The organism is Streptomyces sp. NPDC087428, from assembly GCF_044744085.1.
Classification (GTDB): Bacteria; Actinomycetota; Actinomycetes; order Streptomycetales; family Streptomycetaceae; genus Streptomyces.
This window is the reverse complement of sequence record NZ_JBIUXR010000001.1, coordinates 115344-230686: the sequence shown is the minus strand read 5'-3', so window position 1 is coordinate 230686 and position 115343 is coordinate 115344. Positions and strand designations below refer to the sequence as shown.

Sequence of the window (115343 nt, the reverse complement as noted above, 5' to 3'; positions counted from 1 at the left end):
ACAAGCGCCGCTACCTGGCCCGCCCGCGGGTCGTCGTCTGTGTGCCCTCCGGCATCACAGGGGTCGAGCGACGCGCCGTCATCGAGGCGTCGACGCAGGCCGGCGCGCGCCAGGTGCACATCATCGAGGAGCCCATGGCGGCGGCCATCGGCTCCGGCCTGCCGGTCCACGAGGCCACCGGCAACATGGTCGTCGACATCGGTGGCGGCACCACCGAGGTCGCGGTCATCTCGCTCGGCGGCATCGTCACCGCCCAGTCGATCCGGGTCGCCGGTGACGAACTGGACAACGCGATCATCCAGCACATCAAGAAGGAGTACTCGCTCCTCCTCGGTGAGCGCACCGCGGAACAGATCAAGATCACCATCGGCTCCGCGTTCGAGCTGGAGAAGGACGAGCACACCGAGATCCGCGGCCGCGACCTCGTCTCCGGCCTGCCCAAGACCGTGGTCATCTCCGCGACCGAGGTCCGCAAGGCGATCGAGGAGCCGGTCAACGCGATCGTCGACGCGGTCAAGACGACGCTCGACAAGTGCCCGCCGGAGCTCTCCGGCGATGTCATGGACCGGGGCATCGTCCTCACCGGCGGCGGCGCGCTGCTGCGCGGACTGGACGAGCGGCTCCGTCACGAGACGGGGATGCCGATCCACATCGCGGAGGACCCGCTGGACTCCGTCGCGCTCGGATCCGGCAAGTGCGTCGAGGAGTTCGAGGCGCTCCAGCAGGTGCTGGACGCCCAGCCCCGACGGTAGGAACTCACGCGAGCCTCCGCGCGGACGCTGCCGCTCCGCGCGGAGGATCGTTGATATACAGGCACGAACATTCCTACGAGGAAGGCACGGCCGCCGCACGTGAGGGACACACGAGAGAGCCGGCTGCTCCTGGTGCTGCTGATCGCCATCGCATTCGCACTGATCACGGTGGATATCCGCGGTGGGGAGGAGTCGCCGGTGGACGGCGCCCGGCAGGCCGCCTCCACGGTCTTCGGACCCGTTGAGAACGGCGTCGCGGCCGCCGTCGACCCGGTGGGCAACGCCATAGGGGCGGTACGCGCCTCCGGCGCACGGCACGACAAGATCTCCGCACTGGAGCAGCAGAACGCCGCGCTGAAGGCCAAGCTCGGCAGCGACGACCAGAACCGCAGCCGGGTCCGCGAGCTCGACAAGATGCTGAAGAAGTCGGCCGCCGGACAGTACGGCATCAAGGCCGCCGAGGTCATCGCCATAGGAGCGGCCCAGGGCTTCTCCTGGACGGTCACCATCGACGCGGGCTCCAAGGACGGTCTCAAGCGGGACATGACCGTCCTCAACGGCGACGGACTCGTCGGCAGGGTCACCACCGTCGGCCCGGACACCGCGACGGTGCTCCTCGCCAACGACCCCGACTTCACCGTCGGCACCCGGATGGAGTCCACCGACGAACTCGGCTTCGCCACCGGCCAGGGCTCACGCCCGCTGGCCGTCCAGTTCCTGAACGGCAAGGCCAAGGTCAAGAAGGGCGACCGGCTCGTCACGTTCGGGTCCAGCAAGGACAAGCCGTTCGTGCCCGGGGTCCCGGTCGGCGAGGTCGTCCGCGTCGACCCGTCCGGCGGCGACCTGACCCGTACGGTCTACGTCCGTCCGTACGTCGGCTTCACCAAGCTCGACATCGTCGGCATCGTCGTCCAGGCCCCGCGCGAGGACCCCCGCGACATGGTCCTGCCGAAGAAGCCGGCCAAGCCCGCCAAGCCGAAGCCCACCCCGACCGTCACGGTCACCATCTCGCCCAACGGCGACATCGTGGACACCGGCGGCAGGGTCGTCGGGAACATCCACCAGAGCGCGAACCCCAGCGGCGGCCCGAGCCCCAGCGGGAACGCCACACCCAACACCGACAACGCGGTAAACGAACAGAGGTAGAGCTGATCCCCATGCGCGTCAACCGGACTCTGCTCTCCATCGCCCTGGTCGTGATCGCACTCGTCGTCCAGGTCTCCGTACTGGCCCGGCTCCAGCTGCCCGGCGCGGTGCCCGATCTGCTCCTCATGGTCGTCGTCGGACTGGCCTTCGTCTACGGGCACGTCAGCGGCGCCCTCATCGGCTTCGGTGCGGGGCTGCTGGCGGACCTGGCACCGCCGGCGGACCACGCGGCCGGCCGGTACGCACTGGTCCTCTGCGTCATCGGATACCTCGCCGGACTGGCCAAGCCGGAGAACGGCCAGCTCAAATCGGCCTTCATGCCGATGGCCGTGGTCGTCGCGGCGGCGATCGGGTCGACCCTGCTGTACGCGGGTGTCGGCGCGCTCGTCGGCGACACCGCCGCCCGCCACGTGGGCCTGGGCAGCCTGCTGTTCACCGCGGCCGTCTACGACCTGCTTCTCGCCCCGTTCACCGTGCCCCTGATCATGGCGATGGCCAGACGCACGGTGAACGACCCGCTCACCGAGTCCTCCTCCGGCGGCAAGGACGCCACGGCGGGCTGGCTCGCGGCGGGCACCGGCCTGCGGATCGGCAGCCAGCGCGGCGGACTGCGCGTCAAGGCCGCCCGGAACCGGGCAGCACGCGCCGGACGGATCAAGGGAGTCAAGCGACTGTGAGCCCGCACTTCCCGGGGGCCGCCCACCGGGCCCCCTGCCCGACCACCACCGGGGGCGCCCCGTGACCAACATCCCCGAGACGGGCCGGACGCAGCGGGTCCAGATCCGCCTCGTCGTCATCCAGGTCCTCGTCTTCTCCCTGCTGCTCACCCTGGGCGGCCGCCTCTGGTACCTCCAGATCCGCAACGGCCAGGAGTACTCCGACGAGGCGAAGAACAACCACGTCCAGCAGGTCGTCCAGCCGGCCGCCCGCGGCTCCATCCTCGACGCCCGGGGCGTGCCCCTCGCCGACAACGAGACCCGGCTCGTCGTCTCCGCCAGCCGCACCGAGCTGCTGAAGATGGACGACGACGGCAAGGGCGTGCTGACCCGGCTCGCCGACGTGCTGGGCATGAAGCCCAAGGACGTCATCGACAAGGTCCGGCTCTGCGACGCGAAGACCCCGCAGCCCTGCTGGAACGGTTCGCCCTACCAGCCGATCCCGGTCACCGACGAGGCCACCACCCAGCAGGCCCTCCAGATCCGCGAACGCACCGAGGACTTCCCCGGCATCACCGCGGAACCCACCGCCGTACGCCGCTACGCCGCACCCGGCAAGGCCAACAGCGCCCAGGTCCTCGGCTACCTCTCGCCCGTCACCGACGACGAGATCACCAAGGCCCAGGACACCGACTCGCCGTACCTGCGCTCCGACCAGGTCGGCCGGTCCGGCCTGGAGCGCACGTACGACAAGGAGCTGCGCGGCAAGGCGGGCGTCACCCGCTACGAGGTCGACAACCTCGGCCGGGTCATCGGCGAGGCGAAGAACGACAAGGCGGAGCCCGGCTCCAGCGTCGTCACCTCCATCGACGCCCGGGTCCAGGCCGTCGCCGAGTACGAGCTCAACCAGGCCATGAAGACGGCCCGCACCGAGTTCGACACCAACACCGGCGAGAACTACAAGGCCGACTCCGGCGCCGTCGTCGTCATGGAGGCCAAGACCGGCCGGGTCGTCTCGATGGCCTCGCTGCCCAATTACGACCCCAACGCCTGGGTCGGCGGCATCTCCGGCAAGGACTACGCCAAGCTCACCGGCAAGAACTCCAACTTCCCGCTGCTGAACCGGGCCATCCAGGGCCAGGCCGCCCCCGGCTCCATCTTCAAGGTCATCTCCTCGACCGCCGCGGTCAACGCCGGATACCCCTTCGACGGCAACTACCCCTGCCCGAGCTCGTACTCCATCGGCGGCCAGACCTTCAAGAACTTCGAGTCCCAGGGCTACGGCGACATCACCATCGGCCGCGCCCTCGAAGTCTCCTGCGACACCGTGTACTACGGCATCGCGCACAAGGAGTGGCAGAAGGACGGCGGCAACAGCCCCAAGAAGAAGCCCAACGACTGGTTCTACAAGACCGCCCACCAGTTCGGCCTGGGCAAGGAGACGGGCATCGACCTCCCCAACGAGGTCAGCGGCCGCGTCCCCGACCGCGAGTGGAAGAAGAACTTCGCCAAGGCCAACCACGACTCCTGGTGCAAGCAGGGCAAGAAGGACGGCACGTACGTCGAGAAGATCGCCTACGAGAACTGCCTCGAAGGCGACAAGATGCGTGCCGGTGACTCCGTCAACTACTCGATCGGCCAGGGCGACACCCTCGTCACCCCGATACAGATGGCGACGATCTACGCGGCCATCTCCAACGGCGGCACGCTCTACGACCCCACCGTCGGCAAGGCGATCGTCAGCGGCGACGGCAAGACCGTCCAGCAGATCAAGCCCAAGTCGCACGGCAAGCTGCCCTTCACCCAGAAGACGCGCAACGAGATCGACGGAGCCCTCGCGGGTGTCGCGACCCGCGGCTCCGCCGCCTGGCGCTTCGGCGGCTGGCCGCAGGACAAGATCCCGATGCACGCCAAGACGGGCACCGCGGAGGTCTACGGCAAGCAGACGACCTCATGGTTCGCCACGTACACCAAGGACTACACGGTCGTCATGACGATCTCCCAGGGCGGTACGGGCTCCGGCGCCTCCGGGCCCGCCGTGCGCAACATCTACAACGCGATCTACGGTCTCGACGCCACGGGCAAGCAGGACCTCAAGAAGGCACTGCTGCCGACGCCGCAGAAGTCCCTGCCGAAGATCCAGCAGGACGGCACCATCGAGACCCCGAAGATCAAGCCGTACGACCCGGACGCGGGTAAGCCGCCGGCCGGGCAGACGCTCGCCGCGATCCTGGGGAGGCGCGACTGATGGCCGGTTTCTCCGTCCAGCGGTACGCCCCCGAGCGCTCGGCCTGGGGCCGGTTCACCGCCCGGGACTCGGTGGTCCGCCGCCTCGACTGGCCGCTGCTCGGCTCGGCCGTCGCGCTCTCCCTCATCGGCTCGATACTGGTCTACTCGGCGACCAGGGGACGGGACTCGCTCACCCACGGCGACCCGTACTACTTCCTCTTCCGGCACGCCCTCAACACCGGCATCGGCTTCGCCCTGATGGTCGGCACGATCTGGCTCGGCCACCGCACCCTGCGCGGCGCGGTGCCGATCCTGTACGGCCTGTCCGTACTCCTCGTCCTGGCCGTCCTCACCCCGCTCGGCGCCACCGTCAACGGCGCCCACGCCTGGATCATCATCGGCGGCGGCTTCTCCCTCCAGCCCTCCGAGTTCACCAAGATCACGATCATTCTCGGCATGGCGATGCTGCTCGCCGCCCGCGTCGACGCGGGCGACCAGCCGCACCCCGACCACCGGACCGTCGCCAAGGCCCTCGGCGTGGCGGCAATCCCGATGGCGGTCGTCATGGGAATGCCGGACCTCGGTTCCGTGATGGTCATGGCCGTCATCGTGCTCGGTGTGCTGCTTGCCTCCGGGGCGTCGAACCGCTGGATCTTCGGACTCCTCGGCGCCGGCACCGCGGGCGCCGTCGCCGTCTGGCAGCTCGGACTGCTCGACGACTACCAGATCGCCCGGTTCGCGGCCTTCGCCAACCCTGCGCTCGACCCGGCCGGCGTCGGCTACAACACCAACCAGGCCCGTATCGCGATCGGCTCCGGCGGCCTCTCCGGCACCGGCCTCTTCCAGGGCACCCAGACCACCGGCCAGTTCGTCCCCGAGCAGCAGACCGACTTCGTCTTCACCGTCGCCGGAGAGGAACTCGGCTTCCTCGGCGCCGGACTGATCCTCGTCCTGCTCGGCATCATCCTGTGGCGCGCCTGCCGCATCGCCAGGGAGACCACCGAGCTGTACGGGACGATCGTCGCCGCCGGGATCATCGCCTGGTTCGCCTTCCAGGCCTTCGAGAACATCGGCATGACGCTCGGCATCATGCCGGTCGCCGGGCTGCCGCTGCCGTTCGTCTCCTACGGAGGGTCCTCGATGTTCGCCATCTGGGTGGCCATCGGACTGCTCCAGTCGATCAGGGTGCAACGGCCGATAACGGCCTGAGCCGTACGAGTGCCCTTCCCGGAAAGCCTTGCTCGCCGGGAAGGGCGGCGGATTCGACTCATGGCGGGCCCGGTACGTGGCGGAGGCCGCCCGCCCCGCGCTCGGGAAACCGACGCGTTCCCGGCGGAGATCCGGGCGGCACGCGGAGGCTGAGCGTCGCGGTACGCTGGATGGTCATCCTTGCCGGCTCTCGAAAGTTCGCGATGTCTGTCGATTCGGTCTTCCCACAGCTCGAAGCTCTGCTCCCGCATGTGCAGAAGCCCATCCAGTACGTCGGCGGTGAGCTGAACTCCACCGTCAAGCCGTGGGACGAGTGCGACGTCCGCTGGGCCCTCATGTACCCGGACGCGTACGAAGTGGGGCTCCCCAACCAGGGCGTCATGATCCTCTACGAGGTGCTCAACGAGCGCCAGGGCGTCCTCGCCGAGCGCACCTACAGCGTCTGGCCGGACCTGGAGGAGCTGATGCGCGAGCACAAGGTGCCCCAGTTCACGGTGGACGGACACCGCCCGGTCAAGGCGTTCGACGTCTTCGGGCTGAGCTTCTCCACCGAGCTCGGCTACACCAACATGCTCACCGCCCTGGACCTGGCCGGCATCCCGCTGGCCGCCAGGGACCGCGGCCTCGACGACCCGATCGTGCTCGCGGGCGGCCACGCCGCGTTCAACCCCGAGCCGATCGCGGAGTTCATCGACTGCGCGGTCATCGGCGACGGCGAGCAGGCCGTCCTGGAGATCACCGAGATCGTCCGCGCCTGGAAGGCCGAGGGCCGCCCCGGCGGCCGCGAGGAGGTGCTCTTCCGGCTCGCGAGGACCGGCGGCGTCTACGTCCCCGGCTTCTACGACGTCGAGTACCTCCCGGACGGCCGCATCGGCCGGGTCGTGCCCAACAAGTCCGGCGTGCCGTGGCGGGTGTCCAAGCACACCGTGATGGACCTCGACGAGTGGCCCTACCCGAAGCAGCCGCTGGTCCCGCTCGCGGAGACCGTCCACGAGCGGATGTCCGTGGAGATCTTCCGCGGCTGCACCCGCGGCTGCCGCTTCTGCCAGGCCGGCATGATCACGCGCCCCGTGCGGGAGCGAAGCATCACCGGCATCGGCGAGATGGTGGAGAAGGGCCTCAAGGCGACCGGCTTCGAGGAGGTCGGTCTGCTCTCGCTGTCCTCCGCGGACCACTCCGAGATCGGCGACATCGCCAAGGGCCTCGCGGACCGCTACACGGACGACAAGGTCGGGCTCTCGCTGCCCTCCACCCGCGTCGACGCGTTCAACGTGGACCTGGCCAACGAGCTGACCCGCAACGGCCGTCGCTCCGGTCTGACCTTCGCCCCCGAGGGCGGCTCCGAGCGGATGCGCAAGGTCATCAACAAGATGGTCTCGGAGGAGGACCTGATCCGGACCGTCTCCACCGCGTACGGCAACGGCTGGCGTCAGGTGAAGCTGTACTTCATGTGCGGTCTGCCCACCGAGACCGACGAGGACGTCCTGCAGATCGGCGACATGGCGGTCAACGTCATCGCCAAGGGCCGCGAGGTCTCCGGGCAGAACGACATCCGCTGCACCGTCTCCATCGGCGGCTTCGTGCCCAAGCCGCACACCCCGTTCCAGTGGGCCCCGCAGCTCGGCGTCGAGGAGACCGACGCCCGGCTGGCCAAGCTCCGGGACAAGATCCGCGGCGACAAGAAGTACGGCCGCTCGATCGGCTTCCGCTACCACGACGGCAAGCCCGGCATCGTCGAGGGCCTGCTCTCCCGCGGCGACCGCCGGGTCGGCTCCGTCATCCGCGCCGTCTACGAGGCCGGCGGCCGCTTCGACGGCTGGCGCGAGTACTTCAGCTACGACCTGTGGATGAAGAGCGCGGAGAAGACGCTGCCCGCCCTCGGCGTGGACGTCGACTGGTACACCACCCGGGAGCGGACGTACGAGGAGGTTCTGCCCTGGGACCACCTGGACTCCGGCCTCGACAAGGAATGGCTCTGGGAGGACTGGCAGGACTCGCTCGACGAGACCGAGGTCGAGGACTGCCGCTGGACCCCGTGCTTCGACTGCGGGGTGTGCCCGCAGCTGGACCTCGACATCCAGATCGGCCCGACGGGCAAGAAGCTCCTCCCGCTGACGGTCGTGAAGTGACGTCGTGAACGTCGTGAAGTGACGACCTGAAGTGACACCGCCCGGCTCCGGCCGGGTGACAGCTCGATGACGATGGCCCGGCCGGGGAAACCCCCGGCCGGGCCATCGCGTCATGGACCGCATGGACAACGCGAAGCACCATGCGCCCGCGCGGTACGAGAGCGGCGACGGCTGTCTGACCACCCTCGTCAGGATTCCGGTGCGGATCGTGGTCCTCGTCCTGGTCCTGCCGGTCCGGATGGTGTGGGACGCCCTCGTCGCCTGCGCCCGCGCCGCCGACCGCACCGTGCTCCGGCCACTCGGGCGGGCGCTCTCCTGGCTGTTCCAGATCCTCGTGGTGGCCCCGGCGCGCCTGCTGTGGGAGCGGGTGCTGACCCCGGTGGGGCACGCGCTGCGGTGGGTGTACCTGACGCTGCTCGCCCCCGCCGGGCGCGGAATCCGCACGGGGACCGGATGGCTGCTCAAGGCCGTCCTGGTGCTGCCGGTGGTGGGCGTGTGGCGGTACGTCCTGGTGCCGCTGGGGCCGGTCGCCGCCCGGCTCGCGCGGCATCTGGTCGTCCGGCCGGCGAGGTGGACGTACCGGGAACTGCTCACCCCGCTGGGTCACGGCATCGCCGCCGGCCTCCGGGGACTGCGGGCCGGTCTCGACCTGCTCGTCCCGGTGCTTCTCGTCACTCCGCTCGCCTGGGCGTACCGGTGGGTGCTGACCCCCGTGGGCCGGGAGATCGCCGCTGCGATCGGCGTGGCCTGGCGGATCGCCGGATTCGTCTCGCGGGCCGTCGGCCGGGTCCTGGCGCGGCTGGCGTGGTACCTGGTCGGGGCTCCGTTGTCCTGGGCCCACCGCACGGTGTTCACCCCGATGGGCCACTTCGTGCGCGACGCCGTATGGGCCCCCGTGAGGCGGGCGGCCGTCGCGGCGGGCCTGACCGCCCTGGACGCGGTGCGCACGGCCCGCGAAACCGTCCGGCAGGCCCGCCGCGACGCATGGCGGGCGCTGGTCGGCGGGCCGCCCGTGACCGAGCCCCGGGAACCGGGGAGCCCCCTTGCGCGTACCCTGGGTACTGTGCACCATGCAACGACTGTGCCCAGCGCGGCGCCCGAACCAGAGATCTCCCTGCCCGGCGAGCATTCCGTCCGGCGGGGGTGAGCCGGAACGGACGCCCCGGGGCCACCCGTATTTCGAGGGCGGCGTGTCACCCGCGTCCGTCCCGCACCTAGGAGAAGAACCACTGGGCAAGCGACAGCCCGAAGGCCCGCCGCCCGCACCGGCAGTGCAGCGCATTCGTCTGCGCTACACCAAGCGCGGCCGCCTCCGGTTCACCAGTCACCGTGACTTCCAGCGTGCCTTCGAGCGGGCGTTGCGCCGCTCCCAGGTGCCCATGGCCTACTCGGCGGGCTTCACTCCGCACCCCAAGGTGTCCTACGCCAATGCCGCCCCCACCGGCACGGGCAGCGAGGCCGAGTTCCTGGAGATCGCCCTCACCGAGGCGCGTGACCCCGACGTCCTGCGCGAGCTGCTCGACAACTCGCTGCCGGACGGTCTCGACATCACGGACGCCGTGGAGGCCCGCACCTCGGGTCTCGCCGACCGGCTGACCGCCTCCATCTGGGAGATGCGGCTGGACGGGGTCTCCGCCGAGGAGGCGGAGAAGGCCGTGGCCGCCTTCAACGGGGCCGAGACCGTCGAGGTCCAGCGCCGTACGAAGAACGGCGTGCGCAGCTTCGACGCCCGGTCCGCCGTGGTGGACCTGCAGGCCCTTGATCAACAGTCTGATAGGCCCGGGGTCAAGGCCTGTGCGATACTGCGGCTGGTTGTTCGGCACGTGACACCTGCCGTACGACCTGACGACGTCCTGTCCGGTCTTCGCGTTGTGGCCGACCTGGCGCCGCCGGTCCCCGCAGCGGTGACCAGGCTGGCGCAGGGGCTCTTCGACGAGGAGTCCGGCACGGTGACCGACCCGCTCGCGCCTGACCGCGAGGCAGCCCCGGCCGCTCTACCCACGGCCACCGGGACCGCCGTCGCGACGGCGCCGGAAGGTGCAGGCACCGCGTAAGGCGGTCGTTGTAGCGCAGCCCTCGGACTCGGGAGCCACCTGGGCCGGGCCGCGCGCTGACCCATAAGACTTTCGCCAGGCCGTGCGCAGACCGCGTACGGAACCGGCGAGCCAGACATTCAGCCCCCGTGCGGCGCCCGCGCCCCGGACGGCGGTACCGCGTACATCATGCGGACCGTGCCGGACCGGAATCAGGCGCGGCGCCCGGGAGCGCGACGGGAGAACCGCCCGCATGCTCGAGCCCACCGAACCCGGCACGACCGGGAACGCAGAAGACAACAACACCCCCGGGGACAAGCTGCCGCCGCGCCGCAGGCGCCGCGCGGCGTCCCGCCCGGCCGGCCCCCCCTCGGGCGGCGCGCCGGCCATACCGGCCGTTGACGCCGGAGAGTCGGACCCCAGCACAGAGAACACCACCGAGGCCGAGGCGGCCCCGCCCGTCCGTGCGCGTCGCCGCGCGGTCCGCAAGGCGACCGCCCCGGCGGGTGCTCCGCAGGCCGCTGAGGCTGTGGAGATCGTCGAGGAGACGGCGGTCGTGGAGAGCCCCGAGCCCGTCGCGGCCGAGCCCGCCGCTGAGCCTGCTGCCGAGGCGCCGCGTGCGCGTCGTCGGGCGTCGCGCAAGGCGACTGCTCCGGCGGGTGCTCCGCAGGCTGCCGAGGCTGTGGAGATCGTCGAGGAGACGGCGGTCGTGGAGAGCTCTGAGCCCGTCGCGGCCGAGCCCGCCGCTGAGCCTGCTGCCGAGGCGCCGCGTGCGCGTCGTCGGGCGTCGCGTAAGGCGACCGCCCCGGCGGGTGCTCCGCAGGCCGCTGAGGCTGTGGAGATCGTCGAGGAGACCGCGGTCGTGGAGAGCCCCGAGCCCGTAGCGGCAGAGCCCGCCGCCGAGGCGCCGCGCGGCCGCGCCCGGCGCAGGGCTTCCGCCCCGGCCGGCGCCCCGCAGGCCACCCGGACCGAGCCCGCCGAGCCCGTAGCGGCAGCAGAGCCCGCGGAGGTCCCCGCAGAGGTCGCAGAAGCGGCCGAGCCCGCCGAGCCCGTGGAGGCCCCGCGCGGCCGCCGCCGTGCGGTCCGCAAGGCCACCGCCCCGGCAGGCGCCCCGCAGGCCACCGAGGAGCGCAGCGAGGTCCAGACCGGCGAGAGCCTGCCCGAGACCGCCGTCGAGGAGCTGGCCGCCGAGGCCGCGGAGGTCGAGGAGGCCGCCCCGCGCGGCCGCCAGCGCCGCCGGGCCACCGCCGCGGCGGGCCGGCCCGAGTTCACCGGCAAGGTCGAGGAGCCCGCGCGCAGGAGCCGTGGCGCGGCGCGCCCCGCCGTCGCCGTGTTCCAGGCCCCGGTCTTCGCCGAGCCGATGTTCCAGACCCCGGAAACCGCCGCCGCCGCGGCCGCCGCCGCGGTCCCCGCCTCGCCGGACGAGGAGCCCGAGGACGAGATCGCGACGGCCGAGGAGCAGACCCCGGCCGCCGAGACGCCCGCCCCCGCGGAGGCCGCGCCGCAGGGCGGTTCGCGCCGCCGTCGCCGCCGTCGCGGTGAGGCTGCCGAGCCCGAGCCCGCCGCCGCACCCGCCCCGGCCGCCGCCCCGGTGGAGGAGCAGGCCGAGGAGGAGCACGAGCCGGAGAACGAGCAGGACGCCGAGCACGACGGCGAGGACACCGACGAGTACGGTGACCGGCCCTCGCGCCGCCGCCGTCGCGGTGGCCGTCGCCGCCGCCGCGGTGAGGCCGCCGACGACGAGGCCGGCGAGCAGCACAACGACGACGCCTCCGACCGCTCCGGCGACGAGCACGAGCGCGCCCACGAGTCCGAGGACGAGGGCGACGACGACAGCGACAATGACGACGACTCCGGCGCCTCGGGATCGAGCAGCAGCCGTCGCCGCCGGCGCCGCCGCCGTCGCAGCGGTGACTCCTCGTCCGACGCCGAGAACGGCACGGACGACCCGGAGCGCACGGTCGTCAAGGTCCGCGAGCCCCGTAAGAAGGAAGCCGAGCGCGAGCCCGGCACCGGCTTCGACGAGGTCCAGTCGATCAAGGGCTCGACCCGTATGGAGGCCAAGAAGCAGCGCCGCCGCGAGGGCCGCGAGCAGGGCCGCCGCCGGGTCCCGATCATCACGGAGGCGGAGTTCCTGGCCCGCCGTGAGGCCGTCGAGCGGGTCATGGTCGTCCGCCAGAGCGGCGAGCGCACCCAGATCGGTGTTCTTGAGGACAACGTGCTCGTCGAGCACTACGTCAACAAGGAGCAGGCCACCAGCTACGTCGGTAACGTCTACCTGGGCAAGGTCCAGAACGTCCTGCCGTCGATGGAGGCCGCGTTCGTCGACATCGGCAAGGGCCGCAACGCCGTCCTGTACGCCGGTGAGGTCAACTTCGAGGCGCTCGGCATGGCCCACGGGCCCCGCCGCATCGAGACCGCGCTCAAGTCCGGCCAGTCGGTCCTCGTCCAGGTGACGAAGGACCCGATCGGCCACAAGGGCGCCCGTCTCACCAGCCAGGTCTCGCTGCCCGGCCGCTACCTGGTCTACGTGCCCGAGGGCTCGATGACCGGGATCAGCCGCAAGCTGCCCGACACCGAGCGCGCTCGGCTCAAGACCATCCTCAAGAAGATCGTCCCCGAGGACGCGGGCGTCATCGTCCGCACCGCCGCGGAGGGCGCGAGCGAGGACGAGCTGCGCCGCGACGTCGAGCGGCTCCAGGGACAGTGGGAGGACATCCAGAAGAAGTCGAAGAGCAGCGGCAGCTCCAACGCGCCGACGCTGCTCTACGGCGAGCCGGACATGACCGTCCGGGTCGTCCGCGACATCTTCAACGAGGACTTCTCCAAGGTCATCGTCAGCGGCAACGAGGCGTGGGACACCATCCACGGCTACGTCTCGCACGTGGCGCCCGACCTGACGGACCGGCTGTCGCGGTGGACCTCGGAGGTCGACATCTTCGCGACGTACCGGATCGACGAGCAGCTCATGAAGGCGCTGGACCGCAAGGTCTACCTGCCGAGCGGCGGCTCGCTGGTGATCGACAAGACCGAGGCGATGGTCGTCGTCGACGTCAACACCGGCAAGTTCACCGGCCAGGGCGGCAACCTGGAAGAGACCGTCACCAAGAACAACCTGGAGGCGGCCGAGGAGATCGTGCGCCAGCTGCGGCTGCGCGACCTCGGCGGCATCGTCGTCGTCGACTTCATCGACATGGTGCTGGAGTCCAACCGGGACCTGGTGCTGCGACGGCTCCTGGAGTGCCTGGGACGCGACCGTACGAAGCACCAGGTCGCCGAGGTCACCTCGCTGGGCCTGGTCCAGATGACCCGTAAGCGGGTCGGCCAGGGTCTGCTGGAGTCCTTCTCCGAGACCTGTGTCCACTGCAACGGGCGCGGCGTGATCGTGCACATGGAGCAGCCCACCTCGGTCGGTGGCGGCGGTGGCGGCAAGCGCGCCAAGAAGCGCGGCCGCGGCGGTTCGGGCCAGGACCACGAGCAGGACCACGACCACAGCCACGAGCACGAGCACGACCACGAGCAGGGCCACGACAACGAGGCCGAGACCGAGGCCGAGGTCGCGGCGGAGGTCGCCGCCCCGCTGGCGCTGCCCGAGCCGGAGTTCGTCGCGGACGAGGAGCTGTACAGCAGCCCGGCAGAGGCCGAGGCGGCCGCCGGTCGCGGCCGTGGCCGCCGCAGGGCGACGCGCAAGGCGTCGGCCCCGGCCGGTGCCCCGAAGTCGGCGTCCGCGCCGGCTCCGGTGGCCGAGCCGGTCGCGCAGCCGGAGCCCGTCGCGGAGCCGGAGCCGGTCGTGGAGCCGGCGCCTGAGCCGGTCGTGGAGACCCCGGCCGTCGAGGCGCCTGCCGCCGAGGCGCCCCAGGGCCGTACGCGCCGTCGTGCGACCCGCAAGGCGACCGCCCCGGCGGGTTCGCCCGCCCCGGCCGAGCCGGCCGCGGCCGCGGAGGAGCCGGTCTCCGACGCCGACCCGGTCGCCGCGGAGGACCCGGTGGTCGAGGCCCCGCACGTGGAGGCCCCGGCCGAGGAGCCGGCCGCACCGCCGCGTGCCCGGCGCCGGGCGACCCGTAAGGCCACCGCGCCCGCGGGATCGCCTGCCGGTACCGAAGAGGCGGCGACCGTCGTGGTGACGGCTTCCGCCGAGTCCGCGCCCGAGCCCGCGTCCGACGCGGAGCCCGAGGCCGCACCGGCCAAGAAGGCGGCCCGCAAGACCGCCAAGAAGGCCACCGCCAAGAAGGCGGCCACCACGAAGACGGCGACCACGAAGACGGCCGCCAAGAAGACCGCCGCGAAGAAGACGACGGCCAAGAAGGCGGCGACGAAGAAGACGGTGGCGGCGGAGCAGCAGGCGCCGTCCTCCGTCACGGCATCGGCCGACGAGGCCTGACCCGCCCCGCACCGTGCGCCCGTACGCAGCCGGACCGGTTCCGTCACAGGAACCGGGCCGGCTGCGTACTGCCGCCCCCGTCGAACCGCACCCTTCCCCGTGGACACGGAAGTCTGAGCACATGCGCAAGATCCAGAAGGCCGTCATACCGGCCGCCGGGCTCGGTACCCGGTTCCTGCCGGCGACGAAGGCGACTCCCAAGGAGATGCTGCCGGTGGTCGACAAGCCCGCGATCCAGTACGTCGTGGAGGAGGCCGCCGCCGCGGGGCTGAGCGACGTGCTGATGATCACCGGGCGCAACAAGCGCGCCCTGGAGGACCACTTCGACCGGAACTACGAGCTGGAGTCGGCGCTGACCCGCAAGGGCGACGACGAGCGGCTGGTGCGGGTCCAGGAGTCCAGCGCCCTGGCGACCATGCACTACGTCCGCCAGGGCGACCCGCGGGGCCTCGGCCACGCGGTCCTGTGCGCCGAGCCCCATGTGGGCGACCAGCCGTTCGCGGTGCTCCTCGGCGACGACCTGATCGACCCGCGCGACCCGCTGCTGGCCCGCATGGTGGAGATCCAGGAGCGCGAGGGCGGCAGCGTCGTCGCGCTCATGGAGGTCCCGCGCGAGCTGATCCACCAGTACGGCTGCGCCGCGGTGGAAGCCACCCCGGAGAGCGACGTCGTCCGGGTCACCGGCCTGGTCGAGAAGCCGGATCCGGCCGACGCGCCCAGCAGCCTCGCCGTCATCGGACGCTACGTCCTGGACCCCGCGGTCTTCGGCGTGCTGCGCGAGACCGAGCCGGGCCGGGGCGGCGAGATCCAGCTGACCGACGCACTCCAGCAACTCGCCGTGGACGAGAAGCTCGGCGGCCCGGTGCACGGCGTCGTCTTCCGCGGCCGCCGCTACGACACCGGTGACCGCGGCGACTACCTGCGGGCCATCGTCAGACTCGCCTGCGAGCGCGAGGACCTGGGCCCCGACTTCCGTACCTGGCTGCGCGGTTACGTAGCGACCGAGCTCTGAGAGGCTGTCGCAAGCCGTACGGCACCCGGACCCACCCGAGACACACGCACCAAGGACCAAGGAGAACCCTCATGATCGGCATGATTCTGGCGGCCGGCGCCGGCCGTCGTCTGCGCCCCTACACCGACACGCTTCCCAAGGCACTGGTGCCGGTCGGACCGGAGGGGAACGAGGAGAGCCTGACCGTCGTCGACCTGACGCTGGGCAACTTCGCCGAGGTCGGCCTGACCGAGGTCGCGATCATCGTGGGCTACCGCAAGGAAGCCCTCTACGAGCGCAAGGCGGCCCTTGAGGCGAAGTACGGCGTCACCCTCACGCTGATCGACAACGACAAGGCCGAGGAGTGGAACAACGCCTACTCCCTCTGGTGCGGCCGTGACGCCCTCAAGGACGGTGTGATCCTCGCCAACGGCGACACCGTGCACCCCGTCTCCGTCGAGAAGACGCTGCTGGCCGCCCGCGGCGACGGCAAGAAGATCATCCTCGCCCTCGACACGGTGAAGAAGCTCGCCGACGAGGAGATGAAGGTCGTCGCCGACCCCGAGAAGGGTGTTCAGCGCATCACCAAGCTGATGGACCCGGCCGAGGCCACCGGCGAGTACATCGGTGTCACCCTCATCGAGGGCGACGCGGCCGACGAGCTGGCCGACGCGCTGAGGACCACGTTCGAGCGCGACCCCGACCTGTACTACGAGGACGGCTACCAGGAGCTCGTCAACCGCGGCTTCAAGGTCGACGTGGAGCCGATCGGCGACATCAAGTGGGTGGAGATCGACAACCACGAGGACCTGGCCAAGGGCAGGACCATCGCGTGCCAGTACTGACCCGGCTGATACCGGCGCCGGTCGTCGTCGACATCAGGGCGGGCGCTCTGGCCGACCTGGCGAGTGTCCTCGCCGACCAGCGGATCTCCGGTTCCGGGAAGCTGGCGGTCGCGATCAGCGGGGGCTCGGGCCGGGCGCTGCGGGAGCGGCTGTCGGTGAGCCTGCCCGGTGCCTCCTGGTTCGAGGTCGGCGGCGGCACGCTGCACGACGCCGTCAAGCTGGCCGAGGACATGAAGTCCGGCCGGTACGACGCCGTGGTCGGCCTCGGCGGCGGCAAGATCATCGACTGTGCCAAGTTCGCCGCGGCGCGCGTCGGGCTGCCGCTGGTCGCCGTGGCGACGAACCTGTCCCACGACGGTCTGTGCTCACCGGTGGCCACGCTGGACAACGACTCGGGCCGCGGCTCGTACGGTGTCCCGAACCCGATCGCCGTCGTCATCGACCTCGACATCATCCGTGAGGCCCCGGTCCGCTACGTGCGGTCCGGGATCGGGGACGCGCTCTCGAACATCTCCGCGGTCGCGGACTGGGAGCTCGCCCACCGGGTCAACGGCGAGGACATCGACGGACTGGCCGCGGCCATGGCCCGGCAGGCCGGCGAGGCCGTGCTGCGCCACCCGGGGTCCCTGGACGAGGACCGTTTCCTCCAGGTGCTGGCGGAGGGGCTGGTGCTCACCGGTATCTCGATGTCGGTCGCGGGCGACAGCCGGCCCGCCTCCGGTGCCTGCCACGAGATCAACCACGCCTTCGACCTGCTCTTCCCCCAGCGGGCGGCCAGCCACGGGGAGCAGTGCGGTCTGGGCGCGGCGTTCGCGATGCATCTGCGCGGCGCCCACCAGGAGTCCGTACGGATGGCCGGGACGCTGCGGCGCCACGGCCTTCCGGTCACCGCGCGGGAGATCGGGTTCAGCGTGGACGAGTTCGTCTCCGTCGTCGAGTTCGCCCCCCGGACCCGGCCGGGCCGGTACACGATCCTGGAACATCTGAACCTGTCCCCGGACGGGATCAGGGACGCCTACGCCGACTACGTCAGCGCGGTCGGGGCCTGAAACCGGGGCCCGGTTTGACCGGGGTGTCCGAGGCCCCGTAATCTTGACCGTCGGCGTTTGTTTCGCCACACCTCTGAGCAACTGACCTCCCGCTCGTACGGGAGAGGCCGCTCGTCCAATCCGGATCACCACGGGTCCTCGGACCCGTGTGAGCGGCTGGCCTCAGGGGTTTCCGCTTCGAGTGAGAGTGAGATCCGCGTGTACGCCATCGTGCGCAGCGGTGGTCGACAGCACAAGGTTGCTGTCGGCGACATCGTTGAGGTTGACAAGATTCCCACCGCCAGTGTTGGCGACACGGTAGAGCTCTCTACCCTGCTCGTTGTCGACGGCGACGCCGTGACCAGCGACCCGTGGGTGCTTGACGGCATCAAGGTCCAGGCCGAGATCGTGGACCACCACAAGGGCGCGAAGATCGACATCCTTCGCTACAAGAACAAGACCGGCTACCGCCGTCGCCAGGGTCACCGCCAGCAGTACACGGCGATCAAGGTCACCGGTATCCCCGCGGCTGCGAAGTAAGGGACTGAGGAGACATGGCACATAAGAAGGGCGCATCGTCCACTCGGAACGGGCGCGATTCCAATGCTCAGCGGCTCGGCGTGAAGCGCTTCGGCGGTCAGGCCGTCAACGCCGGTGAGATCCTGGTCCGCCAGCGCGGCACCCACTTCCACCCGGGCACGGGCGTCGGCCGTGGCGGCGACGACACGCTGTTCGCCCTCGCCGCCGGTGCGGTCGAGTTCGGCACGCACCGTGGCCGCAAGGTCGTGAACATCGTTCCGATCGCCGGCTGATTCACGGCGCTCGTCGAGCGGTTTGACGTGGAGGCGGACCTCACTTCCTTTAACGGGAAGTGGGTCCGCCTTTCGCGTGTTGCTCCTACAGGGGCACGAGCGAGACATTTCTGCACGTATGTAACTGGAGGTTCCAACCATGACCACCTTCGTGGACCGCGTCGAGCTGCATGCCGCCGCGGGTAACGGAGGCCACGGCTGCGCCTCCGTTCACCGTGAGAAGTTCAAGCCGCTCGGCGGCCCGGACGGCGGCAACGGCGGCCGTGGCGGCGATGTGACCCTGATTGTCGACCAGGCCGTCACCACGCTCCTCGACTATCACCACCACCCCCACCGCAAGGCCACCAACGGCCAGCCCGGCGCGGGCGACAACCGCACCGGCAAGGAGGGCCAGGACCTGGTCCTGCCCGTGCCGGACGGCACCGTCGTGCTCGACACGGACGGCAACGTGCTCGCCGACCTGGTCGGCCAGGGCACCATGTTCGTCGCCGGCCAGGGCGGCCGCGGCGGCCTCGGCAACGGCGCGCTGGCCTCCGCCCGGCGCAAGGCCCCCGGCTTCGCGCTGCTGGGCGAGCCCGGTGAGAGCCGGGACATCGTCCTGGAGCTGAAGACCGTCGCCGACGTCGCCCTCGTGGGCTACCCGAGCGCCGGCAAGTCCTCGCTGATCTCGGTCCTGTCGGCCGCCAAGCCGAAGATCGCCGACTACCCGTTCACGACCCTGGTCCCGAACCTGGGAGTCGTCACCGCGGGCAGCACCGTCTACACCATCGCCGACGTCCCGGGCCTGATCCCGGGCGCCAGCCAGGGCAAGGGCCTCGGCCTGGAGTTCCTGCGCCACGTCGAGCGCTGCTCGGTGCTCGTGCACGTACTGGACACGGCGACGCTGGAGTCCGACCGCGACCCGCTCTCCGACCTCGACATGATCGAGGAGGAGCTGAAGCTGTACGGGGGTCTGGAGGACCGGCCCCGCATCGTCGTCCTCAACAAGATCGACATCCCGGACGGCCTGGACCTGGCGGAGATGATCCGTCCTGACCTGGAGGCCCGCGGCTACCGCGTCTTCGAGGTCTCCGCCGTGGCCCGCACCGGGCTCAAGGAGCTCTCCTTCGCGCTGGCGGGTGTCATCGCCGAGCAGCGTGCCGCCAAGCCGGTGGAGGAGGCGACCCGTATCGTCATCCGGCCCAAGGCCGTGAACGACGCCGGTTTCACCGTGGTCCTGGAGGACGACGGCATCTACCGGGTGCGCGGCGAGAAGCCGGAGCGCTGGGTGCGCCAGACCGACTTCAACAACGACGAGGCCGTGGGCTACCTCGCGGACCGGCTGAACCGGCTCGGTGTCGAGGACGCCCTGCGCAAGGCCGGTGCCCGCGCGGGCGACGGGGTGGCCATCGGGGCCGAGGACAACGCCGTCGTCTTCGACTGGGAGCCGACCGTGACCGCCGGTGCGGAGATGCTCGGCCGCCGTGGCGAGGACCACCGGCTGGAGGAGCCGCGTCCGGCCGCGCAGCGCCGTCGCGACCGCGAGGACGAGCGCGACGACGTCAGCAAGGAGTACCAGGAGTTCGACCCGTTCGCGTGAGAACGGGAGACCGCTCACCGGTCCCGGCTTCCCTTCGGGGGAGCCGGGACCGCGTGTTTTCCGGGGCGCCGGGTCCACGGGCGCCCCGGTTCCGTCAGGAGCGGCCGGCCTGTGCGAGCGCCTCCGCGGGGGAGGGCGCCGGGGTGCGCTCGGCGAGCGGGACGACCGGGAGCAGCGTCTCCTCGCCCAGGAACACCCGGCGCACGACGCGCTCCGCGGCGCGGCCGTCGTCGAAGTCGCAGAAGCGCTCCCGGAACGCCCTGCGCAGCGCCGCCGACGCCTCGCTCCGCCACTCCTGGGAACCCAGCACAGAGACGAGCTGGTCCTGGCTGGTCGCCACGGCGCCCGGGGGCTCGGCCATCAGGTCGAAGTAGGTGCCGCGCACGACCCGGTAGGTGTTCCAGTCGTCGGCGTAGATCACGATCGGCCGGTCCAGGTTGGCGTAGTCGAACATCGCCGATGAGTAGTCCGTGACGAGGGCGTCCGCCGCGAGGTAGAGCTGCTCGACGTTCCCGTGCGCGGAGACGTCGATGATCCGGCCGCTGGCCTGGAGATCGGCGAGCCGGCCCGTCGGCTTGTAGAAGTAGTGGCCGCGCACCAGCAGGGTGACGTCGGGGCCCAGCTCCTCGGCCAGCCTCGGCAGGTCGAGCCGCGGGGTGAAGGACTTCTGGTACTCGCGGTGGGTCGGCGCGTAGAGGAAGGCCGTCGAGCCGTCCGCCAGACCGAGGTCGTGCCGGGCCCGTGAGACGTCCGCCGCGGTGGCGTTGAGCAGCACGTCGTTGCGCGGGTATCCGGTCTCCAGCGAGGTGTACCGGCAGGGGTACACCCGCTCCCACACGGTGGTGGAGAAGCGGTTGGCGGACAGGCTGTAGTCCCAGCGGTCGCACCGGCTGAGCAGCTTCTCCATGTCCATGCTGGTGGACGCGGGGTAGTGGGCCTGGTCGAGCCCCATCGTCTTCAGCGGGGTGCCGTGGTGGGTCTGCAGATGGATCTGGCCCTCGCGCTTGACCACGGTGTCGCCGAAGTTCACGTTGTTCGTCAGGTACTTCGCGCGGGCCATCACCGACCAGTACTCGCGGGACCCGACCAGCACGGTCTCGACGCCCTTGGGCACCCGGTCGCGGTGCTCGGCCCTGACCGCCCAGACCCGGCGCATCCCCGGGGCCAGCCGGCCCAGCTCCGCCTCGATGGCCGCGGGGCTGCACGAGTAGCCGCGGCCCCAGTACGCGGAGAACACCGCGAGGTTCTCGTCCAGCGGCATGCGCAGCTGGGACTTGTAGAACATGCCCAGGGCGGCGCGCTTGGCCCGGCCCACGCGGGCCCGGCCGCCCAGCCTGGCCCGGTTGCGCACGTTGTTGACGCGGGTCACGCCGACCAGCGCGGAGTAGGAGTCGAGGCCCAGCAGCGCGTATTTGTAGCCCCGGCCGCCCAGCGGCCGCTGGAACTCCTCCGGAAGACGGCTCCGGTAGTCCTTGGCCGCACGGTGGAAGAACTCGGCCCGCGCGTTCTGCGGAAGCCGGCCGGGCTTTTCCAGGACGGTCAGAAAGTGGTCGACCATTTTCCTGAAGAGCGCCGGACGCCAGGAATCGAGTTCCGGCCGCGCGTCCAGATAGGCGAAAACGCGGTCGTACTGATCGAAGACATCGAAATGCTTGCGGCTGACCGTGCGGAGAATGTTCCCGCCCTCTCGCCGCTGCCGGTACAGCACAAGGGAGCGGTCGAGGACGGCGATGCTCTCCGCCGAGATCAGCGAGGAGTACGTCCACGGCGCGTCCTCGTAATAACCGGGCGGGAACCGGAAGCCGTGCCGGGTGACGAAATTGCGGCGGTAGGCCTTGTTCCACACGATCTGCAGCAGATCCAGCAACTGCGGCCGGTCGGCCAGCGTGAAGACGGCGGGGCCGCTCTCGTCCAGCAGTTCCGCACGCTTGTTGCGCAGCAGCCGCCCGTCCCAGTAGGTGCGGGTGTAGTCGTAGATCAGGACGTCGGGGTCGTCCGTCGCGTCGAGGCGCGCCGCGATGGCCGCCAGCGACCCCGGGGCCAGGGTGTCGTCGCTGTCGAGGAAGAGCAGATAGTCACCGGTCGCCTCGTCGATACCCGCGTTGCGCGCGCGTCCCAGCCCCACGTTCTCGGTGAGGTGGAGCACACGGATGCGGGCGTCGCGTTCCGCGTATGTGTCGAGGATCGCGCCGGAGCCGTCCGGCGAGCAGTCGTCGACACCGATGATCTCGAAGTCGGTGAAGTCCTGCTGGAGCACGGAGTCGAGACACTCCCCGATGTACCCCTGCACGTTGTACGCAGGCACGATGAGTGTCAGTCGAGGCATCGTCCACCAGTCCAGAGAGCTGTCCGAGGGTCTGTGCGAGGGGCGCGGTGCGCACCGCTGAACAGTGACGCGGCGTCCAGCACCCGGACAGCGTAATTGATTGCTGTCAGCCCCCTTTGAGGGGCAAGGCCCGATCCGCCGATCCGACTTTATGTGCACGTAGAGTGAAGCGGACGGGTTAGACCTCGGAGAGGGAGACGCACGACATGACCTGGATGGTTACGGGTGGGGCGGGATACATCGGTGCACACGTCGTGCGCGCGATGCTCGCGGGCGGTCAGCAGGTCGTCGTGTACGACGACCTGTCGACCGGGAGCGCCGACAAGGTGCCCGACGGGGTGCCCCTGGTGACCGGCAGCGTGCTCGACCGTCAGGCACTCGACGCGGCGATCCGCGAGCACGGTGTGACCGGTGTGGTGCACATCGCGGGCAAGAAGCAGGTGGGGGAGTCCGTCGAGCGCCCCCTGTACTACTACCGGGAGAACGTGACGGGGCTGGAGGTGCTGCTGGAGAGCATGGTCGACGCGGGTGTCGACCGGCTGGTGTTCTCCTCCTCCGCCGCCGTCTACGGCATGCCCGACGTCACCCTCGTCACCGAGGACACGCCCTGCGCGCCGATGAGCCCGTACGGCGAGACCAAGCTCGTCGGCGAGTGGCTGATCCACGCCGCCGCCCGCGCCCACGGCCTGCGCTGCGCCTCGCTGCGCTACTTCAACGTCGCCGGTGCGGCGTCGCCCGAGCTGGCCGACGCCGGGGTGTTCAACCTCATCCCGATGGTCTTCGAGCGCCTTGAGGCCGGCGAGGGCCCGCGGATCTTCGGTGACGACTACGCGACACCGGACGGCACCTGCGTCCGCGACTACATCCACGTCGAGGACATCGCCTCCGCCCACCTCGCGGCCGCGCGCCGGCTCGACGACGCGGAGCGGGGCACGGATCTCACGCTCAACATCGGATGCGGTGAGGGAAGTTCCGTACGGGAGATGGTCGACCGGATCCTCAAGGTGACCGACAACGGGGACATCGCCCCCGAGGTGACCGCCCGCCGTGCCGGTGACCCGGCGCGCGTGGTCGCGGGCGCCGACCGGATCCGCGCGGAGCTGGGCTGGTCGGCCCGGTACGGCGTGGACGAGATGATCGACTCCGCCTGGCAGGGCTGGCGCCACCGCCACCCGTAGAGCCCTTACGGCAGAGGCCCGGCACCCCTCCCTCGCGGAGCGGTGCCGGGCCTCTGCCGTGTCCGGGGCTATCCCTCGGGCGCGGGCTCCAGCTGTTCCTCGTCCGCCGCCACGGCCTCCTCCAGCGCTCCGCGCTGTGACGGGATCGCCGGGAGCAGCCGGTTCGACATCCGTACGCGGTGCTCGTCCGCGACCCCGCACAGCCCGAGCGCCGCCTCGCCGAAGCGCGCGTGGGACGGCGGGTCGGAGGGGCCGAGGAGGTGGAGCTTCAGACCGGCGCGGGCCGCGGCCAGTCCCTCGTCCGCGGGGTGGCGCACCGAGTCGAGGAGGGCGGGGACCCCGGCTCCGTCCGGCGTCAGGATCGTCGCCGCGCGGACCGTCGGGAACGCGTCGCGGAAGAGCTCCTCCGGCAGGTCGCTGGTGTTCGCGACGGCGTACGGCTTCTCGCCGGCCAGGAAGTCCGTGACGACGCTCGACACATCGCTGATCAGCAGGTCCGCCTCGTTGAAGCAGGAGTACAGCGCGGGCTGCGGGGCCGTGATGATCTGGTGCTCCGCCTCGGGGAGCGACGCCCAGTGGGCCGCCTCCCAGGCCGTGGTCGCCGCGGCGACGGCCTGGGCCCGGCCGGGCTCCGGTGTGCCCTGCACCAGCATGCGTTCCGCGTCGTCCGCGTCGTCCCGGAACGAGGCGGCGGTCAGCGCGTCCAGCTCCGCGGCCCGGCGGGCCGGCTCGGCAGCGGCCCGCGGACCGGGGCGCGGTCCGCTGCGGGCGCGGTTGGCCTGGTGGATCAGGGCCTGGACGCGTTCGTTGGCGGCGCCGGCCCCGGGGTCGACCGAGCCGGTCATCGGGTGCGGCTTGTAGAGCAGCCGGACGCCGGGGTCGGCGAGCAGCGCCCGGACGATGTTCTCGCCGGCCAGGAGGACCGAGGTGTTCCCCGGATTGCCGTCCCAGCCCTCCCACGTGGGGGCGTAGAGCACGGTCGTGTACGTACCGGTGGGCGGGCCCGCGTAGGGGGTGATCGGGGCGAGCTGGGGGCGGCCGATCTCCACCACGTCGCGGTCCTCGATGCCGACGTCGGCCAGCGCGTAGCGTTCGCGCGCCGCCGGGCCTGCGACCCACACCTCGTCGTACGCCTTGGCGTACGGATTGCAGCTGGAGAGCTTGTCGCTCTCACCGTGGTTGACGAAGGCGTGCTTGATCGACGGTATCCGCAGGATCTGCGAGGTCTTGCCGGAGTTCGCGGGGTGGATCAGCAGCTTCAGGGCCGAGTGCTCCAGGCGGAGCAGCTGGGAGACCTTCGGGATGCACACGACGGGTATGTCCGTGGCGCCGATCCGCTGCATCATGAAGCGCTCGCGCAGGATGATCACCGGGCGGCCGTCGAGCCCGGCCAGCGCGTCGAGCCACATGTTGGCCTGGTACGCGGACGAGGCGCCGCCGGAGAAGTACATGCCGACGGTCGGCCGGTAGTCGGCCAGCCAGCCGTCGAACCAGTCCAGCACCTCCTCGGGCGACGCGGGGCGGCGCCGCACCAGGGACCGCACCAGCGTTGCCAGTGAGACCGCGGCGAGGGCGACCGACAGCGCGATGCCCGCCGCGGCGTACTCCGGCTCGTCGTTCACCGCCGTCACCAGCAGGCCCGCGGTCGCGGGCAGCCCGAACAGCAGCAGGCGCGGCCCGTGCCGGCGCATCAGCAGGGCCGGGGGCGCGGGGGTGATGCCCAGGGCGGAGGCGTCGATGTTGCGGGTGAGCAGCGGCAGCGTCCGTGTCGCGCGCACCCGGATCGCCGCCGCGTGGCCGGCGAAGTGGAGCGCGTAGAAGAGGAGCAGGCCGAGGACGAGCGGGAGGTAGACCGTTTCGCGGTGGTTCCCGCCCAGCCGGAGCAGCCCCACGATCAGCAGGAAGTCACAGGTCAGCCGGCGGACCATGACATCGGCCCTGACCTTGGCGAGCAGGGAGACCTGGCCGGGCTGCCATCGGTGCAGGGCGGCCTCGGCCAGCAGGTTGGCGGCCGTCGCCGTGATGAGCAGTGCGAGGTGGGGAACAGCTGCCGCGGCGGCCTGGGCGGCGAAGGACGCGGCCAGTACGGCAACGGGGAGGGCCTTCGCGGCGTACCGCAGGAGCGGGGCGAGTGGTTGCACTGGGGGACTCCAAAGAGCGCGAGGCTCGCGTGCGCGGTCGGGCCGCGCCGGCGCGTCGGCGCGGCCGGGACCCGGTCCCGGACCGGCCGCCCGGTGGGCATGGGGTTCAGGGGCCCCACCATATGGAAGGCGGCTCGTCCGTTCATGAGATGAATGTGAAAGATTGGTGAGAATTACGGGTGCGGGCGCAACCAAGTTCCGGTTCGTGAATTCGCGCGATCTGTTCATGGAAGTGCGGAATGTGCCGCACCGGCCGCCGGTTCATCGCATCGGATCGGGGCAAACCGGTGTCTCCTCTATCAGCCCGAGGTGACCGGCAGGTGTCTTCGTGCCGGGGGAACCGGGAGTGCGCGAAAAGGTGGCACGCGGTTACGGGCTGCCGTCGCTTTTCGTCCGGATGTGTCGGTAAACGGGCCGAGAGGGCTGTTTCATCGCAGATGGGACAGTGAATCTCAGTAAGGTCGCCCAACAGGTCGCAGCTGCGACAGGACCGCCATCTCATCGTGGGGGCACAAAAAGTGAAGGCTCTCGTACTTTCCGGTGGGGCAGGCACCCGGCTCCGTCCCATCACCCACACCTCGGCCAAACAGCTGGTCCCGGTGGCGAACAAACCGGTGCTGTTCTACGGCCTGGAGGCCATCGCGGAAGCGGGCATCACCGAGGTCGGCATCATCGTGGGCGACACCGAGGAGGAGATCCGCGCGGCGGTCGGGGACGGCTCCCGGTTCGGCATCGACGTCACCTACATCCCGCAGCCCGAGCCGCTCGGCCTCGCGCACGCGGTCCTGATCGCCCAGCGCTTCCTGGGCGACGAGGACTTCGTCATGTACCTCGGGGACAACTTCATCATCGGCGGGATCACCGGCCTCGTCGAGGGATTCCGGGCGGACCGGCCCGATGCCCAGATCCTGCTGACCCAGGTGCCCGACCCGACCTCGTTCGGCGTCGCGGAGCTCGACGGGGACGGCAGGGTGGTGGCCCTGGAGGAGAAGCCCCGGGAGCCCAAGAGCGACCTGGCGCTCGTCGGTGTCTACCTCTTCACCCGGGTCATCCACGAGGCGGTCCGCTCCATCCGCCCGTCCTGGCGCGGCGAGCTGGAGATCACCCACGCCATCCAGTGGCTGATCGACCAGGAGCGCGACGTCCGCTCCACCATGATCCGCGGGTACTGGAAGGACACCGGTAACGTCACCGACATGCTGGAGGTCAACCGGACCGTTCTGGAGAGCATCGAACCGTCCACCGAGGGCGCCCACGTCGACGACGAGAGCGAGATCATCGGCCGGGTACGGATCGAGCAGGGCGCCCGCGTCACCCGCAGCCGGATCGTCGGCCCCGCCATCATCGGCGCCCGCTCGGTGATCAGCGACGCCTATGTCGGACCGTTCACCTCGGTCGCCCAGGAGTGCCGGATCGAGGACAGCGAGATCGAGTACTCCATCGTCCTGCGCGGCGCCTCGATCGACGGTGTCCGCCGTGTGGAGGCCTCCCTCATCGGCCACGAGGTCGAGGTGACCCCCGCACCCCGGAGCCCCTCCGCCCACCGTCTCGTCCTCGGCGACCACAGCAAGGTGCAGATCTCCTCATGACCACCCACATCCTGGTGACCGGCGGTGCCGGATTCATCGGCTCGCACTACGTCCGTACGCTGCTGGGCCCGGACGGCCCCGGTGACGTCGCCGTCACCGTGCTCGACAAGCTCACCTACGCGGGCAACCCGGCCAACCTCGACGAGGTCCGCCGCCACCCGGGCTTCTCGTTCGTGCGGGGCGAAATCTGTGACGCGGAGCTGGTCGGCGGCCTGATGGCCGGGCACGACCAGGTGGTGCACTTCGCCGCCGAATCGCATGTGGACCGCTCCATCGACGGCGGCGCCGCCTTCGTCCGCACCAACGTCGTGGGAACCCACACCCTCGTCCACGCCGCGCACCTGGCGGGCGTCCGGACCTTCGTGCACATCTCCACCGACGAGGTCTACGGATCGATCGACGAGGGCTCCTGGACCGAGCGCGAACCCCTCGCGCCCAACTCCCCGTACTCCGCCTCCAAGGCGTCGAGCGACCTGATCGCGCTCTCGTACCACCGCACCCACGGACTCGACGTGCGGGTGACCCGCTGCTCCAACAACTACGGGCACCACCACTTCCCCGAGAAGGTCATCCCGCTGTTCGTCACCCACCTCCTCCAGGGCCGGCCGGTCCCGCTGTACGGCGACGGCGCCCACGTCCGCGACTGGCTGCACATCGACGACCACGTCCAGGGCATCGAACTCGTCCGCACCCGGGGCCGGGCGGGCGAGGTCTACAACATCGGCGGCGGCACCGAGCTCTCCAACAAGGAACTCACCGGACTGCTGCTGGAGGCCTGCGGCGCCGACTGGGACGCCGACGTCACCTACGTCGACGACCGCAAGGGCCACGACCGGCGCTACTCCGTGGACTGCGCCAAGATCCGCGACGAGCTCGGTTACGCACCGCGCAAGGACTTCCGCAAGGGCCTCGCCGAGACCGTGCGGTGGTACCGCGAGAACAGCGCCTGGTGGGAGCCCCTCAAGGAGAGGGCCGCGCTGTGAACCCGGTCTGGCTGGTCACCGGGGCGGCCGGAATGCTGGCACAGGACCTGCTGGCGGCCCTCGCCCACGAGGACGTCACCGCCGTCGCGGCGGACCGCACGGCCCTGGACATCGCCGACCCGGCCCGCGTCCGGGAGGCCTTCGCCGCGCACCGCCCCGCGGTCGTCGTCAACTGCGCCGCCTGGACCGCCGTCGACGACGCGGAGAGCCAGGAGGACGCGGCCCTGCGGGTCAACGGCACCGGGCCCGCCGTCCTCGCCGCGGCCTGCCGCGAGCAGGGCGCCGTCCTCCTCCACGTCTCCACCGACTACGTCTTCGCCGGGGACGGCGGCCTGCCCTACGGCGAGGACGCCCCCACCGGCCCCCGCACCGCCTACGGACGCACCAAGCTGGCGGGCGAACGCGCCGTCCTGGAGACCCTCCCCGACACCGGCTACGTGGTGCGCACCGCCTGGCTGTACGGGGCGGGCGGCGGCAACTTCGTCCGGACGATGATCAGGCTGGAGGGCGTCAAGGACACCCTCGACGTGGTGGACGACCAGCGCGGCCAGCCCACCTGGACCGTCGACCTGGCGGGCCGGCTGGTCCGGCTCGGCCTGGCCGCGCTCGACGGCACCGCCCCGGCCGGCGTCTACCACGGCACCAGCGGCGGCGAGACGACCTGGTGCGGCTTCACCCGGGAGATCTTCCGGCTGCTGGGCGCCGACCCGGCACGGGTCCGCCCGGCCACCAGCGCGGCCTTCGTACGGCCCGCCCCCCGCCCGGCGTTCAGCGTGCTCGCGCAGCAGCGCTTCGCGGCGGCCGGGATCGAACCCATCCGGGACTGGCGCACGGCCCTGGACGAGGCGTTCCCCGCCCTGCTCGCCGCGGAACGCCCCTGATCAGCGCCCGGCCCTGCTGAGCGCCGGTTCGCCCGCCCGCATCCCGGCGGGCGGCGGACCGGCCGTCCGCAGCCGCGCGTAGTACGCCTCGCACTCCGCGTACGAGGGAAGCAGCCCCTGCTCCTCCGCCTCGGCCAGCGAAGGGGCCGCCGCGTCCTTCCCCGACAGCAGCGGGGTGATGTCCCGCGGCCAGTCGATGCCCAGCTCCGCGTCGAGCGGATCGATGCCGTGCTCACGCGTCGGCGCGTACCCCTGCGAGCAGAGGTACAGGACGCACGCGTCGTCCGTCAGCGCCATGAAGGCGTGGCCGAGCCCCTCGGCGAGATAGACCGCCCGATGGCCGCTGTCGTCGAGACGGACCCCCTCCCACCGCTTGTACGCGGGCGAGCCGGCCCGGATGTCCACGATCACGTCGAGCACCGCCCCGCGCACGCACTTCACGTACTTCGCCTGGCCCGGCGGCACATCGGCGAAGTGGATCCCGCGCAGCGTGCCCAGGGCCGACGTGGAGAAGTTGGCCTGCGCGAGCCCCAGCGGGTGCCCCTGCGCGGCATCGAGCTCCGAGGCCCTGAACCACTCGTGGAAGCTGCCGCGGCTGTCCGTGACGACCTCGGGCTCGTGCACCCAGGCCCCTGGAATGGAGAGCTGGCGCATGCGATCACGTCCTTCTTCCTGGAGATTCCCGCATTCCGTCGGCGGTGATGCCGATATTCGCTGCAACGAGACGCCGAGCACTCCGGACACGCGGCGGCACGGATCCGGATGAACCGGGGTCCACGGGGCGGAACGCCCACGCGCCGATTCCGGCGCTCGCGTAGATTGCGGATTCCGATCGAGGCCGACCACGGGGGATACGCGTGTCAGGGGCAAGGCAGGGCGTCACGGACGCCCGCAGGATCGTGGTCAAGGTCGGTTCCTCCTCCCTCACCACAGCCACCGGCGGCCTCGACGCGGACCGTGTCGACGCGCTCGTCGACGTGCTCGCCAAGGTGCGCAGCGGCGGTGAGCGGGAGGTCGTCCTGGTCTCCAGCGGTGCCATCGCGGCCGGACTCGCCCCGCTCGGACTGCACCGCAGGCCCAAGGACCTGGCCAGGCAGCAGGCCGCCGCCAGCGTCGGCCAGGGGCTGCTCGTCGCCCGCTACACCGCCTCCTTCGCCCGCTACGGCGTCCGCGTCGGCCAGGTGCTGCTCACCAGCAACGACACCAGCCGCCGTGCCCACTACCGCAACGCCTACCGCACCCTGGACCAGCTCCTGGACATGGGCGCGCTGCCGATCGTCAACGAGAACGACACCGTCGCCACCGACGAGATCCGGTTCGGCGACAACGACCGGCTCGCCGCGCTCGTCGCCCACCTGGTCCGCGCCGATCTGCTGATCCTCCTCTCGGACGTGGACGGCCTCTACGACGGCGACCCGAGCATCCCCGGCACCACCCGCATCGCCGAGATCACCGGCCCCGCCGACCTGGCCGGGGTCAGCATCGGCAGCGCGGGCAAGGCGGGCGTCGGGACCGGCGGCATGGTCACCAAGGTCGAGGCCGCCCGGATCGCCACCGCCGCCGGCATCCCGGTCGTGCTGACCTCGGCGAGCCACGCGGCGGACGCGCTGGCCGGCCGCGACACCGGTACGTACTTCCACCGCACCGGACGCCGCACCACGGACCGGCTGCTGTGGCTCGCCCACGCCTCCACCCCGCAGGGCTCGCTGACCCTGGACGACGGCGCCGTGCAGGCGGTCGTCGAGCGCCACAGCTCGCTGCTGCCGGCCGGGATCGCCGCGGTCGAGGGCGAGTTCACCGCGGGCGACCCGGTGGAACTGCGCGATCTGCGAGGCCGGCCGGTGGCCCGGGGGCTCGTCAACTTCGACGCCAAGGAGATCCCGCAGCTCCTCGGCCGCTCCACCCGAGACCTGGCGCGCGAGCTCGGCCCCGCCTACGAGCGCGAGGTCGTACACAGGGACGATCTTGTCGTCCTGCACAGTTGACCACCCCCTGAAACGGCTGAAAGTCCAGCCTCTGGGCAGAGACCTTCACGAAAACCGCCACACGCCGGGCCGCGGACTGGTCCACTTTGTAGCGGGGACACTGCGGGGTACACAGCACAGCAACACATTCACAGGAGGCCGCCGGTGAGACGAGCGCGCCCGGGGGCGCCGCCCCGAGGAACGGGTGGCCGCGCCCTGACCAGCGTCGGAGCAGGTGCCGATTTCGACGGGAGGAGGTCCGCGGACCGGAGGGACGAGCGGCCGGCCGGGGCCGAACAGACGGCGGTGAGCCAGGAGCTGACCCAGTCGAAGCTGTGGCACATCACGCTCTGTGTCTCCGGCGCCGAGATTCCGCTGAAGGAGGTCAGACGCGGGCTCGAACAGCTCGCGCACGACCACCCCTTCCTGCTGACCAGCCGGTACGCCAACGACCACGCGGAGATCCGCTACTGGGAAGAGGCCCGCGATCTGCACGACGCGGCGGCGGTCGCCCTGCGGCTGTGGGGCGAGCACCGCTCCAGCGCCGGTCTGCCGCCGTGGGAGATCGTCGGTCTGGAGGTCATCGACCGCGAGACGTACCACCAGCGCATCGCCGAGGGGTACGGGCCGCCCCCGGCCGCCCCGGTCGGTGTGCACCCGTACTGACCCGGCGGCCGGGGGCGGCCGGCGACTGTCTCGCATCACGGGATACGTGACGGATGCCCGCAGTGTGCGCACTACTCTGCGGGCATGACCACGCTTTCGCCGTACGACAACATGTCCCCGGTCGCCCAGGCCGCCTACCGGGCACGCTCCGCGGCCGCCGACATCGCGCCGCTTCCCCGCGCGGCGAAGGACGACGCGCTGCTGGCGATCGCGGACGCGCTCGAAGTACGGACGAGCGACATCATCGCGGCCAACGCCGAGGACGTGGCGCGCGCCCGCGAGGCCGGGACCAGCGAGTCGGTCGTCGACCGGCTCACCCTGAACCCCGAGCGGATCCGCGCCATCGCCGCCGATGTCCGGGACGTGGCGGCGCTGCCCGACCCGGTCGGTGAGGTGGTGCGCGGCTCGACGCTCCCCAACGGCATCGATCTGCGCCAGGTCCGGGTACCGCTCGGCGTGGTCGGGATCATCTACGAGGCCCGGCCCAATGTGACGGTGGACGCCGCCGCCCTCTGCCTGAAGTCGGGCAACGCGGTCCTGCTGCGCGGTTCGTCCTCCGCCCACGCGTCCAACAAGGCGCTGGTCCGGGTCCTGCGCGACGCGGTCGGCGGCTCCGGCCTGCCGGCCGACGCGGTCCAGCTGGTGCCGGGCGAGAACCGCGACTCGGTACGGGAGCTCATGCGGGCCCGCGGCCTGGTCGACGTGCTCATCCCGCGCGGCGGCGCCTCCCTGATCCGCACCGTCGTCGAGGAATCCACCGTCCCGGTGATCGAGACCGGCACCGGCAACTGCCATGTGTACGTGGACGCGCAGACCGACCTCGACATGGCCGTCGCGATCCTGATCAACTCCAAGGCGCAGCGCCCCAGTGTCTGCAACGCGGCCGAGACGCTCCTGGTCCACAAGGACGTCGCCGACGCGTTCCTGCCGCGCGCCCTGGACGCCCTGGCCGAGGCCGGTGTGACCGTGCACGGCGACGAACGGGTCATGGAGCACGCCGAGGGGTCCAAGGCCACCGTGGTGGCGGCAACGCCGGAGGACTGGGAGACCGAGTACCTCTCGTACGACATCGCGGCCGCCGTCGTGGAGTCGCTGGACGCGGCCGTGGCGCACATCCGGCTCTGGTCGTCCGGCCACACCGAGGCGATCGTGACCACCTCGCAGGCGGCGGCCCGCCGTTTCACCCAGTTGGTGGATTCGACGACGGTGACCGTGAACGCCTCGACGCGTTTCACCGACGGCGGCCAGTTCGGCTTCGGCGCCGAGATCGGTATCTCCACGCAGAAGCTGCACGCCAGGGGCCCGATGGGGCTGCCGGAACTGACCTCCACGAAGTACATCGTGACCGGCGACGGACATGTGAGGTGAGCTGGGGATGCGCCGAATGTGCGGTCTCCCTGCCCAAATCGACCCTCCGGGGCTAGGCTGAAGCCGTGCCGGACGACGTGGGGGGCAGGCCGTTCCCGAACGGCTGGGAGCCCGACGACGACCGCGGGGGCGCGGACGAGGACTTCGCCTCCGTGGTGTTCGACGAGGACTTCGTACAGGCCGCCACCTTCCATGAGCCGACCGCTGTCGAGCGGCTGACTGCGGCCGCGGAGGCGCGCGCCGACGCGGAGGCCTCCCGTGCCCGGTCCGGCGGCGGACCGCTGGACGACGACCTCTACGACGACGGCTACGGTCCGCGCGGCGGGTACGGCCGCGGGAGCGCCTACGACGACGGTCCCGGCGCCGACGGCGACGACTACTACGACAGCGGCCCCTACGGGCGCCACGGCGGCGCCCTGCGCCCCTACCGGGGAGCCGCACGCTGGCACCGGCCGGTGGCCTGGCTGCTCGCCCTGGTGATGGGCATCGGCATGGTCGCGCTGGCCTTCAGCGCCGTCTACCGCAACACCTCGGGCGACCGGCAGGACCAGGTCCCGCCGCCGGCCACCACCGGGGCGGACAGCGCCCCGGCGGCCTCCTCCGCGGTCCCCTCGGTCTCGGGGAGCTACCTCCGCCCGGTGGTCTCCGCGGCCCCGCGCACGCCCTGACACGGACCCGCTCCCGTGGCCCCGTACCCCGGATGCGCCCGGCTCTCCCCCGCCGGGCCGCCACGGTCTGCGTGTGTCCGCTCATGCCCGCCTGCGCCTCTCTGCGCCTGCCTGTGCTGCCGCGTCCCGGCGGGGTTCCGGGGCGGTTCCCCGCCCGCCTCCGCGTTTACGTTCGTCGTAATCGACCTACTCTCAAGGTATGACCCCTCACCTGCTCGAAGAGGGGGCTCCTCACTTGCCCGGACATGCCCCCGCATGACGGGCAGGCCCTGCCCAGGCCGTCCGGCCGCGGCGGGGGCGCACCGCACCGGCCTCCGGTCGGTGACGTGGAGTCGGGAGAAGTCATGGCAGACCACGGAGACCCACCCGAAGGCCCGGCGGAGAACAGTGCGAGCGGCGGCGAGGACGAGTACCGCTCGCTCGTCTTCGACGAGTCCTTCGTCCGGGCCGCCCGGCTTCAGGAGTTCTCCGCCCAGGAGCGCATGGGGGAGCACGCCCGTGCCGTACGGAGCCTGCCTGGCCGGACCCTGCGCACCGGCTCCCGGGCCGCGCTCGTCCTGGTCGTCCTGATAGCCCTGGCCTTCGGCACGGCCGTCTTCATGGGCTTCCGCCACCCCTACCAGGCCCCCGTCGGCAGGCGGGCCGAGCCGCTCCGGATGACCTTCGTCCCCCTGGCGCCGCGCGGCGCCGTACCCGCGGGCACACCGGCCGGTCTGTTCGCCAGCAGCCCCGCCGCCTCCTACCCGAAGGGCGGCGAAGGCATCAGCCCTCCGGTGGCCCGGCGGACGGACAACTTCTCGGTGAGCCAGGTGGTCGCCGCCCTGGCCACGGTCAAGAACTATCTGGTGGCCTCCTCGCTCGACCCCGACGTCCTCGGCGGGAACACGGTGCGGCCGGTGGAGTCTCTGCTCGACCCGGACCAGATGGCCCAGTTCGAGCGGAGCATGAACGAGCCGTACGACGACGGGCAGCACGCCGCGACGGGCTGGCTCGTGCGCTTCGACCCGGCCCGGGTCGCCCCCGCTCCGGAGATCCGGGTCCGGGGCACGCTGCGGTACGCGGAGGTGGGGTCCGACGCGCTGGAGGTGGTGTCGGACCACACCTTCACCTACGCGCTCCGCCCGGCCGTCTCCGGCCCCCAACAGGCCGAGGGGGCGTCGCTTTTCACCGTGCGGCGGGAGCTGCGCTTCCGGCTCGACCGGGAGGATCTGCGGCTGGGCCGGCTGGAGGTGCGGACCAGCTACGTCCAGGCCGGGCCGCAGTCCTGCACGGCCGACACCAGCGGCGCGCTGCGGCCGCTGCTCGCCGGCCGGCGAGCGGTCTCCCGGGGCCCGGCGGGCACCGACCCGTACGAGACGAGCCGGCCCACCGCCGCGCTGTGCGGGACGCTGGAGGTCAGCTCCCTGCCGACCCGGGCTCCTGCGGCCCCTCAGGGTCCTCGGGGTTCCGGGGCTCCTGCGAGCCATTCGTAGCGTCGCCCTTGCCGGTGGCCGCGCCGCCGCTGCCGCCCCCGCCGGTGAACTTGTCACGGAGCTTGCCGCCCAGATCGCCGGCGCCGCCCGCTATGTCGCCGACCAGCTTCATCAGCGGGTCCTTGCTGCCGCGCACCGAATCGGCGTAGTGCGAGGCGGATTCCCTGAAGGCGTCCGTGACCGAGGTGTCCTTGTCCTCGTCACGACGCGGGTAGTGCCCGTCCATGATCCGCTGGTAGTCGCGGGTCTCCGACCACTTCTTCAGCTCGGCCGCCCGGACCGTGGTGAAGGGGTGCGAACGGGGCAGCACATTGAGGATCTTGAGTACGGAATCGCGCAGGTCGCCGCCCTTCTCGTACTCGTCGGCCTGGGCGAGGAAAGCGTCCACGTTCATCTCGTGGAGGTGGTTGCCTCCGGCGATCTTCATGAGCCCGCGCATCGAGGCCTGGAGATCCTGGCCGACCAGCAGCCCGGCCCGGTCGGCGGACAGCTCCGACTTGCGGAACCACTCGCGCAGCGCCGTCACGATCGCCATGATCGCGACGTTGCCGAGCGGGATCCAGGCCACCTTCAGGGCGAGGTTGGTGAGGAAGAGCAGGATCGTGCGGTACACGGCGTGACCGGAGAGGGCGTGCCCCACCTCGTGGCCCACGACCGCCCGCATCTCCTCCTCGTCGAGCAGCTCCACCAGGCCCGTCGTCACCACGATGATCGGCTCGTCCAGACCGATGCACATGGCGTTGGGCTGGGGGTCCTGGTTCACGTACATCGGCGGGACCTTCTCCAGGTCCAGGATGTAACAGGCGTCCCGCAGCATGCTGTTGAGATGGGTGAACTGGGCGTCGCTCACCCGGACGGAGTCCGACAGGAAGAGCAGTCGCAGACTGCGCTCCGGCAGCAGGCCGCTCAGCGCCTTAAAGACGGTGTCGAAACCGCTCAGCTTCCGCAGGGCGACCAGGGCCGAGCGGTCCGCCGGGTGCTCGTACGCCCGGGACGAGATTCCCGGGAAGCGCCTGCGCTGCCTGCTCGGCACGTTCTCGTGACTCTCGTGGCTGCTTTCGGTCATGAATGGGCCCCCTGTTCGTACGAGACGTCGCTCGCCCCCTGACAAATCCCAGCCTAGGTGCTGGCGCTACGGTGTGCGGGGGGCTGTGGATAACTGAGGAGACGCCCGACATGCCGCACACCGTTGCTCTGCTCGCCGCCGCATCCGAAGAGCAGGGACCGGGTAACACGCTCCGCATCGTGCTGCTCGTCTCGCTGGTCGGAGCCGCACTGCTGGCCTGGTTCCTGCTGCGCGGATACCGCAACGACGACAACAACGACTGAGTCGGCGTGAGCGTGCCCGGGGCTCCCGCATACGATGTCCGCGACGTCTTCCCACCGACTCCCGATCGATAGGTCCTGCCGAAGATGAGCCTCACGAGCACCGCACACCAACTGGTCACCGTCGCCGCCGAGGGCGCCGAGCACGGCGGCAACCACGAAAGCCTCAGCCCGTATCTCACCGGCGGCGGCGCGTTTGTCGCGCTTTTCCTCCTTCTGTGGATCACCACGCGCTTCAACCGCGACCGCTGAGGCCGAGGCGTACAGCTGTGCCAGTAGGCTCTGCACGCATGGGAGAGCAGGAAGTGCCTACCGGCCCCGGAAAGCGCCGAATCGGCGTGATGGGCGGGACGTTTGACCCGATTCATCATGGACACCTGGTGGCGGCCAGTGAAGTGGCCGCCCAGTTCCGCCTCGACGAGGTGGTCTTCGTTCCGACCGGGCAACCGTGGCAGAAGAGCCACAAGCAGGTGTCCGCGGCCGAGGACCGGTATCTGATGACGGTCATCGCGACGGCGTCGAACCCGCAGTTCTCGGTCAGCCGCAGCGATATCGACCGCAACGGCCCCACGTACACGATCGACACCCTGCGGGACCTGCGCGCGGTCCACGGGGACGCGGACCTCTTCTTCATCACCGGCGCCGACGCGCTGTCCCAGATCCTCACCTGGCGGGACGCCGACGAGCTGTTCTCGCTGTCCCACTTCATCGGCGTGACGCGGCCGGGGCATGTGCTCACGGACGTCGGTCTGCCGGAGGGCGGTGTCTCTCTCGTGGAGGTTCCCGCGCTGGCGATCTCCTCCACGGACTGCCGTGGGAGGGTCGCCGAGGGCGATCCGGTCTGGTACCTGGTGCCGGACGGTGTGGTCCGCTACATCGACAAGCGCCAGCTTTACCGCGGCGAATGAGCCACGTAGAGGGGCACCGGTGAACGACCGACAGAATCCGTACGATCCGTACTACCAGCAGCCACAGATCGTCGGCTACGACGAGTACGGGCAGCCGGTGTACCAGCAGCCCGGACAGCAGCAGTACGACCCGTACGGGCAACAGCAGACGCAGCAACAGCAGACTCAGCAACACCCGGGGCAGCAGGCGCCCCAGACGGACCAGGGCTACGGCTACGACCCGTACGCCCAGCAGCAGCAACAGCAGCAGCAACAGGGCCCGCCCCCGCAGCAGTACGACCCGTACGCCGCCCAGCAGCACCAGCCCCAGCAGCACCAGGCCCCGCAGCAGGGTTACGGCTACGACGGCTACGGCTACGACACCGGGCAGCAGCCGGCCGCGGTCGACACCACTCAGCAGTGGAACGTCCCGCAGCAGGCACCGCCTCCCGCTCCAACACCGGCTCCCGCACCTGTCCCGCCGCAGCGGGACCCCGCTCCGGCACCGGACGCGGAGCCGGAGGCAGCCGTCCCCGGGCAGCGCCGCGGTGACCGCGACTACGGCACCGAGCAGTTCTCCTTCATCGAGGAGCCCGACGAGGACTCCGAAGACGTCATCGACTGGCTCAAGTTCACCGAGAGCCGCAGCGAGCGCCGGGAGGAAGCACGGCGCCGCGGCCACAACCGGATGGTCGCGCTGATCGTCGTGGTGGCCCTGGTCGTGGTCGGTGGCGTGGGCTACCTGTGGTCCGCCGGCAAGCTCCCCGGTTTCTCCGCCTCGGAGAAGGAGAACACCGCGACGACCGGCCCGCAGCGGCGGGACGTCATCGTGGTCCACCTCCACAACACCAAGGGCGGTGGTACGTCCACGGCGCTGCTCGTCGACAACGTCACCACCAAGCAGGGAGCCACGGTCCTGCTCCCCAACTCCCTCGCCGTCTCCGACGAGGACGGCAACACGAGCACGCTCGGCAAGTCGGTCGAGGACGACGGCACCACCGGTACCAGGGAGTCCATCGATACGCTGCTCGGCACCGAGATCAGCGGCACCTGGCGGCTCGACACCCCGTACCTGGAGAACCTCGTCGACCTGGTCGGCAACATCGATGTCGACACCGACACCGATGTGCCCGACGCCAAGAAGGGGGCCTCGCCCCTGGTGAAGAAGGGCAAGGCGCAGACGCTCAGCGGCCCGATGGCCGTCGCGTACGCCACCTACCGCGGCCCCGACGAGGCCGAGGCCAAGCAGCTGACGCGGTTCGGGCAGGTCATGCGCGGAGTGCTGCGCAAGATCTCGGACGACCCGAAGGCCGCCACTGTCACCGTGCAGACGCTGGCCCAGATCCTCGACCCCTCGCTCCCCGAGAAGGACCTAGGCGTCTCCCTGGCCAAGCTCGCCGAGCACGCCAAGGTCGGTGACTACAAGACGGCACTGCTGCCGGTCCAGGAGGACGGCAGCCTCACCGACTCGGCCGCGGACAGCGTCGTCAAGGACATCCTGGGCGGCACGGTCAAGGCCCCGGCGGCGGACGCGGCCGTGCGGGTCGCCATCAGGAACGCCACCGGCAGCGAGCGCGGCACGGAGTCCGCCCGGATCAAGCTGGTCAACGGCGGCTACGCCTTCGTCAACGGCGGGAAGACCGGTGCCGTGGCCTCCTCCGAGATCCTTTACAAGGACGCCGCGGGCAAGGAGAAGGCGACCCAGGTCGCCAAGACCCTCGACCTGCCGACGAGCGCGGTGAAGAAGGGCACGCCGGCCGGGAACGCGGACGTGTCCGTCGTCATCGGACAGGACTACAAGCTCGACTAGGCAGGCCGGGTCGATGTGATCGGCCGGATCGGCTGTGGGGTGGCTGCGGGAGGGTTCCGGAGCCACCCCACAGCCGATCCCGGGCCTGCCCGCAGGCCTTTCCGGCGCCGACCGCGGTGGTCCCGGGGCTGCCGGGGTCGGTGCCGGGCGGCCTCTGAACGATCTTCGGACAATGGCTGCGTGCGCTGTCGGCGGTCCGTGAGACCCTAGAGGTCGATCTGCCCGCCGACGAAAGCCTGCTTGTGACCGCCACGGACCGCTCCATCGAGCTCATCAACGCTGCCGCTCAGGCGGCCGCCGACCGGCTCGCGCACGACATCATTGCGTACGACGTCAGCGATGTGCTGTCGATCACGGACGCCTTCCTGCTGGCTTCGGCCCCCAACGACCGCCAGGTCAAGTCGATCGTCGACGAGATCGAGGAGCAGCTCCAGAAGGAGCTCGGCGTCAAGCCGGTCCGCCGCGAGGGTGACCGCGACGCCCGCTGGATCCTCCTCGACTACGTCGACATCGTCATCCACGTCCAGCACAGCGAGGAGCGCGTTTTCTACGCGCTGGAGCGCCTCTGGAAGGACTGCCCCGAGATCGCTCTGCCCGAGGACGCCGTGAAGACCCGCGGCAAGGCCGAGGAGCACGCACAGCTCACCGGTGGCACGGAAGGTGACCAGAGCTGAACGGCAGCGGAAGCGGCAGGGGCCGCAGGATCGTCCTCTGGCGACACGGCCAGACGGCGTGGAATCTGGAGCGCCGGTTCCAGGGCTCCACGGACATCGAGCTGACCGAGGACGGCGTCGGACAGGCCCGTCGGGCCGCCCGGCTGCTCGCCTCGCTGAAGCCGGACGCGATCGTCGCCTCCGATCTGCGGAGGGCCGCGGCCACGGCCGCCGAGCTCGCCGCGATCACCGGCCTGGGCATCGAGCACGACCCCGGTCTGCGCGAGACGTACGCGGGCGCGTGGCAGGGCCTCACCCACGAGGAGATCGTGGGGCGGTTCGGCGATCAGTACGCGGCCTGGAAGCGCGGCGAGCCGGTGCGGCGCGGCGGCGGTGAGCTGGAGACCGAGGTCGCCGACCGGGCCGCTCCTGTCGTGCTCGCGCACGCCGACAAGCTGCCCGACGAGGGCACGCTCGTCGTCGTCAGCCACGGGGGCACCATCCGGACCACCATCGGCCGGCTGCTGGGCCTGGAGTCACACCACTGGGAAGGGCTCGGCGGGCTGACCAACTGCTGTTGGTCGGTGCTGGGCGAGGGCGCGCGGGGCTGGCGTCTGCTGGAGCACAACGCGGGCACGCTGCCCGAACCGGTGCTCGGCGACGACGACTGACCGGGCGTCCGCGCCGTGCCCGGACGGCGCCTGCGGGCGGCGTCGGCCTGATTTCACTTTCCGGCTGGTCACAGGCTAAAGTTCTTCTTGTTCGCAGCGCGGAAACGCAGGGAAACACAGCGGACAGCGGGGCTATAGCTCAGTTGGTAGAGCGCCTGCATGGCATGCAGGAGGTCAGGAGTTCAATTCTCCTTAGCTCCACAATCAAGATCCCGTCCCCGTCAGGGGGCGGGATCTTTTTGCTGGGCCGGAGCAGAGCCGGGCCGCTGGGCCACAGCGGTGCCGGAGCCTGCGGACACCTCCCGCGGACACACTTCCCGGCGGGCGCGCAGCACGGCCATCTGCTCTTCGCTCTCCCGGTCGGCCGGCGTGTAGGCGACGATCCGGCACTCCGGCAGCCCGTTGACGGAGAGCGACACCGAGGTCATCCGTATCTCGGCGGACGCCGCGCAGTGCCGGAAGGTCTTCACCCGGGGGCCGGGCGGAGCGACGTCCCCGCTGCGCCACAGCCGGGCGAAGTACGGGCTGGCCGCCGACAGGTCCGCCACGAACGTCTCCCAGGCGGGCTCGCCCGTGTGGCGTCCGTAGCCGCCCCGCAGGGTCGCCACCATGAGCGGCAGCTCCCGGGTGCGGTGAACGACCGGGCAGTCCTTCTCGGGCACCGTGAACAGCGCCCACAGGACATTGCGGATCCCGGTGTCCATCATTTCTGGCACGCCGAAGAGATCCCGGTAGGCGGGGTTGGTGGCCAGTACGTCGTACCGCGTGTTGTAGACGACCGCGGGGCGCGGGTCGAGCGCGTCGATGATGCCCTGGACCTCCTGCCCGACCTCGATGGTGTCGCACTGCCTGCCGGGGATGTAGGCCACCTCGGCCAGGTGGTAGAGGTGCTCGCGCTCCGAAGGGTCCAGCCGGAGGGTGCGGGCGACCGCGTCCAGGACCTGCGCGGAGGCGTTGATCGGACGGCCCTGCTCCAGCCAGGTGTACCAGGTGACCCCGACGCCGGAGAGCTGGGCGACCTCCTCGCGGCGCAGGCCCGGGGTACGGCGACGGAACCCCGGCGCCATGCCCACGTCGGCCGGTGTCACCCGGGCCCGGCGGCTGCGCAGGAAGTCGGCGAGCTCCGGCCGCCGGCCGTGCTGCGGCCCCCGCCTGTTCCGCCTCGCCCGTTCCTGAAGCACCGGTTCCTGAAGTAACTCTTCCTGCTGGGCCACTTCCTGCCGGGCCGGCCGGCCCGGTCGCTCCTCTGTTACCCGATGTCGTGCCGTCACCGTCGTCACACCCCCATCGTCGGTGCTCCACCCGGGTGTTGCCAGGTGCTGCCAGTACCAGCATCAGCGGGCTCTCGTTACCCGTATGCGGCTGGGACCAGCCTTGAGGGCATGACCACGACCCCAACTACGGCCACGGCCAAGACCTCCGAGGCAACTCCACGTTCCGTATCCAGTAGAACCCCCACCACCGACAATCGCCCGGGACGGCTGCTCGCCCTGGTGCTGGCGGCCCAGTTCATGGCGCTGCTCGACACCTTCATCGTCAATGTCGCCGCCCCGACGATCCGCACCGAACTCGGCTCCTCCGGAGCCGGGTTGCAGCTGGTGGTGGCCGGGTACACCATTTCCTACGCCGTGCTGCTCATCACCGGCGCCCGGCTCGGCAGCGTCTTCGGGCACGGCCGCGCCCATCTGGCGGGACTCGCCGTCTTCACCGTCGCGTCGCTTGCCTGCGGACTCGCCACGGGCACCGGACAGCTGATCGCCTTCAGGGTGATCCAGGGGATCGGCGCGGCGGTGATGATCCCGCAGGTACTCAGCCTGATCCAGCAGCACTTCAGCGGCGAGGCCCGGGTACGTGCGCTGGGCGCCTACGCGGCGGTGCTGGCCACCGGTGCCGCGGCCGGGCAGGTGGTGGGCGGGGTGCTGGTCAGCGCGGATCTGTTCGGCGCGGGCTGGCGCCCGGTCTTCCTGGTCAACGTGCCGATCGGGCTGGTCCTGCTGGTGCTCGGCGTCCGTGTGCTGCCCGGTGTGCCGCGTGCCGGGCGGGCCCGGCACGCGGCACGGGACCGCGGGCTGGATCTGGCGGGGCTGCTGATGCTCGCGGCGGCCGTCGTCCTGTTCACCGTTCCGCTGGTGCTCGGACAGGAGTTGGGCTGGCCGGCCTGGACCTGGATCTGCCTGCTCGCCTCCGCGGTGTTCTTCGCCGGGTTCGCGGCGTACGGGACACGGCTGGCCGCGCGCGGCGGCGCACCACTCATCGCGCCCGGGGTGCTCCGCCTCCCCGGCATCGCGCGGGCGGCGCTGCGCATTTTCCTGGTGATGGGGATCAATGCCGGTTTCCTCTTCGTGATGACGCTGCACGTCCAGGGCGGCCTGGGGTACTCGGCGCTGCGCAGCGGGCTGATGTTCGTGCCGACCGCGGTGGCCTTCGGCGCGGTCGGGCTGACCTGGCGGCGCTGGCCGGCCGGTCTCCAGGGAGTCCTGGCCCCGGGCGGATTCGCGCTCGTGGCCCTCGGTTCGGCGGCCCTCGGTCACCTGATGTGCGACGGCGGCGACGGTGGTGCCTTGCTGTACGTGGTCTTCGTCGTCATCGGCGCGGGCATGGCGCTCGGCTTCAGTCCCACTCTTACGGGTGCCCTGGCGAACGTACGACCGGAGGACGCCGCTGATGCGAGCGGCGTGCTCGTGACCGTCACCCAGCTCGGCCAGCTCATCGGCGTCGCGGGGTTCGGCACGCTCTACCTCAACCGCCTTGATACGCCTGGGGCGCAGGGTTCGGGAGAGGCGCTGTGGGTATGCGCTCTCGCACTGTCGGCGGCCGCCCTCGTAGGTGTGCTGGTGGGTCTTGTGCGGCGTCGGCGGACGACGGGATCTCGGCAGGGCTGACCCCCTTGCGGGGTCATGGCAGAATCGGACCGCCGGAGGGGGCGACGGACCGAACGGGAGGGAGTGCGCGATGCCTGCGAGTCGCCACGAGGTCCCGGACCTGCCCCCTGTTCACGAGGCCCGCGTACGCGCCGGCCGCCCCGCCGGCAGTTCGCCCCCCACGGTCCGGACGCCCGGCGGGAACGGCGGAATCCTCCACTTGTGCACGGCCCGCGGCCGCAGCCGGAGCTGATCCATGGGTGCCCACAGGCGGAAGTGCGACTGGTGCGGCAGCGGTACGCCCATCGTCCGGGACATGGACCCGGTCAACCGGGACTACCAGTACTGGTGCGAGGAGTGCGCGCGGGCGCTGGTCATAAAGGGCGACCCGATCGAGACCTACCGGGAGCTGGAGGGGGAGCCGATCTACGGCCGTCTGCTGGAGGAGCACTGCACCCTCAAGCGCTTCTACTCCTTCGCCACCGCCTGACCGGGCCCCGCCGACGAGGCGGAATCGGGCAGACCGGAAACGATTTGGTGGACGGCCGGGGTGACCGGTAATGTTCTCGATGTCGCCGCGGGAGACCGGGCGGCGCAACACGGGGCTATAGCTCAGTTGGTAGAGCGCCTGCATGGCATGCAGGAGGTCAGGAGTTCAATTCTCCTTAGCTCCACAGTGAAGATCGAGCAGCGGGCCATCCGAATTCGGATGGCCCGCTGCTCGTCTGTGCAGTCGTGGCCGTGCTGTTCGCATCCCGATGTGTCCACGGATCGGCGGCGCCCGGATGGCGGCCGTGCCATTGCGGTACCCTGACGCCATGCGTGCCGTACGCCTTCTGCTTAGCGAGCCGCGCTGATCACTCCCGACCGGTGAGAATGCCTGGTCGGCATCGGCGCGGCGTCCCCTCCTGTGCGAGGGGATTTTTCGTTTCCGTAGACGCGTGTCCGTAGACGTGGGCGCCGGCAGATGACGATCGATGGAGCTTTGAGGATCATGAGCGAGACGAATTCCGCAGCCGACGTTGCTGCGCCGCACCGCTACACGGCAGCGATGGCCGCCGACATCGAGGCACGCTGGCAGGACTTCTGGGACGCCGAGGGCACCTACGAGGCACCCAATCCGACCGGTGACCTGGCGGACAATCCGGAGCTGGCCGCCAAGCCGAAGAAATTCATCATGGACATGTTCCCGTACCCCTCGGGTGCGGGCCTGCACGTCGGCCACCCGCTGGGCTACATCGCCACCGATGTCTTCGCCCGCCACCAGCGGATGACCGGCCACAACGTCCTGCACACCCTGGGCTTCGACGCCTTCGGCCTGCCCGCGGAGCAGTACGCCGTACAGACCGGCACCCACCCGCGGCTGTCCACCGAGTCCAACATCGAGAACATGACGGCGCAGCTGCGCCGGCTGGGCCTGGGCCACGACAAGCGCCGCTCGTTCGCCACCATCGAGTCCGAGTACTACAAGTGGACCCAGTGGATCTTCGTACAGATCTTCAACTCCTGGTACGACGCCGAGGCGGACCGCGCCCGGCCGATCACCGAGCTGGTCGCCCAGTTCGAGAGCGGTGAGCGCCCTACCCCGGACGGCCGCGAATGGGGCGCGCTGAGCGCGACCGAGCGCGCCGACGTGCTGAGCGGCCACCGCCTGGCCTACGCCTCCGACGCGCCGGTCAACTGGTCGCCCGGCCTGGGCACCGTGCTGGCCAACGAGGAGGTCACGGCGGACGGCCGCTCCGAGCGCGGCAACTTCCCCGTCTTCAAGGCCAAGCTGCGCCAGTGGAACATGCGCATCACCGCCTATGCCGACCGGCTGCTGAACGACCTGGACGGGCTGGACTGGCCCGAGGCCATCAAGCTGCAACAGCGCAACTGGATCGGCCGCTCCGAGGGCGCGCGGGTCGACTTCCCGGTCGACGGCGCCGGTGACATCACCGTGTTCACCACCCGCCAGGACACCCTGTTCGGCGCCACCTACATGGTGCTGGCACCCGAGCACGAGCTGGTCGAGCGGATCATTCCGGCCGCCTGGCCCGAGGGCACCCACCCGGTCTGGACCGGCGGACACGCCTCCCCGGCCGAGGCCGTCACGGCGTACCGCAAGCAGGCCGCCGCCAAGTCCGACGTGGAGCGGCAGGCCGAGGCCAAGGACAAGACCGGTGTCTTCACCGGCGCGTACGCGACCAACCCGGTCAGCGGCGAGCAGGTCCCCGTCTTCGTCGCCGACTACGTGCTGATGGGCTACGGCACCGGCGCGATCATGGCCGTGCCGGCGCACGATGCGCGCGACTTCGCCTTCGCGCGCGCCTTCGAGCTGCCGATGCGCTGTGTCGTCGAGCCGTCGGACGACCGCGGCACGGACGCCTCGACGTGGGAGGACGCCTTCGCCTCGTACGAAGCGAAGCTGGTCAACTCCGCGAACGACGAGATCTCGCTGGACGGCCTGGGCGTCGTCGAGGCGAAGGCCCGCATCACCGACTGGCTGAAGGAGCACGGGGTCGGCGAGGGCACCGTCAACTTCCGGCTGCGCGACTGGCTGTTCAGCCGCCAGCGCTACTGGGGCGAGCCCTTCCCGATCGTGTACGACGAGGAGGGCATCGCCCACCCGCTGCCCGAGTCGATGCTGCCCCTGGAACTGCCGGAGGTCGACGACTACTCGCCGCGCACCTTCGACCCGGACGACGCCGACACCAAGCCCGAGACCCCGCTGTCCCGCAACGCCGACTGGGTCAACGTCACGCTGGACCTGGGTGACGGGTCCGGTCCGCGGAACTACCGCCGCGAGACCAACACCATGCCCAACTGGGCGGGTTCCTGCTGGTACGAGCTGCGCTACCTGGACCCGAACAACGCCGACAAGCTGGTCGACCCGGCGATCGAGCAGTACTGGATGGGCCCGCGCGAGGGGCAGCCGACCGGTGGCGTCGACCTGTACGTGGGCGGCGCCGAGCACGCCGTACTGCACCTGCTGTACGCCCGCTTCTGGTCCAAGGTCCTGCACGACCTGGGGCACATCTCCTCCGCCGAGCCGTTCCACAAGCTGTACAACCAGGGCATGATCCAGGCGTTCGTCTACCGGGACAGCCGCGGTATCGCGGTCCCGGCGGCCGAGGTCGAGGAGCGCGACGGGGCGTACTACTACGAGGGCGAGAAGGTCTCCCGCGTCCTGGGCAAGATGGGCAAGTCCCTGAAGAACGCCGTGACGCCCGACGAGATCTGCGGCGAGTACGGCGCCGACACCCTGCGTCTGTACGAGATGGCGATGGGCCCCCTGGACGTGTCGCGCCCCTGGGACACGCGCGCGGTCGTCGGCCAGTACCGGCTGCTGCAGCGTCTGTGGCGCAACGTCGTCGACGAGGAGAGCGGCGAGGTCACCGTCGTCGACACCGAGCCCGGCGAGGACACGCTGCGTGCCCTGCACAAGGCGATCGACGGTGTCGGCGGGGACATGGCCGCGATGCGCTTCAACACGGCCATCGCCAAGGTCACCGAGCTGAACAACCACCTGACCAAGGCGGGCGGCCCACTGCCGCGCTCCGTCGCCGAGCCGCTGGTGCTGCTGGTGGCGCCGCTGGCGCCGCACATCGCCGAGGAGCTGTGGCGCCGGCTGGGCCACACCGAGTCGGTCGTGCACCAGGACTTCCCGGTGGCCGACCCGGCGTACGTCATCGACGAGACCGTGACCTGCGTGGTGCAGATCAAGGGCAAGGTCAGGGCGCGCCTGGAGATCTCCCCGTCGATCACGGACGCCGAGCTGGAGTCCCTGGCACTGGCCGACCCGGCCGTCGTCGCCGCGCTGGGCGGGTCGGGAATCCGCAAGGTGATCGTCCGGGCCCCGAAGCTGGTGAACATCGTTCCTGCCTAGGCATTCGCCTCCGGTACGACGGTGTGAGGGCTTTCCCCTACGGGCAGGTTGGGGGTTCCGATGGAACCCTCGGCCTGCCCGTTCCGTTTACGGTGGAGGGGCCGGTAAACACATGTCGGCACCCGTCACACCATCCGAGGGGCGCTCATGGAAGCCATGATCCTGATTCTGGGGCTGCTCGTCGTCGCGTTCGTGGCCCTGGGCATCTATGTGAGTGTCAAGGTCATCGGGGCGGCCAGCCGCGGGGTGGACCGCACGATCACGCAGGCACGCCGGGCCGTGGAGGACACCACGCTGCGGGCGAAGAGCTACGGACAGATGGGCGTCGTCGGGGAGCTGGCGCAGCTTCGGCTCTCGCTGCGCATGTCCATGCGGGCCACGCAGGAGGCGTTGCAGACGGGCGTGGCCGAGGACGCCTCGCTCTCCGAGTCGCTGGGGCTGTTCCAGCGGCTGAGTGTGCACGGCCGTGAGCTGGACGACGAGCTGAAGCGGCTGGAGCGTGAGCCCGACAAGGGGACGGTGTCCTCGTTGCTGCCGGGGCTGAAGAAGCGCACCGGGGAGATCACACGCTCGGCGGAGTCGTTGCGCTGGGCCGCGCGCGACCGGGCCCGCCAGTTCGCCGACGACGATCTGGCGGCACTGAACGTACAGATCGACGTGGAGGCCGGTGCGCTGCGGCACTGGACGACGGAGGAGCCGGTGGCGGGGCAGCAGCCGGACCGCTCGGACGAGCGTGGCCCAAAGCCGGAGCAGGACCCGGCCGGAGCCCCCGGACCCGCCCAGCGGTACGGGCAGGGGCAGGGAAACGGGCCGGAAGACGAGGGGATCGCGCAGGCCATCACGGCTGCGGACCCCCGGCAGCGGACCGCGTACCCGTGGCAGAAGACGGCACGGCCCGAGACCACGAACTGAAGAATTACCCGCCCCGTTTCCCGGCACACGAGCGGAGCGCCGGGGGCGGTGTGCTGACCGGGGCGTCGAGCGGGGCCGGGCATGGCAGGATGCGGCTCGAAGCGACCGGAACTGATCATTCGGTCGGGGTCGGACTGCCGAGCCACCGCCCCGGAAGGTAACCTCCCGCTCATGTCCCGCCATGTCGCGATCGTCACCGATTCAACGGCCTACCTGCCGCCCGAGGCGATGGAACGGCACGGCATCACCGCGGTGCCGCTGACCGTCGTCCTCGGTGATCAGGCGCTTGAGGAGGGCACCGAGATCTCGGCCCGCTCCCTCGCGCTGGCGCTCCAGAAGCGCCGCCCCGTGACGACTTCCCGGCCCAGCCCCGAGGTGTTCGCCGCCACCTACCGTGCGGCCGCCGACGCCGGGGCGAGCGGTGTCGTCTCGCTGCACCTGTCCGCGGAGTTCTCCGGCACGTACGACGCCGCCCTGCTCGCGGCGAAGGACGCGCCGGTGCCGGTGCGGGTGGTGGACACCGGGATGGTCGCCATGGCCCTCGGCTTCTGTGCCCTGTCGGCGGCGGAGGCCGCGGACGCGGGCGGCGGCCTGGACGATGCGGTGGCGGCCGCGGAGAAGCGTGCGGCGGCCACGTCCACGTACTTCTACGTCGACACCCTGGACTACCTGCGCCGCGGCGGCCGGATCGGTGCCGCTCAGGCGCTGCTCGGCTCGGCCCTCGCCGTGAAACCACTGCTCCAGCTGGACGGCGGCCGGATCGAACTGCTGGAGAAGGTGCGGACGGCCTCGAAGGCCATCGCGCGGCTTGAGGAGATCGTCGCCGAGCGGGCGGGCAGCGGGCGGGTGGACATCGCGGTGCATCACCTGGCGGCCCCGGAACGCGCCGAGCGACTGGCGGAGCGGCTGCGCGAGCGGGTTCCCGGACTGGTCGACCTGCACGTCAGCGAGGTGGGTGCGGTGATCGGCGCGCACACCGGTCCGGGGCTGCTGGGAGCCGTGGTCTCGCCGCGCTGACGTCACTGCCCGGAGTGGTGGAGTTATCCACAACGGGCAGGTTTTCCACCATAATTGGGCGGCCTCGGCGGATTCCGGCGGAAGTGCCTAGCGTCATGAGGCATGGCTTCCCGATCACATCGTGCAACCAGCGGACCCGGTGGCGGAACCGGCCGTACGGGCCGTACCGGCCGTACCGGCCTCTTCGGCAGGACCGGCGGCGGACCCGGCGGCGGACCCGGCAGCGGGCCCGGCCGCGTCCCCGCGTCGGACGGGCGCGCCCGGAGCGGGGCGGGCGCCGGACCGGGCCGCCGTCGCCACGCGCCGGACCGCGACGCCACCGCCGCGGCCTCCCGTACCCGTGCCGATGCGCTCATGGCGGGCGGGTACGGGGGACCGGTGGCCCGGCAGACGGTGGGCATCGCGCCGGGGCCGTCCCGGGCCGCTGGTCCGCCCCGAGTTGTTGGTCTGTCCCGAGCTGAGGGCCTGCCGCCGGTGTCGGCGCTCGGGCCGGCAGCGGCGGAAGCGGACGCGTCCACGGTGGGATCACCGTCCGGGCCGGTGGTGCGTGCGGAACCGGCGGAACGGGAAGGGTGGTGGGCGCGGGCGGTTCCCGCGTTGCGGGAGCGGCTGCCGATGTGGGTGCAGCTGAGATGCGGTCTGGAGCCGAAGGCCCTTGCCGCACTCGCCGTTGTCCTGGTCGCGGCGGCGGTCTTCGCCGCGATGCACTTCTGGTCCGCGCGCCCCGAAGGCGTACGCGCCCCCGATCCCGTCAGCGAGGCCGGGCACGCCCCTGTACCGCGGGCCGGGACGGACCCGGTGGCCGACGGGGCCGGTGTGCCCGAGCCGTCCCCCGGGCCGCCGCCCGCCGAGGGGACGGCCGGGCAGATCGTGGTGGATGTGAGCGGGAAGGTGCGCCGGCCCGGGATTCACCGGCTGCCGTCCGGCGCACGAGTCACCGACGCGCTGCGGGCGGCTGGAGGAGTCCGGCCCGGCGTGGACCTCGACGGCCTCAACCGGGCCCGGGTGCTCGTGGACGGGGAACAGATCCTGGTGGGCGCACCGCCCGGCACGGTTGCCCCAGGCGGTACGGATGGGGGCGGCGCGGGACCGACGGCCCCGGGCGGTACCACAGGACCGGTGAGCCTCAACAGCGCGACCGCCGAACAGCTCGAAACCCTGCCCGGAGTGGGTCCAGTCCTCGCCCAGCACATCGTCGACTACCGCACCCAGCACGGTGGTTTCCGGTCCGTCGACGAACTCCGCGAGGTCACCGGGATCGGCGACCGCCGGTTCGCCGACCTTCAGCCACTGGTGCGACCGTGAGCGCCGGGGACGTCCACACGGCGTCCGGCCGGCGGCTCGGGGTCTCCGATCCGCGGCAGGAGGGTCCGCCCGACCTGCGACTGGTTCCCCCGGCCCTGGCTGCCTGGGCCGGTGCCGCGCTGGCCGTGGGCGCGCCGGGCCGATGGGTGGCGGTGGGAGTGGTGCTCTGTCTCGGGGCGGCCATGGTCCTCCTGGCCGTGCCAGGGGCCCCACCGACCCGTGCCGCACGTGCGGAACCGGACGCCAACGGGGACAGCACAGCCGGCGTACGACGGCGACCGGACACCACGGATGACGAACGGCGGCAACGGCACGCGGCAGGTCACGGACGGCGGAGGCAGCATGTGGCAGGTCACGGACGGCGGAGGCAGCATGTGGCAGGTCACGGACGGCGGAGGCAGAACGTGGCAGGTCATGGACGGCGGCGGCTGTACTCCACCGGTGGCGGGAGGCTGCGACTGCACACGACGGCCGCCGCGGCGGTGCTGCTCTGCGCGGCGGCCGGGGCGGCGTCGGCCGGACTGCACAGCGCCGACGCGCGGCAGGGACCGGTGCCCGGACTGGCCCGGCAGTTCGCGAGGATCGAGGCAGAGGTCACGCTCACCTCCGATGCCCGGCGGACCTTTCCCCGGGTACGCGGCGACCACAGCACACCCGTCTCCCTCCTCCTGGACGCGGAGATCACCCGGCTGACGAGGCCCGACGGCACGGCTGTCAGGCTGCATACGCCGGTGCTGGTCATCGTCACGCCCGGCGGCGCGGCGGAGCAGTGGCAGCGGCTGCTCCCCTCCACCCGCTTACGTATCGGAGGCCGGCTGGCGCCACCGCTGCACGGCGGGGAGCGGGCCACCGCGGTTCTCCGCCCCGACGGCAAGGGCCCGCCCCGTGTCACCGGCCCGCCCACGTTCCTCCAGCGCACGGCGGGCGGGCTGCGCGCCGGGCTGCGCACGGCGAGCGAGGGGCTCGGCCCCGATGCGCGGGCGCTCCTGCCCGGACTGGTCGTCGGCGACACCACCAGGGTCACGCCGGAACTGCACGATGCGTTCCGGGCGACCGACCTCACCCATCTCATGGCGGTCTCGGGTGCCAACCTGGCGATCCTGCTCGTCCTGCTGATCGGACCACCGGGCAGCGCCCTGCGGTCCGAACGCCGGGGGCTGGCGCCCGGACTGGGGCTCTCCCTGCGGATGACCGCCCTGGTGGGAGGCGGGCTCACACTCGCCTTCGTCCTCGTCTGCAGGCCCGAACCGAGTGTGCTGCGGGCCGCGGCCTGCGGCCTGATCACCCTGCTCGCCATCGGTACGGGGCGGCGCAGAACGCTGATCCCCGCGCTGGCCGCCGCCGTTCTGCTGCTGGTGCTCTACGACCCCTGGCTGGCGCGCAGTTACGGGTTCGTCCTGTCGGTCCTGGCCACCGGCGCGCTCCTGACCATCGCCCCTCGGTGGAGCGCCGTGCTGCAACGGCGCCGGTTGCCGTTCCGGCTCGCCGAGGCACTGGCTGCCGCGGCGGCGGCTCAGGCGGTGTGCTCGCCCGTTGTGGTGCTGCTCGCCTCCCGGGTGAGCCTGGTCGCGATCCCGTGCAACCTCTTGGCCGAGCTCGCGGTGGCGCCGGCCACGATTCTCGGGTTCGCCACGCTGGCCCTGGCCCCGGTGGCCATGCCTGCGGCCGATCTGCTCGCCCGGGTGGCGGCGTGGCCGGCCGGGTGGATCGCCTCCGTGGCCCGGACCGGGGCGGCGCTGCCCGGTGCGGAGATCGACTGGCCCGACGGCCGGACGGGTGCGCTCCTGCTGGCCGTGCTGACCGGGCTGGTGGTGCTGTTCGCCCGGCGCATCGGACGCCGCCCCTGGGTCTGCTCGGCCGCGGCGCTGCTCCTGGTGCTCGCGGTGTTGCGCCCGGTGCCGCTGACCCGGGTGCTGACCGGATGGCCGCCGCCAGGCTGGGCGTTCGCGATGTGCGACGTGGGTCAGGGCGACGCCTTGGTGCTCGCGGCCGGGCCCGGCTCGGGCGTGGTCGTCGACGCGGGGCCGGACCCCCGCCCGGCCGACCGGTGCCTGCGCGACCTGGGGATCACTCGCGTTCCGTTGCTGGTGCTGACCCACTTTCACGCCGATCACGTCCGGGGCCTGCCCGGTGTCCTGCGGGGCAGAGAGGTGGGCGCGATCCAGACGACGAGCCTGGACGAACCGCCGGAACAGGCCGCGTTCGTGGCGAGAACGGCCGCGGCGGCCCGTATCCCCGTGGTGCGGGCCGTACCCGGTGAGCGACGGCGGATCGGCGCGCTCGACTGGCGGGTGCTGTGGCCGGGGGACGGTGCGTCGGCGGGGCCGGCGTTTGGCCCCGTACCGCAGGAGCCGAACGATGCCAGCGTCACCTTGTTCGTACGGGCCGGCGGACTCACGCTGCTGCTCCCCGGAGACCTCGAACCTCCGGCCCAGCAGAGCCTGTTGCGCAACTACCCGACGCTCCCGCGCGTGGATGTGCTCAAGGTCGCCCATCACGGCTCCGCGCATCAGGACGCCGCCCTGCTGCGGACCGCGCACCCGAGGTTCGCCCTGATCAGTGTGGGCCGGGACAACCCGTACGGGCATCCTGCCGCCCGTACCGTCGACGCGCTCAGGGCCGGGGGAGCGGTGGTGCTCCGTACCGACAGGGACGGTGCGATCGCGGTGACGGGCGCCGGGCCGGGACTGCGGGCGGTGGGCCGGTCGTGACCGAGTACTCAGTCGGCACCAGGGTCGGCACCCCGTCCGCCGAGGCGGTGGACACCCATGCGTCCTCGTCCTTCTCCAGGCGATCGAGCGCGTCCTGCTTGCGCTGCTCCCGGCTGCGGGCCGGCTCATGCGTCGTCATGTCCCGCACACTAGGGCCTGTATTGGGTTGTTCCGCGGCGTCACGGGGCTGGGCACGCACGCTCGCTGCGTTGCCGAAACGCCCTGGTAGCTCCGCTACAAGGGCGCTCCGGCGCCTTGCGATCGCACGCACCCAGCCCCGCTCCTTCTTCCGCGTGACAACCCAATACAGGCCCTGGTCAGCGCGACCGGCACCGCGCCTCCGCCGCCGGTCCTAGGACCACCGGCTCATGGCGGGCCGCAGGCCCCCGGGACAGACTGCCGGTATGGATCCGCACCTGCCGCACACCGTTGACTCCTACCTGGCACGCATCGGCGCCACCAGGCCCGGCCGCCCCGACGCGGCGGCACTGCGCGAGCTGCAACTGCGCCACCTCACCGCCGTGCCCTTCGAGAACCTCTCCATCCATCTCGGCGAGGACATCGTGCTGGAGGAGCAGGCGCTTCTCGACAAGATCGTGGCGGGCCGCCGCGGTGGGTTCTGCTACGAACTCAACGGGGCCTTCGCCTGGTTGCTGCGGGAGCTGGGCTTCGACGTCACGCTGCTCCAGGCCCGGGTCCACGGGGACGGCGGGGAGCTCGGCATTCCCTACGACCACCTGGCGCTCCGGGTGGGGACGGACGACGGCACCGGTCCGTGGCTCGCGGACGTCGGCTTCGGTGACCACGCGCAGCATCCGCTCGCACTCGACGACCGCACGGACCAGGAGGACCCGCGCGGCACCTTCCGGATCGGGCGGGCCCCCACCGCCGCCGAGGGCGGTGAGGACTACGGGGACGTCGTGGTGCTGCGGGACGGTGCGCCGCAGTTCCTGCTGGATCCCCGGCCCCGGGCGCTGGCGGACTTCCGGGCCGGCGCCTGGTACCACCGCACCTCACCCGACTCCGGCTTCACCCGGTCCACGGTCTGCTCCCGTTTCACTGCCGCCGGCCGGATCACGCTCAGCGGCCGGAAACTCGTCACGACGACCGGGGGTGAGCGCCACGAGACACCGCTGGGGAGCGACGACGAGGTGCTCGCCGCCTACCGCGACCACTTCGGACTGCGCCTCGACCGGCTGCCCACCGTCCGCGGGGCCGGTGCGTCCACGTCGAACGGGTGATAGACACAAAGCGGGTGACACGAACAAACAGAGCGAGCAATTCGGACCATCAGTGACACCTCTACCCAAGCACCGCCGAGATGCTCTGTTTGCCTCGAACGCCACAAGGGTGATCGAATGCATGCTCGTCGGCGGGCCGCTGCTCCGACTACGAAGTCCAGCCACCCGGCCCCAAGGTGAACGCGCCCCCGGGGAGTACGTGAAGATGTTCGGCCGCTGGCTGGGAAACATGGGAAACAAGGGCGCGACGGGTGCCACGCGCGGCAGCGCCCTCGACGGGATCGCCGTACCGGAATCGGCCGGCGTCCTCAGCTGCCGGGTGCTCGACCCGGTCAACGAGGCCGTGCGGCAGGCAGAGTTCGTGGTCACGGACGCCTCGGGACGCAAGATCGTCTCCGGTGAGACGGATCCGTACGGCAATGTCCTCGCCACGGTCCCGGCGGGGGAGTACCGGCTCGCCGTCACGGCCGAGGGCTTCACCCCCTTCCACGGATCGGCCTCGATCACCGAGGGCGAGCACGCGGGTCCGGGTGACGTCACCCTTCAGATGTCGGCGCCCCCGCAGCTGCCCGACCCGGGCGAGTGGGAGATCGAGCCGATGCACTCGCAGATCGGCTTCACGGCCCGGCACATCGGGATGGCCCGTATCCACGGCCGGTTCAACACGTTCGCCGGCGCGGTCCGGATCGCCGACCGCATGGAGAACTCGGCCATGCACGTGATCATCGACGCCGCCTCGATCGACACGAACGTCCAGATGCGCGACGACCACCTGCGCTCCGGCGACTTCCTCGATGTCGGCCGCTACCCGACGCTGGAGTTCTACAGCGACCGGTTCGTCCACCGCGGCGGCACCCGCTGGGGCGTGAGTGGCGCGCTCACCCTGCACGGCGTGAGCCGTACGGTCACGCTGGACACCCAGTACCTCGGCCTCGGCAACGGCCTGGAGGGCGAGACGCGGGCCGCCTGCCGGGCCACCACCGAACTGCACCGCGAGGACTTCACCCTCACCTGGCAGACCATGCTGGCCCGTGGGATAGCCGCCGTGGGCTCCAGCATCTCCATCGACATGGACATCCAGATCGTCCCGAAGGGCTGAGACTTCCCGGAGCCCACCCCGGAGCCCACCCCGGAGCCCACCCCGGAGCCCACCCCGGAGTCCTTCCGAGAGCCCTCCCGGAGGCCCGTGTCCGCCCGGAGGTCCGCCCTACGGGGCCTCCAGCCACCCCTCGTACTCCGCGGCGAACACGTCGAGCGCCGCCGCGTCCAGCCGTTGGTCCGGGTCCTCCACGACCACCAGCCACTGGGCGTCCTCGGCGTCGTCCTCGCCGGCCAGCGCGTCGCGCACGAGCTGCGGCTCCTCGGTGACCCCGAACCGGTCGGAGAGCTCGCCCGCCACCTCCTGCGCCGTGTCGCGGTCGGGCAGCACCAGTACATGTCTCACATCGCTCACGCGCCCATTCTCCGGTACGGGCAGCGGCGTCCGGGCAGCGGTGCCGGGTGGCCGTGTTCTGGCAGCGGTGCCAGGACGGGTTGTCGGTGGCGCGTGGGATGCTGGACGGCGATGGCCACCAGAAGGAATTCCACCGACGACCCGCTCGCACCGCTCACGCTCGCCGTGGGCCAGGAGGACCTGCTCCTGGACCGCGCCGTCCAGCAGGTGGTGGCGGCGGCCCGCGCCTCCGACGCCGACACGGATGTCCGCGACCTCACGTCCGACCAGCTCCAGCCGGGCACGCTGGCCGAGCTGACGAGCCCGTCGCTCTTCGCCGAGCGCAAGGTGGTGATCGTGCGCAACGCGCAGGATCTCTCCGCCGACACGGTCAAGGACGTCAAGAAGTACCTGGACGACCCGGTCGAGGAGATCACGCTCGTGCTGCTGCACGCGGGCGGCGCCAAGGGCAAGGGGCTGCTGGACGCGGCGCGCAAGGCGGGCGCGCGGGAGGTCGCCTGCCCGAAGACCACCAAGCCGGCGGAGCGGCTCTCCTTTGTACGCGGTGAGTTCCGGGCGCTGGGGCGCTCGGCGACGCCCGAGGCGTGCCAGTCGCTGGTCGATTCCATCGGCAGCGATCTGCGGGAGCTGGCGAGTGCGGTGTCGCAGCTCGTCGCCGACGTCGAGGGCACGATCGACGAGGCGGTCGTCGGGCGCTACTACACGGGGCGCGCGGAGGCATCGAGCTTCACGGTCGCCGACCGGGCGGTCGAGGGCCGGGCGGCGGAGGCGCTGGAGGCCCTGCGCTGGTCGCTGTCGACCGGAGTGGCGGCCGTCCTGATCACCAGCGCGCTCGCGCAGGGCGTGCGGGCGATCGGCAAGCTGTCCTCGGCACGCGGGGGGCGGCCGGCGGATCTCGCCCGTGAGCTGGGGATGCCGCCCTGGAAGATCGACCGGGTGCGGCAGCAGATGCGCGGCTGGACGCCGGACGGAGTCGCGGTGGCGCTGCGGGCGGTCGCGGACGCGGACGCGGGGGTCAAGGGGGGCGGGGACGATCCGGCGTACGCGCTGGAGAAGGCCGTGGTCGCGGTGGCGCGGGCCGCGCGGGCGGGCCGGTAGCCGGTTGGCCGGTGGCGCGGGCCGCGTGGGCGAGGCGGCCCCGTGGGTGCCGGGTGCGTCCGGTCGTCAGTCCGTCCGCGTAGTCCTCAATCGCCGGACGGGCTTGAACCTGCGGTTCGTGGCGTCCTCAATCGCCGGACGGGCTTGATGTGGCCGGACCCGGTTGTGAAGTGCGTGCGCGCATGACGAAGACCCCTGCCGCGCGCATGACGAAGACCCCTGGGGTGCGCGCGTCATGAAAGCCCTGCGTCGCCCTGGCGTGCTGCGCACATGACGAAGGCCCCTGTCGTCGCCCTGGGGAGGGCTACGGCCGGGGCCTTCGGTCTGTACTTGGTGCGCCGCACCCGCGTGGCGAACGCAGGTTCGGTGTGCGGCGCGGGGTGCCGGTCAGGAGCGGGAGAGAGGGCCCGCTGAGTCCGTTCCGGCGATCACATCGGGAATGCTCAGCCCTGGAGGGTGGCAACCTTGGTGGCCAGCGCCGACTTCTTGTTGGCGGCGGCGTTCTTGTGGATGACACCCTTCGAGACAGCCTTGTCGAGCGCACGGGAGGCGTCGCGGACGGCCCGGTTGGCCTTCTCTGCGTCTCCCGCAACGACGGCCTCGCGGGCCTTGCGGATTGCGGTCTTGAGCGACGACTTGACGGCCTTGTTGCGCAGGCGCGCCTTCTCGTTGGTCTTGTTCCGCTTGATCTGGGACTTGATGTTCGCCACGAAAGAGCCTTTTCAGGTTCGTTGGATCTTCGATGTGCGCCCTGTGGCCGGAAAGCCACGAGGCACAGCTGTCCACGGTAGCAGCCGCGCTCCGACCGGCCCAAACCGGTCTCCGCTCCGCGGGCGTGGGACGATGGGAGCTACGTACAGATCCGAGTACAGATCCGACCGACCCGACATCGACCCGAGACACGGCGTTCGGCGTCTCAAGAATCAGGACCCTGCGTGCCCGCGACTCCTCTCCACGTGCCCGAGCCGAGCCGTACCGACCCGGCGCTGATCCGCAATTTCTGCATCATCGCGCACATCGACCACGGCAAGTCGACCCTTGCCGACCGGATGCTCCAGCTGACGGGTGTGGTCGACCAGCGGCAGATGCGCGCCCAGTACCTCGACCGGATGGACATCGAGCGCGAGCGTGGCATCACCATCAAGTCCCAGGCGGTACGGCTGCCCTGGGCGCCCACCGTCGGCGAGGACCAGGGCAGCACCCACATCCTCAACATGATCGACACCCCGGGGCACGTCGACTTCACCTATGAGGTCTCCCGGTCGCTCGCGGCCTGTGAGGGCACGGTCCTGCTGGTCGACGCCGCGCAGGGCATCGAGGCCCAGACCCTCGCCAACCTCTACCTGGCGATGGAGAACGACCTCACCATCGTCCCGGTGCTCAACAAGATCGACCTGCCGGCCGCCCAGCCCGAGAAGTTCTCCGAGGAGCTGGCCAACCTCATCGGCTGCCAGCCCGAGGACGTGCTCAAGGTCTCCGCGAAGACCGGTGTCGGCGTGGACGCGCTGCTGAACCGCGTGGTCAGGGACGTCCCGGCGCCCGTCGGCAAGGCCGACGCCCCGGCCCGCGCGATGATCTTCGACTCGGTCTACGACTCCTACCGGGGCGTCGTGACGTACGTCCGTGTGGTCGACGGCTCACTGAACAAGCGCGAGCGCATCCGGATGATGTCCACCGGTGCCACCCACGAGCTGCTGGAGATCGGGGTCTCCTCCCCGGAGATGACCCCGTCCGACGGCATCGGCGTCGGCGAGGTCGGCTACATCATCACCGGGGTGAAGGATGTCCGGCAGTCCAAGGTCGGTGACACGATCACCTCCCTGAACAAGGGGGCGACCGAGGCGCTGGGCGGCTACAAGGACCCCAAGCCGATGGTGTTCTCGGGTCTGTACCCGCTGGACGGATCGGACTACCCGGACCTGCGCGAGGCCCTCGACAAGCTCCAGCTCAACGATGCCGCCCTGGTGTACGAGCCGGAGACCTCCGCGGCGCTCGGCTTCGGCTTCCGCGTCGGCTTCCTCGGCCTGCTCCACCTCGACGTGGTCCGGGAGCGGCTGGAGCGCGAGTTCGGCCTCGACCTCATCGCCACCGCGCCCAACGTGGTCTACCGGGTCGAGATGGAGGACGGCAGCGAGCACACCGTCACCAACCCGAGTGAATTCCCCGAGGGCAAGATCGACAAGGTGCACGAGCCGGTCGTCCGGGCCACGGTCCTGGCGCCCAGCGAGTTCATCGGCGCGATCATGGAGCTGTGCCAGCAGCGCCGCGGCACCCTCCTCGGCATGGACTACCTCTCCGAGGACCGGGTCGAGATCCGCTACACCCTGCCGCTCGCCGAGATCGTCTTCGACTTCTTCGACCAGCTGAAGTCCAAGACCCGCGGCTACGCCTCGCTCGACTACGAGCCCACCGGCGAGCAGTCCGCCGAGCTCGTGAAGGTCGACATCCTGCTGCACGGCGACAAGGTCGACGCGTTCTCCGCGGTGACGCACAAGGACAAGGCGTACGCGTACGGCGTCCGGCTCGTCGCCAAGCTGCAGAAGCTGATCCCGCGGCAGAACTTCGAGGTGCCGATCCAGGCGGCCATCGGCTCCCGGGTCATCGCCCGTGAGACCGTCCGCGCCATCCGCAAGGACGTCCTCGCCAAGTGCTACGGCGGTGACATCTCCCGTAAGCGGAAGCTGCTGGAGAAGCAGAAGGAAGGCAAGAAGCGGATGAAGATGGTCGGCAACGTGGAGGTGCCGCAGGACGCGTTCATCTCCGTGCTGTCGACGGACGAGTCCGCCGGGGAGAGCAAGGCCAAGAAGTAGTCCGTCCCCCGCATGTCGACCCTACTGATCGGTAGACCGCACGGGCCCCCGCATCGCAGAACGCTGCGCCGCGGGGGTCCGTTCGTTATGAAGCGGGGTTCGATTGCCCCTTACGCGGCGGACGCGGGCGCTCTACCCTGATCACGACTTCGTAGTTACTCATGAGTTAAACAAGCGGGACCAAGCGCACAGACAGAGCAAGCGCGCAGACAGACCAAGCACACCAGACAGAGCAAGCGCACAGACAGACCAAGCACACCAGACATACGCGGCGAGCGAGCCGCGAACCAGCAGCCGGTCGTGAAGCACTGCCGTAGGCCCGGAGGATGTCGTGAGCGACACACAGACCATGATCGAGAACCGTCCGCCGTCCGTGGCGACCCTCTTCATCGACCGGGTGGCCGCCACCCCGGACGCGGAGGCCTACCGCTACCCCGTCCCCGCGGCCGGCGGCCGGGGCGCCGACGAGTGGAAGTCGCTCAGCTGGGCGCAGGCCGCCGAGCGGGTGTACGCCATCGGGGCCGGGCTGATCTCGCTGGGGGTGCGGCCGGAGGAGCGCGTCGCGCTCGCCGCGAGTACCCGGGTCGAGTGGATCCTCGCCGACCTCGGCGTCATGTGCGCGGGCGCCGCGACCACCACGGTCTACCCCTCGACCAACGCCGAGGAGTCGGCGTTCATCCTCTCCGACTCCCAGAGCCGGGTGCTGATCGCCGAGGACGCCGAACAGCTGGCCAAGGCCCGTGAGCGCCGCGCCGAGCTGCCGGAGCTCGCCCATGTCGTCGTCATCGACGCCGAGGGCGCCGGGCCCGCGGAGGGCGACCCGGAGGGCTGGGTCCTCACCCTGGCCGACCTGGAGGCCCTGGGTGCCGAGCACCTGGCGAAGAACCCGGCCGCGATCACCGAGCGGGTCGACGCCATCACCCCCGAGCAGCTCGCGACCCTCATCTACACCTCGGGCACCACCGGCCGCCCCAAGGGCGTACGGCTGCCGCACGACAACTGGTCGTACATGGCCAAGGCCACCGTCTCCACCGGGCTGATCACCAAGGACGACGTCCAGTACCTCTGGCTGCCGCTCGCGCACGTCTTCGGCAAGGTCCTCACCTCCGGCCAGATCGAGGTCGGACACGTCACCGCCGTCGACGGCCGGGTCGACAAGATCATCGAGAACCTGCCGGTCGTCCAGCCGACGTACATGGCCGCCGTCCCCCGCATCTTCGAGAAGGTCTACAACGGCGTCGCGGCCAAGGCCCGCGCCGGTGGTGCGGCCAAGTACAAGATCTTCCAGTGGGCGGCGGAGGTCGCCCGCGAGTACGCGAAGGTCTCCCAGGACAACTTCCGGCGCACCGGCACCGCCTCCGTGCCCTTCGCGCTCGGCGCCAAGCACAAGGTCGCCGACACCCTCGTCTTCGCGAAGATCCGCGAGGCCTTCGGCGGCCGGCTCCGCGCCTGCGTCTCCGGCTCCGCCGCCCTCGCACCCGACATCGGCTTCTTCTTCGCGGGCGCCGGGATCCACATCCTGGAGGGCTACGGCCTCACCGAGACCAGCGCCGCCTCCTTCGTCAACCCCGGCGAGGCCTACCGCACCGGCACGGTCGGCAAGCCGCTCCCCGGCACCGAGGTACGGATCGCGGACGACGGCGAGATCATGCTGCGCGGCCCCGGTCTGATGCAGGGCTACCAGGGGCTGCCGGAGAAGACCGCGGAGGTGCTGGAGGCCGACGGCTGGTTCCACACCGGCGACATCGGCGAACTGTCCGTGGACGGCTATCTGCGGATCACCGACCGCAAGAAGGACCTGATCAAGACGTCGGGCGGCAAGTACATCGCCCCGGCCGAGGTCGAGGGCCAGTTCAAGGCGGTCTGCCCGTTCGTCTCCAACATCCTGGTGCACGGCGCGGACCGTAACTTCTGCACCGCGCTGATCGCCCTCGACGAGCCGACCATCCTCGGCTGGGCCGCCGAGAACGGCCTGGAAGGCAAGTCGTACGCGGAGGTCGTGGCCGCCCCGCGGACCGTCGAGCTCATCGACGGCTATGTGAAGCGCCTCAACGAGGGGCTCCAGCGCTGGCAGACCATCAAGAAGTTCCGGCTGCTCCCGCGCGACCTCGACATCGAGCACGGCGAGGTGACGCCCAGCCTCAAGCTGAAGCGCCCGGTCGTCGAGCGCGCCTACAAGAACCTGATCGAGGACATGTACGCGGGCTCCCGCGAGGCGTGACGGCGGCCCGCCGCCCGGCCCCGGCCGCCCGGCCCCCGCGCTCCGGCGCGGGGGCCGGGACACCCGTGCCGCGCCCGCTCCGCCGCCCGTCTCTCCCCTGACTTCTCCCCCCACTTCGCTGACTCGACGCGTATGGGCTGGGCCGATCTGTCACTCTGTCCCTGTCGTCAGCGGCGCAATTCGAGAACAGGCAGAGCGAGAACAGGTCAGGAGCCGCCCTGTGGGGTCCATTCCCTTGCAGCGGGACATCGTGCAGCGTCCCGGAACCAGTGCCGCGTCCACGGGCACCCAGCCGGTTGCCCGCACGAGCCTGCCCGGGAACCTGCTCGCGCCCGCCGCGGCCCGGCGGTTCGTCGCGGCCGCGCTCGCCGAGTGGAGCGGGCTCGGCCTGCCCGCGGCCGTGGGGTTCAGCGACCGGCTCTCCGACGACGCGGCGGTGATCGTCAGCGAACTGGTCACCAACGCCGTCGTGCACGCCGGGACCAACGTCGAGCTGCTCTTCCGGCTGGAGGAGGCCACCGAGGACGAGGCGTCGGCGCTGGTGCTGGAGGTCTCCGACCACCATCCGGCCCGTGCCGTGCGCAGCGACGGCAGCGAGAACGGCGCCGGACCCGGCGATGCGCCCGGCCTCGGAGAGCCCGCCGAGTACGGGCGCGGACTGGAACTCGTCGCCACCCTCGCCGAACGCTGGGGCATCACCTACCGCACCGGCCTCAAGACCGTCTGGGCCCGGCTCCCCGTCGACGACTGGAACCCCTTCGCCGACGCCCGCTCCGAGCCCGGCTTCCAGCACGGGCTGCGCGCGGCCGAACTCCTCGCCCCCACCGCCCGGCGCGCCCTGCGGGACGACGCGGACTGGGCCGGGCGCGGCGCGCTCTCCTTCCTCGCCGAGGCCTCCGACCTGCTGGCCGGACAGCTCGACGAGGACATCGTGGCCGCGCTCGCCGGACAGTTACTGGTACCCAGGCTCGCCGACTGGTGCGCGATCTGGCTGGAACCGGAGAGCGGCGGGCGCGCGGCCGTCCCGCGGCTCGCCAAGGTCTGGCACATAGACGAGACCCGCACGGACCCGTTGCGCGAGGTGCTGGAGGGGGACCCGCTCCGGCTCCCCGAGCGCGTCGGCACCGGACCCGTCTCGATCCCGTGGCCCGGCAGCGCGGAGGACGCCGAACCGCCGGACGGGAGCGACGGCGTCGCCCTCGCGTACCGGATCACCTCGGGCGGCCGCACCCTCGGCGCCGTGCTCGTCGGCCGTGAGGGCATCGCCCGCGTCCCCGACGAGGTGACGGCCCTCATAGAGGACTTCGTACGGCGGGTCGGCCTCGCCGTGGGGGCGGCCCGCGCCTACACCCGGCAGGCCACCATCAGCCGCATCCTGCAACGCGGACTGCTGCCCAGCAAGGTCGCCGACATACCGGGCGTCGCCAGCTCACTGGTGTACGAACCCAGCGACGACGGAGTGGTCGGGGGTGACTTCTACGACATCTTCCCGTGCCCGAACGACCGCTGGTGCTTCGTCCTCGGAGACGTCCAGGGCAGCGGCCCCGAGGCCGCCGTCGTCACCGGCCTCGCCCGTCCCTGGCTGCGGCTGCTGGCCCGCGAGGGCTACCAGGTCGGCGAGGTCCTGGTCCGGCTCAACCGGCTGCTCCTCGACGACGCGATGGAGGCCGCGGAGGCGGCCGCGCTGATGGTCGCCGCCGCGGGCGGCCAGCAGTCGGCGGAGAGCGGACCCCGGTTCCTCTCCCTGCTGTACGGGGAGCTCGTGCCGCTGCCCGACGGCGGCGCGCGCTGCACCCTGGCCAGCGCGGGCCACCCGCTGCCGCTGCTGCTGCGCCCCGACGGCACGGTGCGGATCGCCGCGGAACCGCAACTGCTGCTCGGTGTCGTCGACGACGCCACGTACGAGAGCCAGAGCTTCGACCTGGCCCCCGGCGACAGCCTGCTGTGCGTCACCGACGGGGTGACCGAGCGGCGCTCCGGCCCGGTGATGTTCGACGACGACGACGGCCTGGCGCAGGCGCTGGCCGACTGCACCGGGCTGAGCGCCGAAGGCATCGCGGACCGGATCAACCAGGCGGTGCACGCCTTCGCGGAGCGCCCGCCGGACGACGACCTGGCGCTGCTGGTCCTCCAGGCCCTGTAGAGCCCGCGGGCCGCGGCCGGAATCCGGGGTGGCGTCCGGTTGCCGGACGGCGCGCGACAATGGACGGTATGCCTTCCGTACTGCCCGATGGTGAGCCCGTGCCCGACGACGGGGCGCTGCCCCGCCATGCCCTGGAAGGCGCCGCCGGCCGGCCGCTCGGCTTCTACCTGCATGTGCCGTACTGCGCGACCCGCTGCGGCTACTGCGACTTCAACACCTACACCGCGACCGAGCTGCGCGGCTCCGGGGGCGCGCTGGCCTCCCGGGACAACTACGCCTCCCATCTGATCGGCGAGGTCCGCCAGGCCCGCAAGGTCCTCGGGGACGACCCGCGGCCGGTCCGTACGGTCTTCGTCGGCGGCGGTACGCCGACCCTGCTGGCCGCCGCCGACCTCGTTGCCGTGCTGGCCGCGATCCGGGAGGAGTTCGGGCTCGCGGACGATGCCGAGATCACCACGGAGGCCAACCCGGAGTCGGTCGGCCCGGAATACCTGGCCGAGCTGCGCGAGGGCGGTTTCAACCGGATCTCCTTCGGGATGCAGAGCGCCCGGCAGCACGTACTGAAGATCCTCGACCGCACGCACACCCCCGGCCGGCCCGAGGCCTGTGTCGCGGAGGCGCGGGCGGCCGGCTTCGACCACGTCAACCTCGACCTGATCTACGGCACCCCGGGCGAGTCCGACGACGACTGGCGGGCCTCGCTGGACGCGGCGATCGGCGCCGGACCCGACCATGTGTCGGCGTACGCCCTGATCGTCGAGGAGGGCACCCAGCTGGCGCGCCGGATCAAGCGCGGCGAGATCCCGATGACGGACGACGACGCGCACGCCGACCGCTATCTGATCGCGGACGAGGCGATGGCCGCGGCGGGCTTCTCCTGGTACGAGGTGTCGAACTGGTCCCGGACGCCCGAGGGCCGCTGCCTGCACAACGAGCTGTACTGGCGCGGCGCCGACTGGTGGGGCGCCGGACCCGGCGCGCACAGCCACGTCGGCGGCGTGCGCTGGTGGAACGTGAAGCACCCGGGGGCGTACGCGCAGGCGCTGGCCGAGGGCCGCTCGCCGGGGGCGGGACGCGAGATCCTCTCCGCGGAGGACCGCCGCGTCGAGCGCATCCTGCTGGAGCTGCGGCTCTCCGACGGCTGCCCGCTGTCCCTGCTCGCCCCGGCGGGGCTCACGGCGGCACGGCGGGCCGTGGACGACGGGCTGCTGGAGTCCGGCCCGTTCGGCGCCGGCAGGGCCGTGCTGACCCTGCGGGGGCGGCTGCTGGCCGACGCCGTGGTGCGCGACCTGGTGGACTGAGGACGGACCGCGGGCGGATCACCCCACCGGGCAGCCGGCCGGGGTGATCCTTTGGGCGCCGGCCGGCCGGCCGCAGATGATCCTGCTGTGGATCCGGCCGTCCGGATACGTGATCTCGACGACGTCGAGACCGTGGCCGGACTGGGCCTCGTACGGGATGAACCCGCGGAACGTGATCGTGCCGGTGGGCATCGTCTGCAGGTGCACGGCGTACAGGTTCGCCCACGTCTCCGCGGCGCTGTTCACCTTGTCGCCGTGGCTGGCGGCGTCGTACAGGGCGTTCGTCGCGCTGTACGAGATGACCGACTGCCCGCTCGCGAACAGGCCGTCCTGATAGGGCTTGGAGGCCGGCAGCCGCGGCAGCTTGCCGCCCCCGGGCAGCAGGCCCTCCAGGGTTTGGTGCGACTCCGTGTAGAAGCCGTCGTTCCGGCCGCGGCCCATCGGGGCGAGCGCCGTGTGGTAGAGCGTGACGTCCGCGGCGAGATCCGTACTGTCGTCGAAACGCGCCTTGGTCAGGTCGTCGCCGGTGAAGACCGTGATGGGTTTGTCCGCACAGCCCTGGGCGAGCCGGCCCATCAGGTTGTTGACGTCCTCGACCCGCCCGGCGAAGTACAGGGCGTCCGGTGCCGGGTCCGCCTCGCAGATCTTCTGGACCGGCTTGTCGAGATCGGCGCTGTTACGGCGGCCGAGGCTGTACTCCGCCAGCGGGGACAGCTCGAACCCGGCCTTCTTCAGCATCGTCCGGCCCACCTTGCGCTGCTCCACCGTGTAGCGGTCCTTGTCGTTGTTGCCCAGCCTGCGGGAGAGCACGAGGGCCCGCGGGTGCGGGGACTTCCCGGCCACCTGCCGGGCCACCACGGCCAGTGCGTCCGCCTGCTCCTCGTCGGTCGCCGCGATGCCGAAGTAGTTCGAGTAGTCCTTCGCCAGATAGCCGCCGGAGTTGGTCGTGTCCACCACCGGGAGGCCGGCCTCCTGAAGCAGCTCGGTGGCCCGGGGACTGTCGGTGGTGTCACGCCCGAGCCCGACCACCCCGACGACCGTGCGGTCCTTCCGGGCCACCTCGATGATCTTCTTCACCGCCGGTATCTGCTGGAGCATGTCCTGCCCGCCATTGGCGGTCAGCACCTTGAGCTTGACGGAGTAGTGCAGCTTGTTGGTGCGGTGCTGGTACAGATACACACCCGTCAGCTCCTCCAGGGCCTTGCGGGTGCCCTCAAAGGACGTGGCGGTGAACGGGCCCGCGTAGATGACGGTGACGTAGTCGTCCCCGGGCATGATGGCCGCGTTCTCCTGTGCCACCGCCCGCTCGATCCGGTCGAAGGTGACGCCCTTGCCGGAGCCGTTCAGCGCCAGGGCGTTGCCCGACGCGAAACGCACCTGCGTGGTCGTCGACACGCCTATGCACTCCTTCGGCCCGCCGCCCTGACCCACGAGCTTCACCGAGTCCGTGTTCACGTCGGTGAGCGGACCGTGGCAGTACCGGTCCGCCAGCCGGCTGCTCACCAGGAAGGTCGCCAGCAGGGCGCCGACCAGGAGGCACGCCACGGTCGTCCGCGACATCACCCACCAGACCCACGTCCTGCGCACCCGCGTCGTGACCAGTTGCGCGTGCGCGTGCTCATGGGTCAGCTGCTCGGTCGAGAGCGGCAGCCGCAGCACCCAGGCGAGCGTGGCGGCGGCCGTCGGGGACTGGCCGATGCTGAGATGGCTGATCCAGTCGTCGTAACGGGCCCGCGCCGCGCCGGTGTGCGTGGGCAGCGGCTCGGCGGGCAGCGGCGGGGTGTGCCGCAGTATCTCGGCCGCCGGCAGTGACGCCAGGAGCAGCAGCGGATCCACCTCGCTGCGCCGGGAACGGACGTTGTTGATGGCGTTGATCAGCTGGATGCCGCCGTTGCTCTGGCCGGCGAGGGGAAGGAACACCACCGGCGGCACGGTGCGCTTCCCGCGCCGCCAGTCCAGCGCGTGGGGGCGGTAGTTGTTCCGCAGGTCCTCCAGCAGCGCCTGGACCCGCAGCTCCAGGTGGAACTGGCGGGACTGCTCGTCGCCCGCCGCCGCGTCGGCCACCCGTCCGGCGACCACCGCGGCCCGGACCCGGATGACCCGCCACGACCCGCTCGGCGAGAACCGGGACCAGCCGTCGGACGGATAACCCGTGCCGGCCGCGGCCAGCGACGAGGTGGTGGCGAACCATCTGCTGGCCCGCCGCAGCCACAGCAGCGGCGGCGCCGACGTCGTCATCAGCCGGACGACCGCGAGGCCCAGCACCGCGCCCACGGCCACCAGCGTGGTGGGCACCCAGCCGATCTCGCCGAGCAGCACACCGAGCACCGCGATGACGACGGCCCCGAGGAACGTCTCCGGCCGCACCGACTCCCGGAACGCGCCCAGCCAGTTGCGCGGACCCCGTCGGCTGACCCGCCAGCGCAGCGTGCTCAGCTGCTCCAGGATCCGTTCGTCGCGGTCATCGGGTGAGCCGCCGTGGTCCGGCTCCCGGACCACCGCCGCGGTGGCCTGCTCGATGGCGCCGAGCAGTCGTGAGCGGGGGAAGACGAAGGGCTTGTACTGCGAGCTGCTCCGGGTCTCCCACGGCTTCTCGGTCAGCGTGCGGACCATGTCGAGGGCCGCCTCGTACGGCGTCTCACCACGGCCGTCGAGCAGTTTCAGCGGCACCCGGCGCAGCTGGTTGGCGTGGTGGACCAGGCGCACGATCTGCTCGACCCTGGCGTCCACGGCGGGCGGGACGTCCGCGTCGGCGGCCTGGAGCACCACCAGCGGCATCACCGGCCGGTTGTCCCGGTACCGGTCGATGAGCTGCTGCACGAAGTGGAAGACGGCCGAGGCCGCCTCGTTGTCCGCACTGTCCCGCCATGTCTCGCGCGCCATCGCCCCGTGCCTTCCCTCGCGAAAAGAGCCAGGAACCACTCAATAACCGATGATGCGTGAGAGGCGCAGGCAATTGTAGGGATCAGCCCGGGATTGGCGGGAAGACCCGCGGGACATCAGGCGGGAAGCGTGACGAAATCAATCAATTCCTCGACGCGGCCCAGGAGTTCGGGCTCCAGGTCCCGGTAGGAGCGGACCGAGGACAGAATGCGCTGCCAGGCCGCGCCGGTGTTTTCCGGCCACCCCAGCGAACGGCACACGCCGGTCTTCCAGTCCTGGCCGCGCGGCACCACCGGCCAGCCGCCGATTCCCACCGACGACGGCTTCACCGCCTCCCACACGTCGATGTACGGATGACCGACCACCAGGACGTTCCCGTCCGAGATCTGTGCCGCGATACGGGACTCCTTGGAACCCGGCACCAGATGGTCGACCAGCACACCGAGGCGCGCGTCCGGGCCCGGCGAGAACGCGCGCACGATCGCCGGCAGGTCGTCGATGCCCTCCAGGTACTCGACGACCACTCCCTCGATCCGGAGGTCGTCGCCCCAGACCCGCTCGACCAGCTCCGCGTCGTGCCGTCCCTCCACGTAGATCCGCCCGGCCCGCGCCACCCGCGCCCGCGCCCCGGGGACCGCCACCGAGCCGGAGGCCGTACGGGCGGGCCGGACGGGGCCGCCGGACGACGGCCGCACCAGCGTGACCACCCGGCCCTCCAGCAGGAAGCCGCGCGGCTCCATCGGGAAGACCCGGTGCTTGCCGAACCGGTCCTCCAGGGTCACCGTCGGCCCCGCGGCCGTCTTCTCGCAGCGGATCACCGCGCCGCAGAAGCCGGTGATGGCCTCCTCCACGACCAGGTCGGGATCGGCGGGCACCTCGGGGGCGGGGGCGGACTTCTTCCACGGCGGGGTCAGGTCCGGCTGATAGCTGCGCATCGGACGACGATAGGACGGGACGGCCTCACGACACGCCGAAGAGCCCGGCCAGCGCGTCGCGCTGCGCCCGGACGAACGCGGCGTCCACCACCGCTCCGTGGCCAGGCACGTACAGCGCGTCCTCACCGCCCAGCGCCAGCAGCCGGTCCAGCGCGGCCGGCCAGCGGGAGACGACCGCGTCCGGACCCGCCTGCGGCTCACCGGACTCCTCGACCAGGTCGCCGCAGAGGACGACCGCGGGCGAGCCCGGCACCAGCACCGCCAGATCGTGGCCCGTGTGCCCCGGACCCACGTCGGCCAGCAGTACCTGGCGGCCGCCTCCGAGGTCGACCGTCCACTCCCCGTACACCTGGTGGTGCGGGGCCACCAGCACGTCCACGGCCTCCGCCGCGTCCCGTTCGGACACCCCGTGCGCCACCGCGGAGCGGTGGAGGCCGTCGGCCCCGGCCCGCAGCAGATCCGTCAGACCGGCCGCCCCGTACACCCGGGCCCCGGCGAAGGCCGCCGTGCCCAGTACGTGGTCGAAGTGCGGATGGCTCAGTGCGATATGTGTCACCCTCCGGCCGAGCAGCCGCTCGGCCCGGGTCCGCAGTTCGACTCCCTCCCGGAGCGTCGAACCGGTGTCGTAGAGCAGGGCACCGTCCGCTCCGGCCACCAGTGCGGCCGTCGCGTCCCAGCGGGGCAGCCGCCGCCGGCCCACACCGTCACCCAACCGCTCCCAGCCGAACTCTTCCCAAGCGACGTCCATACGGAGACGCTATCGGCAACGACCTGCGCGGTCTCGGGGTAGCGTGGCCGGTCGCCCTTGCTAGGGGCCCACCCCGTCGCCGTACACTGACCGGGGGATCGCTGGCACTCGAACGGACAGAGTGCCAGAGCAAGTCCCGGGAACGACCCGAGATCGACCGAGGTAGACAGCTGGAGGTGTGCGCGATGCTCAGCGAACGCAGACTCGAAGTGCTGCGCGCCATCGTCCAGGACTATGTCGGCACCGAGGAGCCCGTCGGCTCCAAGGCGCTCACGGAGCGGCACAAGCTGGGGGTCTCCCCGGCCACCGTCCGCAACGACATGGCGGTGCTGGAGGACGAGGGCTTCATCGCCCAGCCCCACACCAGCGCGGGACGCATCCCTACGGACAAGGGCTACCGGCTCTTCGTCGACCGGCTCGCGGGCGTCAAGCCCCTGTCGTCGCCGGAGCGCAGGGCCATTCAGAATTTCCTCGACGGCGCGGTCGACCTCGACGATGTCGTGGGACGGACCGTACGGCTGCTCGCGCAGCTGACCCGGCAGGTCGCCGTCGTGCAGTACCCCTCGCTGACCCGCTCGACGGTGCGGCACGTGGAACTGCTCCTGCTCGCCCCCGCCCGGCTGATGCTCGTGCTGATCACGGACACCGGCCGGGTCGAACAGCGGCTGGTCGACTGCCAGACGCCGTTCGGTGAGACCTCTCTCGCCGATCTGCGGGCCCGGCTCAACAGCCGGGTGGTGGGACGCCGCTTCGCGGACGTCCCGCAACTGGTGCAGGACCTGCCGGAATCCTTCGAGAGCGAGGACCGGGCGACCGTGTCCACCGTGCTCTCGATCCTGCTCGAAACCCTCGTCGAGGAGACGGAGGAGCGGCTGATGATCGGCGGCACCTCCAACCTCACCCGCTTCGGGCACGACTTCCCTGTGATGATCCGGCCGGTGCTGGAGGCATTGGAGGAGCAGGTCGTGCTGCTGAAGCTGCTCGGCGAGGCCAAGGACTCGGGCATGACCGTACGAATCGGGCACGAGAACGCCCATGAGGGCCTCAACTCCACGTCCGTCGTCGCGGTCGGCTACGGTTCGGGCGACGAGGCAGTCGCCAAACTCGGCGTGGTCGGACCGACCCGCATGGACTACCCCGGAACGATGGGAGCGGTACGCGCAGTGGCACGTTACGTCGGACAGATCCTGGCGGAGTCGTAAGTGGCCACGGACTACTACGCCGTACTCGGCGTGCGCCGCGACGCTTCGCAGGACGAGATCAAGAAGGCCTTCCGGCGGCTCGCACGCGAGCTGCACCCGGATGTGAACCCCGACCCGAAGACCCAGGAGCGGTTCAAGGAGATCAACGCCGCTTACGAGGTGTTGTCGGACGCCCAGAAGAAGCAGGTCTACGACCTCGGCGGTGACCCGCTGTCCGCCTCCGGCGGAGGAGGCGCGGGCGGCTTCGGACAGGGCGGCTTCGGCAACTTCTCCGACATCATGGACGCGTTCTTCGGCACGGCGTCGCAGCGCGGACCCCGTTCGCGCACCCGGCGCGGCCAGGACGCCATGATCCGGCTGGAGATCGACCTTTCCGAGGCGGCCTTCGGCACGACCAAGGACATCCAGGTCGACACGGCCGTCGTCTGTACGACCTGCAGCGGAGAGGGCGCCGCACCCGGCACCTCGGCCCAGACATGCGACATGTGCCGCGGCCGCGGCGAGGTCTCCCAGGTCACCCGGTCGTTCCTCGGCCAGGTCATGACCTCGCGGCCCTGCCCGCAGTGCCAGGGCTTCGGCACGGTCGTGCCGACCCCCTGCCCGGAGTGCGCAGGCGACGGCCGCATCCGCTCGCGGCGCACCCTCACCGTGAAGATCCCCGCGGGTGTCGACAACGGCACCCGCATCCAGCTCGCGGGCGAGGGCGAGGTCGGCCCCGGCGGCGGCCCGGCCGGCGATCTCTACGTCGAGATCCACGAGCTGCCGCACGCGGTGTTCCAGCGCCGCGGCGACGATCTGCACTGCACGGTCACCATCCCCATGACGGCGGCGGCCATCGGCACCAAGGTGCCGCTGGAGACGCTCGACGGCCTGGAGGAGGTCGACATCAGGCCGGGCACCCAGTCCGGCCAGTCCGTCCCGCTCCACGGGCGCGGCATCACCCACCTGCGGGGCGGGGGCCGCGGCGACCTCATCGTGCACGTCGAGGTGATGACCCCGACGAAGATGGACCCCGAACAGGAACGCCTCCTGCGGGAGCTGGCGAAACTGCGCGGCGAGGAGCGGCCCACCGGCCAGTTCCAGCCCGGTCAGCAGGGCCTGTTCTCGCGTCTGAAGGACGCGTTCAACGGGCGCTAGTCCAGCGCCGTTCCCAGCGTCGGCACCGTACGGGCCCGGGTTTCCGGGCCCGTACGGCATTGCGGACATAACGTGGCCACGGGGTGCGCATCACGGGACAGGAAGGACATGACACGATGCCGTCATGCCATCCGCGTTGACCGATCTCTGCCGGTATCCGATCGTGCAGGCCCCGATGGCGGGCGGAGTCTCCTGCCCGCAGCTCGTCGCCGCCGTGGCCGAGGCCGGCGGGCTCGGCTTCCTGGCCGCCGGGTACAAGACCGCGGACGGCATGTACAACGACATCAAGCAGGTCCGCGGACTGACCGGCCAGCCCTTCGGCGTCAACCTCTTCATGCCGCAGCCCAACCTCGCCGACCCGAGCGCCGTCGAGGTGTACCGGCACCAGCTCGCGGGCGAGGCAACCTGGTACGAGACCCCGCTCGGTGAGACCGACTCCGGCGGCGACGACGGCTACGAGGCCAAGCTCGCCATCCTGCTGGAGGACCCGGTCCCCGTCGTCTCCTTCACCTTCGGCTGCCCGACCCGCGACACCCTCGACGCGTTCGCCGCGGTGGGCACGTTCACCGTCGTGACGGTCACCACGCCCGAGGAGGCCCAGGCCGCGCAGTGGGCGGGCGCCGACGCCGTCTGCGCCCAGGGCGTCGAGGCGGGCGGCCACCAGTCCACCCACCGCGACGACCCACAGGCCGACGGCATCGGGACCGGGCTGCTCAGCCTGGTGGCCCAGGTCCGCGAGACGGTACAGATCCCGGTCATCGCCGCCGGCGGGCTCATGCGCGGCTCCCAGATCGCCGCGGTGCTCGCGGCGGGGGCCGATGCCGCGCAGCTCGGCACCGCCTTCCTGATCTGCCCCGAGTCCGGCGCCCATCTGCTCCACAAACAGGCCCTGACCAACCCGCTGTTCGTCCGCACCACCCTGACCCGGGCCTTCTCCGGGCGCCCGGCCCGCGGCCTGGTCAACCGCTTCGTGCGCGAGCACGGGCCGTACGCCCCGGCCGCCTACCCCCAGGTCCACCAGCTGACCGCCCCGCTGCGCAAGGCCGCGGCCAAGGCAGGGGACGCACAGGGCATGGCCCTGTGGGCGGGCCAGGGGCACCGGATGGCACGCGAGCTGACGGCCGGCCGGCTCGTCGCGCTGCTCGCCGAGGAAACCGACGCCGCACGGGCGGCAGTGAGCACAAGGAGCACGCAGTGACGGCACCCGTCTTCGTCGTCGAACAGATGCCCACGGGCCCCGGGTTCGTCCTGGAGGGACCGGAGGGACGGCACGCCGTCTCGGTGAAACGCCTGCACGCCGGCGAGGACGTCGTCCTGACGGACGGCCGGGGCCACTGGGCGCAGGGCGTGGTGACGGCCGCCGAGGGCAAGGACCGGCTGGTGCTCACCGGCCTGGAACCCGTCCACGAGGAACCCCGCCCCGGCATCCGTATCACCGTCGTCCAGGCCCTGCCCAAGGGCGACCGCGGCGAGCTCGCCGTCGAGACGATGACGGAGACCGGCGTCGACGCGATCGTGCCGTGGCAGGCCGGGCGCTGCATCACCCAGTGGAAGGGCGACCGGGGCCTCAAGGCCCTGACGAAGTGGCGCGGCACGGCCCGCGAGGCCGGCAAGCAGTCGCGCCGAGTGCGGTTCCCCGAGGTGGCGGACGTGATGACGACCAAGCAGGTCGCCGCGCTTGTGGCCACCGCCGACTTCGCGGCCGTCCTGCACGAGGACCGCGGCTACGACAGCGAGCCGCTGGCCACCGTCGCCCTGCCGGAAGCGGGCGAGATCGTGCTGGTCGTCGGCCCGGAGGGCGGCGTCTCGCCCGACGAGCTGGCCGCGTTCGCCGCCGCCGGGGCCCGGACCTGCCGGCTCGGACGGACCGTGCTGCGCACCTCGACGGCGGGCACCGCGGCAACCGCCCTGCTGCTGGGCCGCACCGGCCGCTGGTCATGAATCGGGCCGTTTCCCGCAACCTTGGCCGGTTCTGGCCGCAATCCGTCTACCGCACCGTCAGGAGCGGTGGGAAGCTGCCCGTATGGGGACATCAAGGGCATGGCGCAATCGCAGGATCCGTCGCTTTCCGGCCGTGATCTGCCTCGCGGGCGCGGTCGTCGCCGGACTGTCGGCCTGCGATCCGGTCAACGGCCTGAACTCCGCGTCCGTCGCGGTGACGACCGACCGGACCGCCACCCGCGCGCTGGAGCACGAAGGGGTGAACGTGCAGTGGCTGAGCTGCACGGCACGGACCGCGGGCGGGGGCGCGAGCGCCGCCTCCCGGACCGGTCCGTCCACCGCCGTCACCAGCCGGGTCGCCGACGTCACGTGCAACGGACGCACCAAGGACGGCAAGGACATCAGCCTCGACGGCAAGGTCGACCGCGAGGTCAAGGGCCAGTGCGTCAGCGGTGACATGACAGCGAGGGCGGGCGGGAAGACCGTCTTCCGCGCCACGATGCTCGGCAACTGCGACGCCGCGCCCCCGACGTCCACGCCGCCCCGGCTCCCGGCGGGCGGCAGCGGGGGAGGTGCCCGGCCGACCGCGACCGTCACGGTCACCGTGACCGCGTACCCCCAGGGCAAGTGAGGTCCGGGGCGTCGCGGGCCGGGGGCGGGACTCCGCGGACACGGCCTACGTCGGACTCCGGCCAACCCCGTTTCCCCGGGCCCGGCCTCGGCCTAGGGTGATCGATGTGACGCAGCCTTCCTACCTCCGGTACCCCCATGTCCAGGGCGACCTGATCGCCTTCACCGCCGAGGACGACGTCTGGCTGGCGCCGCTCGACGGCGGCCGAGCCTGGCGAGTCAGCGCAGACAACCGACCCGTCACCCAGCCGCGGATATCTCCCGACGGCACCCTCGTCGCCTGGACGTCCACCCGGGACGGGGTGCCCGAGGTGCACCTGGCCCCTGTCGACGGCGGCCCCTCCCGGCGGCTGACCTACTGGGGCGACGCGCAGACAGCCGTCCACGGCTGGACGCCCGAGGGCGACGTGCTGGTGCTCAGCACCCAGGGCCAGGTCTCGCTGCGCCGCACCTGGGCCCGCGCCGTACCGGTCGACGCAGGCCCCGCACGGACCCTCCCGTACGGGCCCGTCGGATCCCTCGCGTACGGGCCCGGCGGACGGATCCTGCTGCTCTCGGCCACCATGGGGCGCGAGGCCGCCAAGTGGAAGCGCTACCGGGGCGGCACGGCCGGCAAGCTCTGGATCGCCACCGAGGAGACCCCCACGGACGGCTCCCCGCAGGAGTTCGTACGGGTCAACGAGGAGCTCGACGGCAACATCGAGTGCCCGATGTGGGTGGGCGAGCGCATCGCCTTCCTCTCCGACCACGAGGGCGTCGGAGCGGTCTACTCCTCCCTCCCCGACGGCACCGGTCTGCGCCGGCACACCGGCATCGAGGGCTTCTACGCCCGGCACGCCACCACCGACGGCACCCGGGTCACCTACGCCAGTGCCGGAGAGCTCTGGCTCCTCGACAGCCTGGACAGCGACGAGCCCCGCCGCCTCGGCATCCGGCTCGGCGGCCAGCGCGCCGACCTCCAGCCGCACCCCGTGCACGCCGGCAGCCAGCTGAGCGCCGCGTCCCCGGACCGCACCGGCCGCGGCAGCGCGATCGGGTCCCGCGGAGCCGTCCACTGGGTCACCCACCGCGAGGGCCCGGCCCGCGCGCTCGCCGTCGAACCCGGCGTACGGGCCAGGCTGCCCCGCACCTTCCAGGCCGACGGCGACCAGCACGTCGTCTGGGTCACCGACGCCGAGGGCGACGACGCACTGGAGTGCGCACCCGCCACCGGCACCTCGCCCGGCGCCACCCCGCGCCGGCTCGCCGCGGGACGCATCGGCCGGGTCCTCGACCTGGCCCCCGCCCCCGACGGCAGCCGCTTCGCCGTCGCCGCCCACGACGGACGCGTCCTGATCGTCGAACGGGAGAGCGGCGAGGTCCACGAGGTGGACCGCGGCGAGCACGGCGACGCCTCCGGGCTCGTCTTCTCACCCGACTCCTCCTGGCTCGCCTGGTCGCACCCCGGCCCCGAACCGCTCAGCCAGCTCAAGCTCGCCCACCTCGCCGACCTGACGGTCGCCGAGGCCACCCCGCTGCGGTTCCGGGACTTCGCACCCGCCTTCACCGCCGACGGAAAGCACCTGGCCTTCCTCTCCGAGCGGGCCTTCGACCCGGTCTACGACTCGCACGTCTTCGACCTGGCCTTCATCGGCGTCTGCCGGCCGCACCTGATGACGCTCGCCGCGACGACCCCCTCCCCGTTCGGGCCGCAGCTCCACGGCCGCCCGACCGAGCGGGAGAAGAGCGCGGAGGGCGACGACAACCCCACCGCGCTCCCGGTCACCCGCATCGACCTGGACGGCCTCGCCGACCGGATCGTGCCGCTGCCCGTCGAGGCCGCCAGCTACTCCTCGCTCCGGGCCGCGAAGGACGGGCTGCTCTGGCTGCGCCACCCGGTCACCGGAGTCCTCGGCACGAGCGGGGCCACGCCCGACGCCCGCCGCCCCGAGACCGTGCTGGAGCGGTACGACCTGGAGAAGCTGCGCTGCGAGGAACTCGCCTCCGACATCGGCCGGTTCGCGGTCAGCGGCGACGGCAAGCGGCTGGTCCTGCACAGCCACGGCAAACTGCGCGTCGTGCCGTCCGACAGCCGCGTGCCGGGGGGCCCGGACGACGACGACGGCGAGGGCAGCGTCACCGTCGACCTCTCCCGGATCCGCCGCACCCTGGACCCGGCCGCCGAATGGCGGCAGATGTACGACGAGGCCGGCCGCCTCATGCGGGACAACTTCTGGCACCCCGACATGGCCGGTGTCGACTGGCCCGGTGTCCTGGACCGCTACCGGCCGGTGCTGGAGCGCGTCGCCACCCACGACGACCTCATGGACCTGCTGTGGGAGGTACAGGGCGAACTCGGCACCTCCCACGCCTATGTGCGGCCGTCCGGCGGATGGCACGACGACGCGGCCCGGCAGGGACTGCTCGGCGCCGACATCTCCCGCGCCGACGACGGGAGCTGGCGCATCGACCGGATCCTGCCGTCGGAGACCTCCGACCCCGCGGCCCGCGCTCCGCTCGCCGCACCGGGCGTCGCGGTCCGCACGGGGGACGCGATCGTGGCCGTCGACGGCCACCCCGTCGACCGTGTCACCGGCCCCGGACCGCTCCTCACCGGCTCGGCCGGTCACCCGGTCGAGCTGACCGTCTCCCCGGCCGACGGCGGTGACCCGCGCCATGTCGTCGTCGTCCCGATCGCCGACGAGGAGGCGCTGCGCTACCACGCGTGGGTCGCCGACCGGCGCGGCTACGTCCACGAGCACTCCGGCGGACGCCTCGGCTACGTCCACATCCCCGACATGGCCGGACCGGGCTGGGCCCAGATCCACCGCGACCTGCGCACCGAGGTCGCCCGCGAGGGGCTGGTGGTGGACGTACGGGAGAACCGCGGCGGCCACACCTCGCAGCTGATCGTGGAGAAGCTGGCCCGCCGCATCGTCGGCTGGGACCTGCCGCGCGGCAGCCGGCCCCAGAGCTATCCGGGCGACGCGCCCCGGGGGCCGGTCGTCGCCGTGGCGGACGAGTTCTCCGGCTCGGACGGCGACGTCGTGAACGCGGCGATCAAACTGCTGGGCATCGGCCCGGTGGTCGGCACCCGCACCTGGGGCGGCGTGGTGGGCATCGACAGCCGCTACCGGCTGGTGGACGGCACCCTGGTCACCCAGCCGAAGTACGCCTTCTGGCTGGAGGAGTACGGCTGGGGCGTCGAGAACCACGGCGTCGACCCGGACGTCGAGGTCGTCATGACGCCGCAGGACCGTGCCGCGGGGCGGGACCCGCAGCTGGACGAGGCGATCAGGATCGCGCTGGAGTCGCTGACCCGGACCCCGGCGAAGACGGCCCCGCCCCTGCCCGAGCCGCGGAACCAGGGCCCCTCCGGAGCACCGTAGCCGGGGCTCCGCCCCGTACCCCCCCCGCTCCTCGGTCGCCGACGAGGCCGGACATCCGAGCCGTCCGGCGGTCGAGGAGCGGGCGTACGGGGGAGCGCCCCCGAAAAGGCCCGCGCCCGTCCGGCTAGGCTGCTCCCGTAACGGATCGCCGAGACCGAGGAGCGCCCCATGGCAGGAGAACCGCAGCCCGACTGCCTGTTCTGCAAGATCGTCTCGGGTGACATCCCGGCCACCATCATCCGGGAGACCGACACCACCGTCGCCTTCCGCGACATCAACCCCCAGGCCCCCACCCACGTGCTCGTCATCCCGCGGCTGCACTACCCGGACGCCGCGTCCCTCGCCGCCGCCGAACCGCAGGTCCTCGCCGACATCCTGCGCGAGACCGGTGAGGTCGCCGCCGACGAGAAGATCGCCGGCACCGGCTACCGGGTCGTGTTCAACACCGGCGCCGGGGCCGGGCAGACCGTCTTCCACGCACACGCGCACGTCCTGGGCGGCCGCGGCCTCCAGTGGCCGCCCGGCTAGCGGCGGACCCACCCCGTGTCCGCACGTGAATTCGTCGTCCTCGGTACCGCCAGCCAGGTCCCGACCCGGCACCGCAACCACAACGGCTACCTGCTGCGCTGGGACGGCGAGGGCCTCCTCTTCGACCCCGGTGAGGGCACCCAGCGCCAGATGCTGCGGGCCGGCGTCGCCGCGCACGACATCAACCGGATCTGTGTCACGCACTTCCACGGCGACCACTCGCTGGGCCTGGCCGGGGTGATCCAGCGGATCAACCTCGACCAGGTCCCGCACCCCGTCACCGCGCACTACCCGGCGAGCGGACAGCACTTCTTCGACCGGCTGCGGTACGCGACCGCCTACCGCGAGTCCGTCGAGCTGACCGAGGCCCCGGTCGCCGCCGACGGACCGCTGGCCACCACGGGCGCGTACACCCTCAGCGCCCACAGGCTCTCGCACCCTGTCGAGTCGTACGGCTACCGCCTCGTCGAACCCGACGGGCGCCGCATGCTGCCGGCCAAGCTCGCCGAGCACTCCGTCGCGGGACCCGACATCGGCCGGATCCAGCGCGAGGGCTCCCTCGGCGGTGTCACGCTCGACGACGTCTCCGAGCGCAGGCGCGGACAGCGGTTCGCGTTCATCATGGACACCAGGCTCTGCGACGGAGTGCACGTACTCGCCGAGGGATGCGACATGCTGGTCATCGAGTCGACCTTCCTCGACGAGGACGAACGGCTGGCCACCGACCACGGCCACCTGACCGCCGGGCAGGCGGCCCGGGTGGCACGCGAAGCGGGCGTACGGCACCTCGTGCTCACCCACTTCTCGCAGCGCTACCCGGACCCGGAAGCCTTCGAGACCCAGGCACGGGCCGCCGGGTTCGAGGGCGAACTGACCGTCGCCCAGGACCTGATCCGGGTCCCCGTACCCACGCGTCACCAGTAACAGACACCAGCACCACCTGCGTTAGCGAGAAACCGTGCACCTCCCCAAAGCCGAACTCCACCTCCACATCGAAGGAACCCTCGAACCCGAGCTGGCCTTCGCGCTCGCCGCACGCAACGGCGTGCACCTGCCGTACGCGGACACCGAGGCGCTGCGCACCGCCTACCTCTTCGACGATCTGCAGACCTTCCTCGACCTGTACTACGCGCTGATGGCGGTGCTGCGGACCGAGGACGACTTCGCCGATCTCGCCGACGCCTACCTCGCCCGCGCCGCCGCCCAGGGCGTACGGCACGCCGAGATCTTCTTCGACCCGCAGGCGCACACCGCCCGGGGCGTCCCGATCGGCACGGTCGTCGAAGGACTCGGCCGGGCCCTGGAGCGCAGCGAGGAGAAGCACGGCGTCTCCACCCAGCTGATCATGTGCTTCCTGCGCGACCGGTCGGCCGATTCGGCGCTGGAGACCCTGGAGGCCGCGAAGCCGTATCTGCACCGGATCAGCGCCGTCGGCCTGGACTCCGCCGAGGTCGGCCACCCGCCCGCCAAGTTCCGCGAGGTGTACGCGGCGGCCGAGGCGCTCGGACTGCGCAAGGTCGCGCACGCGGGCGAGGAGGGGCCGCCCGCCTACATCCGCGAGGCGCTCGACGTCCTCGGCGTGGAGCGCATCGACCACGGGCTGCGCTGCATGGAGGACCCGGAACTGGTGCGGCGGCTGGTCGCGGAGCGGGTACCGCTCACCCTCTGCCCGCTGTCCAACGTACGGCTGCGGGCCATCGACACCCTGGAGGAGCACCCGCTGCGGGCGATGATGGACGCCGGGCTGCTCTGCACGGTGAACTCCGACGACCCCGCCTACTTCGGCGGGTACGTCGGGGACACCTTCCACGCCGTCCACGAGGCGCTCGGCCTGGAGCGCGAACAACTGCGCACCCTGGCCCGCAACTCCTTCGAGGCGGCCTTCCTCGACCACGACGAGGAGCGCCGGGCGCGCTACCTGTCCGAGGTCGAGGCGTACGCGTTCGACTGACCGGCCCCGCCGGCCGTCCGGAACGCGCTCCTGACCAGGCGCCTGCGACGCAGCTCGGGCAGGTTGATCTCCATGACGGCCTGCTCGGGCGCGCCGAGCCTGGGCACGGCGCCGGGCACCGCGCCGGTGGTGGCCGCGAGCAGGGCCGCCGGAGCACCGCCCCTGCGGCGCACCGATCCCGGCACCAGCGGGCGGCCACCGGTGTGCAGGGCGACGGCCGTCACCGGGACCGCGACCAGCAGGGTCGCGGCGCCCAGGATCAGCCCCATCACCGGGTAGCCGGATTCCTCGGACAGCACGCTGCCCAGCACCGGCCCGCAGGCCACGCCCATGGAGGAGGCCGAACCCGCGAGGACCGCCCAGCGGCCCCGTATGTCCAGTGACGCGGCCAGACCGATCAGGTACGTCAGGACCACCGGGTAGAAGGTGTTCCATATGATCTCGCCGGTCGCGAACGAGCCGAGGCCGTCGGCCGACGAGCTGAGCACGATGCCGACCGCGATGATCACGGTGCCGAGGCCGATCGGCACCGCGCGCCCGAGCCGGGCGCCCAGCATCCCGGCGCCCATCACACCGAGCAGGCCGGCGCCGAGCGCGGCGGCGAAGACCGCTCCCGTGGTGACCTCGGAGAGTCCCACCTGAACCACGCCGATGCGGCTGCTGACGCCCCACAGCGCGTTCTGCGCCATCGACCAGACGAGCATGCCGCCCGCCAGCACCAGACCGGAGCGGCGGTGCGGCAGCCGGCCGGCGGCGGGGACGGCGGGGCCGGCGGGCACCGGGGCGCCCAGCCGCGAGGTGGCGGGCCAGACGAGGAGCGCGACCAGGGCGACAGAGGCGAACGGCAGCCGGTGGCCGCCGCCCAGGTGCGGGATCGTCAGGTAGAGGATGCCCGCGGTCGCGGAGACGCTGAGCAGCCCGAGCGACGAGGTCCGGTGCGGATCGCGCTGGGCGGCGATGCCCGCCGCGGCGACCGCGGTCGCCGTACCGGAGCCGAAGCCGCCGAGCATCACCCCCATGACCACCAGCGGCACGGAACCGGCCAGGGCCGCGCAGCCGTAACCCAGCGCGGCCAGCACCAGCCCGATCCGCGCGGGCCGCTGCGGCCCGTACGTCTCGACGCGGCCCGCCAGGCAGAACCCGGCGGCCGCCGAACTCAGCAGCAGCGCACTGCCGACGAGGCCGGCCTGGGCGGCGCTGAGACCCAGATGGGCGGAGAGCCTCCCCACGATGGTGGGGAGCAGATATGAGGCGAGGTAACCGGCGGTGAACACGGCAACCAGCGGCCACGCGGCGCGAGGGCGCGAGGACATGGGCGTTCCTGAAGACATGCCAGAGGAGGCGGAGAAGACAGCGGGGGTTTGGCGGGTCCAGCAATAGGACGCGCCGAGGCACACATGAGAAAAATGCGGGAAATGCGGGAAATCGACGCACTCGCCGGAAACTGTCCCCAACGGTGCTCGCGGGCCAATTTGTATCAAGTGCTCCCGGCCGACCGAAAGTCGCCACGCTGTGATCTGAGCCACTTATATGTTTGCCGCTTTAATATGCGGGTAGCAACGCATGTTTATGCAGGTCAGGCTCTGTGTGTACGGACTCGGCGCGGACCCCCCGGACGGGCGAGTGGATCGGGCACACTGGCCGGAACCGCCACGACCGGGGAGTGCAAGGTGAGCACTGGGATGCCAGGAATCGACCCACTGGACGGACTGCGCGCGCCGCAGGACCCGGACTGCGATGTCTTCCTCACCGGCACGGTCTTCCTCGACATCATCTTCACCGGCCTGGACAGCGCCCCCGTGCGCGGCACCGAGTCCTGGGCGCGCGGCATGGGCTCCAGCCCCGGCGGGGTCGCCAACATGGCCACCGCGCTGGCCCGGCTCGGCCTGCACACCTCACTGGCCGCGGCCTTCGGTGACGACCACTACGGCGAGTACTGCTGGGACGCGCTGGAGCAGGGCGAGGGCATCGACCTCTCCATGTCGCACACCGTCCGCGGCTGGCACTCCCCGGTGACCGTCTCCATGGCGTACGAGGGCGAGCGGACGATGGTCTCGCACGGCCACGAGGCCCCGCCGCCCGCCGCCCCGGGCCCGGCCACCGCCGCCTTCCCCCAGTGCCCGCCCCGGGCCCGCGCCGCCGTCGCCTCGCTCGTCCCTGGCCGCAGCGAGCCGTGGGTGGCCGCGGCGGCCCGCCGCGGCGCCATGGTCTTCGCCGACGTCGGCTGGGACGAGACCGGCCGCTGGGACCTGAACGGCCTGACCGACCTGGCGCACTGCCAGGCGTTCCTCCCCAACGCGGAGGAGGCCATGCGCTACACCCGCACCGACTGCCCCCGCGCCGCGGCGCACGCCCTCGCCGAACACGTACCGCTCGCCGTCGTCACCCTCGGCGCGGAAGGCGCCTACGCGGTCGACGCGGTCACCGGGACCGCCGCAGAGGTCCCCGCGATCGAGGTCGAGGCACTCGACCCGACCGGCGCGGGCGACGTCTTCGTCGCCGGCTTCGTCACCGGCACCCTGGCCAACTGGCCGCTCGCCGACCGGCTCGCCTTCGCCGGACTCACCGCCGCGCTCTCGGTCCAGGAGTTCGGCGGCTCGCTGTCGGCCCCCGGCTGGGCGGAGATCGCCGCCTGGTGGCAGCGGGTCCGCACCTGTGCCGACCAGGACCCGGCGGCGCTCCAGCGGTACGCGTTCCTCCAGGACCTGCTGCCGGCGGCGGCCCGCCACTGGCCGCTGCGCAGGGCCGTCCCGACGATCGGCTTCCGGCCCTGACCGGCCCGGCCGGGTCCGCCGGTGAAAACCTCTCGGCGTTGTCGGTGCGGAGTCGTAGGCTTGGTGGTCCAGAGGTTGTCGAGCAGCGAGAACCCTGCAACGGGAGGTATGTGCAGGCCCGAGGGCCGGCCCATGACTCAGACACCCACACAGCCGCAGGCGCGTGCCCACATCAGCATTCCGGCCGCACACCCCATGGTGATGCTCCTGGGATCGGGCGACTCGCTGCTGCGCGTGATCGAAGCGGCGTTCCCGGCAGCCGACATCCACGTCCGGGGCAATGAGATAAGCGCGACGGGGAACGCGGCGGAAATCGCCCTGATCCAGCGCCTGTTCGACGAGATGGTGCTGGTGCTCCGCACCGGTCAGCCGATGACGGAGGACGCTGTGGAACGTTCTATCGCGATGCTCAGGGCCAGCGACAACGGCCAGGCGGACGGCACGGAGACCCCGGCCGAGGTGCTCACCCAGAACATCCTGTCCAGCCGCGGCCGCACGATCCGCCCCAAGACGCTCAACCAGAAGCGGTACGTCGACGCGATCGACAAGCACACGATCGTCTTCGGCATCGGCCCCGCCGGCACCGGCAAGACCTACCTGGCCATGGCCAAGGCCGTCCAGGCGTTGCAGTCCAAGCAGGTCAGCCGGATCATCCTGACCCGCCCGGCGGTCGAGGCGGGTGAGCGGCTCGGTTTCCTGCCCGGCACGCTCTTCGACAAGATCGACCCGTATCTGCGCCCGCTCTACGACGCGCTGCACGACATGCTCGACCCGGACTCGATCCCGCGGCTGATGGCGGCGGGGACGATCGAGGTGGCGCCGCTGGCCTACATGCGCGGCAGGAGCCAGCCTGTCTTCACCAACGTCCTGACGCCGGACGGCTGGCGGCCCATCGGTGCTCTTGAGGTCGGGGACCTGGTCATCGGCTCGAACGGTGAGCCGACCCCCGTCCTCGGCGTGTACCCGCAGGGCGAGAAGGACATCTACCGCGTCAGCGCCCAGGACGGTTCCTGGACCTTGTGCTGCGACGAGCATCTGTGGACCGTTCGCACGGCGTCGGACGAGCGCCGGGACAAGCCGTGGCGGGTCCTGGAGACCAAGGAGATGATCGGCAACCTTCGCGGGGCACACGCACGCCGCTACGAGCTGCCGATGCTCACGGCGCCCGTCAGCCTGCCCGAGCGCGAGGTTGCGATGGACCCGTACGCGTTGGGTCTCCTGCTCGGCGACGGCTGCTCGACCGGATCGACGACTCCCTCGTTCGCCACGCAGGATCCTGAACTGGCCGAGGCGCTGGAGGGCTCGCTGCCGGGCATTTCCGTACGGCACAAGGGCGGGCCGGACTACGCTCTGAACAGGGTGAAGGCTCCGGGCGACGTGGTCACGCCGGAGAACCCGGTTACCCGTGCCCTGCGGGCACTCGACCTGGTCGGGACACGCGCGCATTCCACGTTCGTCCCGGACTCCTACCTCTACAACTCCGCCGATGTCCGCCTTGCCGTGCTGCAAGGGCTGCTCGACGCGGACGGCGGTCCGGTCACTCAGTCGGACCGCACCTGCCGCGTCCAGTACACGACTGCGTCGGTCATGCTGCGCGACGACGTGATTGCTCTCGTGCAGTCTCTCGGCGGTGTCGCGTACACCCGTCGCCGGGCTGCCGAAGGGCGTGCACCCGGGCGGGCGAAGGGGCGCGAGGCGTATCACCGTCACGACACGCACGTCGTCGACATCCGGCTCCCCGAGGGCATCGAGCCCTTCCGCCTCGCGCGTAAGGCGGAGAAGTACCACGAGGCAGGCGGCGGCGGCCGTCCGACGCGTTTCATCGACAGCATCGAGCCGGCCGGTCGTGAGGAGTCCGTGTGCATCCAGGTGGCGGCGGAGGACTCGCTGTACGTCACGCAGGACTACCTGCTGACGCACAACACGCTCAATGACGCCTTCATCATCCTCGACGAGGCGCAGAACACCAGCGCCGAGCAGATGAAGATGTTCCTGACCAGGCTGGGCTTCGACTCGCAGATCGTCGTCACCGGCGACGTCACCCAGGTCGACCTGCCGAACGGCACCAAGAGCGGTCTGCGCCAGGTGCAGGACATCCTGGAGGGCATCGACGACGTGCACTTCTCCCGGCTCACGTCCCAGGATGTCGTCCGGCACAAGCTGGTCGGCCGTATCGTCGACGCGTACGAGAAGTACGACAGCCAAGTCGAACAGGACGGCCGGGCCGGCAAGGGCCAGGGCCGCCACAACGGGAAGCAGTAACAGCGCACCATGTCGATCGACGTCAACAACGAGTCCGGAACCGAGGTCGACGAGCAGGCGATCCTCGACATCGCCCGCTACGCACTCGCCCGGATGCGGATCCACGCGCTCTCCGAACTCTCGGTGATCGTGGTGGACACCGACGCCATGGAGCAGCTCCACATCCAGTGGATGGACCTGACGGGTCCGACGGACGTCATGTCCTTCCCGATGGACGAGCTGCGTCCGCCGGCCAAGGACGACGAGGAGCCCCCGCAGGGGCTCCTCGGTGACATCGTCCTGTGCCCGGAGGTCGCCAAGAAGCAGGGCGAGGACGCCGAGACGCAGCACTCCATGGACGAGGAGCTCCAGCTCCTCACCGTCCACGGGGTGCTGCACCTGCTCGGCTACGACCACGAGGAGCCGGACGAGAAGGCCGAGATGTTCGGCCTCCAGGCGGCGATCGTCGACGGCTGGCGCGGTGAGCGCGGCATGACCGGTCCGTCGCCCGCCCCCACCGTCTCGTGAGCCTGCCGCTCGTCTTCGGGGTCGTCGTCCTGGTCGTCGTCGGCTGGCTGGCGGCGTGTGCCGAGGCCGGTATCGCGCGTACGTCGAGCTTCCGGGCGGCCGAGGCGGTCCGCTCGGGCCGTCGAGGCAGCGACAAGCTGGAACAGGTCGCGGCCGATCCGACGCGCTATCTCAACGTCGCCCTGCTGGTGCGGGTCGCCTGCGAGATGTCGGCCGGGGTGCTGGTCACGTACGTCTGCCTGAAGGAACTCCCGGAGACCTGGGAGGCGCTGGCCGTCGCCATGGGGGTGATGGTCCTCGTCTCCTACGTCGCCATCGGGGTCTCGCCGCGCACCATCGGCCGCCAGCACCCGCTGAACACGGCGACGGCGGCCTCGTACGTCCTGCTGCCGCTGGCCAGGATCATGGGCCCCGTCCCGCAGCTGCTGATCCTCATCGGCAACGCGCTGACGCCGGGCAAGGGCTTCCGCAAGGGGCCGTTCGCCAGTGAGGCGGAACTGCGGGCGATGGTCGACCTCGCCGAGCAGGAGTCGCTGATCGAGGACGAGGAGCGCCGCATGGTGCACTCCGTCTTCGAGCTCGGTGACACCCTCGTGCGTGAGGTGATGGTGCCGCGCACCGACCTGGTCTGCATCGAGCGCTACAAGACGATCCGGCAGGCGCTCACCCTCGCGCTGCGCTCCGGCTTCTCGCGGATCCCGGTCACCGGGGAGAACGAGGACGACATCGTCGGGATCGTCTATCTCAAGGACCTGGTCCGCAAGACGCACATCAACCGGGAGTCGGAGGCCGATCTGGTCTCCACGGCGATGCGCCCCGCCGCGTTCGTGCCCGACACGAAGAACGCCGGTGACCTGCTGCGCGAGATGCAGCAGGACCGCAGCCACGTCGCGGTCGTCATCGACGAGTACGGCGGCACGGCGGGCATCGTCACCATCGAGGACATCCTGGAGGAGATCGTCGGCGAGATCACCGACGAGTACGACCGCGAACTCCCGCCGGTCCAGGAGCTGGAGAACGGCTGCTTCCGGGTCACCGCGCGCCTCGACATCGGGGACCTCGGAGAGCTGTTCGGCCTCGACGAGTACGACGACGAGGACGTGGAGACGGTCGGCGGGCTGCTCGCGAAGGCGCTCGGCCGGGTCCCGATCGCCGGTGCCTCCTCGGAGGTGGAACTGCCCGACGGGCGGCGGCTGCGGCTGACCGCGGAGTCCCCGGCGGGCCGCCGGAACAAGATCGTCACGGTGCTGGTGGAGCCGCTGGCTCCGCAGGAGGAGGCGGCGGCATGACTCCCGAGGAGCTGAGGGCGTTCTGCCTGGGGTTCAACGCGAGCGCGGAGGAGTTCCCGTTCGGGCCGGAGGCGTCCGTCTTCAAGGTGCTCGGCAAGATGTTCGCGCTGAGCGCGCTGGACGGGCGGCCGCTGACGGTGAACCTCAAGTGCGACCCCGACGACGCGGTGCGGCTCCGGGAGGAGTACGAGGCCGTGGCGCCGGGGTGGCACATGAACAAGCGGCACTGGAACACCGTGACGGTGTCCGGTCTGCCGGACGCGAGAGTGCGTGAGCTGATCGAGGACAGTTACGACTTGGTCGTGGCGGGGTTGCCCCGGGCGGAGCGGCTGAAGCTCGACCGCCCGTAGCGGGTGACCAGCACCGTGCCGGTCACCCGCTACGGGGTCTGGGAGACCCGTACTTCGGTGTTCTGGCAGGCGTGCAGCAGCCACCTCCCGTCGTCCTGCTTCGTCATGACGTAGAGCGGAGCGCCTTCCGACTCGCCCTCCGGCGCGTGGTAGACCTGCCGGACCTTGACGGCCGCCACGTCGGGCCGCAGGAACATGAGGTCAAGACCCGGTTTTCACCGCGCCGATCACCTCCGCTGTTCCTCCTACGAGGCCCGTCGCAGTCCCGCGGCCACCACACCGGCGGCGACGATCAGCAGACCCGCGGCCACCGCGACCACGGTCCGTACGCCGTCGAACAGCGACACCTGGGTGGTCGCCACCACGCCGAGCAGCGGGATACCGACCGTGAGCCCCACCTGCTGGGTCGTCGTGACGAGACCCGTCGCCAGCCCCTGCTCCTCGTTCGGCACACCCGAGGTGACCGTCAGGCCGTACGCGATGATCGCGCCCAGGTGGCACATGCTGGCCAGTGAGACCGCGACCGTGGCCAGCCAGATTCCCGAGTCCGCGCCGAGGCCCAGCAGCCCCGCGATGAACAGCCCCTGGCCCAGCAGGGAGACGGACAGGGTGCGCCGGGCACCGATCCGGCCGATGACCTTCGGGGCGTACACGCCCGCCGCCACGGAGGCGATGCCCTGCACCCCGAAGACGAGCCCGGTCCCGAAGGCCGACAGGTCCAGGACCTCCTGCAGGTACAGGGTCAGGACGAAGACGACGGTGCTCATCATCGAGAAGGTGAGCAGCCCGCCCAGATTGCCGAAGGCCACCGTGCGGCGGCGGAGCATCGGCAGTGAGACGAGCGGGGCGGACGCCCGGGACTCGACGACCGCGAAGGCGACGAGCAGTGCGACCCCGGCGGCCAGGGCGATCGGTACGTCCGTGCGCCCGAAGCCGTGCTCGGCCGCCGTGGACAGGGCGTAGATCAGGGCGAGGAGACCGCCGGTGACCGTCACGGCTCCCGGGACGTCGAGCCGCGGCCGGTCGGGCGTACGGGACTCGGTGAGCAGCGCGGGGGCCGTGGCGAGCACCGCCACCGCGGCCACCGTCAGCAGCCCCATCGTGGAGCGCCAGCCCAGGGTGTCGGTGAGGGTGCCGCCGGCCACCATGCCGACGGTGAAGCCGAGGGAGAGCAGGGTGCCGCTGATGCCGAGGGCCCGGTCGCGCAGCGGTCCCTCCGGGAAGGTGGTGGTGAGCAGGGACATCCCGGTCGGCACGATCACGGCGGCGCCGAGTCCCTGGAGCGCCCGCCCGGTCAGGAACGCGGCCGGGTTCCAGGCGAGGGTGGCCAGCAGCGAGGCGGCGCCGAAGACGGCGAGGCCGGTGAGGAACATCCGGCGGCGGCCGTAGAGGTCGGCGATCCGGCCGAAGAGGAGCAGGAACCCGCCCGACGGCAGGGCGAACGCGGTGATCGCCCACTGGAGTCCGGACCGGCTGAGGCCGAGGTCGTCGCCGAGGACGGGCAGCGCCACGTTCAGTACGGAGAAGTCGAGCGACACCATGAACTGGGCGGCGCACAGGACCAGGAGGACCAGCCGGGCCCGGCCGGAGAGCCGGTCCGGGGCCGGGGGTGCGGGAAGGGTGACAGCTTCTTGAGCCGGGGGATGGATCGCCATGCCCATGAGCCTGCGGCCGCCGGAATATCCGTGGGGAGCGGGAACTTATCCTGTTGGCCGCACCACCAGGCAGGCGCGGGCAGGGACACCTGGGGGAGTACGTGGGCACACCGGCCCGGATCACGGCGGACGCGGACAAGGCACACCGTCTCGGCGAGCTGCGGGAGTTCCTGATGAGCAGGCGGGCGCGGGTCAGCCCGTCGCAAGCGGGGCTCCCGGACGGCGGTGCCCGGCGGCGCACCCCGGGACTGCGCCGCGAGGAGGTCGCCGTCCTCGCCGGAGTGGGCGTCTCCTGGTACCAGTGGCTGGAGCAGGGCCGGGACATCACCGTGTCGCCCCAGGTGCTGGACTCCGTCGCCCGGGTGCTGCGGCTCAGCAGCGCCGAACGCCGTCACCTCTACGTGCTCGCCGGGCTCAACCCGCCCGCCGCACAGGTCGATCCGGCCCACACGGACATGTGCGACGGTCTGCAACGGCTGCTGGACCGCTGGATGCCGTTCCCGGCGCACATCATGGACGCGTACTGGAACGTCATCCTCTACAACGACGCGGCCGCCGCGGTGATGGGGATGGGGCCGGGCCGGACACAGAACTGCGTGATCGACTTCTTCACCGACCCGGTCCACCGCGCCCGCCGCAAGGACTGGCCGCAGATCGCGGCACAGGTCGTCGCCGAGTTCCGGGCCGCCTGTTCCGAATGCCCCGACGACGAGGGGTTCCGGGCGATCGTGGCCGAGGCACGGGAGCGCAGCCCCGAGTTCGCCGAGCTCTGGGAGCGGCGGGACATCGCGCCCGGCGGCCAGATGCGCAAGGAGCTGAACCACCCCGTGGTGGGCACGCTGGTCGTGGAGGCCACCCAGCTGCGCATCCCGGCCCGCCCTGACCTGGTGATCGTGCTGCACAACCCGTGGCCGGGCACCGGCACAGAGGAGAAGTTCCGCCTGCTGGCCTCGCCCGAGGGCCGCCGGGGCATGATGCGCCAGGTCCAGGGGTGAGACGGCCGGGCGCCCCGGTGCCGTGTCCGGCCGCGTTCTTCGTATGCTCGGCACATGACCGATAGCACCGACCTCGGCGCCGAGGACCGCAAGATCGTCACGCTGGCGCGCAGCGCCCGCGCCCGCAACGGTGTGCCGGAGGGCGCGGCCGTGCGGGACGAGACCGGACGTACGTATGTGGCGGGCACGGTGCAGCTGGAGTCGCTGCGCCTCAGCGCGCTCCGGACGGCCGTCGCCATGGCCGTGGCGAGCGGCGCCACCTCGCTGGAGGCGGCCGCGGTCGTCTCCGAGGCCGAGACGCCGTCGGAGGAGGACCGTGCCGCGGTACGGGACCTGGGAGGGGCGGACACCCCGGTGCTGCTCGCCGGGCCGGACGGGGTGCTGCGGCTCAGTGTGACGGCGGGCTGACCTCCGCAGGACCGGCACATGGTGTGCGCACGCCCCGCGTCCCACCGGCGCGGGGCGTGCGGACACCATGTGCGGGACGTACGGATCTTGACAGCATCTGATGGCCCATCAGTCAGCGCGTTTCGATTCCATTGACTTCTTTTCGGCCGGAGTCATCAATGGCCCCCTGCCGGCGCGGAAGAGCCGCTGCGCCGCAATTCCGCAGGAGGGGGCTCCATGAGTCCAGCCATTCGAAGATCCGACAGTTCGGGGACGCGGCGCCGAAGCCGCCGCTGGGCCGCCGCGCTGGGTGTGGGCGCGCTCGTCGTCACCGGGGGAGGACTGCTCGCCGGGCCCGCCCAGGCCATGGCGGCGGCCTCCGTGGCGGTGGACTTCCCGACCCACTGCATCCCGCCCGCGATCGCCGGGATCCCGCCGATCGACGGGACGACGTCGGCACAGATCAGTGTCGACAACGCGGCCCCGAAGGTCGGCGACACGGTCAAGGTGACGTACACCGTCGTCACGCCGGCCGCGAGCAACCCGGTCGATCTGGCGCTGCCCGCCGACATCATGACGCCGACCGGCAAGGTCACCGTCGCCGGTGCGCAGTCCACCGGCATCACGGTGGCGGGCCCGAAGAAGAACGACCCGGTGCCCGGCAAGGGCGCGTTCCCGTCGTTCTCCATGACCGGCACGTTCACGGTCACCGCGCCCGGCGAGATCACCCTCTCGCCCGGCGACTACAACATCCACACCAGCTACATCATGGAGCTGGACACGCCCTGCACGGTCACCGATCCGCCCGCGCCCGTCTCCCAGACGATCATCGCGACGGACGGCGGCGGCCAGGTCAACGAGCGTGCCATCCAGCTCGGTACGGCCTCCGGCGCGGCCGGTGACCAGGTCACCGTGACCGGGTCGAAGTTCACCGCGGGCGCGGCCGTCACCCTCGCCGGCCGAGCCGGGGACACCCCGACCGGCGACACGGCGACGGCCACGGCGGACGGATCGGGCGCCTTCACCGGACAGCTCACCGTCAACGACCCGGCGACCACCGGAATCGTCGCCTACGAGGGCGCCGCCTGGGACGCCGCCAAGGGTGCGGGCCCCCAGGCCTACACCGTCACCGGTGGTGGCGGGGAGACACCTGACGGCAGCCAGAAGCTGACCTCGTCCGTCAAGGCGGGCACGCTGTCCATGTCGCAGGCCGGGGACTCCGTCGAACTGTCGGCGGTCGACTTCGGGAAGGGCGGCGCATCCACCGGCGCCCTGCGGACCGTGACGGTCAAGGACTTCCGCGGTGGCCCCGCGGGCTGGTCGCTGACCGGGAAGGTCACCGACTTCAAGGGTCCGGCCGGTGCCACCATCGGCGCCTCCGCGCTCGGCTGGAGCCCGGCCTGCACGGCGAAGGCCGGCAGCCCGAGCACCTGCGCGGCGGGTTCAGAGGGTTCGGTCGGCAGCGCGGGAGCCACCCTCGCCTCCACGCCGAACGGCGCCTTCACCGGCGGTGAGTTCACCGTCGACGCCGGGCTGTCACTGGACGTGCCGGCGTTCTCCGCCACCGGCACCTACTCCGGAGTGCTCACACTCACCCTGACGTGAGCCGGTAAGCACCGATCCACCGGTGGGCCGGGCGCGCACCCGGCCGGTCCACCACCCCGCCCATGCGTGCACCCTGGGGGCCCGCCACCGTGCGCAAGCTGTCCGTGATCCTGTCGTCCCTGCTGTCCACAGCCCTGCTCCTGCTGGGCTGCCCCGCGGCCGACGCCGCCGACAACGGCAGCTGGTCGGTCTTCCCGGCCACCGCCGCCACCGGAACCCGGCCGTACTTCTACCTCTCGGCCGACCCCGGAGCCACCCTCACCGACAAGGTGACCGTCAAGAACAAGACCGGCGACCCGCTGACCTTCCGGCTGTACGCGGCCGACGCGTACAACACCGAACGCGACGGCGGATTCGCGGTCCGCGCGCAGAACGAGAAGCAGCGCTCCGTCGGTGCCTGGGCCAGGACCGACCGCGACCGGGTCACCGTGAAGCCGCACGGCTCGGTCACCGTGCCCGTCACGATCAAGGTCCCCGAGGACGCGGAACCGGGCGATCACCCCGGGGCCCTCGTCGCCCTGGACGAGCGCATCGACCCCGCCGACGCGGGCGCCGTGGCCGTCGGCATCCAGAAGGCGGTCGGCGCCCGCATCTATCTGCGCGTCAACGGTCCGACGATGCCCGCGCTCTCCGTCGACGACGTCAGGATCGAGCACACCCAGCCGCTCGTCCCGGGCATTGGCACGTCGCGGGCCGTCATCTCGTACACGCTCCGCAACCGCGGCAACGTCACCCTCAGCCCGAAGGTCGCGCTCAAGGCCGAGGGCCTCTTCGGCCGCACCCTGCTCGCCCGCGACCTGAAACGCATCCCGTCCGAGCTGCTGCCCCGCCAGGAGGTCCGGCTCACCGAGGAGTGGAAGGGCGCGCCGCAGCTGGAGTGGGGCGAGGTCAAGCTGACGGCCAGCGCCCGCGACACCCGCGAGTCCGCCGCCGCCTCGTACTTCGCGCTGCCCTGGCTGGTCGCCGGGGTGCTGCTGGTGATTCTTGCCGGGGGCGCGGGGCTGTGGATACGGGCACGTCGGAGCCGTCGCCGCACGGCCTGAGAGGAGGGGCCCGGCGGCCCCGCCGGGCGCCTTGGTGCGGCAGTGCCGCCGGGATCGGGGACAATGGGCGCCATGAGCGCTCGACCTAACCCAGAAGCTGCTGCGCAGCAGGCTGAGAACACCGCCCCGCACCGGGCCGGCTTCGCCTGCTTCGTGGGCCGTCCCAACGCGGGCAAGTCCACCCTTACGAACGCTCTGGTCGGCCAGAAGGTGGCGATCACGTCCAACCGGCCACAGACCACCCGGCACACGGTCCGCGGCATCGTGCACCGGCCGGACGCGCAGCTGATCCTGGTCGACACCCCCGGCCTCCACAAGCCGCGCACCCTGCTGGGCGAGCGTCTCAACGACGTCGTACGCACCACCTGGGCCGAGGTCGACGTCATCGGGTTCTGCCTGCCCGCCGACCAGAAGCTCGGCCCCGGTGACAAATACATCATCAAGGAACTCGCGGGCATCAAGAAGACGCCCAAGATCGCGATCATCACCAAGTCCGACCTGGTCGAGTCCAAGCAGCTCGCCGAACAGCTGCTGGCCGTCTCCCGCCTCGGCGAGGAGCTCGGCTTCGAGTGGGCGGAGATCATCCCGGTCTCGGCCGTCAAGGACGACCAGGTCGGCCTGCTGGCCGACCTGATCGCCCCGCTGCTCCCCGAGAGCCCGCCGCTCTACCCGGAGGGCGACCTCACCGACGAGCCCGAGATGGTCATGGTCGCGGAGCTGATCCGGGAGGCCGCGCTCGAAGGCGTACGCGACGAGCTGCCGCACTCCATCGCGGTCGTCGTCGAGGAGATGCTGCCGCGCGAGGACCGTCCGGCGGACAAGCCGCTGCTCGACATCCACGCCAACGTCTACATCGAGCGCCCCAGCCAGAAGGGCATCATCATCGGCCCGAAGGGCAAGCGGCTCAAGGACGTCGGCACCAAGTCGCGCAAGCACATCGAGGCGCTGCTCGGTACGCCGGTCTTCCTCGACCTGCACGTGAAGGTCGCCAAGGACTGGCAGCGGGACCCCAAGCAACTGCGCAAGCTGGGGTTCTGAGGGGCCTCGGGAGGCTCACCGGTCCGCCGGTCTCACGCGCCCTCCTTCAGGACGCGTGAGACCAGTGCGCGCTGGGCGTCGGTCAGCCGCGGGTCCGCGCAGTGCACGGTCCGGTCGCCGACCGTGATCCGGTAGCCGAAGCCGTCCGGAACGCCGGCCGGCGGGGCGTCCCGGCCCGCGGTGAGCGCCGATTCGGCCAGGATCTCCCATTCGCGGGCGTCGGCCCGCCCGGAGGTGTCGATCTCGCGGTGGCGTGCGATACCGGCGAAACCGCCGGTCCTGCTCACCTGGATCCGCATAAGGTGTCCTTCCTCGACGGGCGGGCCTGCTGTCTACGCGGTCGGTACGCCCACCTCCGACCAGGCCTTGAGGACCGCCTCCGCCTCGTCCCCCTCGCCGAAGCGGCTGCGTGCCGCCGCGACGGTCAGCCGGGCGAAGGCCGCGAAGTCCGCGTCCACCGCCAGTTCACCACCGGTGAGCACATCGAACCAGAGCTGTCCGGCCCGTTCCCAGGAACTGCCGCCGAGCGCGGTCGCCAGCAGATAGAACGCGCGGTTCGGGATGCCGGAGTTGAGGTGCACTCCGCCGTTGTCGTCGCCGGTGTGGATGTAGTCGTCCATCGACGCGGGCTGCGGGTCCTTGCCGAGCACGTCGTCGTCGTACGCGGTGCCGGGCGCCTTCATCGAGCGCAGCGCCACCCCCTGGACCCTGGGCGCCAGCAGGCCCGCACCGATCAGCCAGTCGGCCTGCTCGGCGGTCTGGCCCAGCGAGTACTGCTTGACCAGGGAGCCGAACACGTCCGAGACGGACTCGTTGAGCGCGCCCGACTGGCCGTAGTAGCTCAGGTTGGCCGTGTACTGGGTGAGGCCGTGCGCCAGCTCGTGGGCGATGACGTCGATGGCGACGGTGAAGTCCAGGAAGATCTCCCCGTCCCCGTCGCCGAACACCATCTGCTCGCCGTCGAAGAAGGCGTTGTTGTAATTCTCGTCGTAGTGGACGGAGCCGATCAGCGGCAGCCCCTTGCCGTCGATCGAACGCCGCCCATAGGCCTTGAGCAGCAGTTCGAAGGTGGCTCCGAGGCCGGCGTAGGCGCGGTTGACGCTGGCGTCGCCCGTGGGGTCCTCGCCCTCGGCGCGGACCTTGGTGCCGGGCAGCCCGGTGCGGTGCCGGCAGTCGTACAGGGTGCGGTCGGGTTTGCCGGAACGGTCGTCCTCCGGTGCGGGGGCGACGCGTGGCGGGACGGGGGTCGTCACCTGGCGGAGGGTGCGCCGGGCGGCGTCGGCCTCCAGGGTGCGGCGGGCCGGGCCCGCCAGGAGGGGATCGTCGGACTGCGACAGCTTGTCGAGGACGTGGGGCGGCACGATGGTGCAGAAGACGGGGTGGGACCCGTGCTGAGTTCGAGGCTGCATGCAATCGACTGTGGCACTGTGTGATCGCGGTGTCACGGGTTGCCACCAGGATTGATGAAATAGAGTGATCGGTCACTGTTCACCCGTTACCGGCACCCGGTCCCGCATACTGATACGGCACCGGCCTCTCGGGCGTTGCTCGGTTACTCTCTTCGCATCATGCGTTTCGGGCTGCTCCTTCTTAGCTGCCGCGGCGAGGGTCTGTAAGTCGTAGGCCGACCCCCCTCCCCGCGGAGTCTGGTGTTGCAGCGACACGGTCGGCCTCCCCCGAGCTCTTGAAGAGCAGGGGGGACCCCCTCCTTTGCCGGACTCCGAGGAGCCCCACGTCATGACCGCAGTGAATCCCGCTCAGGCCCCCGCCGACGACGCCGTCGGCCGCCCCACGCCGATCACCAACGCCACGGGGCTGCAGAAGCCGTCCGGGATGCCGATCGGCAAGTACGGCCACTACGAGGCGGTCGAGATCCCCGACCGCACCTGGCCGGACCAGCGCGTCACGGTCGCGCCCCGCTGGCTCTCCACGGACCTGCGCGACGGCAACCAGGCCCTGATCGACCCGATGTCACCGGCCCGCAAGCGCGAGATGTTCGACCTGCTGGTGCGCATGGGCTACAAGGAGATCGAGGTCGGCTTCCCGTCCTCCGGCGAGACCGACTTCGCGTTCGTCCGCTCCATCATCGAAGAGGGCGCGATCCCCGAGGACGTGACGATCTCCGTCCTGACGCAGGCCCGCGAGGAGCTGATCGAGCGGACCGTCGAATCACTGGTCGGAGCCCATCGCGCCACCGTCCACCTGTACAACGCGACCGCCCCCACCTTCCGCCGCGTCGTCTTCCGCGGCTCCAGGGAGCAGGTCAAGCAGATCGCCGTGGACGGCACCCGGCTGGTCATGGAGTACGCCGAGAAGATCCTGGGCGAGGAGACGATCTTCGGCTACCAGTACAGCCCCGAGATCTTCACCGACACCGAGCTGGACTTCGCCCTGGAGGTCTGCGAGGCGGTGTGCGACGTCTGGCAGCCCGAGGAGGGCCGCGAGATCATCCTCAACCTGCCCGCCACCGTGGAGCGTTCGACGCCGTCCACGCACGCCGACCGCTTCGAGTGGATGTCGCGCAACCTGTCGCGCCGCGAGTTCGTCTGCCTGTCCGTCCACCCGCACAACGACCGCGGCACCGCCGTCGCCGCCGCCGAGCTGGCCCTGATGGCCGGGGCGGACCGGATCGAGGGCTGCCTGTTCGGCCAGGGCGAGCGCACCGGCAACGTCGACCTGGTGACGCTGGGCATGAACCTCTTCTCGCAGGGCGTCGACCCGCAGATCGACTTCTCGCAGATCGACGAGATCCGCCGCACCAGCGAGTACTGCAACCAGATGGAGGTCCACCCGCGCCACCCCTACGCGGGCGACCTGGTCTACACCGCCTTCTCCGGCTCCCACCAGGACGCCATCAAGAAGGGCTTCGACGCCATGGAGGCCGACGCGGCCGCCCAGGGCAAGACGGTGGACGACCTCGAGTGGGCGGTGCCGTACCTGCCGATCGACCCGAAGGACGTCGGCCGCAGCTACGAGGCGGTCATCCGGGTCAACTCGCAGTCCGGCAAGGGCGGAATCGCGTATGTCCTGAAGAACGACCACAAGCTGGACCTGCCGCGCCGGATGCAGATCGAGTACTCCCGGATCATTCAGGCCAAGACCGACGCCGAGGGCGGCGAGGTCACGCCGGCGCAGATCTGGACGACGTTCCAGGACGAGTACCTGCCCAGTCCCGAGGACGCCGCGGCGCAGTGGGGGCGCGTACAGATCCGCTCCGGCCAGACCACCACGGGCTCCGACGGCCGGGACACGATCACCGTCGACGCGACCGTGGACGGCGCGGACACCGTGCTCACCGGCACCGGCAACGGCCCGATCTCGGCGTTCTTCGAGGCGTTGCAGGCCATCGGCATCGACGCCCGGCTGCTGGACTACACCGAGCACACGATGAGCGAGGGCGCGAGCGCGCAGGCCGCCTCGTACATCGAGTGCGCGATCGACGGAAAGGTCCTGTGGGGCATCGGCATCGACGCCAACACCACCCGGGCCTCGCTGAAGGCGGTCGTCTCGGCCGTCAACCGCGCCACCCGCTGACCTCCGTGCCCGAAAGGGCGTGAAGCAGGACGGTTCGTGACCCCGCCCACCCGCACCCGGGGGGGCGGGGTTCGGCCATCTCCGGGCGGTTGTGACGAGCGAGGTGCTGACGTCCTCCGGTACATGTGGTTAACATCACGTCAACACGGCAATGTTGCCGTGCGGGTACCTCCCGTGTCCTCAGGGCCACGGGGGAGTTACGGAGGTGTGCGACGTGCGGTCAGCCTGGGGACGACACGCCATAAAGCTGCGTATCTGCGGCATCCGCACCATGTGGGACACCGTCGGTGACGGCGAGTTCTTCTGCACCGGCTGCGGAGGTGACCGCAACTACCGCCGCCTCACCGGACGCCGCCGGTTCGCCGTCCTCGGCGTGCCGCTGCTGCGGCGCGGCACCGTGGGCCCGGTCGTCGAATGCGCCGCGTGCCACGCCCACTTCGACACCGAGACGCTCGACCACCCCACCACCACCCGGTTCTCCGCGATGCTCAAGGACGCCGTCCACACCGTGGCGCTCGGCGTCCTGGCGGCCGGCGGCACCACCTCCCGCACGGTCCTGGAGACCGCGGTCGCCACGGTGCGCGGTGCCGGGTTCGACGACTGCACGCAGGAGCAGCTGGCCACCGTCGTCGAGGTCCTCTCCGCCGACATCGGCCACGGTTCGGCGTTCGACCCGGCCGCCGAGGCCTGCGGCGCCGCCCTCGCCATCGAGCTCCACGAGGCGCTGGAACCCCTCGGCCCGCACCTGGCCCCGGCCGGACGCGAGTCGATCCTGCTCCAGGGCGCCCGGATCGCACTCGCCGACGGCCCGTACAGCCAGGCCGAACGCGAGGTGCTGACCACGGTCGGCGGGGCGCTCCAGCTCCGCGCCGAGGACACCGCCCGGCTGCTCGCCGCGGCGGCGCGCACGCCCTCCTGAGCCGTTCCGCCGCGATGCCGCACCACCCTCCCCGTCGTGGGCGCCCTCAGCGACCCCCGCGGCGGGCCTCCTGTGCCTTCTGGCGGCCGAACCGGCCTGCGGTCGCGGAACGGGACCCATCGCCGCCGTGGGCGTGCTGTGCGGGCTCCTGGCGATGCCGACGCCGCGGTGCTCCGCGGCCGCCGGGTGTTCCGGCTCCGGGGGCGGCCCCGGCGGGCCGGCCGCGTACCGGACAATGGAGCCATGAGCTTGTTCCGGGACGACGGCGTGGTGCTCCGCACGCAGAAGCTGGGCGAGGCCGACCGGATCATCACGATCCTGACCCGCGGCCACGGCCGGGTACGGGCCGTCGCACGCGGTGTGCGGCGCACGAAGTCGAAGTTCGGGGCCCGGCTGGAGCCGTTCTCCCACGTGGACGTGCAGTTCTTCGCACGCGGCAGCGAGCTGATCGGGCGCGGCCTGCCGCTCTGCACCCAGGGCGAGACGATCGCCCCCTACGGCAGCGGCATCGTCACCGACTACGGGCGCTACACCGCGGGCACCGCGATGCTGGAGACCGCCGAGCGCTTCACCGACCACGAGGGCGAACCCGCGGTCCAGCAGTACCTGCTGCTGGTGGGCGGACTGCGGACACTGTCCCGAGGGGAGCACGAGCCGCACCTCATCCTCGACGCCTTCCTGCTGCGTTCCCTCGCCGTCAACGGCTACGCACCGAGCTTCGACGACTGCGCCCGGTGCGGAATGTCCGGACCGAACCGGTTCTTCTCCGTCGCGGCGGGCGGCGTCGTATGCGGCGACTGCCGGGTACCCGGCAGCGTCGTACCCTCGGCGGAGGCCGTCACCCTGCTGAGCGCACTGCTCACCGGCGACTGGGAGACGGCGGACGCGTGCGAGGCGCGGCATGCCAGGGAGGGGAGCGGGCTGGTGTCCGCCTACCTGCACTGGCATCTGGAGCGCGGACTGCGCTCACTGCGGTACGTAGAGAAGTGACACAGGCAGTCAGGCAGAGGGAGCGAGACAGTTCATGGCAGTACGCGGGATTCTCGGCGGCCGTAACCGGCGCGACCACAAGACCCCGGAGCCGCACCCGTCCGGTGCCGTGCCCCCGAAGATCCCCGGTGAGCTGGTGCCCAAGCACGTCGCCGTGGTGATGGACGGCAACGGCCGCTGGGCCAAGGAGCGCGGTCTGCCGCGCACCGAGGGCCACAAGGTCGGCGAGGGCGTCGTCATGGACGTGCTCAAGGGCTGTATCGAGATGGGCGTCAAGAACCTCTCGCTGTACGCCTTCTCCACCGAGAACTGGAAGCGGTCCCCGGAGGAGGTGAAGTTCCTGATGAACTTCAACCGGGACGTCATCCGCCGCCGCCGTGACGAGATGGACGAGCTCGGCATCCGGATCCGCTGGGTCGGCCGCATGCCGAAGCTGTGGAAGTCCGTCGTCCAGGAACTCCAGGTCGCCCAGGAGCAGACCAAGGACAACGACAAGATGACGCTGTACTTCTGCGTCAACTACGGCGGCCGGGCCGAGATCGCCGACGCCGCGCAGCGGATCGCGCAGGACGTCGCGGACGGAAAGCTCGACCCGGCGAAGGTCAACGAGAAGACCTTCGCGAAGTACACCTACTACCCGGACATGCCGGACGTCGACCTCTTCGTCCGCCCGAGCGGCGAGCAGCGCACGTCCAACTACCTGATCTGGCAGAGCGCCTACGCCGAGATGGTCTTCCAGGACGTGCTGTGGCCGGACTTCGACCGCCGTGACCTCTGGCGGGCCTGTCTCGAATTCGCCCAGCGCGACCGCCGCTTCGGCGGTGCGGTGGAGGCCGCGGCCTCCGGCAGCTGAGCAGCGGGCCCGCGGGGGCATCGCCCCAGCGGGCCCGGATCACTTCCCCGCGCTCGCGCACTCCGCGCAGGTGCCGAAGACCTCCACCGTGTGCGCCACGTTCACGTAGCCGTGCTGCGCCGCGATCGTCTCCGCCCACTGCTCCACGGCCGGGCCCTCGACCTCGACGGCCTTGCCGCACATCCGGCACACCAGATGGTGGTGGTGGTCGCCGGTCGAGCACCGCCGGTAGACGGACTCGCCCTCGGTGGTGCGCAGCACATCGACCTCGCCCGCGTCCGCGAGGGACTGCAGGGTGCGGTAGACCGTGGTCAGCCCGACCGAGTCGCCGCGGTGCTTGAGCACGTCGTGCAGCTCCTGCGCGCTGCGGAACTCGTCCACCTCGTCGAGCGCGGCGGCCACCGCCGTCCGCTGCCGGGTCGAGCGGCCTCGTACCGGTGCCGCGTTGGTTCCGCTGATCGGCGCCGTCGCCACAGGAGCCTCCTCGTGTCGCCCGTACGTTTGTCGGGCCATTGTGCCAGCCCGGCCCGGTCCCGGGGTCAGACGTGGACGTCGTCCGTGGCCCGGCGGGTGGCCGGTACCTCCAGGGTGCACCGTTGCGGGGCCGATTCGCTCCTGCGCGCGCGGCTTCTGGCCAGGGGAGCGGCGAGCAGGGTCAGCGCGACGAAGACGCCGATGGCCAGCAGCACGATCGTCGCGCCGGGCGGTACGTCCTGGTAGTACGAGGTCACGGTGCCGGCCAGGGTGACCGCCACCCCGATGACGACCGAGAGCACGAACGTCACCTTGAAGGACCGGGTGATCTGCTGCGCGGCGGCGACCGGGACCACCATCAGGGCACTGACCAGCAGGAGCCCGACGACCCGCATCGCGACGGTGACGGTGACCGCCGCGGTGACCGCGACCAGCAGGTTCAGCACCCGCACCGGCAGCCCGGTGACCCGGGCGAACTCCTCGTCCTGGCTGACCGCGAACAGCTGCCTGCGCAGCCCCACCGTCACCAGCAGCACGAAGGCGGCCAGCAGGCCGATCGCGGTGATGTCCTCGGAGGAGACCGTGGCGAGCGAGCCGAAGAGGTAGGAGGTGAGGTTGGCGTTGGAGCCGGTGTCGGAGAGGTTGATCAGCAGGACACCGCCCGCCATGCCGCCGTAGAAGAGCATCGCCAGCGCGATGTCGCCGCGGGTGCGTCCGTACCAGCGGATCAGCTCCATGACGACGGCGCCCACGACGGCGACGGCGGTGGCCATCCAGACCGGGCTGGTGGAGAGCAGGAAGCCGAGGCCGACACCGGTCATCGCGATGTGGCCGATGCCGTCGCCCATCAGGGCCTGCCGGCGTTGCACCAGGTAGATGCCGACGGCGGGGGCGATGACGCCGACCAGCACGGCGGCGATCAGTGCCCGCTGCATGAAGGGAGGGGTGAGGAATTCCATGATCAGCTCAGCAGTCCCGTCCGGACGGGCTCGGAAGCCGCGTGGGGGTGTACGTGGTCGTGGCCGGGCAGGGCGTGCTGCCCGAGGGCCTTCGGGGGCGGTCCGTCGTGCATCACGCAGCCGTCGCGCAGGACGACCGCGCGGTCGATCAGCGGCTCCAGCGGGCCCAGCTCGTGCAGGACGAGCAGCACGGTGGTGCCGGCCGCGACCTGCTCGCGCAGGGTCGCGGCGAGGATCTCCTGGCTGGCCAGGTCGACGCCGGCCATCGGCTCGTCCATGATCAGCAGCTCGGGCTCCGCGGCGAGCGCGCGGGCGATCAGGACGCGCTGGTGCTGGCCGCCGGAGAGGGCGTTCACCGAGTCCTTGGCGCGGTCGGCGAGACCGACGAGCTCGATGGCCCGGTCGACGGCGGCGCGGTCGGCCTTGCGCGGCAGGCCAAGCCCGGTCCGGGACAGCCGCCCGGAGGAGACGACCTCGCGGATGGTGGCCGGTACGCCGCCGGCCGCCGTGGTGCGCTGCGGTACGTAGCCCACCCGCGCCCAGTCGCGGAACCTGCGCAGCGGGGTGCCGAAGAGCTCGACGGCGCCACCGGTGAGGGGGACCTGGCCGATGGCGGAGCGCACGGCGGTCGACTTGCCGGAGCCGTTGGCGCCGAGCAGTGCGACGACCTCGCCGCGGTGCACGGTCAGGTCGACGCCGCGCAGCACGGGGCGTGCTCCGAGGGTGGCAGAGGCGTCGCGCAGGACGATCACGGGTTCGGGGGTGGAGCTCGCGGGCTCGGGCATGAGCGCCTCCGGTGCTGCTGCGGGGTTCGGGCGGATCGGATCGGGCGGGCCGGGCGGTTCGGCCGCGTCGCTCGTGTCGGTCGTGTCGGTCGTGTCGCTCACTTCGCGCCGAGTGCCTTCTGGAGCGCGGCGAGGTTGGACTTCATGACCTCGATGTAGTCATCGCCCTTGGACTTGTCGGTAATTCCCTCCAGCGGGTCCAGGACGTCGGTCCGCAGGCCGGTGTCCCGGGCGACGGTCTTCGCCGTCTTGTCGCTGGCGAGCGTCTCGAAGAAGACGGTGGTGACCTTCTTCTTCTCCGCGATGGAGTGCAGGGCGCTGATCCGCGCGGGACTGGGCTCGGCCTCGGGGTCGATGCCGGCGATGCCCTCCTGGGTGAGGCCGTAGCGCTCGGCCAGGTATCCGAAGGCGGAGTGGGTGGTGATGAAGGTCTTGGTGGCGGTGTTCCTCAGCCCCGTCGCGTACGCGGTGTCGAGCGCGCCGAGCTCCTTGACCAGGGTGGCGGTGTTCTTGCGGTAGTCCGCGGCGTGGTCCGGGTCGGTCTTCTCCAGGGACTTCCCGACCCCCTTGGCGACCTCGGCGTACTTCACCGGGTCCAGCCAGATGTGCGGGTCGGCGCCGGGCTCCTCGCCCTCGTGCTCGTGGCCGTGCTCCTCGCCGCCGGCCTCGGTGCCGTGGTCCTCCAGCGTGGTCAGCTTCGCGGCGTCGACGGTGTGCTCCGACTCGGAGAGCTTGATCGCGTCGTCCACGGCGGGCTGGATGCCCTTGAGGTAGAGGATGTAGTCGGCGTCGCTGAGCCCGCCGATCTGCCGGGGGCTGAGCTCCAGGTCGTGCGGCTCGACCCCGGGCTTGGTGAGGGTGGAGACGGAGACGTGGTCGCCGCCTATTCGCTCGGCAAGGAACTGCATCGGGTAGAACGACGCCACCACGTTCAGCTTGTCGCCGCTCCTGTGGTCGGCGGCGTCGGATGTCGAGCAGGCGGAGAGCACGGTGAGGCCGAGGACGACTGCTCCGGCGACGGCTGCGGTGGGTATGAGGCGGCGTTCGTTCATGACAGTCATTTTCAACAAAAATGGAAACGATTGTCAACAAGGCTGATGAGATGCCTCCGGATGTGACTGACCCGATACCGATTTGATCGAAGGGGCGTGCCCGCCGGTAATCTGAGGGATCCGCGCACCCGTCTCCTGACCACCACCCCCCACTGAGGCGCTTCGCGCAGGCCCTGTCCAATTTCGTCGTCGTAATGAAGAGAGCACCGTGGCCGCCGACAAGATCGACTCCATCGTCAGCCTGAGCAAGCGCCGTGGCTTCGTTTTCCCCTCCAGTGAGATCTACGGTGGTCAGCGCGCCGCCTGGGACTACGGGCCGCTGGGCGTTGAGCTCAAGGAGAACCTCAAGCGCCAGTGGTGGCGCTACATGGTCACTTCGCGCGAGGACGTGGTCGGACTCGACTCGTCGGTCATCCTGGCCCCCGAGGTGTGGGTGGCCTCGGGTCACGTCGCCACGTTCTCCGACCCGCTGACCGAGTGCACCTCCTGCCACAAGCGCTACCGCGCGGACCACCTGGAGGAGGCGTACGAGGAGAAGCACGGCAAGCCGCCGGTCAACGGCCTCGCCGACCTCAACTGCCCCAACTGCGGCAACAAGGGCACCTTCACCGAGCCCAAGGAGTTCTCCGGCCTGCTCTCCACGCACCTCGGCCCGACCCAGGACTCCGGCTCGGTCGCCTACCTGCGCCCCGAGACCGCCCAGGGCATCTTCACCAACTTCGGCCAGGTGCAGCAGACCTCGCGCAAGAAGCCGCCGTTCGGCATCGCGCAGATGGGCAAGTCCTTCCGGAACGAGATCACTCCGGGCAACTTCATCTTCCGCACCCGCGAGTTCGAGCAGATGGAGATGGAGTTCTTCGTCAAGCCGGGCGAGGACGAGCAGTGGCAGGAGTACTGGATGGAGCAGCGCTGGAACTGGTACACCGGCCTGGGCCTCCGCGAGGAGAACATGCGGTGGTTCGAGCACCCGGCGGAGAAGCTCTCCCACTACTCCAAGCGCACCGCTGACATCGAGTACCGCTTCCGCTTCGGCGGCAGCGAGTGGGGCGAGCTGGAGGGCGTCGCCAACCGCACGGACTACGACCTGAAGGCGCACTCCAAGGCCTCGGGCACCGACCTGTCCTTCTTCGACCAGGAGGCCGGCGAGCGCTGGACCCCCTACGTCATCGAGCCGGCGGCCGGTGTCGGCCGCTCGGTCCTGGCCTTCCTGCTGGACGCCTACATCGAGGACGAGGCGCCCAACGCCAAGGGCGTCATGGAGAAGCGCACCGTGATGCGCCTCGACCCGCGCCTGGCGCCGGTCAAGGTCGCGGTCCTGCCGCTGTCCCGCAACCCGCAGCTCTCGCCGAAGGCCAAGGGCCTCGCGGCCGACCTGCGGCAGAACTGGAACATCGAGTTCGACGACGCGGGCGCCATCGGCCGCCGTTACCGTCGCCAGGACGAGATCGGTACGCCGTTCTGCGTCACCGTCGACTTCGACACCCTCGACGACAACGCGGTGACGGTGCGCGAGCGCGACACCATGAAGCAGGAGCGCGTCTCGCTGGACCAGATCCAGGCGTACCTCGGTGCGCGGCTGCTCGGCTGCTGATCCACCGCATCCGCTGGACGAGGCCCCCGGTTCCCCGAACGGAACCGGGGGCCTCGTGCACACTGGGCACAATCGTCCACAGGAGGCTCGGATGCCGTCCATGACCACGAGCAAGGTCAGCAGATGGGACCAGCACGGCCGTGAACACACAGTCCACGTGAGGAAGTCGGGGATGCAGCGGCAGTTGAGCTGCGACACCTGCGACTGGCGCAAGGGGGCGCAGTTCCTGCCCTGGCTCAAGGCCGAGGAACATCTCGCCGAGGCGCACCAGGCGACGGTCGACCCCACGGCGACGTAGCCGGCGTCACAGTCGAGTCGGCGTCACGGTCGCGTCGATGTCACGGTCGAGTAGGCATCACAGTCGAGTCGGCGTCACGGTCGAATCGATGTCGCGGTCGCGTCGATGTCACGGTCGAGTAGGCATCACGGTCGAGTCGGCGTCACAGCCGATGTCACAGCCGAAGCCGCGGCTGAAACCCACCGTCGATGCCCGCCCTCAGGCGCGCAGGCCGCGCAGCAGCAGGTCCGAGACAGCGGTGAACTCGGCGACGATGGCGGGTTTCCGCCACTCGGCGGCATACGCCGGGTCGTGGAACCGCGCCGTCGCGTCGAACACCGCCTGCGCCGCCGCCGCGGGGTCGTCCACGGTGAACTGCCCGTCGGCCACCCCCTCCTCGATCATCTCCCGCAGCTGGCCCACCAGTTCGCGGACGTGCTCCTCGACCACGGTGCTCTCGCCCGTCAGCACCTCGTACGTGGCGAACAGCTCCGGATCGTCACCCGCCTTGTGCCGCTTGGCCTCGAACAGCGCCTCCAGCCACTGCCGCAGCCTCTCCGGGGCCGGCTGGGCCGAGGCGTGCAGGATCTCGGTGAGCGCGAGCTCCGTGCGCGTCAGCCAGCGACCGGTCACGGCCTCGCGGAGGGCGGCCTTCGTGCGGAAGTGGCGGTAGACGCTGCCGTGGCTGACGCCGAGCACCCGGGCCACGTCGACCACGGTCGCCTTGGCGGGTCCGTAGCGGCGCAGCACGTCCTCGGTGGCTTCGAGGATGCGCTCGGGAGTCAGCGGGTCGGGCGGCGTCATCGCGGGTGTGCTGCCTTTCGGGGGCGTCGAGCGGCTTCGGGCGGCTGCGGTCCGCTTCGGGCGGTTTCCGGACCGGCCGCCGGGCGGGGTCTCACGTGCGGCCTGCCGGGGGCGGCGCCGAACGCTGCTGACCGTACCCGGAGGTCAGCGCTCGCTGTCCAGGTGGGCCATCTGGCTGTCGGGGTAGCGGGCGCCCGCCGCCGCGCCGGCCGGGACCGCCTCCTCGATCGCGGCGAGGTCGGACGCGGTCAGCTCCACGTCCAGGGAGCCGAGGGCCTCGGTCAGCCGGTCACGCCTGCGGGCGCCGACCAGAGGCACGATGTCCTTCCCCTGGGCGAGGACCCAGGCGATGGCGATCTGCGCGACCGTGACGCCCTTCTGCTCCGCGATCGTGCGGAGCGCGTCGACCAGGTCGAGGTTGTGCTGGAGGTTCTCGTCCTGGAAGCGGGGGCTCATGGTCCGGAAGTCACCGGCGGTCAGCTCGCGGTCGCGCGCGAAGTGGCCGCTGATCAGCCCGCGGGAGAGCACCCCGTACGCCGTGACGCCGATGCCCAGCTCCCGGCAGACGGGCAGGATCTCCGCCTCGATGGACCGGGAGAGCAGCGAGTACTCGATCTGCAGATCGGAGATCGGGGCGACGGACGCTGCCCGCCGGATGTTCTCCGCGCCGACTTCGGAGAGGCCGATGTGGCGGACGTGTCCGGCCTCGACCAGCTCGGCGATGGCGCCGACGGTCTCCTCGACCGGGACGTCGGGGTCGAGGCGGGCGATCCGGTAGATGTCGATGTGGTCGAGGCCCAGCCGCTGGAGTGAGTAGGCCGCGAAGTTCTTGACCGCTGCCGGGCGGCCGTCGTAGCCGTTGAAGCCGCCCTCGACGGTCCGCAGCGCGCCGAACTTCACGCTGGTCAGGGCCCGTTCCCGGGCGGCGGCGGGGGCGGTGCGCAGGGCCTCGTTGATCAGTAGCTCGTTGTGGCCCATGCCGTAGAAGTCGCCGGTGTCGAGCAGGTTGATACCGGTGTCGAGCGCGGCGTGAATGGTGGCGACCGACTCGGCGCGGTCCGTCTCGCCGTACAGCGCGGACATCCCCATGCAGCCGAGGCCGAGGGTGGAGACCTGTGGGCCGGTGGAGCCGAGGGCGTGGGTGCGGAGGGCGGCCATGAGGAAACTCCCGAGCGGTGGAGGAGGGCGGAGGGGGAGAGGGCAGAGGGCAGAGGCGGAGTGGAGAGGACGGGACGTGAGGGAAGAGCGGGGTGTTGTGCGTGCATATCGACCCTGACATACGTGATGACAGATTTCAATATCTGTCAGTCCATGTTCCCTCTTCGGGGTGATCCGGCCGGGCGGAAATCCGGTGCTGCGCCCGTCCCCGGCGCGGTACCGTTCCGGCATGTCTTCGTTCTTCCAGATCTACGAGTGAGTGCGCGGCGGGTCCGACCACCCGCCGCCCACCGGATCGATCCAGGGTCGTTTCAGACCTCACTTTCACCACGAATGGGAGAACCCCGTGGCCAAGAGCCGTAACAACCTTCTCGGCGTCGGCGGACAGCGGAAGAAGCTGTCCCGCGCCGAGCAGCAGGGCGCAGGTCCCGAGCGCGACGCCGACCGTAAGACGGCGGCCGAGCAGAAGCAGGAGCTGCTGCGCAAGATGCGGGAGCGCGCCGGCCACCCCGCACCCGCGGACGACGCCGCCGAGCAGGACGCCCCGGCACAGGACGCCGCCGAGCAGGGCACCCCGGCACAGAGCTGACACCCGTTCACAGGGATCAGGCCGCATGACCCGTACGACCGGTGGCCCGGTCCCGTGCCCCGTACGACCGGTGGCCCGGAACGCCTCAGGTGTTCCGGGCCATCGCCGTTCCCGCTCGGGCGTCACGGTGCCTGGGGCCGAGCGGGAGGTTGTCGTGCGGTGTTCCGAAACCGTTGCCGCATGGGATCAGGCGGCGACGCGATGGCTCCAGACGAACGCGCCGGCCCACTACGCGGCTCCCCGTCTCGCCCCGGCTGCCTACCTGACTGATCGACCGCCCGTTCGGCCACCGGCCGGGCCGTGCCCCGTACCTGTCCCCGAATCCCCGGCCGAAGAGCCTCCCGCCGCAGGCCCGTTCGCCGGCGCGGCGCCCTCCAGGAGTTCCGCGGTCCGGCGCGCGGTACCGCGTGCCCAGCGCCCGCTGCTCAGCGCCCCGACCACCAGCACGCACACCCCGCAGCCGGTGATGATCCACCAGGCGGGCTTGCTCGCGGCCACGAAGTCGCCGGCCGGCCCGATGCCGCCCGAGGACCCGGCGCCGGTCACCCCCGCCGCCAGCACCGCCCCGATCACGGCGACGCCCAGCGTCTGCCCGATCTGGCGGCTGGTCGAGGCGACCGCGGCGGCAACGCCCGCCTGGGACCGCGGCATACCGGAGACCGCGGTGTTGGTGATGGGTGCGTTCACCGCGCCGAAGCCCAGCCCGAACAGCACATAGCCGGTGAACATCAGCATGTTGTCGGTCTCCGCGTCGAACAGCGCGAACATGAGCCCGCTCGCCGCCATCGCGACCCCCGCGACCAGGAGCGGGATGCGTGGCCCCCGACTGGCGACGACGCGCCCCGAGATCGGCGGCAGGACACAGACCACCGCCGCCATCGGGAGCATGTACAGACCGGCGCCCAGTGCGCTCAGCCCCCGTACGTCCTGCAGATAGAGCGTGTTGACGAAGAGGAAGCCGCCGAGCGCGGCGAAGGCGCTGACCGCGATGACGGTGGCTCCGCTGAACGGGGCGCTGTGGAAGAACCGCAGGTCGATCAGCGGATCGGCGCGCCGGGGTTCGTACACCAGCAGGCCGGTCAGCGACGCCACCGCGACCGCGGCGAACAGCAGGATCTCCGCGGAGGCCCACCCCTTCTGCGGCGCCTCGATGATCGCGTACGTCAGCGAGCCCAGCAGCGCGATCACCAGCAGCTGGCCCACCGGATCGGGGCGGCGGGCCTTCGCGGCACGCGACTCGGGGACGTACTTCCAGGTCAGCAGCAGTGCGGCGATACCGACCGGCAGATTGATCCAGAAGATCGACCGCCAGCCGACCGAATCGACCAGGCTGCCGCCGATCACCGGTCCCGCGGCCATCGAGATACCGACGACGCCGCCCCAGGCGCCGATCGCCCGCGCGCGTTCGCGCGGTTCGGTGAACGTATTGGTGATGATCGACATCGCGACCGGGTTGAGCATGGAGCCGCCGACGGCCTGCACCATCCGGAACACGATCAGTGTCTCCAGGCTGGGCGCGATCGAGCAGAGCGCCGAGCCGAGGGTGAACAGGACGAGCCCGGCCTTGAAGACCTTGCGCCGGCCGATCCGGTCGGCGGTGGAACCCGCGAGCATGAGCAGGGAGGCGAGGACGAGTGTGTACGCGTCGATCGTCCACTGCATCCCCGCGACGCTCGCGTGCAGGTCCTGGCGCATGGACGGGAGGGCGACGTTCAGGACGGTGCTGTCCAGGCTGACGATCAGCAGACTCATGCAGCAGATCGCCAGCACCAGCATCCGTCGCCGATGGCTGAGCTCGGGCATGCATGGATAGTACGACTAACTAACGACTGCTGCTGTGCCACCACCGGTACACCGGAGCAGTTCTCCGCGTACGCGACAATGGGGGAATGACCACGCTCGCCCCCTCGCCCCAGCTGCTCCGCATCGGCCCGCACACCGTGCAGCCGCCGGTGGTCCTCGCCCCCATGGCCGGCATCACCAACGCGCCCTTCCGCACGCTGTGCCGGGAGTTCTCGGGCGGCAAGGGGCTGTTCGTCAGCGAGATGATCACGACGCGGGCGCTGGTCGAGCGCAACGAGAAGACCATGCAGCTCATCCGCTTCGACGCGAGTGAGACGCCGCGCTCCATCCAGCTGTACGGAGTGGACCCGGTCACGGTCGGCAAGGCCGTCCGCATGATCGTCGACGAGGACCTCGCCGACCACATCGACCTGAACTTCGGCTGCCCGGTCCCCAAGGTCACCCGCAAGGGCGGCGGCTCGGCGCTCCCGTACAAGCGACCGCTGCTGCGCGCGATCCTCCACCAGGCCGTCTCCAACGCGGGCGATCTGCCGGTCACCATGAAGATGCGCAAGGGCATCGACGACGACCACCTCACCTACCTCGACGCCGGCCGGATCGCCGTGGAGGAGGGCGTCACGGCGATGGCCCTGCACGGCAGGACCGCTGCCCAGCACTACGGCGGCACCGCCGACTGGGACGCCATCGCCCGCCTCAAGGAGCACGTCCCGGAGATCCCCGTCCTCGGCAACGGCGACATCTGGTGCGCGGACGACGCCCTGCGGATGATGCGCGAGACCGGCTGCGACGGCGTGGTCGTGGGCCGCGGCTGCCTGGGCCGCCCCTGGCTCTTCGGCGACCTGGTGAGCGCCTTCGAAGGTACGGGGACGAGGCAGACGCCCTCCCTGCGCACCGTCGCGGACGTCATGCTGCGGCACGCGACACTGCTCGGGGAGTGGATCGGCGACGAGACCCGGGGCGTGATCGACTTCCGTAAGCACGTGGCCTGGTACCTCAAGGGCTTCGCGGTCGGCTCCGAGATGCGCAGGAACCTGGCGGTCACCTCCTCGCTGGAGGAGCTGGGCTCCCAGCTGAACGAACTGCGGCTGGACCAGCCGTGGCCCGACGGCGCCGACGGCCCGCGTGGACGCACCTCGGGCAACAACCGGGTGGTTCTCCCGGACGGCTGGCTGAAGGACCCCTACGACTGCTCCGGCGTCAGCGCCGACGCGGAACTGGACACCTCGGGCGGCTGAGGCGGTACGGACGAGGCCCCGGCCCTCCCCGGCCCGTGGGCCGTGGCCTCCGGCCTCCGGCGTCAGCCCTTGACGTCCGGGCCCGGCCGACGCTCCAGCGGGGCCGCCGCCGCGGAGTTCATCACGTTGAAGACCATGCTCCCCGCCCGGTAGCGGTCGTCCGTCCACTCGATGGCCCGGCCCGCCGCCGTGTACGTCAGGTGCCGCTGCCGCAGCAGCGGGCTGGCCCGGCGCACCCGGAGCAGCCGGGCGTCCTCGCTGCCCGCCGCGACCGCGTCGATCAGGTGCTCGCCGTAGTGCGCGACGATGTCGGCGCGTTCCGCGATGCTGTTCATGATCGAGACGCAGTCCTCCGGCAGCGCCAGGACGGCCGGGGCCACCCAGTCCGCGTACACGGTCCGCTCGACCATCACCGGCTCCCCGTCGAGCCACCGCAGCCGCAGCACGTACAGCACGTCGCTGCCCGGCTCCGCGTCCAGGCGTTCGGCCTCCTCGTCGGTCGCGGTCCGCGTGGTGCGGGTCAGGATGCGGCTGGAGACCTCGCACCCCATCGCCTGGGCCCACTGCGCGAAGCTGTTGAGCTGCTCGAAGCTCTGGCGGCGCTCCCGGCGCAGGACGACCCGCCGCGCTCCCTGCCGGGAGCCGATCAGCCCCTCGGAGGCGAGGAGCGCCACCGCCTGGCGGACCGTGCCGCGCGAGACCGACCAGCGGGCGGCGAGATCGCTCTCCGACGGCAGCCGGGAGCCGAGCGGGTGGGCCCCGCTGCGGATGGAGTGCCGCAGCGACTCCGCGATCTCCCGATAGCGTGAATGACCCACGCGCCCCCCTCGGCCGGCCGGTCCATGAACCTCTACAGATCATGGGCTGTGTACAAGTCCGCTCGTTGTCGGCGGCCCCGCCGCTCACTCTAACGCCGCCGCGGAGCGATTCGATGCGTGGTCGTTACGTACCACAAGCCCTGGCAAGACGGCTTCCCTCTTCCTCGCCTCTTGCCGCACCGGTCATGGGACGTTAACGCCCCGGACACCTGGACCGGGCGAACTGGTGCCAGCTTGTATGAACAAGTGGCACTCGCTTCGCTTCCAGGAGACACACCGTGCGCAGACTCCGTCCCCGCCCCCGTATCCGCGCCCACGGCCGTACGGTCGCCGCCCTCGCCCTCGGTACGGCAGCGCTGACCGCGCTCACCGCCTGCGGCGCCGCACCCGAGGAGAAGGCCGAGGCCGGGGCGACCGGTGTGAAGCCGGCCGAGGCCGTCTCGGTCGCGGACTTCGGCGGGCTGGACAAGCTGGTCGCCGCCGCGGAGAAGGAGGGCGAGCTGAACGTGATCGCCCTGCCGCCGGACTGGGCGAACTACGGCGAGCTGATCAAGGCCTTCCAGGCCAAGTACAAGGTCAGGATCAAGAGCGAGAACCCGGACGGCGCCAGCGCCGACGAGATAGCCGCCGTCAAGTCCCGCAAGGGCCAGAAGCGCGCCCCCGATGTCCTCGACCTCGGTATCGCCTTCGCCCGCAGCGGCGCGGCCGAGAACCTCTTCGCCCCGTACAAGGTCACCGCCTGGGACAAGATCCCCGACAGCCAGAAGGACCCGGACGGCCGCTGGTTCAACGACTACGGCGGCTACGTCTCCATCGGCTGCGACGCCGCCCGGATCAAGACCTGCCCCGAGACCTTCGCCGACCTGCTGAAGCCCGAGTACAAGGGCAAGGTCGCACTCAACGGCAACCCGACCAAGTCCGGCTCCGCGTTCGGTGGCGTGTACGCGGCGTCCCTGGCCGACAAGGGCTCGTTCGGGGACATCCAGCCCGGCATCGACTTCTTCGGCAAGCTGAAGAAGAGCGGCAACTTCATCCCCGTCGAGTCCACCCCGGCGACCGTCGAGAAGGGCGAGACGCCGATCAGCATCGACTGGGACTACCTGAACGCCGGGTACGCCGACCAGTTCAAGGGCAAGGGCGTCGACTGGAAGGTCTCCGTGCCCGCCGACGGTGTGTACGCCCAGTTCTACTCGCAGGCCGTCAACAAGGAGGCCCCGCACCCGGCGGCCGCCCGCCTCTGGATGGAGTACCTGTACAGCGCCGAGGGCCAGAACCTCTGGCTGAAGGGGTACGCCCGCCCCGTCCTGCTGCCCGCCATGACCGAGGACGGCACCGCCGACAAGACCTTCGTCGGCAAGCTCCCCGCGGTGAAGGGCACCCCGGCGTTCCCGAGCTCCGAGGAACTCGACAAGGCCAACGCCACGCTCTCCGAGAACTGGGACAAGGCCGTCTCCTGATGACCGCCGCCCACCCGTCCGCCCCGGGACCCGGGGCGGCCCCCGCCGCGCGGGGCACCCGCCGGCGCCGACCGCCCCGCGCCTGGCTCGGCGCGCTCCCGCTGCTCGTCTTCGCCGGGCTCTGCTTCGGGCTGCCCGCGGGCGCCCTGCTGTACGGGGCGCTCACCCGCACCGACCCGGCCTCCGGCGCCACCGAGATCACCGGCGAGCACCTGCGACGCTCGCTCCAGGGGCCCTACCTCACCTCGCTCACCGGCAGCGTCGAACTGTCCGCGCTGACCGCGGCCCTCGCCACCGTGTGCGGCGTGCTGATCGCCCAGGCCGTCGTCACCTCCCGGCGCGGCGCGCTGCGCGGGGCCGTGCTGACGGCCTCCGGGGTGCTCGCCAACTTCGGCGGCATCCCGCTGGCCTTCGCCTTCGTCGCCACCCTCGGTATCTCGGGCGTGGTCACGGAACTCGGGCACCTGGACACGCTCGGCTGGAACCTCTACTCCTTCACCGGGCTCACCGTCATCTACCTCTACTTCCTGATCCCGCTCATGGTGCTCGTCGTCGTCCCGGCGCTGGACGGGCTGCGCCCGCAGTGGCGCGAGGCCGCCCGCAACACCGGCGCCACCACCTGGCAGTTCTGGCGCCACGTCGGACTGCCGGTGCTCGCGCCCTCCCTGCTCGGCGGGTTCGTCCTGCTCTTCGGCAGCGCCTTCGCCGCACACGCCACGGCCGCGGCCCTGGTCGGCGGCTCCGTACCGCTGGTCACCCTGAAGATCGCCGACGCGCTCTCCGGGAACGTCCTGGTCGGCCAGGAGAACGTGGCCCTGGCGCTGAGCCTCGACATGATCGTGATCGCCGGCCTGGTGATGGCGGTCTATCTGCCCCTCCAGCGACGGAGCTCCCGATGGCTGCACTGACCACCGTCCCCACGGCTCCCGCCCCCGCTCCCGCCACGCCGAAGGCGGCGCGCCACAGGCCGCGCTACTGGCGCGGGGCCGTGCTGGCGGCCGCCGGGCTGTACTTCGTCACCCCGTTGCTCTCCTCGTTCGTCTTCACGGTCCACGTACCGGGCCAGGGCCTCACCTTCGAGGCGTACAACGGAATCCTGTCGGCCGAGGGGTTCACCGAGAGCCTGTTCCTCTCGCTCTCCCTCGCCGCCGCCACGATCGCCCTCGCCCTGCTGCTCGTGGTCCCCGCGCTCGTCGCGGTGCGGCTCGGCTCGCCGAGGCTGCGGGCCGTCGTCGAGATCGTCTGCATGCTGCCGCTGGTGGTGCCGCCGATCGCCCTGGTCACGGGCATCACCACGGTGCTGCGCTGGGGGCCCGACCACTTCTCGCGCACCCCGCTCTACCAGACCTTCCTCGCCGTGCAGGACGAGTCGTTCCCGGTGGTGCTGGTCCTCGCCTACACCGTGCTCGCGCTGCCGTTCGTGCACCGTTCGCTGGACGCCGGGCTGCGCGCGGTCGACGTACCCACACTGGTGGAGGCGGCCCGCAACTGCGGGGCGAGCCG

96 protein-coding genes, 2 tRNA genes and 2 pseudogenes (2 of these 100 cut by a window edge) are annotated in these 115343 nt (G+C 71.2%); 76 read left to right on the top strand and 24 right to left on the bottom strand.

Annotation, left to right across the window (positions count from 1 at the left end; translation table 11 throughout):
• The 15 genes from ACIO3R_RS01020 to obgE form a co-directional block, all read left to right on the top strand.
• Positions 1–752, top strand: partial view of a rod shape-determining protein gene (locus ACIO3R_RS01020; RefSeq protein WP_024492993.1) — the 3' portion only. Its footprint begins 268 nt before the window's first position; the window shows 752 of its 1020 coding nt (coding positions 269–1020); its start codon lies off the left edge, out of view; the stop codon is at positions 750–752.
• Positions 753–851: 99 nt separating this feature from the next.
• Positions 852–1898: a rod shape-determining protein MreC gene (gene mreC / locus ACIO3R_RS01015; protein WP_385038563.1), complete on the top strand. Its 1047-nt coding sequence runs from the start codon at positions 852–854 to the stop codon at positions 1896–1898.
• Positions 1899–1909: 11 nt separating this feature from the next.
• Entirely contained in the window at positions 1910–2575 is a 666-nt protein-coding gene (gene mreD / locus ACIO3R_RS01010) for a rod shape-determining protein MreD (protein ID WP_363030850.1), read from the top strand.
• 61 nt (positions 2576–2636) lie between these two features.
• Complete coding sequence (mrdA, locus tag ACIO3R_RS01005; protein WP_385038561.1) at positions 2637–4802, top strand: penicillin-binding protein 2; 2166 nt, start codon at positions 2637–2639, stop codon at positions 4800–4802.
• Positions 4802–5992: a rod shape-determining protein RodA gene (rodA, locus tag ACIO3R_RS01000; RefSeq protein ID WP_385038558.1), complete on the top strand. Its 1191-nt coding sequence runs from the start codon at positions 4802–4804 to the stop codon at positions 5990–5992. Before mrdA ends, rodA begins: the two co-directional genes overlap by 1 nt.
• A 203-nt stretch (positions 5993–6195) precedes the next feature.
• A complete protein-coding gene (locus ACIO3R_RS00995) occupies positions 6196–8121 on the top strand; it encodes a TIGR03960 family B12-binding radical SAM protein (RefSeq protein ID WP_385038556.1) in 1926 nt (641 codons plus the stop codon).
• 121 nt (positions 8122–8242) lie between these two features.
• Positions 8243–9268, top strand: coding sequence for a hypothetical protein (locus ACIO3R_RS00990; RefSeq protein WP_402102928.1), 1026 nt, complete (start codon positions 8243–8245; stop codon positions 9266–9268).
• A 124-nt stretch (positions 9269–9392) separates the two neighbouring features.
• Positions 9393–10175 (top strand): TIGR03936 family radical SAM-associated protein, encoded by a 783-nt coding sequence (locus tag ACIO3R_RS00985; protein WP_385038553.1) that lies wholly within the window; start codon positions 9393–9395, stop codon positions 10173–10175.
• A 232-nt stretch (positions 10176–10407) separates the two neighbouring features.
• The gene (locus ACIO3R_RS00980) at positions 10408–14535 is read left to right on the top strand and encodes an Rne/Rng family ribonuclease (RefSeq protein WP_402101959.1); all 4128 of its coding nucleotides are present in this window, start codon (positions 10408–10410) and stop codon (positions 14533–14535) included.
• Between the two features lie 121 nt (positions 14536–14656).
• A complete protein-coding gene (gene galU, locus ACIO3R_RS00975; RefSeq protein WP_385344992.1) occupies positions 14657–15547 on the top strand; it encodes a UTP--glucose-1-phosphate uridylyltransferase GalU in 891 nt (296 codons plus the stop codon).
• A gap of 71 nt (positions 15548–15618) precedes the next feature.
• Positions 15619–16371 (top strand): phosphocholine cytidylyltransferase family protein, encoded by a 753-nt coding sequence (locus ACIO3R_RS00970; protein WP_363030842.1) that lies wholly within the window; start codon positions 15619–15621, stop codon positions 16369–16371.
• Positions 16359–17420 (top strand): iron-containing alcohol dehydrogenase family protein, encoded by a 1062-nt coding sequence (locus ACIO3R_RS00965; RefSeq protein ID WP_402101957.1) that lies wholly within the window; start codon positions 16359–16361, stop codon positions 17418–17420. The genes ACIO3R_RS00970 and ACIO3R_RS00965 overlap by 13 nt, the downstream gene beginning before the upstream one ends.
• A gap of 198 nt (positions 17421–17618) precedes the next feature.
• Positions 17619–17939: a 50S ribosomal protein L21 gene (rplU, locus tag ACIO3R_RS00960; protein ID WP_024494442.1), complete on the top strand. Its 321-nt coding sequence runs from the start codon at positions 17619–17621 to the stop codon at positions 17937–17939.
• Positions 17940–17953: 14 nt separating this feature from the next.
• Positions 17954–18211, top strand: a complete 258-nt coding sequence (gene rpmA, locus ACIO3R_RS00955; RefSeq protein WP_018103204.1) for a 50S ribosomal protein L27 — start codon at positions 17954–17956, stop codon at positions 18209–18211.
• A gap of 139 nt (positions 18212–18350) precedes the next feature.
• Positions 18351–19790 (top strand): GTPase ObgE, encoded by a 1440-nt coding sequence (gene obgE / locus ACIO3R_RS00950; protein WP_385036485.1) that lies wholly within the window; start codon positions 18351–18353, stop codon positions 19788–19790.
• 94 nt (positions 19791–19884) lie between these two features.
• Here the strand turns inward: obgE and ACIO3R_RS00945 are convergent, their stop codons facing one another.
• Positions 19885–22116, bottom strand: a complete 2232-nt coding sequence (locus tag ACIO3R_RS00945) for a CDP-glycerol glycerophosphotransferase family protein (RefSeq protein ID WP_402101954.1) — start codon at positions 22114–22116, stop codon at positions 19885–19887.
• A gap of 206 nt (positions 22117–22322) precedes the next feature.
• On the opposite strand from ACIO3R_RS00945, the gene galE reads away from it, so the two are divergent.
• Positions 22323–23294 carry a UDP-glucose 4-epimerase GalE gene (galE, locus tag ACIO3R_RS00940; RefSeq protein WP_402101952.1) on the top strand — a complete coding sequence of 324 codons (972 nt, stop codon included), beginning with the start codon at positions 22323–22325 and terminating at the stop codon, positions 23292–23294.
• A 68-nt stretch (positions 23295–23362) separates the two neighbouring features.
• On the opposite strand, the gene ACIO3R_RS00935 is transcribed toward galE, so the two are convergent.
• Positions 23363–25435, bottom strand: coding sequence for a hypothetical protein (locus ACIO3R_RS00935; protein ID WP_385036488.1), 2073 nt, complete (start codon positions 25433–25435; stop codon positions 23363–23365).
• Positions 25436–25953: 518 nt separating this feature from the next.
• On the opposite strand from ACIO3R_RS00935, the gene ACIO3R_RS00930 reads away from it, so the two are divergent.
• The 3 genes from ACIO3R_RS00930 to rfbD are packed head-to-tail and all read left to right on the top strand — an operon-like array spanning position 25954 to position 28888.
• Entirely contained in the window at positions 25954–27024 is a 1071-nt protein-coding gene (locus tag ACIO3R_RS00930; RefSeq protein WP_385345008.1) for a glucose-1-phosphate thymidylyltransferase, read from the top strand.
• Positions 27021–28007, top strand: coding sequence for a dTDP-glucose 4,6-dehydratase (rfbB, locus tag ACIO3R_RS00925; protein ID WP_402101948.1), 987 nt, complete (start codon positions 27021–27023; stop codon positions 28005–28007). Before ACIO3R_RS00930 ends, rfbB begins: the two co-directional genes overlap by 4 nt.
• 32 nt (positions 28008–28039) lie before the next feature.
• Positions 28040–28888, top strand: coding sequence for a dTDP-4-dehydrorhamnose reductase (gene rfbD, locus ACIO3R_RS00920; RefSeq protein ID WP_402102925.1), 849 nt, complete (start codon positions 28040–28042; stop codon positions 28886–28888).
• Here rfbD and ACIO3R_RS00915 read toward each other — a convergent pair whose 3' ends face one another.
• A complete protein-coding gene (locus ACIO3R_RS00915) occupies positions 28889–29542 on the bottom strand; it encodes a dTDP-4-dehydrorhamnose 3,5-epimerase family protein (protein ID WP_385036491.1) in 654 nt (217 codons plus the stop codon).
• A 245-nt stretch (positions 29543–29787) separates the two neighbouring features.
• Here ACIO3R_RS00915 and proB point away from each other — a divergent pair, with 245 nt between their 5' ends.
• The 5 genes from proB to ACIO3R_RS00890 all read left to right on the top strand — a co-directional run bounded on the left by proB (position 29788) and on the right by ACIO3R_RS00890 (position 35026).
• On the top strand, positions 29788–30873 hold the full coding sequence (proB, locus tag ACIO3R_RS00910; protein ID WP_385036499.1) for a glutamate 5-kinase: 1086 nt from the start codon (positions 29788–29790) through the stop codon (positions 30871–30873).
• 144 nt (positions 30874–31017) lie between these two features.
• Positions 31018–31518 (top strand): hypothetical protein, encoded by a 501-nt coding sequence (locus tag ACIO3R_RS00905; protein ID WP_362962561.1) that lies wholly within the window; start codon positions 31018–31020, stop codon positions 31516–31518.
• A gap of 84 nt (positions 31519–31602) precedes the next feature.
• On the top strand, positions 31603–32886 hold the full coding sequence (locus tag ACIO3R_RS00900) for a glutamate-5-semialdehyde dehydrogenase (protein ID WP_363031424.1): 1284 nt from the start codon (positions 31603–31605) through the stop codon (positions 32884–32886).
• 65 nt (positions 32887–32951) lie between these two features.
• On the top strand, positions 32952–33554 hold the full coding sequence (locus ACIO3R_RS00895) for a hypothetical protein (protein ID WP_402101945.1): 603 nt from the start codon (positions 32952–32954) through the stop codon (positions 33552–33554).
• Positions 33555–33898: 344 nt separating this feature from the next.
• Entirely contained in the window at positions 33899–35026 is a 1128-nt protein-coding gene (locus tag ACIO3R_RS00890; RefSeq protein WP_402101943.1) for a hypothetical protein, read from the top strand.
• On the opposite strand, the gene ACIO3R_RS00885 is transcribed toward ACIO3R_RS00890, so the two are convergent.
• A complete protein-coding gene (locus ACIO3R_RS00885; RefSeq protein WP_402101941.1) occupies positions 34950–36092 on the bottom strand; it encodes a M48 family metallopeptidase in 1143 nt (380 codons plus the stop codon). The genes ACIO3R_RS00890 and ACIO3R_RS00885 overlap by 77 nt on opposite strands.
• A gap of 110 nt (positions 36093–36202) precedes the next feature.
• On the opposite strand from ACIO3R_RS00885, the gene ACIO3R_RS00880 reads away from it, so the two are divergent.
• The 7 genes from ACIO3R_RS00880 (at position 36203) to ACIO3R_RS00850 (ending at position 40574) form a co-directional block, all read left to right on the top strand.
• Entirely contained in the window at positions 36203–36355 is a 153-nt protein-coding gene (locus ACIO3R_RS00880; RefSeq protein ID WP_164494319.1) for a hypothetical protein, read from the top strand.
• A gap of 84 nt (positions 36356–36439) precedes the next feature.
• Positions 36440–36604, top strand: coding sequence for a hypothetical protein (locus tag ACIO3R_RS00875; RefSeq protein WP_363031420.1), 165 nt, complete (start codon positions 36440–36442; stop codon positions 36602–36604).
• 38 nt (positions 36605–36642) lie between these two features.
• The gene (nadD, locus tag ACIO3R_RS00870; RefSeq protein ID WP_363031419.1) at positions 36643–37260 is read left to right on the top strand and encodes a nicotinate-nucleotide adenylyltransferase; all 618 of its coding nucleotides are present in this window, start codon (positions 36643–36645) and stop codon (positions 37258–37260) included.
• A 19-nt stretch (positions 37261–37279) separates the two neighbouring features.
• Positions 37280–39049, top strand: a complete 1770-nt coding sequence (locus ACIO3R_RS00865; RefSeq protein WP_402101938.1) for an LCP family protein — start codon at positions 37280–37282, stop codon at positions 39047–39049.
• Positions 39050–39291: 242 nt separating this feature from the next.
• On the top strand, positions 39292–39723 hold the full coding sequence (gene rsfS, locus ACIO3R_RS00860; RefSeq protein WP_024494266.1) for a ribosome silencing factor: 432 nt from the start codon (positions 39292–39294) through the stop codon (positions 39721–39723).
• Complete coding sequence (locus tag ACIO3R_RS00855; protein ID WP_385039131.1) at positions 39720–40373, top strand: histidine phosphatase family protein; 654 nt, start codon at positions 39720–39722, stop codon at positions 40371–40373. Before rsfS ends, ACIO3R_RS00855 begins: the two co-directional genes overlap by 4 nt.
• 128 nt (positions 40374–40501) lie before the next feature.
• Positions 40502–40574: transfer RNA gene (locus ACIO3R_RS00850), tRNA-Ala, on the top strand.
• 20 nt (positions 40575–40594) lie between these two features.
• On the opposite strand, the gene ACIO3R_RS00845 is transcribed toward ACIO3R_RS00850, so the two are convergent.
• Positions 40595–41461: a helix-turn-helix transcriptional regulator gene (locus tag ACIO3R_RS00845; protein ID WP_385345147.1), complete on the bottom strand. Its 867-nt coding sequence runs from the start codon at positions 41459–41461 to the stop codon at positions 40595–40597.
• 294 nt (positions 41462–41755) lie between these two features.
• Here ACIO3R_RS00845 and ACIO3R_RS00840 point away from each other — a divergent pair, with 294 nt between their 5' ends.
• The 8 genes from ACIO3R_RS00840 to ACIO3R_RS00805 all read left to right on the top strand — a co-directional run bounded on the left by ACIO3R_RS00840 (position 41756) and on the right by ACIO3R_RS00805 (position 53047).
• Positions 41756–43255 (top strand): MFS transporter, encoded by a 1500-nt coding sequence (locus ACIO3R_RS00840; RefSeq protein WP_402101935.1) that lies wholly within the window; start codon positions 41756–41758, stop codon positions 43253–43255.
• 235 nt (positions 43256–43490) lie between these two features.
• Positions 43491–43724, top strand: coding sequence for a hypothetical protein (locus ACIO3R_RS00835; protein ID WP_402101933.1), 234 nt, complete (start codon positions 43491–43493; stop codon positions 43722–43724).
• A 111-nt stretch (positions 43725–43835) separates the two neighbouring features.
• Positions 43836–43908: transfer RNA gene (locus tag ACIO3R_RS00830), tRNA-Ala, on the top strand.
• Between the two features lie 320 nt (positions 43909–44228).
• A complete protein-coding gene (leuS, locus tag ACIO3R_RS00825; RefSeq protein ID WP_402101931.1) occupies positions 44229–47102 on the top strand; it encodes a leucine--tRNA ligase in 2874 nt (957 codons plus the stop codon).
• Positions 47103–47249: 147 nt separating this feature from the next.
• A complete protein-coding gene (locus ACIO3R_RS00820; RefSeq protein WP_402101930.1) occupies positions 47250–48014 on the top strand; it encodes a hypothetical protein in 765 nt (254 codons plus the stop codon).
• Positions 48015–48185: 171 nt separating this feature from the next.
• Entirely contained in the window at positions 48186–49031 is an 846-nt protein-coding gene (locus ACIO3R_RS00815; RefSeq protein ID WP_385039116.1) for a DegV family protein, read from the top strand.
• Between the two features lie 102 nt (positions 49032–49133).
• Positions 49134–50336: a helix-hairpin-helix domain-containing protein gene (locus ACIO3R_RS00810; protein WP_402101927.1), complete on the top strand. Its 1203-nt coding sequence runs from the start codon at positions 49134–49136 to the stop codon at positions 50334–50336.
• A complete protein-coding gene (locus ACIO3R_RS00805) occupies positions 50333–53047 on the top strand; it encodes a ComEC/Rec2 family competence protein (RefSeq protein WP_402101925.1) in 2715 nt (904 codons plus the stop codon). Before ACIO3R_RS00810 ends, ACIO3R_RS00805 begins: the two co-directional genes overlap by 4 nt.
• A gap of 4 nt (positions 53048–53051) precedes the next feature.
• On the opposite strand, the pseudogene ACIO3R_RS00800 reads toward ACIO3R_RS00805, so the two are convergent.
• Positions 53052–53186 (bottom strand): annotated as a pseudogene (locus ACIO3R_RS00800) (pyridoxamine 5'-phosphate oxidase); the annotation flags it as partial.
• A 265-nt stretch (positions 53187–53451) separates the two neighbouring features.
• Here ACIO3R_RS00800 and ACIO3R_RS00795 point away from each other — a divergent pair.
• Positions 53452–54288: an arylamine N-acetyltransferase gene (locus tag ACIO3R_RS00795; RefSeq protein ID WP_402101923.1), complete on the top strand. Its 837-nt coding sequence runs from the start codon at positions 53452–53454 to the stop codon at positions 54286–54288.
• A gap of 205 nt (positions 54289–54493) precedes the next feature.
• A complete protein-coding gene (locus ACIO3R_RS00790) occupies positions 54494–55387 on the top strand; it encodes a YceI family protein (RefSeq protein WP_385033844.1) in 894 nt (297 codons plus the stop codon).
• A gap of 108 nt (positions 55388–55495) precedes the next feature.
• On the opposite strand, the gene ACIO3R_RS00785 is transcribed toward ACIO3R_RS00790, so the two are convergent.
• Complete coding sequence (locus ACIO3R_RS00785; protein WP_385033831.1) at positions 55496–55741, bottom strand: hypothetical protein; 246 nt, start codon at positions 55739–55741, stop codon at positions 55496–55498.
• Positions 55742–55852: 111 nt separating this feature from the next.
• Between ACIO3R_RS00785 and holA the strand changes: the two genes are divergently transcribed.
• On the top strand, positions 55853–56839 hold the full coding sequence (gene holA, locus ACIO3R_RS00780; RefSeq protein ID WP_363072517.1) for a DNA polymerase III subunit delta: 987 nt from the start codon (positions 55853–55855) through the stop codon (positions 56837–56839).
• Positions 56840–57282: 443 nt separating this feature from the next.
• Here holA and rpsT read toward each other — a convergent pair whose 3' ends face one another.
• Positions 57283–57549, bottom strand: a complete 267-nt coding sequence (rpsT, locus tag ACIO3R_RS00775; protein WP_402101920.1) for a 30S ribosomal protein S20 — start codon at positions 57547–57549, stop codon at positions 57283–57285.
• 225 nt (positions 57550–57774) lie between these two features.
• Between rpsT and lepA the strand changes: the two genes are divergently transcribed.
• The 4 genes from lepA (at position 57775) to hemW (ending at position 65314) form a co-directional block, all read left to right on the top strand.
• A complete protein-coding gene (gene lepA / locus ACIO3R_RS00770) occupies positions 57775–59649 on the top strand; it encodes a translation elongation factor 4 (RefSeq protein WP_207319644.1) in 1875 nt (624 codons plus the stop codon).
• Between the two features lie 331 nt (positions 59650–59980).
• On the top strand, positions 59981–61870 hold the full coding sequence (locus ACIO3R_RS00765; RefSeq protein ID WP_385033824.1) for an AMP-dependent synthetase/ligase: 1890 nt from the start codon (positions 59981–59983) through the stop codon (positions 61868–61870).
• A 235-nt stretch (positions 61871–62105) separates the two neighbouring features.
• Positions 62106–64013 carry a SpoIIE family protein phosphatase gene (locus ACIO3R_RS00760; protein WP_385345153.1) on the top strand — a complete coding sequence of 636 codons (1908 nt, stop codon included), beginning with the start codon at positions 62106–62108 and terminating at the stop codon, positions 64011–64013.
• A gap of 59 nt (positions 64014–64072) precedes the next feature.
• Positions 64073–65314 (top strand): radical SAM family heme chaperone HemW, encoded by a 1242-nt coding sequence (gene hemW / locus ACIO3R_RS00755; protein WP_385033821.1) that lies wholly within the window; start codon positions 64073–64075, stop codon positions 65312–65314.
• Between the two features lie 18 nt (positions 65315–65332).
• Here the strand turns inward: hemW and ACIO3R_RS00750 are convergent, their stop codons facing one another.
• The 3 genes from ACIO3R_RS00750 to ACIO3R_RS00740 form a co-directional block, all read right to left on the bottom strand.
• Positions 65333–68197: an ABC transporter substrate-binding protein gene (locus ACIO3R_RS00750; protein WP_402101917.1), complete on the bottom strand. Its 2865-nt coding sequence runs from the start codon at positions 68195–68197 to the stop codon at positions 65333–65335.
• A 116-nt stretch (positions 68198–68313) separates the two neighbouring features.
• Entirely contained in the window at positions 68314–69132 is an 819-nt protein-coding gene (locus ACIO3R_RS00745) for a DUF3097 domain-containing protein (RefSeq protein WP_402101915.1), read from the bottom strand.
• Positions 69133–69157: 25 nt separating this feature from the next.
• Positions 69158–69880 carry an MBL fold metallo-hydrolase gene (locus ACIO3R_RS00740; RefSeq protein WP_385033812.1) on the bottom strand — a complete coding sequence of 241 codons (723 nt, stop codon included), beginning with the start codon at positions 69878–69880 and terminating at the stop codon, positions 69158–69160.
• A 185-nt stretch (positions 69881–70065) separates the two neighbouring features.
• On the opposite strand from ACIO3R_RS00740, the gene hrcA reads away from it, so the two are divergent.
• The 9 genes from hrcA to ACIO3R_RS00695 all read left to right on the top strand — a co-directional run bounded on the left by hrcA (position 70066) and on the right by ACIO3R_RS00695 (position 80637).
• Positions 70066–71082 carry a heat-inducible transcriptional repressor HrcA gene (gene hrcA, locus ACIO3R_RS00735; protein ID WP_073735980.1) on the top strand — a complete coding sequence of 339 codons (1017 nt, stop codon included), beginning with the start codon at positions 70066–70068 and terminating at the stop codon, positions 71080–71082.
• Complete coding sequence (gene dnaJ, locus ACIO3R_RS00730; RefSeq protein WP_327336794.1) at positions 71083–72219, top strand: molecular chaperone DnaJ; 1137 nt, start codon at positions 71083–71085, stop codon at positions 72217–72219.
• A gap of 124 nt (positions 72220–72343) precedes the next feature.
• Positions 72344–73417 (top strand): nitronate monooxygenase, encoded by a 1074-nt coding sequence (locus tag ACIO3R_RS00725; RefSeq protein WP_402101913.1) that lies wholly within the window; start codon positions 72344–72346, stop codon positions 73415–73417.
• Positions 73414–74160 (top strand): 16S rRNA (uracil(1498)-N(3))-methyltransferase, encoded by a 747-nt coding sequence (locus tag ACIO3R_RS00720; RefSeq protein WP_402101911.1) that lies wholly within the window; start codon positions 73414–73416, stop codon positions 74158–74160. The genes ACIO3R_RS00725 and ACIO3R_RS00720 overlap by 4 nt, the downstream gene beginning before the upstream one ends.
• A 133-nt stretch (positions 74161–74293) precedes the next feature.
• A complete protein-coding gene (locus ACIO3R_RS00715) occupies positions 74294–74791 on the top strand; it encodes a hypothetical protein (protein WP_385033800.1) in 498 nt (165 codons plus the stop codon).
• 106 nt (positions 74792–74897) lie between these two features.
• Positions 74898–78158 (top strand): S41 family peptidase, encoded by a 3261-nt coding sequence (locus ACIO3R_RS00710; protein WP_402101908.1) that lies wholly within the window; start codon positions 74898–74900, stop codon positions 78156–78158.
• Positions 78159–78326: 168 nt separating this feature from the next.
• Positions 78327–78686, top strand: a complete 360-nt coding sequence (locus tag ACIO3R_RS00705; protein ID WP_385033794.1) for a histidine triad nucleotide-binding protein — start codon at positions 78327–78329, stop codon at positions 78684–78686.
• Positions 78687–78701: 15 nt separating this feature from the next.
• Entirely contained in the window at positions 78702–79610 is a 909-nt protein-coding gene (locus ACIO3R_RS00700; RefSeq protein ID WP_385033792.1) for a ribonuclease Z, read from the top strand.
• 34 nt (positions 79611–79644) lie between these two features.
• On the top strand, positions 79645–80637 hold the full coding sequence (locus tag ACIO3R_RS00695) for an adenosine deaminase (protein ID WP_385345080.1): 993 nt from the start codon (positions 79645–79647) through the stop codon (positions 80635–80637).
• On the opposite strand, the gene ACIO3R_RS00690 is transcribed toward ACIO3R_RS00695, so the two are convergent.
• Positions 80601–81950: an MFS transporter gene (locus ACIO3R_RS00690; RefSeq protein WP_402101905.1), complete on the bottom strand. Its 1350-nt coding sequence runs from the start codon at positions 81948–81950 to the stop codon at positions 80601–80603. The genes ACIO3R_RS00695 and ACIO3R_RS00690 overlap by 37 nt on opposite strands.
• 357 nt (positions 81951–82307) lie before the next feature.
• On the opposite strand from ACIO3R_RS00690, the gene ACIO3R_RS00685 reads away from it, so the two are divergent.
• The 5 genes from ACIO3R_RS00685 to ACIO3R_RS00665 all read left to right on the top strand — a co-directional run bounded on the left by ACIO3R_RS00685 (position 82308) and on the right by ACIO3R_RS00665 (position 87819).
• Entirely contained in the window at positions 82308–83411 is a 1104-nt protein-coding gene (locus ACIO3R_RS00685; RefSeq protein ID WP_402101903.1) for a carbohydrate kinase family protein, read from the top strand.
• Between the two features lie 132 nt (positions 83412–83543).
• Positions 83544–85673 (top strand): PhoH family protein, encoded by a 2130-nt coding sequence (locus ACIO3R_RS00680; protein ID WP_402101901.1) that lies wholly within the window; start codon positions 83544–83546, stop codon positions 85671–85673.
• A gap of 9 nt (positions 85674–85682) precedes the next feature.
• Entirely contained in the window at positions 85683–86180 is a 498-nt protein-coding gene (ybeY, locus tag ACIO3R_RS00675; RefSeq protein ID WP_363030989.1) for an rRNA maturation RNase YbeY, read from the top strand.
• The gene (locus ACIO3R_RS00670) at positions 86177–87469 is read left to right on the top strand and encodes a hemolysin family protein (protein ID WP_385033775.1); all 1293 of its coding nucleotides are present in this window, start codon (positions 86177–86179) and stop codon (positions 87467–87469) included. The genes ybeY and ACIO3R_RS00670 overlap by 4 nt, the downstream gene beginning before the upstream one ends.
• Positions 87466–87819 carry an MmcQ/YjbR family DNA-binding protein gene (locus ACIO3R_RS00665; RefSeq protein ID WP_385033773.1) on the top strand — a complete coding sequence of 118 codons (354 nt, stop codon included), beginning with the start codon at positions 87466–87468 and terminating at the stop codon, positions 87817–87819. The genes ACIO3R_RS00670 and ACIO3R_RS00665 overlap by 4 nt, the downstream gene beginning before the upstream one ends.
• 29 nt (positions 87820–87848) lie before the next feature.
• Here ACIO3R_RS00665 and ACIO3R_RS00660 read toward each other — a convergent pair.
• Positions 87849–88013, bottom strand: a pseudogene (locus ACIO3R_RS00660) (SgcJ/EcaC family oxidoreductase); the annotation flags it as partial.
• Between the two features lie 51 nt (positions 88014–88064).
• Positions 88065–89480, bottom strand: coding sequence for an MFS transporter (locus ACIO3R_RS00655; protein ID WP_385033767.1), 1416 nt, complete (start codon positions 89478–89480; stop codon positions 88065–88067).
• Between the two features lie 95 nt (positions 89481–89575).
• Between ACIO3R_RS00655 and ACIO3R_RS00650 the strand changes: the two genes are divergently transcribed.
• From ACIO3R_RS00650 to era, 5 genes are all read left to right on the top strand, one after another.
• Positions 89576–90469, top strand: coding sequence for a helix-turn-helix transcriptional regulator (locus ACIO3R_RS00650; RefSeq protein WP_385033838.1), 894 nt, complete (start codon positions 89576–89578; stop codon positions 90467–90469).
• A gap of 54 nt (positions 90470–90523) precedes the next feature.
• Positions 90524–90877, top strand: a complete 354-nt coding sequence (locus ACIO3R_RS00645) for a cytidine deaminase (protein ID WP_362962643.1) — start codon at positions 90524–90526, stop codon at positions 90875–90877.
• A gap of 216 nt (positions 90878–91093) precedes the next feature.
• Positions 91094–92461 carry a beta-xylosidase gene (locus ACIO3R_RS00640; protein WP_402101898.1) on the top strand — a complete coding sequence of 456 codons (1368 nt, stop codon included), beginning with the start codon at positions 91094–91096 and terminating at the stop codon, positions 92459–92461.
• A gap of 89 nt (positions 92462–92550) precedes the next feature.
• Positions 92551–93504, top strand: a complete 954-nt coding sequence (locus ACIO3R_RS00635; protein WP_385040663.1) for a WxL protein peptidoglycan domain-containing protein — start codon at positions 92551–92553, stop codon at positions 93502–93504.
• Positions 93505–93567: 63 nt separating this feature from the next.
• The gene (gene era, locus ACIO3R_RS00630) at positions 93568–94542 is read left to right on the top strand and encodes a GTPase Era (RefSeq protein WP_352121480.1); all 975 of its coding nucleotides are present in this window, start codon (positions 93568–93570) and stop codon (positions 94540–94542) included.
• A 32-nt stretch (positions 94543–94574) separates the two neighbouring features.
• On the opposite strand, the gene ACIO3R_RS00625 is transcribed toward era, so the two are convergent.
• Together ACIO3R_RS00625 and ACIO3R_RS00620 are read right to left on the bottom strand one after the other, a co-directional pair.
• Positions 94575–94841, bottom strand: coding sequence for a protealysin inhibitor emfourin (locus ACIO3R_RS00625; RefSeq protein ID WP_402101896.1), 267 nt, complete (start codon positions 94839–94841; stop codon positions 94575–94577).
• 33 nt (positions 94842–94874) lie between these two features.
• Entirely contained in the window at positions 94875–95951 is a 1077-nt protein-coding gene (locus ACIO3R_RS00620; protein ID WP_385040654.1) for a M4 family metallopeptidase, read from the bottom strand.
• A 328-nt stretch (positions 95952–96279) separates the two neighbouring features.
• Here ACIO3R_RS00620 and leuA point away from each other — a divergent pair, with 328 nt between their 5' ends.
• From leuA to ACIO3R_RS00600, 4 genes are all read left to right on the top strand, one after another.
• Entirely contained in the window at positions 96280–98076 is a 1797-nt protein-coding gene (gene leuA, locus ACIO3R_RS00615; RefSeq protein WP_385040651.1) for a 2-isopropylmalate synthase, read from the top strand.
• A 214-nt stretch (positions 98077–98290) separates the two neighbouring features.
• Entirely contained in the window at positions 98291–98995 is a 705-nt protein-coding gene (locus ACIO3R_RS00610) for a TerB family tellurite resistance protein (RefSeq protein WP_385040649.1), read from the top strand.
• Between the two features lie 243 nt (positions 98996–99238).
• On the top strand, positions 99239–99985 hold the full coding sequence (gene recO / locus ACIO3R_RS00605; protein WP_385040646.1) for a DNA repair protein RecO: 747 nt from the start codon (positions 99239–99241) through the stop codon (positions 99983–99985).
• Positions 99986–100019: 34 nt separating this feature from the next.
• Positions 100020–100838 carry an isoprenyl transferase gene (locus ACIO3R_RS00600; protein ID WP_385354030.1) on the top strand — a complete coding sequence of 273 codons (819 nt, stop codon included), beginning with the start codon at positions 100020–100022 and terminating at the stop codon, positions 100836–100838.
• Positions 100839–100877: 39 nt separating this feature from the next.
• Here the strand turns inward: ACIO3R_RS00600 and ACIO3R_RS00595 are convergent, their stop codons facing one another.
• The 4 genes from ACIO3R_RS00595 to ACIO3R_RS00580 form a co-directional block, all read right to left on the bottom strand.
• The gene (locus ACIO3R_RS00595) at positions 100878–101312 is read right to left on the bottom strand and encodes a Fur family transcriptional regulator (RefSeq protein WP_362962667.1); all 435 of its coding nucleotides are present in this window, start codon (positions 101310–101312) and stop codon (positions 100878–100880) included.
• A 65-nt stretch (positions 101313–101377) separates the two neighbouring features.
• Positions 101378–102271, bottom strand: a complete 894-nt coding sequence (locus ACIO3R_RS00590; protein WP_385035842.1) for a metal ABC transporter permease — start codon at positions 102269–102271, stop codon at positions 101378–101380.
• 2 nt (positions 102272–102273) lie between these two features.
• On the bottom strand, positions 102274–103056 hold the full coding sequence (locus tag ACIO3R_RS00585) for a metal ABC transporter ATP-binding protein (protein ID WP_385035843.1): 783 nt from the start codon (positions 103054–103056) through the stop codon (positions 102274–102276).
• A gap of 98 nt (positions 103057–103154) precedes the next feature.
• Positions 103155–104108 (bottom strand): metal ABC transporter substrate-binding protein, encoded by a 954-nt coding sequence (locus ACIO3R_RS00580; protein ID WP_385035841.1) that lies wholly within the window; start codon positions 104106–104108, stop codon positions 103155–103157.
• Positions 104109–104316: 208 nt separating this feature from the next.
• Between ACIO3R_RS00580 and ACIO3R_RS00575 the strand changes: the two genes are divergently transcribed.
• Both ACIO3R_RS00575 and ACIO3R_RS00570 read left to right on the top strand, forming a co-directional pair.
• The gene (locus ACIO3R_RS00575; RefSeq protein WP_363030822.1) at positions 104317–105699 is read left to right on the top strand and encodes a glycine--tRNA ligase; all 1383 of its coding nucleotides are present in this window, start codon (positions 104317–104319) and stop codon (positions 105697–105699) included.
• 91 nt (positions 105700–105790) lie between these two features.
• Positions 105791–105997 (top strand): hypothetical protein, encoded by a 207-nt coding sequence (locus tag ACIO3R_RS00570; protein WP_402101891.1) that lies wholly within the window; start codon positions 105791–105793, stop codon positions 105995–105997.
• A gap of 198 nt (positions 105998–106195) precedes the next feature.
• Here ACIO3R_RS00570 and ACIO3R_RS00565 read toward each other — a convergent pair whose 3' ends face one another.
• Both ACIO3R_RS00565 and ACIO3R_RS00560 read right to left on the bottom strand, forming a co-directional pair.
• Positions 106196–106780: a TetR/AcrR family transcriptional regulator gene (locus ACIO3R_RS00565; RefSeq protein WP_402101889.1), complete on the bottom strand. Its 585-nt coding sequence runs from the start codon at positions 106778–106780 to the stop codon at positions 106196–106198.
• 144 nt (positions 106781–106924) lie between these two features.
• Entirely contained in the window at positions 106925–107938 is a 1014-nt protein-coding gene (locus ACIO3R_RS00560) for an aldo/keto reductase (protein ID WP_402101887.1), read from the bottom strand.
• 346 nt (positions 107939–108284) lie between these two features.
• Here ACIO3R_RS00560 and ACIO3R_RS00555 point away from each other — a divergent pair, with 346 nt between their 5' ends.
• The gene (locus tag ACIO3R_RS00555) at positions 108285–108527 is read left to right on the top strand and encodes a DUF6243 family protein (RefSeq protein ID WP_401282468.1); all 243 of its coding nucleotides are present in this window, start codon (positions 108285–108287) and stop codon (positions 108525–108527) included.
• A gap of 258 nt (positions 108528–108785) precedes the next feature.
• Here ACIO3R_RS00555 and ACIO3R_RS00550 read toward each other — a convergent pair whose 3' ends face one another.
• On the bottom strand, positions 108786–110330 hold the full coding sequence (locus ACIO3R_RS00550) for an MFS transporter (RefSeq protein WP_385035835.1): 1545 nt from the start codon (positions 110328–110330) through the stop codon (positions 108786–108788).
• 86 nt (positions 110331–110416) lie between these two features.
• On the opposite strand from ACIO3R_RS00550, the gene dusB reads away from it, so the two are divergent.
• Complete coding sequence (gene dusB / locus ACIO3R_RS00545) at positions 110417–111565, top strand: tRNA dihydrouridine synthase DusB (protein ID WP_385354042.1); 1149 nt, start codon at positions 110417–110419, stop codon at positions 111563–111565.
• A 62-nt stretch (positions 111566–111627) separates the two neighbouring features.
• Here the strand turns inward: dusB and ACIO3R_RS00540 are convergent, their stop codons facing one another.
• Positions 111628–112383: a GntR family transcriptional regulator gene (locus ACIO3R_RS00540; RefSeq protein WP_402101883.1), complete on the bottom strand. Its 756-nt coding sequence runs from the start codon at positions 112381–112383 to the stop codon at positions 111628–111630.
• A gap of 278 nt (positions 112384–112661) precedes the next feature.
• Between ACIO3R_RS00540 and ACIO3R_RS00535 the strand changes: the two genes are divergently transcribed.
• The 3 genes in view from ACIO3R_RS00535 to ACIO3R_RS00525 are tightly spaced (each overlapping or abutting the next) and all read left to right on the top strand, a layout consistent with a single transcriptional unit that may run on beyond the window.
• The gene (locus ACIO3R_RS00535) at positions 112662–113840 is read left to right on the top strand and encodes an ABC transporter substrate-binding protein (RefSeq protein ID WP_402101881.1); all 1179 of its coding nucleotides are present in this window, start codon (positions 112662–112664) and stop codon (positions 113838–113840) included.
• Positions 113840–114748, top strand: a complete 909-nt coding sequence (locus ACIO3R_RS00530; protein WP_402101879.1) for an ABC transporter permease — start codon at positions 113840–113842, stop codon at positions 114746–114748. The genes ACIO3R_RS00535 and ACIO3R_RS00530 overlap by 1 nt, the downstream gene beginning before the upstream one ends.
• Positions 114736–115343 carry the 5' portion of an ABC transporter permease gene (locus ACIO3R_RS00525; protein WP_402101876.1) on the top strand. 307 nt of this gene lie beyond the right edge of the window, so only the first 608 of its 915 coding nucleotides appear in the window; the start codon lies at positions 114736–114738; the stop codon falls past the right edge of the window. The genes ACIO3R_RS00530 and ACIO3R_RS00525 overlap by 13 nt, the downstream gene beginning before the upstream one ends.

What these genes read in the sequence shown, in the direction of transcription:
- nadD (WP_363031419.1), top strand. Translation starts at nt 36,643, where the DNA reads ATGGGAGAGCAGGAAGTGCCTACCGGCCCCGGAAAGCGCCGAATCGGC.
- rfbD (WP_402102925.1), top strand. Translation starts at nt 28,040, where the DNA reads ATGCTGGCACAGGACCTGCTGGCGGCCCTCGCCCACGAGGACGTCACC.
- ACIO3R_RS00620 (WP_385040654.1), bottom strand. Translation starts at nt 95,951, where the DNA reads ATGCAGCCTCGAACTCAGCACGGGTCCCACCCCGTCTTCTGCACCATC.
- galE (WP_402101952.1), top strand. Translation starts at nt 22,323, where the DNA reads ATGACCTGGATGGTTACGGGTGGGGCGGGATACATCGGTGCACACGTC.
- ACIO3R_RS00530 (WP_402101879.1), top strand. Translation starts at nt 113,840, where the DNA reads ATGACCGCCGCCCACCCGTCCGCCCCGGGACCCGGGGCGGCCCCCGCC.
- ACIO3R_RS00815 (WP_385039116.1), top strand. Translation starts at nt 48,186, where the DNA reads ATGTCCCGCCATGTCGCGATCGTCACCGATTCAACGGCCTACCTGCCG.
- ACIO3R_RS00565 (WP_402101889.1), bottom strand. Translation starts at nt 106,780, where the DNA reads ATGACGCCGCCCGACCCGCTGACTCCCGAGCGCATCCTCGAAGCCACC.
- ACIO3R_RS00875 (WP_363031420.1), top strand. Translation starts at nt 36,440, where the DNA reads ATGAGCCTCACGAGCACCGCACACCAACTGGTCACCGTCGCCGCCGAG.
- ACIO3R_RS00900 (WP_363031424.1), top strand. Translation starts at nt 31,603, where the DNA reads ATGACCACGCTTTCGCCGTACGACAACATGTCCCCGGTCGCCCAGGCC.
- ACIO3R_RS00745 (WP_402101915.1), bottom strand. Translation starts at nt 69,132, where the DNA reads ATGCGCAGCTATCAGCCGGACCTGACCCCGCCGTGGAAGAAGTCCGCC.
- ACIO3R_RS00820 (WP_402101930.1), top strand. Translation starts at nt 47,250, where the DNA reads ATGGAAGCCATGATCCTGATTCTGGGGCTGCTCGTCGTCGCGTTCGTG.
- ACIO3R_RS00665 (WP_385033773.1), top strand. Translation starts at nt 87,466, where the DNA reads ATGACTCCCGAGGAGCTGAGGGCGTTCTGCCTGGGGTTCAACGCGAGC.
- ACIO3R_RS00585 (WP_385035843.1), bottom strand. Translation starts at nt 103,056, where the DNA reads ATGCCCGAGCCCGCGAGCTCCACCCCCGAACCCGTGATCGTCCTGCGC.
- ACIO3R_RS00840 (WP_402101935.1), top strand. Translation starts at nt 41,756, where the DNA reads ATGACCACGACCCCAACTACGGCCACGGCCAAGACCTCCGAGGCAACT.
- ybeY (WP_363030989.1), top strand. Translation starts at nt 85,683, where the DNA reads ATGTCGATCGACGTCAACAACGAGTCCGGAACCGAGGTCGACGAGCAG.
- mreD (WP_363030850.1), top strand. Translation starts at nt 1,910, where the DNA reads ATGCGCGTCAACCGGACTCTGCTCTCCATCGCCCTGGTCGTGATCGCA.
- ACIO3R_RS00550 (WP_385035835.1), bottom strand. Translation starts at nt 110,330, where the DNA reads ATGCCCGAGCTCAGCCATCGGCGACGGATGCTGGTGCTGGCGATCTGC.
- ACIO3R_RS00890 (WP_402101943.1), top strand. Translation starts at nt 33,899, where the DNA reads ATGGCAGACCACGGAGACCCACCCGAAGGCCCGGCGGAGAACAGTGCG.
- holA (WP_363072517.1), top strand. Translation starts at nt 55,853, where the DNA reads ATGGCCACCAGAAGGAATTCCACCGACGACCCGCTCGCACCGCTCACG.
- ACIO3R_RS00835 (WP_402101933.1), top strand. Translation starts at nt 43,491, where the DNA reads ATGGGTGCCCACAGGCGGAAGTGCGACTGGTGCGGCAGCGGTACGCCC.
- ACIO3R_RS00880 (WP_164494319.1), top strand. Translation starts at nt 36,203, where the DNA reads ATGCCGCACACCGTTGCTCTGCTCGCCGCCGCATCCGAAGAGCAGGGA.
- ACIO3R_RS00705 (WP_385033794.1), top strand. Translation starts at nt 78,327, where the DNA reads ATGGCAGGAGAACCGCAGCCCGACTGCCTGTTCTGCAAGATCGTCTCG.
- ACIO3R_RS00590 (WP_385035842.1), bottom strand. Translation starts at nt 102,271, where the DNA reads ATGGAATTCCTCACCCCTCCCTTCATGCAGCGGGCACTGATCGCCGCC.
- ACIO3R_RS00945 (WP_402101954.1), bottom strand. Translation starts at nt 22,116, where the DNA reads ATGCCTCGACTGACACTCATCGTGCCTGCGTACAACGTGCAGGGGTAC.
- galU (WP_385344992.1), top strand. Translation starts at nt 14,657, where the DNA reads ATGCGCAAGATCCAGAAGGCCGTCATACCGGCCGCCGGGCTCGGTACC.
- dusB (WP_385354042.1), top strand. Translation starts at nt 110,417, where the DNA reads ATGACCACGCTCGCCCCCTCGCCCCAGCTGCTCCGCATCGGCCCGCAC.
- ACIO3R_RS00645 (WP_362962643.1), top strand. Translation starts at nt 90,524, where the DNA reads ATGACCGATAGCACCGACCTCGGCGCCGAGGACCGCAAGATCGTCACG.
- era (WP_352121480.1), top strand. Translation starts at nt 93,568, where the DNA reads ATGGGCGCCATGAGCGCTCGACCTAACCCAGAAGCTGCTGCGCAGCAG.
- rpmA (WP_018103204.1), top strand. Translation starts at nt 17,954, where the DNA reads ATGGCACATAAGAAGGGCGCATCGTCCACTCGGAACGGGCGCGATTCC.
- ACIO3R_RS00885 (WP_402101941.1), bottom strand. Translation starts at nt 36,092, where the DNA reads ATGACCGAAAGCAGCCACGAGAGTCACGAGAACGTGCCGAGCAGGCAG.
- ACIO3R_RS00580 (WP_385035841.1), bottom strand. Translation starts at nt 104,108, where the DNA reads ATGAACGAACGCCGCCTCATACCCACCGCAGCCGTCGCCGGAGCAGTC.
- ACIO3R_RS00795 (WP_402101923.1), top strand. Translation starts at nt 53,452, where the DNA reads ATGGATCCGCACCTGCCGCACACCGTTGACTCCTACCTGGCACGCATC.
- ACIO3R_RS00680 (WP_402101901.1), top strand. Translation starts at nt 83,544, where the DNA reads ATGACTCAGACACCCACACAGCCGCAGGCGCGTGCCCACATCAGCATT.
- obgE (WP_385036485.1), top strand. Translation starts at nt 18,351, where the DNA reads ATGACCACCTTCGTGGACCGCGTCGAGCTGCATGCCGCCGCGGGTAAC.
- ACIO3R_RS00750 (WP_402101917.1), bottom strand. Translation starts at nt 68,197, where the DNA reads ATGGCGCGCGAGACATGGCGGGACAGTGCGGACAACGAGGCGGCCTCG.
- ACIO3R_RS00970 (WP_363030842.1), top strand. Translation starts at nt 15,619, where the DNA reads ATGATCGGCATGATTCTGGCGGCCGGCGCCGGCCGTCGTCTGCGCCCC.
- ACIO3R_RS00600 (WP_385354030.1), top strand. Translation starts at nt 100,020, where the DNA reads ATGGCAGTACGCGGGATTCTCGGCGGCCGTAACCGGCGCGACCACAAG.
- recO (WP_385040646.1), top strand. Translation starts at nt 99,239, where the DNA reads ATGAGCTTGTTCCGGGACGACGGCGTGGTGCTCCGCACGCAGAAGCTG.
- ACIO3R_RS00740 (WP_385033812.1), bottom strand. Translation starts at nt 69,880, where the DNA reads ATGGACGTCGCTTGGGAAGAGTTCGGCTGGGAGCGGTTGGGTGACGGT.
- ACIO3R_RS00625 (WP_402101896.1), bottom strand. Translation starts at nt 94,841, where the DNA reads ATGCGGATCCAGGTGAGCAGGACCGGCGGTTTCGCCGGTATCGCACGC.
- hemW (WP_385033821.1), top strand. Translation starts at nt 64,073, where the DNA reads ATGGACGGTATGCCTTCCGTACTGCCCGATGGTGAGCCCGTGCCCGAC.
- rfbB (WP_402101948.1), top strand. Translation starts at nt 27,021, where the DNA reads ATGACCACCCACATCCTGGTGACCGGCGGTGCCGGATTCATCGGCTCG.
- ACIO3R_RS00990 (WP_402102928.1), top strand. Translation starts at nt 8,243, where the DNA reads ATGGACAACGCGAAGCACCATGCGCCCGCGCGGTACGAGAGCGGCGAC.
- ACIO3R_RS00980 (WP_402101959.1), top strand. Translation starts at nt 10,408, where the DNA reads ATGCTCGAGCCCACCGAACCCGGCACGACCGGGAACGCAGAAGACAAC.
- ACIO3R_RS00810 (WP_402101927.1), top strand. Translation starts at nt 49,134, where the DNA reads ATGGCTTCCCGATCACATCGTGCAACCAGCGGACCCGGTGGCGGAACC.
- ACIO3R_RS00790 (WP_385033844.1), top strand. Translation starts at nt 54,494, where the DNA reads ATGTTCGGCCGCTGGCTGGGAAACATGGGAAACAAGGGCGCGACGGGT.
- ACIO3R_RS00640 (WP_402101898.1), top strand. Translation starts at nt 91,094, where the DNA reads ATGAGTCCAGCCATTCGAAGATCCGACAGTTCGGGGACGCGGCGCCGA.
- leuS (WP_402101931.1), top strand. Translation starts at nt 44,229, where the DNA reads ATGAGCGAGACGAATTCCGCAGCCGACGTTGCTGCGCCGCACCGCTAC.
- ACIO3R_RS00915 (WP_385036491.1), bottom strand. Translation starts at nt 29,542, where the DNA reads ATGCGCCAGCTCTCCATTCCAGGGGCCTGGGTGCACGAGCCCGAGGTC.
- ACIO3R_RS00725 (WP_402101913.1), top strand. Translation starts at nt 72,344, where the DNA reads ATGCCATCCGCGTTGACCGATCTCTGCCGGTATCCGATCGTGCAGGCC.
- rodA (WP_385038558.1), top strand. Translation starts at nt 4,802, where the DNA reads ATGGCCGGTTTCTCCGTCCAGCGGTACGCCCCCGAGCGCTCGGCCTGG.
- hrcA (WP_073735980.1), top strand. Translation starts at nt 70,066, where the DNA reads ATGCTCAGCGAACGCAGACTCGAAGTGCTGCGCGCCATCGTCCAGGAC.
- ACIO3R_RS00655 (WP_385033767.1), bottom strand. Translation starts at nt 89,480, where the DNA reads ATGGGCATGGCGATCCATCCCCCGGCTCAAGAAGCTGTCACCCTTCCC.
- ACIO3R_RS00560 (WP_402101887.1), bottom strand. Translation starts at nt 107,938, where the DNA reads ATGGCCGCCCTCCGCACCCACGCCCTCGGCTCCACCGGCCCACAGGTC.
- ACIO3R_RS00995 (WP_385038556.1), top strand. Translation starts at nt 6,196, where the DNA reads ATGTCTGTCGATTCGGTCTTCCCACAGCTCGAAGCTCTGCTCCCGCAT.
- ACIO3R_RS00570 (WP_402101891.1), top strand. Translation starts at nt 105,791, where the DNA reads ATGCCGTCCATGACCACGAGCAAGGTCAGCAGATGGGACCAGCACGGC.
- leuA (WP_385040651.1), top strand. Translation starts at nt 96,280, where the DNA reads ATGACCGCAGTGAATCCCGCTCAGGCCCCCGCCGACGACGCCGTCGGC.
- ACIO3R_RS00690 (WP_402101905.1), bottom strand. Translation starts at nt 81,950, where the DNA reads ATGTCCTCGCGCCCTCGCGCCGCGTGGCCGCTGGTTGCCGTGTTCACC.